This is a genomic window from Paenibacillus sp. 276b, assembly GCF_900107875.1.
GTDB lineage: Bacteria > Bacillota > Bacilli > Paenibacillales > Paenibacillaceae > Paenibacillus > Paenibacillus marchantiae.
Map to the genome: position 1 here is coordinate 1 of NZ_FNRR01000001.1, position 115343 is coordinate 115343.

The 115343-nt window shown below is 46.6% G+C and carries 111 protein-coding genes, 2 tRNA genes, 1 other RNA gene, 2 pseudogenes and 1 riboswitch (1 of these 117 running past the window's edge); of the genes and pseudogenes, 77 read left to right on the forward strand and 39 right to left on the reverse strand.

What is annotated here, in order from left to right; genetic code table 11:
* From BLV50_RS00005 to BLV50_RS00015, 3 genes and pseudogenes are all read left to right on the forward strand, one after another.
* Positions 1-1339: pseudogene (locus BLV50_RS00005) on the forward strand (collagen-like protein); the annotation flags it as partial.
* A 412-nt stretch (positions 1340-1751) separates the two neighbouring features.
* Complete coding sequence (locus tag BLV50_RS00010; protein ID WP_090805000.1) at positions 1752-3179, forward strand: FAD/NAD(P)-binding protein; 1428 nt, start codon at positions 1752-1754, stop codon at positions 3177-3179.
* A gap of 167 nt (positions 3180-3346) precedes the next feature.
* Positions 3347-3796, forward strand: a complete 450-nt coding sequence (locus BLV50_RS00015) for a hypothetical protein (RefSeq protein WP_079694886.1) — start codon at positions 3347-3349, stop codon at positions 3794-3796.
* A gap of 114 nt (positions 3797-3910) precedes the next feature.
* On the opposite strand, the gene BLV50_RS00020 is transcribed toward BLV50_RS00015, so the two are convergent.
* Positions 3911-4594, reverse strand: coding sequence for a G1 family glutamic endopeptidase (locus BLV50_RS00020; RefSeq protein ID WP_063564924.1), 684 nt, complete (start codon positions 4592-4594; stop codon positions 3911-3913).
* Between the two features lie 262 nt (positions 4595-4856).
* Between BLV50_RS00020 and BLV50_RS00025 the strand changes: the two genes are divergently transcribed.
* The 4 genes from BLV50_RS00025 (at position 4857) to BLV50_RS00040 (ending at position 9630) form a co-directional block, all read left to right on the forward strand.
* A complete protein-coding gene (locus tag BLV50_RS00025; RefSeq protein ID WP_063564923.1) occupies positions 4857-5603 on the forward strand; it encodes a DeoR/GlpR family DNA-binding transcription regulator in 747 nt (248 codons plus the stop codon).
* Between the two features lie 2 nt (positions 5604-5605).
* Positions 5606-6517, forward strand: coding sequence for a 1-phosphofructokinase (gene pfkB, locus BLV50_RS00030; protein ID WP_090805005.1), 912 nt, complete (start codon positions 5606-5608; stop codon positions 6515-6517).
* Between the two features lie 135 nt (positions 6518-6652).
* Positions 6653-8647 carry a PTS fructose transporter subunit IIABC gene (locus BLV50_RS00035; protein WP_090805010.1) on the forward strand — a complete coding sequence of 665 codons (1995 nt, stop codon included), beginning with the start codon at positions 6653-6655 and terminating at the stop codon, positions 8645-8647.
* A 197-nt stretch (positions 8648-8844) separates the two neighbouring features.
* Entirely contained in the window at positions 8845-9630 is a 786-nt protein-coding gene (locus BLV50_RS00040) for a class I SAM-dependent methyltransferase (RefSeq protein ID WP_090805015.1), read from the forward strand.
* A gap of 106 nt (positions 9631-9736) precedes the next feature.
* On the opposite strand, the gene BLV50_RS00045 is transcribed toward BLV50_RS00040, so the two are convergent.
* A complete protein-coding gene (locus tag BLV50_RS00045) occupies positions 9737-10876 on the reverse strand; it encodes a zinc-dependent alcohol dehydrogenase (RefSeq protein ID WP_072732279.1) in 1140 nt (379 codons plus the stop codon).
* A 28-nt stretch (positions 10877-10904) separates the two neighbouring features.
* Complete coding sequence (locus tag BLV50_RS00050) at positions 10905-12068, reverse strand: oxalate decarboxylase family bicupin (RefSeq protein ID WP_090805018.1); 1164 nt, start codon at positions 12066-12068, stop codon at positions 10905-10907.
* Positions 12069-12220: 152 nt separating this feature from the next.
* Between BLV50_RS00050 and BLV50_RS00055 the strand changes: the two genes are divergently transcribed.
* Positions 12221-13615, forward strand: coding sequence for a DUF1254 domain-containing protein (locus BLV50_RS00055; protein WP_090805023.1), 1395 nt, complete (start codon positions 12221-12223; stop codon positions 13613-13615).
* Positions 13616-13712: 97 nt separating this feature from the next.
* Here the strand turns inward: BLV50_RS00055 and BLV50_RS00060 are convergent, their stop codons facing one another.
* On the reverse strand, positions 13713-14597 hold the full coding sequence (locus tag BLV50_RS00060) for an SDR family NAD(P)-dependent oxidoreductase (RefSeq protein WP_063564918.1): 885 nt from the start codon (positions 14595-14597) through the stop codon (positions 13713-13715).
* A 208-nt stretch (positions 14598-14805) separates the two neighbouring features.
* On the opposite strand from BLV50_RS00060, the gene BLV50_RS00065 reads away from it, so the two are divergent.
* Positions 14806-15240, forward strand: a complete 435-nt coding sequence (locus BLV50_RS00065) for a MerR family transcriptional regulator (protein ID WP_256337818.1) — start codon at positions 14806-14808, stop codon at positions 15238-15240.
* 61 nt (positions 15241-15301) lie between these two features.
* Here the strand turns inward: BLV50_RS00065 and BLV50_RS00070 are convergent, their stop codons facing one another.
* On the reverse strand, positions 15302-16234 hold the full coding sequence (locus BLV50_RS00070; protein WP_090805031.1) for an AraC family transcriptional regulator: 933 nt from the start codon (positions 16232-16234) through the stop codon (positions 15302-15304).
* 165 nt (positions 16235-16399) lie between these two features.
* Here BLV50_RS00070 and BLV50_RS00075 point away from each other — a divergent pair, with 165 nt between their 5' ends.
* From BLV50_RS00075 to BLV50_RS00095, 5 genes are all read left to right on the forward strand, one after another.
* Positions 16400-16675 carry an Atu4866 domain-containing protein gene (locus BLV50_RS00075; RefSeq protein WP_090805036.1) on the forward strand — a complete coding sequence of 92 codons (276 nt, stop codon included), beginning with the start codon at positions 16400-16402 and terminating at the stop codon, positions 16673-16675.
* Between the two features lie 26 nt (positions 16676-16701).
* A complete protein-coding gene (locus BLV50_RS00080; RefSeq protein WP_090805039.1) occupies positions 16702-17241 on the forward strand; it encodes an SDR family oxidoreductase in 540 nt (179 codons plus the stop codon).
* Between the two features lie 139 nt (positions 17242-17380).
* Positions 17381-18283: a LysR family transcriptional regulator gene (locus tag BLV50_RS00085; RefSeq protein ID WP_053783582.1), complete on the forward strand. Its 903-nt coding sequence runs from the start codon at positions 17381-17383 to the stop codon at positions 18281-18283.
* A 103-nt stretch (positions 18284-18386) separates the two neighbouring features.
* Complete coding sequence (locus tag BLV50_RS00090; RefSeq protein ID WP_063564914.1) at positions 18387-19136, forward strand: spermidine synthase; 750 nt, start codon at positions 18387-18389, stop codon at positions 19134-19136.
* A 180-nt stretch (positions 19137-19316) separates the two neighbouring features.
* The gene (locus BLV50_RS00095; protein WP_090805043.1) at positions 19317-20933 is read left to right on the forward strand and encodes a sensor domain-containing diguanylate cyclase; all 1617 of its coding nucleotides are present in this window, start codon (positions 19317-19319) and stop codon (positions 20931-20933) included.
* A 77-nt stretch (positions 20934-21010) separates the two neighbouring features.
* On the opposite strand, the gene BLV50_RS00100 is transcribed toward BLV50_RS00095, so the two are convergent.
* The 4 genes from BLV50_RS00100 to BLV50_RS00115 form a co-directional block, all read right to left on the reverse strand.
* Positions 21011-21370: a winged helix-turn-helix transcriptional regulator gene (locus BLV50_RS00100; RefSeq protein ID WP_063564912.1), complete on the reverse strand. Its 360-nt coding sequence runs from the start codon at positions 21368-21370 to the stop codon at positions 21011-21013.
* Between the two features lie 207 nt (positions 21371-21577).
* Entirely contained in the window at positions 21578-21973 is a 396-nt protein-coding gene (locus BLV50_RS00105; RefSeq protein ID WP_063564911.1) for a DoxX family protein, read from the reverse strand.
* 57 nt (positions 21974-22030) lie between these two features.
* Positions 22031-23023, reverse strand: a complete 993-nt coding sequence (locus tag BLV50_RS00110) for a Gfo/Idh/MocA family protein (RefSeq protein WP_090805049.1) — start codon at positions 23021-23023, stop codon at positions 22031-22033.
* Between the two features lie 40 nt (positions 23024-23063).
* Positions 23064-24251, reverse strand: a complete 1188-nt coding sequence (locus BLV50_RS00115) for an adenosylhomocysteinase (protein ID WP_090805053.1) — start codon at positions 24249-24251, stop codon at positions 23064-23066.
* Between the two features lie 234 nt (positions 24252-24485).
* On the opposite strand from BLV50_RS00115, the gene BLV50_RS00120 reads away from it, so the two are divergent.
* Positions 24486-24569 (forward strand) — tRNA-Leu (locus BLV50_RS00120).
* Positions 24570-24629: 60 nt separating this feature from the next.
* Here the strand turns inward: BLV50_RS00120 and BLV50_RS00125 are convergent.
* Entirely contained in the window at positions 24630-24809 is a 180-nt protein-coding gene (locus tag BLV50_RS00125; protein ID WP_063564909.1) for a hypothetical protein, read from the reverse strand.
* Positions 24810-24968: 159 nt separating this feature from the next.
* Here BLV50_RS00125 and BLV50_RS00130 point away from each other — a divergent pair, with 159 nt between their 5' ends.
* Positions 24969-26123 carry a sn-glycerol-1-phosphate dehydrogenase gene (locus BLV50_RS00130; RefSeq protein ID WP_090805056.1) on the forward strand — a complete coding sequence of 385 codons (1155 nt, stop codon included), beginning with the start codon at positions 24969-24971 and terminating at the stop codon, positions 26121-26123.
* 675 nt (positions 26124-26798) lie between these two features.
* Here the strand turns inward: BLV50_RS00130 and BLV50_RS00135 are convergent.
* Positions 26799-27395, reverse strand: coding sequence for a helix-turn-helix domain-containing protein (locus BLV50_RS00135; protein ID WP_024629188.1), 597 nt, complete (start codon positions 27393-27395; stop codon positions 26799-26801).
* 439 nt (positions 27396-27834) lie between these two features.
* Between BLV50_RS00135 and BLV50_RS00140 the strand changes: the two are divergent.
* The 10 genes and pseudogenes from BLV50_RS00140 to BLV50_RS00185 all read left to right on the forward strand — a co-directional run.
* Positions 27835-28227 (forward strand): annotated as a pseudogene (locus BLV50_RS00140) (holin family protein); the annotation flags it as partial.
* Positions 28228-28512: 285 nt separating this feature from the next.
* Entirely contained in the window at positions 28513-28800 is a 288-nt protein-coding gene (locus BLV50_RS00145; protein WP_063564906.1) for a Dabb family protein, read from the forward strand.
* Between the two features lie 173 nt (positions 28801-28973).
* On the forward strand, positions 28974-29435 hold the full coding sequence (locus tag BLV50_RS00150) for a DUF86 domain-containing protein (RefSeq protein WP_063564905.1): 462 nt from the start codon (positions 28974-28976) through the stop codon (positions 29433-29435).
* A gap of 11 nt (positions 29436-29446) precedes the next feature.
* Positions 29447-30352: a DUF4261 domain-containing protein gene (locus BLV50_RS00155; protein WP_064639228.1), complete on the forward strand. Its 906-nt coding sequence runs from the start codon at positions 29447-29449 to the stop codon at positions 30350-30352.
* Between the two features lie 186 nt (positions 30353-30538).
* Positions 30539-30925: a YtxH domain-containing protein gene (locus BLV50_RS00160; protein ID WP_090805060.1), complete on the forward strand. Its 387-nt coding sequence runs from the start codon at positions 30539-30541 to the stop codon at positions 30923-30925.
* Between the two features lie 225 nt (positions 30926-31150).
* Positions 31151-31960, forward strand: a complete 810-nt coding sequence (gene racE / locus BLV50_RS00165) for a glutamate racemase (RefSeq protein WP_072733426.1) — start codon at positions 31151-31153, stop codon at positions 31958-31960.
* 240 nt (positions 31961-32200) lie between these two features.
* Entirely contained in the window at positions 32201-33415 is a 1215-nt protein-coding gene (locus tag BLV50_RS00170) for a M14 family metallopeptidase (protein WP_371129211.1), read from the forward strand.
* A 231-nt stretch (positions 33416-33646) separates the two neighbouring features.
* The gene (locus tag BLV50_RS00175) at positions 33647-33904 is read left to right on the forward strand and encodes a hypothetical protein (RefSeq protein ID WP_062322197.1); all 258 of its coding nucleotides are present in this window, start codon (positions 33647-33649) and stop codon (positions 33902-33904) included.
* Between the two features lie 144 nt (positions 33905-34048).
* Positions 34049-34351: a hypothetical protein gene (locus tag BLV50_RS00180; protein WP_063564902.1), complete on the forward strand. Its 303-nt coding sequence runs from the start codon at positions 34049-34051 to the stop codon at positions 34349-34351.
* 21 nt (positions 34352-34372) lie between these two features.
* Complete coding sequence (locus tag BLV50_RS00185; RefSeq protein WP_024629198.1) at positions 34373-34594, forward strand: YuzB family protein; 222 nt, start codon at positions 34373-34375, stop codon at positions 34592-34594.
* A gap of 93 nt (positions 34595-34687) precedes the next feature.
* Here the strand turns inward: BLV50_RS00185 and BLV50_RS00190 are convergent, their stop codons facing one another.
* The gene (locus BLV50_RS00190) at positions 34688-35086 is read right to left on the reverse strand and encodes a hypothetical protein (RefSeq protein ID WP_090805065.1); all 399 of its coding nucleotides are present in this window, start codon (positions 35084-35086) and stop codon (positions 34688-34690) included.
* A gap of 203 nt (positions 35087-35289) precedes the next feature.
* Here BLV50_RS00190 and BLV50_RS00195 point away from each other — a divergent pair, with 203 nt between their 5' ends.
* Complete coding sequence (locus tag BLV50_RS00195) at positions 35290-35571, forward strand: hypothetical protein (protein WP_090805070.1); 282 nt, start codon at positions 35290-35292, stop codon at positions 35569-35571.
* A 174-nt stretch (positions 35572-35745) separates the two neighbouring features.
* Positions 35746-36576, forward strand: coding sequence for an aldo/keto reductase (locus BLV50_RS00200; protein WP_063564899.1), 831 nt, complete (start codon positions 35746-35748; stop codon positions 36574-36576).
* A 379-nt stretch (positions 36577-36955) separates the two neighbouring features.
* On the opposite strand, the gene BLV50_RS00205 is transcribed toward BLV50_RS00200, so the two are convergent.
* From BLV50_RS00205 to BLV50_RS00220, 4 genes are all read right to left on the reverse strand, one after another.
* Positions 36956-37690, reverse strand: a complete 735-nt coding sequence (locus tag BLV50_RS00205; RefSeq protein ID WP_090805075.1) for a DsbA family oxidoreductase — start codon at positions 37688-37690, stop codon at positions 36956-36958.
* 156 nt (positions 37691-37846) lie between these two features.
* Positions 37847-38272 carry a cytidine deaminase gene (locus BLV50_RS00210; protein ID WP_090807407.1) on the reverse strand — a complete coding sequence of 142 codons (426 nt, stop codon included), beginning with the start codon at positions 38270-38272 and terminating at the stop codon, positions 37847-37849.
* Positions 38273-38360: 88 nt separating this feature from the next.
* The gene (locus BLV50_RS00215; protein WP_063564897.1) at positions 38361-40358 is read right to left on the reverse strand and encodes an LTA synthase family protein; all 1998 of its coding nucleotides are present in this window, start codon (positions 40356-40358) and stop codon (positions 38361-38363) included.
* A gap of 213 nt (positions 40359-40571) precedes the next feature.
* Positions 40572-41723, reverse strand: a complete 1152-nt coding sequence (locus BLV50_RS00220) for a THUMP domain-containing class I SAM-dependent RNA methyltransferase (protein ID WP_063564896.1) — start codon at positions 41721-41723, stop codon at positions 40572-40574.
* Between the two features lie 241 nt (positions 41724-41964).
* On the opposite strand from BLV50_RS00220, the gene BLV50_RS00225 reads away from it, so the two are divergent.
* Positions 41965-42597 carry an O-methyltransferase gene (locus tag BLV50_RS00225; protein ID WP_063564895.1) on the forward strand — a complete coding sequence of 211 codons (633 nt, stop codon included), beginning with the start codon at positions 41965-41967 and terminating at the stop codon, positions 42595-42597.
* A 130-nt stretch (positions 42598-42727) separates the two neighbouring features.
* On the opposite strand, the gene BLV50_RS00230 is transcribed toward BLV50_RS00225, so the two are convergent.
* Complete coding sequence (locus tag BLV50_RS00230) at positions 42728-43939, reverse strand: asparaginase (protein WP_063564894.1); 1212 nt, start codon at positions 43937-43939, stop codon at positions 42728-42730.
* A 506-nt stretch (positions 43940-44445) separates the two neighbouring features.
* On the opposite strand from BLV50_RS00230, the gene BLV50_RS00235 reads away from it, so the two are divergent.
* Positions 44446-45648 carry a cytochrome P450 gene (locus tag BLV50_RS00235; protein WP_090805079.1) on the forward strand — a complete coding sequence of 401 codons (1203 nt, stop codon included), beginning with the start codon at positions 44446-44448 and terminating at the stop codon, positions 45646-45648.
* A gap of 114 nt (positions 45649-45762) precedes the next feature.
* Here BLV50_RS00235 and BLV50_RS00240 read toward each other — a convergent pair whose 3' ends face one another.
* Positions 45763-46974 carry an MFS transporter gene (locus tag BLV50_RS00240; protein ID WP_063564892.1) on the reverse strand — a complete coding sequence of 404 codons (1212 nt, stop codon included), beginning with the start codon at positions 46972-46974 and terminating at the stop codon, positions 45763-45765.
* Between the two features lie 204 nt (positions 46975-47178).
* On the opposite strand from BLV50_RS00240, the gene hemE reads away from it, so the two are divergent.
* The 6 genes from hemE (at position 47179) to BLV50_RS00270 (ending at position 53723) form a co-directional block, all read left to right on the forward strand.
* Positions 47179-48243, forward strand: a complete 1065-nt coding sequence (gene hemE / locus BLV50_RS00245; protein WP_063564891.1) for a uroporphyrinogen decarboxylase — start codon at positions 47179-47181, stop codon at positions 48241-48243.
* A complete protein-coding gene (hemH, locus tag BLV50_RS00250) occupies positions 48236-49186 on the forward strand; it encodes a ferrochelatase (protein ID WP_063564890.1) in 951 nt (316 codons plus the stop codon). Before hemE ends, hemH begins: the two co-directional genes overlap by 8 nt.
* On the forward strand, positions 49186-50610 hold the full coding sequence (hemY, locus tag BLV50_RS00255) for a protoporphyrinogen oxidase (protein ID WP_063564889.1): 1425 nt from the start codon (positions 49186-49188) through the stop codon (positions 50608-50610). Before hemH ends, hemY begins: the two co-directional genes overlap by 1 nt.
* Before the next feature lie 183 nt (positions 50611-50793).
* Complete coding sequence (locus BLV50_RS00260; RefSeq protein ID WP_079694860.1) at positions 50794-52203, forward strand: CapA family protein; 1410 nt, start codon at positions 50794-50796, stop codon at positions 52201-52203.
* A gap of 27 nt (positions 52204-52230) precedes the next feature.
* Complete coding sequence (locus BLV50_RS00265; RefSeq protein WP_090805083.1) at positions 52231-52983, forward strand: glycerophosphodiester phosphodiesterase; 753 nt, start codon at positions 52231-52233, stop codon at positions 52981-52983.
* Positions 52984-53087: 104 nt separating this feature from the next.
* Entirely contained in the window at positions 53088-53723 is a 636-nt protein-coding gene (locus BLV50_RS00270) for a fumarylacetoacetate hydrolase family protein (protein WP_090805088.1), read from the forward strand.
* Between the two features lie 119 nt (positions 53724-53842).
* Here the strand turns inward: BLV50_RS00270 and BLV50_RS00275 are convergent, their stop codons facing one another.
* Entirely contained in the window at positions 53843-54250 is a 408-nt protein-coding gene (locus tag BLV50_RS00275) for a hypothetical protein (protein WP_090805092.1), read from the reverse strand.
* Between the two features lie 357 nt (positions 54251-54607).
* On the opposite strand from BLV50_RS00275, the gene BLV50_RS00280 reads away from it, so the two are divergent.
* From BLV50_RS00280 to BLV50_RS00320, 9 genes are all read left to right on the forward strand, one after another.
* Complete coding sequence (locus BLV50_RS00280; protein WP_090805096.1) at positions 54608-55165, forward strand: MarR family winged helix-turn-helix transcriptional regulator; 558 nt, start codon at positions 54608-54610, stop codon at positions 55163-55165.
* Between the two features lie 46 nt (positions 55166-55211).
* Positions 55212-56651 carry an aryl-sulfate sulfotransferase gene (locus BLV50_RS00285; protein ID WP_090805100.1) on the forward strand — a complete coding sequence of 480 codons (1440 nt, stop codon included), beginning with the start codon at positions 55212-55214 and terminating at the stop codon, positions 56649-56651.
* Positions 56652-56672: 21 nt separating this feature from the next.
* Entirely contained in the window at positions 56673-57728 is a 1056-nt protein-coding gene (locus BLV50_RS00290; protein WP_090805104.1) for an ABC transporter substrate-binding protein, read from the forward strand.
* Between the two features lie 27 nt (positions 57729-57755).
* Positions 57756-58532 carry an ABC transporter ATP-binding protein gene (locus tag BLV50_RS00295; RefSeq protein WP_064639210.1) on the forward strand — a complete coding sequence of 259 codons (777 nt, stop codon included), beginning with the start codon at positions 57756-57758 and terminating at the stop codon, positions 58530-58532.
* A 16-nt stretch (positions 58533-58548) separates the two neighbouring features.
* Positions 58549-59322: an ABC transporter permease gene (locus BLV50_RS00300; protein WP_090805108.1), complete on the forward strand. Its 774-nt coding sequence runs from the start codon at positions 58549-58551 to the stop codon at positions 59320-59322.
* 237 nt (positions 59323-59559) lie between these two features.
* Complete coding sequence (locus BLV50_RS00305; RefSeq protein ID WP_079694945.1) at positions 59560-60369, forward strand: DUF92 domain-containing protein; 810 nt, start codon at positions 59560-59562, stop codon at positions 60367-60369.
* Between the two features lie 13 nt (positions 60370-60382).
* Positions 60383-60961 carry a TetR/AcrR family transcriptional regulator gene (locus BLV50_RS00310; protein WP_063564880.1) on the forward strand — a complete coding sequence of 193 codons (579 nt, stop codon included), beginning with the start codon at positions 60383-60385 and terminating at the stop codon, positions 60959-60961.
* 79 nt (positions 60962-61040) lie between these two features.
* Positions 61041-62975: an ABC-F family ATP-binding cassette domain-containing protein gene (locus tag BLV50_RS00315; protein ID WP_090805112.1), complete on the forward strand. Its 1935-nt coding sequence runs from the start codon at positions 61041-61043 to the stop codon at positions 62973-62975.
* A gap of 166 nt (positions 62976-63141) precedes the next feature.
* Complete coding sequence (locus tag BLV50_RS00320; protein ID WP_090805117.1) at positions 63142-64080, forward strand: hypothetical protein; 939 nt, start codon at positions 63142-63144, stop codon at positions 64078-64080.
* A gap of 189 nt (positions 64081-64269) precedes the next feature.
* Here BLV50_RS00320 and BLV50_RS00325 read toward each other — a convergent pair whose 3' ends face one another.
* From BLV50_RS00325 to BLV50_RS00345, 5 genes are all read right to left on the reverse strand, one after another.
* Positions 64270-65310: a M42 family metallopeptidase gene (locus BLV50_RS00325; RefSeq protein WP_090805122.1), complete on the reverse strand. Its 1041-nt coding sequence runs from the start codon at positions 65308-65310 to the stop codon at positions 64270-64272.
* Positions 65311-65427: 117 nt separating this feature from the next.
* Positions 65428-65817, reverse strand: coding sequence for a LapA family protein (locus tag BLV50_RS00330; RefSeq protein WP_063564876.1), 390 nt, complete (start codon positions 65815-65817; stop codon positions 65428-65430).
* A gap of 135 nt (positions 65818-65952) precedes the next feature.
* Positions 65953-67743 carry an oligoendopeptidase F gene (gene pepF / locus BLV50_RS00335; protein WP_090805125.1) on the reverse strand — a complete coding sequence of 597 codons (1791 nt, stop codon included), beginning with the start codon at positions 67741-67743 and terminating at the stop codon, positions 65953-65955.
* Positions 67744-67943: 200 nt separating this feature from the next.
* Positions 67944-68129, reverse strand: a complete 186-nt coding sequence (locus tag BLV50_RS00340) for a hypothetical protein (RefSeq protein ID WP_024629224.1) — start codon at positions 68127-68129, stop codon at positions 67944-67946.
* A 3-nt stretch (positions 68130-68132) separates the two neighbouring features.
* Positions 68133-68366 carry a hypothetical protein gene (locus BLV50_RS00345; protein WP_024629225.1) on the reverse strand — a complete coding sequence of 78 codons (234 nt, stop codon included), beginning with the start codon at positions 68364-68366 and terminating at the stop codon, positions 68133-68135.
* Positions 68367-68529: 163 nt separating this feature from the next.
* Between BLV50_RS00345 and BLV50_RS00350 the strand changes: the two genes are divergently transcribed.
* Entirely contained in the window at positions 68530-68727 is a 198-nt protein-coding gene (locus tag BLV50_RS00350) for a cold shock domain-containing protein (protein WP_017689394.1), read from the forward strand.
* 148 nt (positions 68728-68875) lie between these two features.
* On the opposite strand, the gene BLV50_RS00355 is transcribed toward BLV50_RS00350, so the two are convergent.
* On the reverse strand, positions 68876-70045 hold the full coding sequence (locus BLV50_RS00355; protein WP_090805129.1) for an MFS transporter: 1170 nt from the start codon (positions 70043-70045) through the stop codon (positions 68876-68878).
* Between the two features lie 36 nt (positions 70046-70081).
* Entirely contained in the window at positions 70082-71422 is a 1341-nt protein-coding gene (locus BLV50_RS00360; RefSeq protein ID WP_090805133.1) for a multi antimicrobial extrusion protein MatE, read from the reverse strand.
* A 179-nt stretch (positions 71423-71601) separates the two neighbouring features.
* Here BLV50_RS00360 and BLV50_RS00365 point away from each other — a divergent pair, with 179 nt between their 5' ends.
* A complete protein-coding gene (locus tag BLV50_RS00365) occupies positions 71602-72681 on the forward strand; it encodes a tetraprenyl-beta-curcumene synthase family protein (RefSeq protein WP_177031090.1) in 1080 nt (359 codons plus the stop codon).
* A 54-nt stretch (positions 72682-72735) separates the two neighbouring features.
* Entirely contained in the window at positions 72736-73707 is a 972-nt protein-coding gene (pfkA, locus tag BLV50_RS00370; protein ID WP_053783630.1) for a 6-phosphofructokinase, read from the forward strand.
* 82 nt (positions 73708-73789) lie between these two features.
* On the opposite strand, the gene BLV50_RS00375 is transcribed toward pfkA, so the two are convergent.
* From BLV50_RS00375 to BLV50_RS00390, 4 genes are all read right to left on the reverse strand, one after another.
* On the reverse strand, positions 73790-75151 hold the full coding sequence (locus tag BLV50_RS00375) for an MATE family efflux transporter (protein WP_090807411.1): 1362 nt from the start codon (positions 75149-75151) through the stop codon (positions 73790-73792).
* A gap of 204 nt (positions 75152-75355) precedes the next feature.
* Positions 75356-76537, reverse strand: coding sequence for a putative glycoside hydrolase (locus BLV50_RS00380; protein ID WP_090805137.1), 1182 nt, complete (start codon positions 76535-76537; stop codon positions 75356-75358).
* A 161-nt stretch (positions 76538-76698) separates the two neighbouring features.
* On the reverse strand, positions 76699-76887 hold the full coding sequence (locus BLV50_RS00385) for a hypothetical protein (protein WP_170867818.1): 189 nt from the start codon (positions 76885-76887) through the stop codon (positions 76699-76701).
* Positions 76888-77062: 175 nt separating this feature from the next.
* The gene (locus BLV50_RS00390; protein ID WP_371121400.1) at positions 77063-77875 is read right to left on the reverse strand and encodes a YitT family protein; all 813 of its coding nucleotides are present in this window, start codon (positions 77873-77875) and stop codon (positions 77063-77065) included.
* Between the two features lie 314 nt (positions 77876-78189).
* Between BLV50_RS00390 and BLV50_RS00395 the strand changes: the two genes are divergently transcribed.
* From BLV50_RS00395 to BLV50_RS00410, 4 genes are all read left to right on the forward strand, one after another.
* The gene (locus BLV50_RS00395) at positions 78190-79779 is read left to right on the forward strand and encodes a degradosome RNA helicase CshA (RefSeq protein WP_090805140.1); all 1590 of its coding nucleotides are present in this window, start codon (positions 78190-78192) and stop codon (positions 79777-79779) included.
* Between the two features lie 183 nt (positions 79780-79962).
* On the forward strand, positions 79963-80799 hold the full coding sequence (locus tag BLV50_RS00400) for a YesL family protein (protein ID WP_063564798.1): 837 nt from the start codon (positions 79963-79965) through the stop codon (positions 80797-80799).
* Between the two features lie 51 nt (positions 80800-80850).
* Positions 80851-81042: non-coding RNA, 6S RNA (ssrS, locus tag BLV50_RS00405), on the forward strand.
* A 186-nt stretch (positions 81043-81228) separates the two neighbouring features.
* Entirely contained in the window at positions 81229-81621 is a 393-nt protein-coding gene (locus BLV50_RS00410; RefSeq protein WP_024629239.1) for a DUF1499 domain-containing protein, read from the forward strand.
* Between the two features lie 73 nt (positions 81622-81694).
* Here the strand turns inward: BLV50_RS00410 and tpx are convergent, their stop codons facing one another.
* Entirely contained in the window at positions 81695-82213 is a 519-nt protein-coding gene (gene tpx, locus BLV50_RS00415; RefSeq protein ID WP_063564797.1) for a thiol peroxidase, read from the reverse strand.
* A gap of 148 nt (positions 82214-82361) precedes the next feature.
* On the opposite strand from tpx, the gene BLV50_RS00420 reads away from it, so the two are divergent.
* Positions 82362-82988 carry a rhomboid family intramembrane serine protease gene (locus tag BLV50_RS00420; protein WP_063564796.1) on the forward strand — a complete coding sequence of 209 codons (627 nt, stop codon included), beginning with the start codon at positions 82362-82364 and terminating at the stop codon, positions 82986-82988.
* 70 nt (positions 82989-83058) lie between these two features.
* Positions 83059-83970: a glutamate biosynthesis transcriptional regulator GltC gene (locus BLV50_RS00425; protein WP_024629242.1), complete on the forward strand. Its 912-nt coding sequence runs from the start codon at positions 83059-83061 to the stop codon at positions 83968-83970.
* Positions 83971-84004: 34 nt separating this feature from the next.
* On the opposite strand, the gene BLV50_RS00430 is transcribed toward BLV50_RS00425, so the two are convergent.
* Positions 84005-84685: a zinc metallopeptidase gene (locus BLV50_RS00430; RefSeq protein ID WP_063564795.1), complete on the reverse strand. Its 681-nt coding sequence runs from the start codon at positions 84683-84685 to the stop codon at positions 84005-84007.
* 29 nt (positions 84686-84714) lie between these two features.
* On the reverse strand, positions 84715-85143 hold the full coding sequence (locus BLV50_RS00435; RefSeq protein WP_063564944.1) for a MerR family transcriptional regulator: 429 nt from the start codon (positions 85141-85143) through the stop codon (positions 84715-84717).
* A 354-nt stretch (positions 85144-85497) separates the two neighbouring features.
* Between BLV50_RS00435 and BLV50_RS00440 the strand changes: the two genes are divergently transcribed.
* From BLV50_RS00440 to BLV50_RS00450, 3 genes are read left to right on the forward strand one after another with little or no spacing between them, the layout of a single operon-like run.
* The gene (locus BLV50_RS00440) at positions 85498-86898 is read left to right on the forward strand and encodes an ammonium transporter (RefSeq protein ID WP_063564794.1); all 1401 of its coding nucleotides are present in this window, start codon (positions 85498-85500) and stop codon (positions 86896-86898) included.
* Between the two features lie 33 nt (positions 86899-86931).
* Positions 86932-88026: a DUF294 nucleotidyltransferase-like domain-containing protein gene (locus tag BLV50_RS00445; protein ID WP_371121402.1), complete on the forward strand. Its 1095-nt coding sequence runs from the start codon at positions 86932-86934 to the stop codon at positions 88024-88026.
* The gene (locus BLV50_RS00450; protein WP_063564793.1) at positions 88023-88760 is read left to right on the forward strand and encodes an exonuclease domain-containing protein; all 738 of its coding nucleotides are present in this window, start codon (positions 88023-88025) and stop codon (positions 88758-88760) included. The genes BLV50_RS00445 and BLV50_RS00450 overlap by 4 nt, the downstream gene beginning before the upstream one ends.
* Here BLV50_RS00450 and BLV50_RS00455 read toward each other — a convergent pair.
* Positions 88746-89234, reverse strand: a complete 489-nt coding sequence (locus BLV50_RS00455; protein ID WP_063564792.1) for a M67 family metallopeptidase — start codon at positions 89232-89234, stop codon at positions 88746-88748. The two genes, BLV50_RS00450 and BLV50_RS00455, sit on opposite strands and share 15 nt — an antisense overlap.
* A 185-nt stretch (positions 89235-89419) precedes the next feature.
* Between BLV50_RS00455 and BLV50_RS00460 the strand changes: the two genes are divergently transcribed.
* Positions 89420-89971: a TlpA family protein disulfide reductase gene (locus tag BLV50_RS00460; RefSeq protein WP_090807412.1), complete on the forward strand. Its 552-nt coding sequence runs from the start codon at positions 89420-89422 to the stop codon at positions 89969-89971.
* 94 nt (positions 89972-90065) lie between these two features.
* On the opposite strand, the gene cimA is transcribed toward BLV50_RS00460, so the two are convergent.
* Complete coding sequence (cimA, locus tag BLV50_RS00465) at positions 90066-91685, reverse strand: citramalate synthase (protein WP_072732306.1); 1620 nt, start codon at positions 91683-91685, stop codon at positions 90066-90068.
* A gap of 547 nt (positions 91686-92232) precedes the next feature.
* Between cimA and BLV50_RS00470 the strand changes: the two genes are divergently transcribed.
* The 3 genes from BLV50_RS00470 (at position 92233) to BLV50_RS00480 (ending at position 95510) form a co-directional block, all read left to right on the forward strand.
* Positions 92233-93537 (forward strand): DNA polymerase IV, encoded by a 1305-nt coding sequence (locus BLV50_RS00470; RefSeq protein WP_090805145.1) that lies wholly within the window; start codon positions 92233-92235, stop codon positions 93535-93537.
* 119 nt (positions 93538-93656) lie between these two features.
* Positions 93657-93899, forward strand: a complete 243-nt coding sequence (locus BLV50_RS00475; protein ID WP_024629252.1) for a ferredoxin — start codon at positions 93657-93659, stop codon at positions 93897-93899.
* Between the two features lie 222 nt (positions 93900-94121).
* The gene (locus BLV50_RS00480) at positions 94122-95510 is read left to right on the forward strand and encodes a L,D-transpeptidase (RefSeq protein ID WP_218135354.1); all 1389 of its coding nucleotides are present in this window, start codon (positions 94122-94124) and stop codon (positions 95508-95510) included.
* Positions 95511-95596: 86 nt separating this feature from the next.
* Here the strand turns inward: BLV50_RS00480 and BLV50_RS32620 are convergent, their stop codons facing one another.
* Positions 95597-95734: a hypothetical protein gene (locus BLV50_RS32620; protein ID WP_162842436.1), complete on the reverse strand. Its 138-nt coding sequence runs from the start codon at positions 95732-95734 to the stop codon at positions 95597-95599.
* A 255-nt stretch (positions 95735-95989) separates the two neighbouring features.
* Between BLV50_RS32620 and BLV50_RS00485 the strand changes: the two genes are divergently transcribed.
* The 3 genes from BLV50_RS00485 (at position 95990) to BLV50_RS00495 (ending at position 98519) form a co-directional block, all read left to right on the forward strand.
* On the forward strand, positions 95990-97087 hold the full coding sequence (locus tag BLV50_RS00485; RefSeq protein WP_090807414.1) for a quinone-dependent dihydroorotate dehydrogenase: 1098 nt from the start codon (positions 95990-95992) through the stop codon (positions 97085-97087).
* A gap of 135 nt (positions 97088-97222) precedes the next feature.
* Complete coding sequence (locus tag BLV50_RS00490) at positions 97223-98038, forward strand: GTP diphosphokinase (protein WP_063564788.1); 816 nt, start codon at positions 97223-97225, stop codon at positions 98036-98038.
* Positions 98025-98519 carry a DUF309 domain-containing protein gene (locus tag BLV50_RS00495; protein WP_090805154.1) on the forward strand — a complete coding sequence of 165 codons (495 nt, stop codon included), beginning with the start codon at positions 98025-98027 and terminating at the stop codon, positions 98517-98519. The genes BLV50_RS00490 and BLV50_RS00495 overlap by 14 nt, the downstream gene beginning before the upstream one ends.
* A gap of 212 nt (positions 98520-98731) precedes the next feature.
* Here BLV50_RS00495 and BLV50_RS00500 read toward each other — a convergent pair whose 3' ends face one another.
* A complete protein-coding gene (locus BLV50_RS00500; protein ID WP_064639191.1) occupies positions 98732-99280 on the reverse strand; it encodes a thioredoxin family protein in 549 nt (182 codons plus the stop codon).
* Between the two features lie 221 nt (positions 99281-99501).
* Between BLV50_RS00500 and BLV50_RS00505 the strand changes: the two genes are divergently transcribed.
* The 6 genes from BLV50_RS00505 (at position 99502) to BLV50_RS00530 (ending at position 106471) form a co-directional block, all read left to right on the forward strand.
* Complete coding sequence (locus tag BLV50_RS00505; protein ID WP_090805158.1) at positions 99502-101190, forward strand: RsmB/NOP family class I SAM-dependent RNA methyltransferase; 1689 nt, start codon at positions 99502-99504, stop codon at positions 101188-101190.
* Entirely contained in the window at positions 101187-101933 is a 747-nt protein-coding gene (locus BLV50_RS00510; RefSeq protein ID WP_090805163.1) for a pseudouridine synthase, read from the forward strand. The genes BLV50_RS00505 and BLV50_RS00510 overlap by 4 nt, the downstream gene beginning before the upstream one ends.
* A gap of 344 nt (positions 101934-102277) precedes the next feature.
* Positions 102278-103081 carry a Cof-type HAD-IIB family hydrolase gene (locus BLV50_RS00515; protein ID WP_063564783.1) on the forward strand — a complete coding sequence of 268 codons (804 nt, stop codon included), beginning with the start codon at positions 102278-102280 and terminating at the stop codon, positions 103079-103081.
* A gap of 99 nt (positions 103082-103180) precedes the next feature.
* On the forward strand, positions 103181-104236 hold the full coding sequence (locus BLV50_RS00520; protein WP_063564782.1) for a hypothetical protein: 1056 nt from the start codon (positions 103181-103183) through the stop codon (positions 104234-104236).
* Positions 104237-104337: 101 nt separating this feature from the next.
* Complete coding sequence (locus tag BLV50_RS00525; protein ID WP_072732310.1) at positions 104338-104892, forward strand: GNAT family N-acetyltransferase; 555 nt, start codon at positions 104338-104340, stop codon at positions 104890-104892.
* Positions 104893-105340: 448 nt separating this feature from the next.
* Entirely contained in the window at positions 105341-106471 is a 1131-nt protein-coding gene (locus BLV50_RS00530) for a glycosyltransferase family 4 protein (protein ID WP_090805167.1), read from the forward strand.
* A gap of 90 nt (positions 106472-106561) precedes the next feature.
* Here the strand turns inward: BLV50_RS00530 and BLV50_RS00535 are convergent, their stop codons facing one another.
* Positions 106562-107620: a YkvI family membrane protein gene (locus tag BLV50_RS00535; protein ID WP_063564779.1), complete on the reverse strand. Its 1059-nt coding sequence runs from the start codon at positions 107618-107620 to the stop codon at positions 106562-106564.
* A 204-nt stretch (positions 107621-107824) separates the two neighbouring features.
* Between BLV50_RS00535 and BLV50_RS00540 the strand changes: the two genes are divergently transcribed.
* From BLV50_RS00540 to BLV50_RS00555, 4 genes are all read left to right on the forward strand, one after another.
* Positions 107825-108406, forward strand: a complete 582-nt coding sequence (locus tag BLV50_RS00540) for a xanthine phosphoribosyltransferase (RefSeq protein WP_063564778.1) — start codon at positions 107825-107827, stop codon at positions 108404-108406.
* A 98-nt stretch (positions 108407-108504) separates the two neighbouring features.
* On the forward strand, positions 108505-108834 hold the full coding sequence (locus BLV50_RS00545) for a hypothetical protein (RefSeq protein ID WP_024629266.1): 330 nt from the start codon (positions 108505-108507) through the stop codon (positions 108832-108834).
* Positions 108835-108957: 123 nt separating this feature from the next.
* On the forward strand, positions 108958-109176 hold the full coding sequence (locus BLV50_RS00550; protein ID WP_063564777.1) for a hypothetical protein: 219 nt from the start codon (positions 108958-108960) through the stop codon (positions 109174-109176).
* Positions 109177-109293: 117 nt separating this feature from the next.
* Positions 109294-109623 carry a carboxymuconolactone decarboxylase family protein gene (locus BLV50_RS00555; RefSeq protein WP_062322073.1) on the forward strand — a complete coding sequence of 110 codons (330 nt, stop codon included), beginning with the start codon at positions 109294-109296 and terminating at the stop codon, positions 109621-109623.
* Between the two features lie 104 nt (positions 109624-109727).
* Here the strand turns inward: BLV50_RS00555 and BLV50_RS00560 are convergent, their stop codons facing one another.
* Entirely contained in the window at positions 109728-110192 is a 465-nt protein-coding gene (locus tag BLV50_RS00560; RefSeq protein WP_063564776.1) for a C40 family peptidase, read from the reverse strand.
* 5 nt (positions 110193-110197) lie between these two features.
* A riboswitch (cyclic di-AMP (ydaO/yuaA leader) is annotated at positions 110198-110329 on the reverse strand.
* 413 nt (positions 110330-110742) lie between these two features.
* On the opposite strand from BLV50_RS00560, the gene pelA reads away from it, so the two are divergent.
* The 3 genes from pelA to BLV50_RS00575 all read left to right on the forward strand — a co-directional run.
* Complete coding sequence (pelA, locus tag BLV50_RS00565) at positions 110743-111702, forward strand: pectate lyase (protein ID WP_090805171.1); 960 nt, start codon at positions 110743-110745, stop codon at positions 111700-111702.
* Between the two features lie 117 nt (positions 111703-111819).
* A tRNA-Leu gene (locus BLV50_RS00570) sits at positions 111820-111903 on the forward strand.
* A 330-nt stretch (positions 111904-112233) separates the two neighbouring features.
* Positions 112234-115343 carry the 5' portion of a X2-like carbohydrate binding domain-containing protein gene (locus tag BLV50_RS00575; protein WP_256337819.1) on the forward strand. 781 nt of this gene lie beyond the right edge of the window, so 3110 of the gene's 3891 nt are visible here — the first part of the coding sequence; it begins with the start codon at positions 112234-112236; its stop codon lies beyond the right edge, outside the window.

The following is a 115343-nucleotide window of genomic DNA, read 5'->3' on the forward strand; positions in this document are numbered from 1 at the left end:
AACGGGAACAACCGGAGCCACGGGAGTAACGGGTCTTACTGGAGTAACTGGTGTTACAGGCGCAACCGGAACCGGAGCTACGGGAGCCACTGGTGCAACGGGTCTTACTGGGGTAACAGGTGTGACAGGTGCCACCGGAATAGGAACAACCGGAGCCACTGGTGCGACGGGTGTAACTGGAGTGACAGGCGCAACCGGAACAGGAACAACTGGAGCCACTGGTGCAACGGGCTTAACTGGGGTCACCGGTACGACAGGATCAACGGGAACAACAGGAACCACCGGCGCGACAGGATCTACTGGGGTAACAGGTGTAACTGGTGTGACAGGTGCAACCGGAACAGGAACAACTGGAGCCACAGGAGCAACGGGTCTTACCGGGGTAACTGGTGTGACAGGGGCAACGGGAACAGGAGCTACGGGAGCCACAGGTGCAACGGGTCTTACTGGGGTAACAGGTGTGACAGGTGCCACCGGAACAGGAGCTACGGGAGCTACAGGTGCAACGGGGCCTACTGGTGTAACTGGTGTGACAGGTGCAACGGGAACAGGAACGACTGGAGCTACCGGAGCAACAGGACTTACGGGTGAAACAGGTGCGACAGGAGCCACGGGAACGGGAACAACGGGAACAACCGGCGCCACAGGATTTACTGGTGTAACCGGAGTGACAGGTGCAACGGGAACAGGTATAACCGGATCCACCGGCGCGACGGGTTCAACGGGTGTAACGAGTGCAACTGGTGCGACAGGAGCAACGGGAACGGGAACAACAGGCGCAACTGGGGCTACCGGGGCTACTGGAGTTACTGGATCCACGGGAGCCACAGGGGCTACGGGTGCATCAGGGCCCAATCTAGCTGCACAAGGATTTTCTGCATTTTTGGCTAACCTATCAACAACAACCAGTGCACAGTTAACCAACTGGAGTACAGCAAGTCCTTACTATGGTAATGCAAATTTTAATGCAACTACAGGCAATTACACGGCGCCGAATACGGGGACCTACTCGATTGTGGCAACAATCAATTTTTCTACAACTGCCGCAATCGCCATCTCATTGGGTGCTGGGGTCAATCCAGCGTTTCTGGTGCAAAGAACATCCCCCACTACGACAACATTGGTCAATGGACTATTGCCAATCCTGAATATCAGCGTAACGCTACTTACGTTGCGGGCAGTTCTTGGTAGTGGAGCCGTAACGCTAGCGGCGCAGGTTACGCTGAATGCAGGCGATGTGATTGGGTTGTTTTACGCAGCGAATGGATTAACGATTACTCTGAACTTGGGGATTGGAGCAACGAACGGTATTGTATGGTCAGTACACGAATTGACATGAGGTATTAATTCTTCAGCACCCCACCTATTTAAAAATAAGACAACACGAAAACAGATCCGGGTTGGATCTATCGTTAATATCCAACCTGATCTGTTTTTTTACATACAGGACGAAGTCGTTAAAATTTGGTTTCGTTATAGTTAACAAGCATGTTAGATATTTTTAGGTCTGATGACAAGAAATCTGTCGTGATATTCAAAAAAATGACCCCAACTCATATAATAACGCTAATCCTTATGAAAATGATGTAAGGGATTGAGACGGAATCATCGTCTTTATCCATATGGTAAACGAATTAGGCTGCTTTGAACTTGCAGAATATCCATCCACAAAACAAATTATTACACAAACATAACATTAAACGAGCGGTTCGTAGCAGTATACGAGTGGACGTTGAAAGGGTTGATGAATGATGAGCCTTGAAACATTAAACCAACGAGTACAAGATGATCTGGCTTATCTCGCATATGGAGGTGCGGATTGGATTCGCCCACGCGAACATGACGAAGGCCATATCTATGATGTCGTTATTGTAGGTGGTGGGCAGAGCGGTTTGGGGGCTGCTTTTGGATTCCTGCGTGAGCGGATATCCAACATTCTGGTCATTGATGAAAATGCCGCAGGGTTGGAGGGACCTTGGGAAACTTACGCGCGTATGGTCACGTTACGTACACCAAAACACCTGACTTCCATTGATCTCGGTATTCCTTCGCTGACGTTTCGAGCATGGTGGGAGGCTCAATCAGGCTCCTCCGGATGGGATGCGGTTGATAAAATTCCGCGCAGCGAATGGATGAACTATCTGCGCTGGTACAGGCAAGTGCTTAATCTGCCTGTCATGAATGAAGTAAAACTGAGACTGATTGAACCTGCAGATGGAGGCTTACACCGGCTGCACATTACGGGTGCAGGGGCTCCAAGTAATATGTTGCTGGCACGAAAGGTTGTCTTGGCTACGGGCATCCAGGGTGGTGGAGAGTGGCATGTACCACCGATGATCGCTGAGAAAGTACCTAGGTATCTTTACGCTCACACGTCGGAGCTGATTGATTTTGAACGGTTACGAGGAAAAAGGATTGCCATACTTGGCGGCGGAGCTTCAGCCTTTGATAATGCCAACTTTGCACTAGCCACAGGTGTGGCTGAGGCCCACGTATTTGTGCGGCGGGAACAATTGCCGAGCATTAACCCGATACGTCAGATGGAACAATCCGGTATGATCGAACGGTTTCACGTTTTGTCGGACGAGGATAAGTATGCGACCATTTCCCATTTTTTCAAATACAATCAGCCACCAACCAACGATACCTTCAACCGAGCCGCTGCATGGCCAGGCTTCCAATTACATCTTCATGCGCCTTGGCTGGATATACAGATGAAGGATGGGAAAGCGGTAGTGACTACGCCACAGGGACAGCACTCCTTTGATTTTCTGGTCATAAGTACGGGGATGGTGAGTAATCCGTCACTGCGTCCCGAGCTCAGAATGGTGGAGGCACATATTGCACGCTGGGCAGACCGTTTTCAAGCTCCGACGGTACAGAGGAATGCACTGCTTGACGCACATCCCTACCTTAGTCCCGGGTTTGCAATGACCAGCAGAGATGAGGAGGGGCAGGATAAGCTGCGTGGGTTGTTTGTCTTTAACTACTCTGCACTTGCAAGTTGCGGCCTGTCCGCCTCAGCAATATCGGGGACAAAGAATGCTGTGCCGAAGTTGGTTTCAGCTGTAGCCGACCAGCTTTTCCTAGATGACCGGGAACAGATCTTGGAGCAATTTTTTAAGTATAACGAGCAGGAATTTACTGCGAGTTGGGTGAAGAGTGAAGTTGGAATCTGAGTATTCAAAATAACCGTACAGCGGGGTAAGATGCTGTACGGTTTTCCTTTTTCTAAAGTTACATTTACGGGTGCTTATATAATGCTGTAAAATATCGAATTATACAGCGTTAAGGCAGGCGATAGATTATTGTGAGAATCATGGATTATGAGGGGTTCAGAACCCATTTGAAGAAAGCGTCACGCAAACGAAATGAACCCTTGATCAAAATTGTAGCTTTTCAGGAAAAGTATATGAAGATTGAAGAGATCCAATATTATGATGTAGAGCAGAACTATATGAGTGTTCAGGCGTGTAATACGCTGTGGATGAACTTGAAAGATAAATCGTTCCGCAATCTGGTGTCCCATGATCTGAAGTATTTCCAAACCATGGACAACCTCGGCCGTCATTCATTGGAGAATCTAATTAAAGAACTGTACGACATGGCTGTTCCAATCCTGCTGGATTATGATCCAAGTGATTTTTATAGTTTGCAGCAGTTGTCTGAAATTCTGGTACTGGATGAGATGAAGCTAGTAGAGAAATTGGAGATGGGGCGTTTCAAGGGTGCATTTATTAATGAAGAAGGAAATTGGGTAAAACCCAAACCTGACAGGGCTGAGCTATTCCTATAATTGAAAAAAGAGACTCGTGTCAATTCCATAATGACCGAATATCCATTCTGCAATGGTACGCCGAATACGGCACATTGCAGTTTTTTTCATTAACGAACTGTCTACGAAGAAGTCTCAGCCGTTTCGTTTCACGACAAAAGAGTCTCCGCTTGGTCCCGGTGTTCCTGGAATGGAAACAACCTGTTTTTGCTGAATCATGATGCCTTTCTCTTTGACGATGAAGCCGGGGCAGCGACCGTTCAGGCGACAACACTTGAAGGTGACAGGCGTGATTTTTGCCATCCGGGAGATGGTGTTTCCCAATGATGGAGCTTCTACAATCCATTCCGCGGATGATTGCTGGCCTGCATATTGCTGAACGGTGCGGAAAGTCCAATTTTGGGTCAGGTTATGAAGTGTGATACACCAGCGAGTTCGATTGATTCTGTAAATGGCCGCTCTCATCCGATCTCCCGGTGATACAGGAAAAGGGATGATCGTTTCAACGTCCGGAAGAATTTCCCACCAGGCATAATAACTAGCTTGGCCGTTAACCCAATCATGGCCTGTTCCAGTCTGAATGAGATTGGAATTCTCGTATCCATCAATTCCGATCCAGGCTGAGGAGTATGAGGACTTGGACGATGGTAAAACAAAGGGCACGTTCCATTCAGCCGAGATACGTCTGAATTCAGCTTTGTCACCCGCTCGGGCATAACCACTCCAGTTGGAGGAAATCCACCCGAAGCGTAGTGAAGAATTTGTTTTGCCTGTATGAGGTATACAGGGTTTTCGGCGTTTGTTTCGATTATTCGCCATACGGCCACCTCCCATGTGAAAATAGAGACGAAATCATTCGTTCGATATTATCAAATGCATGGAAGACGAAAGAGGACATGGACAATCTGAGAAAGAAATAAGGTTTGAATGATTTTGAACGATATTTAGGGTTGAATGCGATGTTTGATGTCTATAAAATGTCGAATGTTGATGGTTTTTGAATGTTTTTAAATTAATTTGAATGAAAATGATTGTTTTTTGAGGATTTTATGTTACTATAAAAGCAGTTGGAGGAATGAAAATGCTAACTGAAGAACGATATGCTGCAATTATAGAGCGCTTACACGAAAGAGGCATTGTGAAACTACAAGAGCTCGTCGATGTGCTGGGTGCTTCTGAGTCAACGATACGGCGCGATTTGATTGATCTGGAGAGTCGTCAGATGCTGAAACGCATACATGGTGGTGCTGCTCTAGTGAATGAAAAGACGCCGGAACCCGGTATGGAAGAAAAAACGTTCAAAAACATTCAACAGAAAACGGCGATTGCTCGTTTAGCTGCGCAGGAAATCAACAATGGTGAATGTATCTATCTGGATGCAGGGACGACGACATTAGCCATGATTGCCTATATTGAGGCCAAGGACGTTACGGTAGTGACGAACGGACTTTCTCATGTAGAAGCGCTGGTAAGTAAACGAATACGCAGCTATCTGCTTGGCGGAATGATGAAAATCCACACTAAAGCCGTGATTGGCAGTATCGCATTACAGAACATGGACAACTTCCGTTTTGATAAATGTTTTATCGGAACCAACGGAGTGGATGCCGAAATGGGGTATACAACTCCCGATCCGGAGGAAGCCTTGATTAAAAGACGTGCACATCAATTGTCCGGGAAATCTTACGTGCTGGCTGATTCCAGCAAAATTGGGGAAATTACTTTTGCCAAACTGTTTGACCTTGAGGAGGCAGACTTGATCACAGAACGTATGCCGGAACACTGGCGCTCTGTAATCGCCCAGAAAACTAAAATAATTGAGGGATAGCCATGATATATACCGTAACACTTAATCCTTCCATTGATTACATCGTGGAAGTGGATGATCTGAAGCTTGGTGATTTGAATCGTATGAATCGGGACCTGAAACTTCCTGGAGGCAAAGGCATTAACGTATCGCGAGTGCTTAATCAACTGGGAGCCAAAAACACTGCACTCGGATTTCTGGGAGGGTTCACAGGCCGTTTCATTAATGACAAATTGCAGGAAGACAAGATTCTGACGGACTTCGTTACCATCGCAGATGATACCCGAATTAACATCAAGCTGAAGCATGGGGAAGAGACAGAGATTAACGGACTGGGACCAGCCATTCGACCAGAGGAAGCAGAAGGGTTGCTTAACAAGTTATCCGCATTGCAAAAAGGAGATATCGTCATTCTTTCGGGAAGTGTACCACCTTCACTGGGAGCTGAGTTCTACGATCGTCTGATCAACGTGTGCAAACAAACGAGTGCCGAATTTGTAATCGACACGACAGGACCCGCTTTAATGGATGCTTTGGTACATGAACCGCTGCTGGTGAAGCCGAACCATCACGAACTAGCTGAACTTTTCGGAGTAACCATCGACACTCAAGAGGAACTGGTGACCTATGGTCGCAAGCTTTTGGAAGCAGGTGCCAAACATGTGTTGATCTCCATGGCAGGAGAAGGAGCGCTGTTGATTACCAAAACAGATGTCTACCATGCGAGCGTTCCAAAAGGTGTCGTGAAAAACTCGGTTGGTGCTGGAGATTCCATGATCGGTGGATTCGTAGGTACATTTGGATTAAACGAAGACCTGCTTGAAGCGTTCCGAACGGGTGTTGCTTCGGGTAGTGCAACGGCTTTCTCAGATGATCTGGCGACACGTGAACTCATCGAAGAGCTGCGTACTCAAGTCACCATAACCAAAATATAGTCCGTACAAAATGAATGGAATACAGGCCCCTTTTTAGAAGAGGGGATTCAGTTAATAGCAGATAACAGCGTAAGAAGTATAATTATAAGTCGGTCTGTATCACGCAGGCTGACTGAATTTAAGGGAGTGTACCAAATGAGAATAACAGACCTGATGATCCAGGAAACGATGATCATGGACCTGCAAGCCACGACGAAAGAAGAGGCTATTGATGAACTCATTGCAAGTTTAAACCGTAGCGGACGTATTAATGATCCGGTTCTGTTTAAGGAAATGATTTACAAACGCGAAGCGGAATCCAGCACGGGGATTGGTGGCGGTATTGCCATGCCTCATGCTAAAACAACAGCAGTAAATGAACCAACAGTTGTATTTGCCAAGAGTCGGAAAGGACTTGATTTTGAAGCGCTTGATGATGAACCGGCTCATATATTCTTCATGATTGCAGCTCCAGAGGGGGCTGCCAATACACATCTTCGTACACTTGCGGCTCTTTCCAGGCTGTTGATTGATAGCGATTTCATCTCGCAGCTAATGAGCACGGACACTCCTGAAGAAGTGACTGCATTATTCGATGCCAAACAGGCGGAAGAAGCGGAGAAAAAAGCTGCCAAAGAAAAAGCCGAAGCGGAGAAAGCAGCAAATGCTGCAAATGGAACAAACGCTGTATCTGGCGCGGGCAATGCGAATGGACAGAAGCAGAATACATCAGGCCTTATTGTTGGTGATGCGGCATCTGAAGATTTTGTCGTTGCAGTAACCGCTTGCCCAACAGGTATTGCTCACACGTTCATGGCTGAAGACGCTCTCAAGAAGAAAGCACAGGAAATGGGCATTAATATCCGAGTAGAGACCAACGGTTCCGAAGGAGCACAGAACGTACTGACAGCTGATGAAATCGCTCGTGCCAAAGGGGTTATCATTGCGGCAGATAAAAATGTGGAAATGGCCCGCTTTGATGGCAAACCGGTATTACAAAGACCCGTAAGCGATGGCATTCGCAAATCCGAAGAACTGATTCGCAAAGCAGTTAACGGGGACGCTCCGATCTACCGAAGCCAAGGCGGCAACGGTGGGAAGGCTGAAGGAGAAAGCCAAGGCAAATTGAGCATGGGCAGCAAGATTTATAAAGATTTAATGAACGGGATCTCGCATATGCTTCCATTTGTTGTAGGTGGCGGGATTTTGCTCGCCATATCCTTCTTGTTTGAACAAATTGCGAGTCCGGACAATCCTATTGTGCAATTGTTGCAGACCATTGGTGGCGGGACCGGAGCGTTCCACTTCCTGATTCCTGTCCTTGCCGGTTTTATTGCGATGAGTATTGGTGATCGTCCGGCCCTGATGCCTGGTATGGTCGGTGGATTGATGGCTGTGAATTCGAACGCCGGTTTCCTTGGTGGTCTGGCTGCCGGTTTCCTGGCAGGTTACGTAGTAATTGGTCTGCGCAAACTATTTAAAGGACTGCCTAAAGCAATTGACGGATTGAAACCAATCCTGCTCTATCCTGTGTTCGGATTGCTTATCGTTGGTGCAATAAGTTTCTATGTCTTTGATCCAATCTTCGGTTCCCTTAACACATGGCTTGTAGATGCACTTGGAAACCTGGGTACCGGAAATGCTGTATTGCTTGGCTTGCTGCTTGGCGGCATGATGTCCATCGATATGGGTGGACCGTTTAACAAAGCGGCTTATACATTTGCTATCGGTGTATTCACATCCAGCGGCAATACAGATGGTGCTTGGATGGCAGCTGTTATGGCGGGCGGTATGGTACCGCCACTGGCGATTGCACTCGCTACAACGTTCTTCAAATCCAAATTTACGGAGCAAGAACGCAAATCAGGTTTGACGAATTACGTGCTCGGATTTTCCTTCATCACGGAAGGCGCCATTCCATTTGCTGCGGCTGACCCGCTGCGTGTTCTGACATCCTGTATTCTCGGTTCTGCTGTTGCAGGTGGACTGACTCAACTGTGGAGCATTAACGTACCTGCTCCGCATGGCGGAATCTTCGTTGCGGCACTGGCGAATCACGCATTACTCTTCCTGCTTGCTGTAGCAATCGGTGCAGTAATCTCCGGTCTGATTCTCGGACTGTGGAAAAAATCGCCGACCGTTGTGAAATAAGTCAAAGGGTAAAGTTTCCCTAAAAGTTATAAACAATCTCTATCTCATAGATTAATTAAAATAAGATGGCATCTCCTCAGTGAAATTCACTGGGGAGATGCTTTTTTATTTCGCTGCAGGTCATTCTGTGATAAGATAAATAATATCTAATTAATGAAACAACGTTTCATCTAATGAAACTATAAGGAGGGAACAGCATGTCTAATGATCAGATTAAAGGACAGGTACGCAAACAATTTGCGAAAAATGCGGAGAAATATGTGACTAGTGCCGGTCATGCCAAAGGTGATGATCTGGCATTGCTTGTGGCTTCATCTCAAGCAAGCTTGGATATGAAGGTGCTGGATATTGCCACTGGCGGAGGACATGTTGCCAATGCATTAGCTCCGCTTGTGGAGCAGGTTATCGCATTGGATTTAACGGATGAGATGTTACAAGTGGCTGAACATTTTATCCGGGGAAATGGGCACCAGAATGTGGATTTTGTTGCAGGAGATGCTGAACACGTCCCTTTCGAGGATGATTTCTTTGACCTTGTGACCTGTCGCATTGCTGCACACCATTTTCCAGACGTATCTTCCTTTGTATCCGAGGCGCTTCGAGTAATGAAACCTGGTGGCAGACTGTTATTAATTGATAATGTGGCACCTGAACGTGATGAGAATGACCAATTTTACAATGAAATCGAGAAGTGGCGTGATGGAAGTCATGTTCGGGCATGGCGTAAGACGGAATGGATACGGATGTTGGAGCTTGCCGGATTTCGAATGGAAACGATGGTTTCCTTTGAGAAACACTTTATATTTGAAGACTGGTGCAACAGGGCTGGACTTCCGGAGCCGGAAAGTAGAGAGCTTGAAGCAAGCATGTTGAGCGCGCCATCTGTAATTAAGAAGTATTTCAATTTTGAAGTGGCACAGCCTGGCAGACTCGTCAGCTTCAAAGGAGAGAGTGTATATATTCAGGCGGTAAAAGGAAAATAAGGTTTCGCCATCATTAATTAATTCGTTTAAGTGGGCAAAAGCAAAATCAAAAAAGGCAGAGGGCCCGCATAAGGGACATCTGCCTTTTTAGATCGTCGTCACATAATCAAGGTTTCAGTATAACTTTGGTACACTCGTCTTCGTGTTCGTAGAAAATCCGGTAAGCTTCCTTCGCATTCTCCAGCGCAATGCGGTGAGAGATGATCTCGGTAGGGTCGAATTCGCCAGCCGTGATTTTGCGGAAAAGCTCCGGCATATAGTGAATAACAGGGGCTTGTCCCATTCTCAGGTTGATGTTTCGTTCAAACAGATTGCCTAGGGGGAACATGTTATAGGTCGAGCCATAAACACCCGTCAGTTGCATCGTCCCGAATTTGCGCACAGCCTTGATACCGATCTCAATTGCACTTAATGTACCGCCTTGAATTTTCAGCTTCTGTCCAATTTCCTCCAAAGTGGATTTCTTGCCATCCATGCCTACACAGTCGATGACAACATCCGCTCCGCCTTGGGTTATTTCGCGAATATGTTCACCCATATCATCGTAATCTTCAAAATTAAATACTTCGGAATTATTCATTCGTTTGGCTTTGTCCAGTCGATACGGAAGACGATCCACAGCAATGACTCGCTTGGCACCTTTCATCCAGGCGAATTTTTGTGCCATCAGGCCAATGGGCCCGCTGCCAAGCACAGTTACAGTGTCTCCCGGCTTCACCCCGGCGTTCTCAACACTCCAGTACGCAGTAGGGAGCACATCGGACAGGAATAACAGGGCTTCATCCTCGAGCTCACATGATTCGGGAATCACAAAAGGCATGAAATTCCCATAAGGAACACGCAAAAATTCAGCCTGACCGCCCGGATAATTTCCGTATCGTTCCGTGAAGCCAAAATAACCTCCGGTATGAACCTCCGGATTGCGGTTTGAGTTATCGCACTGGCTCTCCATGTCGTGATTGCAATAAAAGCATTCGCCGCAGGAGATGTTAAAAGGCAACACCACACGATCTCCTTTTTTTACTCGCGTCACTTCAGGTCCTACTTCCTCAACAATGCCCATCGGCTCATGGCCGATGACATAATCCTTCTGGGCTGGCAGAGCTCCCTGATAAATATGAAGATCTGATCCACATATGGCTGTAGAAGTAATACGCACGATGATGTCATCCTTTTGCTGCAATCGTGGATCTTCCACCTCTTTGACTTGAATATCCTTGGTTCCTTGAAAAGTAACAGCTTTCATCTTCATATTCCTCCTAGATGTATTCCTATTAAACAACAGGCCATTTTTCTTTACGCAACGAATGGAGCAGTTCGGGGGAAGCGTTCAGGTTGTCATGCACTAGCTCTTCCGGGGTTAATGCCATCCATTGATTCAGGGAGATATCCTCAAAGCGGTCACTTCTAAACATCTCCAAAAACCATAACGTATCGGTGCCCGTATTCTGAATATAATGCCCCATGGCTACAGGAACGTATCCAACATCTCCAGCCCGATAGTCGAATGTGCGTGCAAGGCCATTCCCTCCAAAAACCGTCATTCTTCCTTGCCCGGTCAAATAGTATTGCCATTCATCCGCATTGGGATGCCAGTGAAGTTCGCGCATACCTCCAGGCTTGATTTCCACGAGTGCTGCGGCAACGGTTGTTGAGATCGGAAAGTTGGTGGAGTCCACAATGCGCACACTGCCTCCCGGTGTAACGATCGGTTTCTGGGCTAACAGCCGATGTTTGAAGGAGAGCGGAACCGTGCCATAGGGTGACTGCACTTCCTGGCTTGCGAGGGAACCAGGGACCTGATCCTGAAAAATGTAAACCTGTTCTGTTGGCATGGATTGGAACGCGGATTCGGGTATGCCAAAATTGACGGACAACACTTCCGGTGGCGTATGCGCAAACCAATCAGAGATGGATAATGTATTCAGATCGGAGAAGGACCCATCATCAAATACAAGCAAAAACTCACATCCATCGGCCAAGCCCTGAATGGAATGGGGCAGACCTTTTGGGAAAAACCACAGATCTCCCGGTCCCACATCTGCAATAAAATTACGACCTTGCTGATCCACGGACGTAATTCGTGCCGTACCCCAGATCATATACGCCCATTCCGATTGCTGATGCCAGTGCAACTCCCGTACACCTCCAGGTGTAAGGCTCATATTCACACCAGCTAGTGTCGTAGCGATGGGCAAATCCCGTACCGTAATTTCGCGGGACCAGCCGCCATGGTTCAACTGCATATGTGTATCGGAAAAAGACATTCTCAGGTTGGGTAATAAGCCGTTGTCGGTTACCGGAGGTACCAGCATATCCGGATTTTGTAGATCTCTCATCACATCCCGAGGCCCCAGATCCGGACCTCCGGCACCGTCTTTTCGTATCGGCTGCGGTATAATTAATGGCTTGCCATTGTTGTTGTTTTCATTTTTCATATGCAGATTCCTCCAGTTCATCACTTCGTCCCATGACAGATGTCGGTATAGTGAAGATTATGAACCAGAGCCTGGCAATTATGAGGGACGGGAATAATCTGCGTTGGCGAAGTGGAAAATAACGTGAAAATTCACGATAGGTGGTGAGAGGAATGCGTAAACGTTTCAGGTTATTGCTTTACATCTGTTTCATTCTTGGGACTGTCGCTTCTTCAATCGCTGCGATGCCACTGGAGGTTCTGGCCAGTCCGGATGACATAAGGAAAGACAATGTAGCTTCTTCACAGGAACAGTTGGCTTATTCGCTTGGGGTTCAGGCTTACATATATGGCTATCCGCTGGTAGTTATGGAACAAACGAGACAGATGGCTCTGAAAACAAGGGCTCCACTCAATCAGTTTTATTACTCCAGCATGCTGGCTTCTCAGCAATATCACGATATTGTAACTCCTAATAGCAATACGCTTTATTTTAGCGCCTGGCTGGATCTCTCCAAAGGTCCGGTGGTCCTGAACGTTCCGGCTAATAAGGATGACCGTTATTACACCGTCCAAATGATTGATGCGTATACCAATACGTTCAGGAATGTGTCCAATCGTACGACAGAAAACAAGGCAGGGCAGTTCACCATCGTTGGACCGGGTAGAAGCAGTGATATCAACAAAGCGTCCATCCATGCCCCAACGCCAATCGTTTGGCTGCTCGGACGTGTGCAAGTGAATGGTAAAGAGGATCTGAACCATGCAGTTGCTTTCGAGAAACAATTCACCCTGTCAACGCCAACCAGTAATCCTTCCAGTGGTATAACAGACGGTTCGTCTTCGAATCAGATGTCTTCCATGAAGAACGACCCGTTTGCTTTCTATAAAATCATGACGGAACAGATTCGGCAAAATCCTCCGCCCGCCTGTGATGCAGTTCTGCTGGATCAGTTCAAGCTAATCGGCATTGATCCTGCCAAGGGATTTGAATCAGCTGATCTGAATGCTGCCACGAAAGCCGGACTGTTGCGTGCCGCAAAGGATGCGCAACGTATTATTGCAAATTCAGTCAAGTCGATTCCGACCGCCAATGGATGGTATATCGGCCATGATATTGGAACCTATGGTACCCAATTTCTGCTGCGAGCTGTCGTTGCATATTCCGGTTTGGGCGCCAATGTCCCGGAGGAAGAGCTATATGCACGTGCATTTGTAGATCAAAATGGGGAAAAGCTGCATGGCAAGCAACGTTATGTGTTGCATTTTAACAAGAATGATCTTCCGCAGGTGACCGGATTTTGGTCTCTCACCCTGTATGACTCCGATTTTTATCTGGTCGATAATGCCATTGGCAGATATTCGATTGGAGATTTGACGAAAGGTTTGCTGTACAATCCTGATGGTTCACTGGACCTTTATATTCAGCAGTCTGCTCCTGAAGGGAAGGAATCGAATTGGCTTCCTGCACCACCAGGAGACTTCAATTTGGTGCTGAGGATGTTTGCTCCGAAACCATCCATGCTGGAAGGGGAATATGAAGTACCTCCGGTCGCTCGGATACAATAGGAAGCCTGGATACCATACATGTAAGGAGTAAAATGAATCCAAAGGAACAACAAAAAGACGTGACCGATACGCTCGGTCACGTCTTTTTGAAGAAAGCTCAGACACTTTTTTTGCTTACGGGATCGGTCTTGGAGTCAAGCTGCAAAAATTCATGCTCATAAATTTCATGCACTCTGTTCAGAATGGCTGGGCCTTGCTCCGTAAACCGGAGATTAGTGGGTTTGTTTTTCATCAGGAACGTACCGGATGTAAGTTTGGTTTGCGCAATGGCAGCGTTATAAAGCAGAGAAGCTCCGTGACTTGGATGTGGGAAGAACAGCTTCATGATTGGTTTGATATAAAAGGGCAGTCCAGATGTTTTATTACCTCTGAGTGTATTGTTGCCCCCGGGGTCCACACTGAGTAACCGAATTCCTTTAGCCGCAGGGGTAGAAGCAGCTTCGCGTGTCCATAAAGACAGTGCGAGCTTTGAAGTCGCATAAGGACCGAACAGTTTTTTGAACTCGGCTGGATGTTCCAGGATGTCCAGGTTAAACTGTTTAACCATATTGAACGCACTGGTGGATGTATTAATAACGGTTTTCAAGGTGCTTTTGTGAAGAAGATCCTGTAGTTCCATGTAAATGATGTACGGCACCACGGTCTGTAATTCAAAGTGCATTTCATGTCCCTGATCGGACAAACGAAGATCGTAACCGCTGCCCCCGGCATTATTGAACAACACATCGATGGTATCCGTTTCGGATTTAATTTGATTCAGTGCTTTTCTCAGATTATCGTACTGAGTAAGATTAGCTTGAACCCAACGGAGCTGACCGGAGCGCAATCCGTCCTGAATGTCACTGTCTTCCTTCGGAAAAGCGGAACGGTTAAGGCCGATAACTTGCCAGCCTTCCGCTAACAAGGTGCGGGTCAGTTCAAGACCGATTCCCGAAGTTGATCCTGTAATTAGGGCTGTACGACGTGTATGGTTTGAATTCATATAAATACCTCCTGAGTGAATGGTGTGACAGGGCCAATCTGTCTAATGCGCTCATTCTACAATTTGGAGTCGACTCCAAGTCAAGCGTGCTGTTGGTTTATATTTTAATTTTTTGGATGCGGTATCTATAAACGCATAACAACCTTGACTTGGAGCTGACTCCAAGTTGTAAGATAGAGATCAATGAAGGCGGAGGAGGTCGACTATGATGAATGATACTGAAGTGTTCTCCATTAAAGAGACGTCAGAACAGGCCGGGCTATCGGAAGACACCATTCGTTATTATGAGAAGATTGGACTTCTTCCCCGGGCTGAACGCAAGGCCAATCGCCATCGGGTATACCGTCCGGAGGACATCCAGACAATGAAGCTTATTACTTGTTTGAAAAAAACAGGCATGTCTCTGGAGGAGATGAAGCCTTATCTACAGATGTCGATGGATTCGGACCTTGAAGATTTCCCGGATGAGCGTGAAATGCTGCTGAACCATCGGAAAAAGATTGAAGCCCAGATTGCATCCTTGCAGCAGATCGTCGATTTTATCGATGAGAAGATGGAGAAGCGTAGCATGTTTCCGGATGAGTGCCCGATTACCGGGGAGAATCAGATGTTTGTATTTGAAAAGAAGAACATCTTCTCCTGAGCGCTGCTAGCCAGCGGAACCCAAAAACCACGTCATGATGACGTGGTTTTTTTGCTTATATTTAGCATTCGATATGGAGTATATGGCGAAGGCGTTTGATATCACTTTTGGGAGGAAGACCATACATGCGAGCGTACTCCCGACTGAATTGGGAAGGACTCTCGTACCCAACCTGGAATGCAGCATCGGCTGCATCGGTTAAACCTGCAAGCAGCATTCGCCGTGCCTCCTGCAATCGAATCTGTTTTTGATATTGTAGTGGGCTCATGGCGGTAATGGCTTTGAAATGATAATGCAATGAGGATGTACTCATGTTAATCATGGAAGCCAATTGCTCGATTCGTAGCGGATGGGCGTATTCTGATTGAATCAAATCAATGACTTGAGCGATGTGCTGTGCGTGACTGTTCTGGACTGCAAACTGCCTGATGGAATGTCCATTTTCATCCTGAATCAGGCGATATAGAACCTCGCGGATCATAAGCGGTGCAAGTACGGGAATGTCTTCAGGTGTATCCAGTAACCTGACCAATCGGATTACAGCTTCCAGAAGCGGAGGTTTGGTTGAACTTACAAACAACCCACGACGTGTTGAATTGTCAGGTTTGGTCTGTGTAGAGGGAGAATCCTGAATAAGATCAAAAATCTGACCTGAATCAAAATCAAGTCGCAGACAGAGATAGGGATGTTCTGTCGTAGCCTGTACAACTTGCCCTGAAATAGGCAAGTTTATGGAAGCAACCAAATACTGTGAAGAGTCATAGGTGTAGCTCTCTTGTCCGAGAATAACCAGTTTGGACCCTTGGGCCACAATACACAGGGCGGGTTCGTGTACGGCATGAATGGGCTCTGAAACATGGGAAGCACGAATCAAATCAAGCGAAGGAATTGCTGTTAGATGAATCCCGTCTTCGTGGGTGAAACGGCCGATTAAGCGAGCCAATTCCTGCTGCTGCTGAATAATAGATGTATCCTGTTCCATTTTTGAAAGCATGGATTGCTGGCCCTCCTTTCCTCTTACTCGTTTAACTATTTTAGAATGTGCTGGAGGAATAGGCAAGAATACTGTGGGATTCTTCTATCGGATAGAGACTGATTCCTTACATAATGAAGGCAAGAAATTGAATCTGTTGGCAATAGAAAGGAGTGTCGTGGAAATATGGTAGGCAATAGATCAGGAGATAGACAAGAAGTGAAGCACTCGTATGTTGGGATGTGGGTGACGAAGGATGGGTACATCAGGCATGAGCTTCTCCCTGACGGTCGCTATGATGAAGCGCGGGGAAATAGGCAAAGTGCATATCAAGGACGATATGTAGTCGATGGAGACCATATTGAATATGTCGATGATACTGGCTTTACCGTAGATGGAGACTTTAAGGACGGCGTGCTTTATCATGCGGGCATGATTTTGTACAGAGAAAATGCACAATAAATTATCTAATAGGGAGAGAAATCAACATGTCAAATATAAAAGGGAAAGTCGTTGTGATCACTGGTGCAAGCAGCGGAATTGGGGAGGCAACGGCGTATGCGGGAGTCATGCCGCTATCACCCTTTGAAGCACTAAAAGTGGACGAGTGGAATCGTATGATTGATGTTAACATTCGCGGTGTTCTACACGGCATTGCCGTTGGGCTGCCTGTTATGAAAGAGCAGGGTTCCGGCCAGTTTATTAATATCGCCTCCATCGGAGCTTATGCCGTGACACCTACAGTCGCGGTATATTGTGCAACCAAATACGCAGTCCGTGCGATCTCGGAGGGTCTGCGCCAGGAGGTAGGCGCAGATGTCCGCGTGACCCTTGTATCGCCAGGTGTGACTGAATCCGAACTTGCCGAATCCATCTCTGATGATGAAGCACGCGAGCTTATGAAAGATTATCGGCGCATATCCATTCCGGCCACGGCTATTGCTCAGAGCATTCTGTACGCGATCAACCAGCCAGCTGAGGTGGATGTGAATGAAATCGTGGTGAGACCCACAGCAAGCATGGCTTAAATCTCGCGGTAAGACACTAAAGATGTCCACAACCATATGAATGGGTTGGGGCGTCTTTTTGTACCCTGAAAGAGAGCTCGTCTAGGTTACAATATGGTATAGTATGATCAAGTAACGCACCAGAGAGGGGAATAATACATTGACGCTGCAACAGCTAAAATATGTGATTGAAGTCGCCACGCGTGGCTCGATGAATGAAGCCGCCAAGCGGCTGTTTATTTCCCAGCCCAGCCTGTCGAATGCCATCCGGGATCTGGAGCAGGAGCTGCGGATTACCATTTTTGAACGCACGAATAAAGGGATAACCTTGTCCAAAGAAGGCGTGGAATTTCTAAGTTATGCACGCCAGGTAGTGGAGCAGGCGGAATTACTGGAGAATCGTTATTTGAACGCGAAGCCGTCTCCGCAACATTTTTCCGTCTCCACACAGCACTATGCGTTTGCAGTAAATGCCTTCGTGAAGCTGGTGCAGCAGTATGGACAGGATGAATATGAACTGGCTCTGCGGGAAACGAAAACGTATGAGATTATCCAGGATGTAAAAAGCCTGCGCAGCGAAATTGGCATACTATATCTGAATGAATTCAATTCCAAGGTTATTAACAAGCTGCTTAAGGATGCGGGGCTGGTCTTCAACAGTCTGTTTGTTGCCAAGCCGCATATTTTTATCAGTGTGCAAAATCCGCTGGCGAAGCAGGAATCGGTTGCGATTGAACAGCTTCAGGATTATCCATACCTGTCCTTTGACCAGGGGGAATATAACTCCTTCCATTTTTCAGAGGAGATCCTAAGCACGCTTTCTCATCCCAAAAGCATACAGGTTAACGACCGAGCCACGCTGTTTAATCTGCTGATCGGTTTGAACGGATACACCATCTCAACAGGTGTGCTTAGTGCCGACCTGAATGGGAATGAGATTATCCCCGTCCCGCTGGAGTGTGAAGAGACCATTAATGTTGGCTGGATCAGCCATAAGAATGCTTCGCTTTCCAATCTGGGCGTGGAGTATGTCCAGGCTCTGCATGAGGCGATTCAATCCTAAATGGTCATGGGAAAACCGTTTCCGTTCCAGCGGAGTCGGTTTTTTTTTAGAAACACACTTATACTTATAATCATTGCGTAAAAGTACGAAGGGAGAACGGTCAGTGCGTGTTTTATACCGAAATAAGAGTGAACAGCATGAGTTGACGATATATGATACATCCAAGCTTTATGGAGATAAGGGCCGATTTCGTGTGCTAGAATTCTCCAATGCAGCAGTTCAGGGGGCAATGGATCTGGACGAGCCATCCCGAATGGTGCTGGAGTATCCAAGGGCGATGGTTCACCTGATGGAACGAAATAATCCCGATTATGAATCGGTTTTTATAATTGGACACGGCATCGGAACCCTATCAAGCTACTTGTCTAACCGTCAACTAAAAGTCGCTGAACTCGATGCGGAAGTCATTGAGCTCAGCAGAACTTTCTTTGGATATCGTGGAGATCATGTGTTGGTTGGTGACGGTCGTGAACTATTGGAGCAGGAGGCATCAGGCTCATACCATTATATTATTGTAGATGCTTTTACGGCTGCGGGAACACCTGCACAGTTTACTTCAAGCTCATTTTTCACGATGCTAAAGGACAAATTGCATTCTGGTGGTATCGTATTGCTGAATGTATTTGGGCGTGCGGGCAATGACAGACTGGTGAATGCGATTCATACCACGTTACAGGAACACTTCGCTTATACGCGCTCATTTGCATTGCCAGCTGAAACAACGGATGAAGTCCAAAATCGTATTTTGGTCGGTTGTGACGGACCGATTTCATTTCAAACGCGTCATATGGCTGGGTTTGTAGAACAGCAGCCTGGCGAGGGATATGTTATTGTGGATTCAAATGAATCTTAATCTCAAATACAGTTAAAGATGATTTCGAAGAAAAGTGTCATATCATGTTATCAATTGTCATTAAATCGTCAATCTTACTATGTAATTATTCGAACTTCACAAACTATTTATTTCTTCTTAACAACTTTCATATAAGATAGAAGGAATATGCCTTTTCATGAAAAACCGGGGGAAGCAATAATGATCGCAAAGAATAAAACATCCAGATTAAGAAGAAAAGTAAGGGAGATCAAAAAAATCAGCCTTACCGCTCTGTTGAGTGGATTGGTCACCATTGCCGTTTTGATGACATTGACCATTATGTTTATTTCGTCTTATACATCCCAGAAGCAATCGCTGATTGATAATACGCTCTCACTTAATTATTCAAGTGCCGTGCAGATGAGCCAAACACTGGACTCGTTGTTTCAATCCATGCAGGGCAGTTTGAAGTATTCAGCCAACTATTTTCCGGATATAGACTATGCAGACGCCAAAAAACTAGATCCCACACTGGATTTGATTCGAAACAGCAGTAATTATTTCAATTCGGTTTCTCTGATAGATGAATCGGGAATAATCCGGGGTTCATCTCCTTATTTGGAAAAAAGCCTCGGACAGCCTATAACTTCTAATGCAGCGAAAAATGCGTTTAAATCGAGGTCTTCCTATATATCCGAAGCGTATCGTGCGCCTTATTCGGATCGCAGAGTCGTTTTTGTGAGTGAACCGATCTTCAGTCCATCAGGTGAATTCAAAGGTTTAATTAGTGGGAGCATCTATCTACAGGAAAATAACATTTTGAATCTGTCATTTGGCAGCCAACTGAGGACCAGTAATGGCTCTTATTTTTATATTGTGGATGCCAACGGGACGTTGTTGTTTCACCCGGATACGGAAAGAATCGGTGAAAATCTAAGCAAAAATCAAGTGGTGCAGAAATTGCTTAACGACCATACGGGCAAAGAACAATATAAGAATCTGGCGGGTGTGGATTCACTCGCAGGTTATTATAAGGTCCCGACAACAGATTGGGGAGTTGTCGTTGTATCTCCAACCCAGATGGTATACGATCAGCTGAATCAACATATTCGCATGTTGCTGCTGTACACCTCAATTCCGTTTATCATTCTGACACTTATCGTTATTCGTGTAGCGCGCAAGCTGGCCAGTCCATTTGTTTATCTTGCGGACCTGGTTAACCAGGTGGATCAGGGTAAAGTAGATCTGCCTGTAATGAAGCCGCATTGGAACAGGGAAGCGGACTTGTTAACACGAACTGTGCTGACTGCATTGGCGAATTTTCGCAAGCAGAAGGATCAACTTACTTATGATGCCAGAACGGATGTATTAACCGGAATGACCAATCGTAGAACATTTGAAGAAGTCATTCAGCAGTGGATTGATGAAGAAGTTCCGTTCTCCATTGTGGTACTGGATATTGATCGCTTCAAATCCATAAACGATACGTATGGGCATCATGCGGGGGATCAGGTTCTGAAGCATATCGCGAATATCATTAAACTGTCAGTTCGGACGCAGGATATATGTTCCCGGTTTGGCGGGGAGGAGTTTGTTGTGTTATTGCGACATACAGATTCCAAAACAGCGTATCAGATTGCCGAGCATATCCGTGTATCGGTGGAACAAAGTATATTGCCCATTGATCGTTCTGTGACCATTTCGGCAGGCATTGCCGAATATCCACTGCATTCCACAACGGCGACGGAGTTGTTCCATTTGGCGGATAATGCGTTATATCAAGCCAAGGAAGAGGGACGTAATCGGACCATTACCATTCAAACGGTCATAAAATAAGGTTTACTCATCTTTCATTTCGAAATCAAAAGAAGCTAATCCCATCTAAGAGAGGGATAGCTTCTTTTGTCTTTTGTTTAGACATCTTGTGATCTGGCCTGGACTTCATTTGTATACTGTTCTCCCCAGTCTCGCATGCTGTAAATAATCGGCTGGAGCGTTTCTCCAAACGGTGTAAGCGAATATTCCACTTTGGGTGGAACCTGAGGATAGATTTCCCTGTGAACAATTCCGCTGCTTTCCAGCTCTCTTAATTGGAGAGTTAACATCCGCTGAGTAATATCAGGGAATAACTTTCTAATCTCGTTGAATCTTAACGAGCCGGAGAATAGGTGATATAGAATCGCACCTTTCCATTTGCCTCCAATGACGCTCAGCGTGACTTCGACGGAACAGCCATAAGGCGAGGGGCACCCATCGGCCGGGTTTTTTCTCATTATAATTGCACCTCCAGTTCGTGGTGGTTATTTATAGTATCAATTTTAGTACTACAGCACATAAATGTACATATCACTCATCTATGAGCATATCACTTCTCCCTTGGATTATAAACCCCATCCCATACATCTGCATGAAGATAAAATAACAAAGAACCCCGGTTTCGTATCACGAAACACCGAGGTTCTCAGGAATGAAAGGCTTGATTAGAATAAAGTGTCCAGGGAGTAAGCTCCTGCACCCGCAAGTGCAACACCGATCAGTGATCCGAGCATAACCAGATTGTACTCGAATCCTCCGTTCAGATTCCAAAGTCCTTTACCTGCATGAACTTTTGCTATGGCAACAACCATAGGGATGATGAGCAAAATGACAGCAAAACCAGTCCACAGACCTGCTCCAAACAGGAATCCGCCGATCAACTCAATAAGGCCTCCACAGACAGCCATAACTCTTGCGGGCCTCAGACCAATCGCCCCGAAAAATTCGGCTGTTCCTGATATGCCTTCTCCACCAAACCAGCCAAACAGTTTCTTGCATGCATGACCCATCATAATGAAACCAATAACAAGTCGAATGATAAGTAATCCGGCGTCTAACATGTGCTTCTTTCCTCTTCTCTAGTTGTATAAAATGATTGGTCTTATATCGTATGAATGTCAGATCAGCGACGCCAGAATGGTATCACATAACGCCATGGTTTCAATATTATCCTTACCACTGGAATGTGGATCAGATTTGTTCTGACAGCATTCCATAAAATGAGCCATCTCCCCTACAAATCCTCGTAAGTAGAGGTCGCGATAAGCGCCTGACATAGGAGAGCCGGAGGGAGTGAAAACAGTATCCTGCTCCTCAAGGGATTTCCAGGGAAGGTTATCCCCTGTACGAGATTGATGAACCGTAAGTGTATTAATCTCATCTGCTAACGCAAATCCGTCGTCAAAGGTGACTAGTACACTTTCGCTTTCGCGTGACCATGCACTCATGCCAACAAAGTAGGCACTGCCCACCACACCATGATCAAATTTCAGGGAAATGCCCTGGTTAATATGTTGTCCGTCCTTAACCGTTGTGCCTGTGACCTGTACGGCTTCCCCGAACAGAAAACGCATCAGATCGACCATATGAATGGCAGCGAGCTTCATGAATTGTTCCTCATCCTTGCAGAATGGTGTGCTATCTACAGCAAATTTCATTTGGAAAGAACGTGCTCTCCCCAATGATCCACCATCAATCAGTTCCTTGAGTTTCATGTAGACCGGCGCATATCGTTTCATGAATCCAACCATAACAACCACACCGGCCTTTTGGGCAGCTTCAGCCACAGCAGCAGCTTCGGCAGCGTTCCATCCGAGGGGTTTATCCACGTATACATTTTTGCCAGCCCGGATGCATTCAAGGGCAAGTGCTGTCTGATCCTCTGGTTGCGCCACAACAACGACGCCGTCACAGTCTTCATTCTGCAGCATCAGCTGAGTATTGTCATAGGCTTTCCCGCTGCTCCCAAAACGAAGGAGAGCTGCCTCGGACCGTTCAATACTGCGAGTGGCGATGGCCTGAATATCTGCTCCTGCTTCAATAGCAGAAGGATATATATTCGTGGATGCATGGAATCCTGCACCGATAAAACAAAGTTTCGCTTTTTTCATGTGAACCTCTCCTTTAAATGCAGATCACCAATCACACTGATTAGATTTTGTAGCTTAAATGCTTCAGCATCTGTCCGGCAATGGTGTTGTTAACGCTATGAGGAACCGGCTGTGGTCCGAGGGTGAGATGTTGGCGTTGCTGTACAAGATATAGGAGGGAGGCGGCTTGCAGGGACAAGCCTAGATCCATCGTTTCGGCAGGGTTGCCGCTGCCACCAGCCAGGTTCAGCATCTCGCCTTGAGTAAGTAGCATGAGTCGACGTCCGTTGGTTAATGTAAATTGTTCGATATCCGCTGTCAGTTGTTCCGTATGCTCCGCCTCCTGACGGAGACTTTCCAGATCCATCTCCCAAGAAAAATGTCCGGCATTGGCGAGGATCGTTCCATCATTCATTTGATTAAAATGTTCCTTCAGAATGGCGTTAGGACGGCCAGTGACAGTAATGTACACTTGGGCAAATGCAAATGTATCCTCCAATCGTGCCACTCTGAACCCATCCAGCGCCGCTTCCAGACCGGCAATCGGATCGGTTTCAACAACGACGACCTGACTGCCCAGATTCCGCAAATATCTGGCGATGCCTCGTCCACAGGTTCCATAACCTACGATGACGAAACGACGTGTAGGCAGAATCAGGTTTGTAGTACGCATGAAACCTTCAATAATGGTCTGTCCGACACCATGTTCATTTTCCATGATTCGTTTGAGTGGACTATCATTAATAACAATGATGGGGAAAGGAATGTTCTCATCCGTCTCTTCACGCAGAAGATTGGCCCCGGTCGTTGTCTCCTCCGTACCACCAATAAGAGAGTTAGTATCATACTGTTGAATGAAGGTACGCGCCAGATCAGCTCCATTATCCATGAGGAGATGGGGTTGGTGACCAAGTACACTTTGGATATTTTGCAGGTGCTCATTGCGCCTGTCCGCACGTTGACCATATACCGTGATGCCTTCTTCTTGCAGAGCTGCTGCGACGGCGTCTTTGGTTGTACCCGGGCTGCCAGTCAATACAACGTTGGCTCCACCTGCTTGGAGTGTGCGGCATAATACAGCTGTTTTAGGTTCTACATGAATACATATACCGATGGTTAAACCAGCAAAAGGCAGCTCTTTGGCAAAATGGGATTTCAATTCCCCGAGCAGGGGCATATGCATTTCCGTCCAGTGAATGCTGCGTTTTCCTTCTTCAATACGTTCATGTGTTGTGTTCTTGATCGTCATGCAAAACTCCCCTTTTCTATGCAAGGTATAGCTTGTCCAACAGGACACTTGATCTGCTTAATGTCTACGATAGGGAGTTTGATGGGGTTAAAAAAGGACATATGTCCTATTCATTGCAGCTTGGAAAAAAGGTATTGCAAACTTATTTCAGAGCATGTATACTCTTAATTACGGTAAAACAAGAAATTGCTTGACCGGAGTACTTTTCATCCATGATGAGAAGATACATATTATGCGGTCGTGGCGGAATTGGCAGACGCGCACGGTTCAGGTCCGTGTGGGCTAACCCCCGTGGAGGTTCGAGTCCTCTCGACCGCATCGAAGAAAAAAGCTCGCAAAATTGCTCTAAAGGCAATTCGCGAGCTTTTTTTGTTTTTTTTATTTATTGAAAATGAATTGTTGCACACATAGGCCTGCAATCGCTCCAGCAATACCAAAGAGCGCAACACTTGCCATCACCTCATATGCCTGGAAGCGAAACAAAAAGGCGATGCCGCTGCCAAATGTCGTTCCTGCGAGAAATCCGAGAGAAATTCCTATTTCTTTGGTTAATTTCATAGGTTCACCTGCTTGGGAATGTGAGTTTGGGGTTTGCAAATTTTTAATACAGGAAGTAAAGTGTGATCAGGAAAATACTCACATTTTATTTCCTTTTTTCATTTTGTGGTTTTAACCATGTAATTATGCATGATATTTCTTAAGGGAGGTTAAAAACGGATGAATATGAACAAGCGAATTGCCGTATGGAACGAAGAAGCGCAAAATTGTACTTGTGGGCATGATCATCGGTTGGTGCAAATGCAGGTCTATCTGGAGCATGGAGCTATTCAGCGGTTACCTGGCTATTTGTCCGAGCAAGGGTACAGACATGTAACAGTGGTATATGATCGATTTACAGGTCCGGCAGCGGGACACGAGGTGGTAAAGAACATCCGAGAAGCGGGCGTTCATGTGGATGAGATATGCATGCCAGAGAACAAAGCAGGCGACGTGATCGCCGATGAGGGTGGGATTGTGCAGGTACTGCTCGGTGTGAAACAAGAAAGTCAGGCGATCATTGCTGCTGGTTCAGGGACCATTCATGATCTGGTGCGATTTGTTTGCTCCAAAATGAACAAGCCCTTTCTGTCAGTGCCTACAGCAGCTTCGGTTGACGGATTTACCTCAGCGGGTGCACCTCTTATTGTAAGCGGCGTCAAACAGACTTTCCAGGCGGTACCGCCTAAAGCTATTTTTGCGGACATCGATATTTTGGAGCAAGCCCCTCAAGAGATGAATGCTGCCGGATTCGGAGATATGCTTGGTAAATATACATCACTTGCGGACTGGGTGGTTTCCAGGGATCTGGGTGGAGAACCGTTCTGCCCCGTAGCTTATCGCATGACAGAAGAAGCACTAACGACCTGTGTGGAGCATGTACAAGGTATCGCTGAAGGACGGGCCGATGGTATGAGTGTATTGATGGATGCGCTGATTGCTTCCGGCATTTCTATGCTAATCATTGATCATTCCCGCCCGGCATCTGGTGGAGAACATCATCTGTCTCATCGGTGGGAGATGGATCTGATGGAGTCAGGGCACAAGCCTGTTTTGCATGGTGCCAAGGTGGGAGTGGCCTGTGTACTGCTTACCATAAAATACAAAGATCTTGCACAAAAATCCGACGAGCCGGTATTCCATGTATACAATAATCTGCCGGATGCATCTCAGCTTATAGCTTGGCTTGAGCAAGTTGGGGGACCTACAACGACTGAACAACTAGGTGTATCCATGGAGATGGTGGAACATGCTTCCAACACAGCTCATTTGCTTCGTGATCGTTATACGGGACTGAAATATATCAACGAGATTCTAAACGTGGGTTCGAAATAAGGATGGGAAAAATAATATGAACAAGTGTTATCTTATGGATTTAGTTGTACGTACAAATTATGAGCGAATCCTGTAATGTACGAGACAAGGAAGTGTTGTTGTTTACGCTAGAGGTGCTTGTGCTTAATTCGATAGCAACAAATCACATGAATTTTTGGGAAACACAGTCATACAGTGAATAAGGATAGATCGAACCAAATGTTATACGAGCTGAATTAGAGTTTGAATTAAGCCTACTCCCTTAAGGGACAGGCTTTTTTTTATACTTCATATAAAGTGTTGGGTTAAATTGTTCGTACAAATATATTATGAAAATGAAGCTAACGACGAAGTTATATTTCTTTAAATGATCCATGATTTAATGGACTGGTTGGTTATCATCAATGAGGTACATATGGGTATAAGTCGTCACGCATTTCGACAATGGGATTTTCGCCTCGTTCAGAGAGCACGCTGTACCGGCCCAGGTTAAGGAGTGACTGGGAATGAAGGAATGATGCATCCAAAGCTGTTTGGAGGGCAGGAGGGCCGCTTATCGCCCCTGAGAGACGATGCTGAGTACACCCGACTGGAGAAATGGTAACCTAATAAAATTTGTGCGATGAAAGTGGTATTTTAAAAAGGCTCTGTCTTTCCCAATGGGGAGAGGACAGAGCCTTTTGGTAGTTCGCTAATTTAGTTATTGTGGCGATCTTTCAAGATGACATCTGCGAACAAAATAGTTTTCGGGATGCGGAAAAATTGTTCCGCTTGTTCCTGAAACGCAGCAGAAGGCAGCGTTCCCTGATGCAGCCATTTGCGGAAAGTGCCGGGGTGAACCCCGATCCAGTGGCTGACATCTGTCACCGACAAATCATGGACCATACACAAGCCTGTCAGAATACGGTTGCTAACCGGAGAACGGGTCACCGTACGCTTCATGAAGCGGGAAGGCTCGGGCTGACAAATGACAGGGCTTTTGCGTACCACTTCTTCATTAAAAAGAATGTGGCGCGGGTAGCCGAGCAATTGGCATGCCTTGTCCAAATTGGTACTGCCGGGTATCCGTCCTTCATACACCCACGCGCTGACGCTGCGTGAAGAGATGGATAGATCTTCGGCGAGCTGAGACAACTTGATATCATTGGCCATCAGCACGGCAAGAAGAACACGGTTGCGGATTTGACAGCGTGTCGGTTTTCGGAATCGTTTAACACGGACGCCTTTTCCCAAATATTTACGGTTGATCAGAGACCACGCCTGGATGGAATGTTGTTCTGGTTGATTAGGCATATTTCCTCCGATTTTTTTAACCAAATACTACAATAAGTACGGGGGTACTTTCAAGTGCCGGGTGCACCTGTTTCAAATGAGTGGATGCGCGAATCCGCTACAAAGGAGGAATTATGAACTAGACCAGACGCAATTCACATCCTAGTATATTCCTAGATTACAATGTTTCACTAAATTTAAGGGATCAAATAGATAATGAATAAAAATAAAATGAGTCTAATTACCTATTAGTGGGACTTTAGTACTTTTATCTATTTTTTGTTGATATGATGCGGTTTATTTCCCTGATTTACCCATAAATATTCGATTCCCGTTAAAGGAACCCATTTCCAATGTGCACAAATCTGAAATTAGAAATCCGCGTGTTCAGCAAGGCATGTGGACTGTCAAAATCTCTTATTCTTACATATCTTGTATGGAGATCAAGTGAGAGGGAGAGGTGAGAAACGTGAGTCCATCCGTAAGTACCTTTGCTGCCATTTCAGGGGCGTTCATGACGTTTGCTTTTGGTGGATGGGATCAGTTGCTTAGCTTGCTGGCGGTTGCAATGGCTGTGGATTATATTACGGGTCTCGCTGCTGCAGTAAGAACGGGAAAAGGATTGAATAGTAATGTTGGATTCTGGGGACTCGCGCGCAAAGGTCTCATGCTGACGGTTATTCTGCTTGCCCACCGAATTGACATGCTCATGGGAACTGACATCATTAAAGGGGGAGCCATATACTTTTATCTGGTGAATGAGCTGATATCCATTACCGAAAATTATGCCCGCATTGGGCTTCCATTGCCTGACAAGCTCAGACAGGCTATAGCGGTGCTGAAAAAACAGGAGGGATTGTCTGACAGGGAGTGGCCTCAACCACAGCCAAACGTGGAGAATAAGGAGACAAAAGAACAAGCAGCAGAAGTCGTACCGGAAAAACAGACAAACCAAAGTGAACAGACGGATAATATGTCTCAGGAGAAATCCAAGGCGAATGAAAGCAGCCCCGATTAGATTGTCTTTGAAGAGAACGTTTCCAAGTATCCTTTCGTAATAGAGGACGTTATGATATATTTTGGATACAAGAAAATTCAATCATACCAATTATTATACTTAAAATGAGGTGCTTGTCTGATGATTAAACATATTGTTCTGTTTAAAATGAAAGATCGTTCTCCTGAAAGTATCGAAGCGGCTGCGAATGTTCTTCGCAATCTGCAAGGGAAAATTGATGTTCTGGTCTCGCTTGAAGTGGGTATCGACGTGCTTCGTTCGGACAGATCTTTTGACATCTCACTTACGGCAGAATTTGCATCACTGGAAGATCTTCAGGCATATCAGGTGCATCCGCTGCATCAAGAAGTCATCAAGTATATGAACGAGGTCAGAGAGCAGTCGATTGCAGTGGACTACGAAATCTAATCTGTTATTCATTCTACTTTGGATAAAGGGGACTCTGCATGAGCGATTTAAGAGACGTTATGGAATTTTTATATATTTTTGTCGTGTTTCTGATCGCTTGTCCTGTGATGTTATTTTGGCTGAAGCGAAGAGGGAAAAGGAACCGATAATTCACTGAACGGGAAGTGAACACATTGTATTACGTAAACAGAGAACAGATTGCCCGCCGGCTTGCTGCCGTACCGGAGGTGGCCGAAGGTCTTCGTCGCGCGTCACAAGCTTGGGATGGCAGTCTCATGCTGGGTCTGGTACAGGAACGCTGTCTTCATCTGGCGATTGAAATCGTTACGGATGTTGGGAGTTATCTCATTGATGGCTTCATCATGCGTGATGCGAGCAGTTATGACGATATTATTGAAATTAACCACGAAGAGAAAGTTTTTGATCATGCAACCTATGAGGTGCTTAGTCGCCTCGTATCGTTGCGCAAGCCGCTCGTTCAGGACTATTACAGCTGGGAGCGGTCTGAACTGCATCCGCTGAGCAGTGACTTGCCGGGCGTGCTTGAACATTTTTCCCATCAGGTCAATACCTATGTGGAAAAAGAACTCGGACCTTTCCAGACTGCACAGGCCGAGGGACAGAGCAAGGAATGAGGGGAAACAGCATGACGAACGAACGGAAAGAAGATCGAGAAGTAAATAATGAAACGAATGACATACCTTCCGGGTTTCATCCGGTATATATGATTGAGCTGTTATTTCAGGAACGTCCCGTTATAGATCAGGGGCGTTTGCATGATGCACTGAGCCGTCATACCGGACAAGTCCGGCTTGACGTGAAGCAGGGTAATGAGGAGCATAATCCTGAGATGCTGGTTTTCTACCACCTGGATTATAAGGTTTCTTTTCAGGAAGGTAATATTCCAGCACAGACTTGCATGCTCCCCATTACTGAAATTGTAGATCGTGCCCGCTTTGGAGGGGCTTTACAGCAAGCCTGGCATTGGCCAGAAGCAGGACAAGCTATGGAAACGATCCAATATTCTATCCGACTTCATGATATGTTCACTGCTGCCATGCCGCGCAAACAACGACTCGAATTGTTCCAAAAGACGATTCAGGCTGTCATGGAAGTGTTGCCTTGTGAGGCGTTATACTGGTACGGAAGTGACAAATTAGTTGAACCAGAAGCCTATGTGCTGTCACAGGAGCGTGAGGAGCATCTCTACGCTGCGATGAATGTGCGGATGTATCAGGCTGGGGGCACGGAGGAACAGCGTCAGCTGGTTATGGACACGGTAGGTTTGTCAGCACTTGGTGTGCCTGATGTACAGTGTCATTTTATTGGACTCGATCCGGATACGGTAGCCCAGACATTACTGGGTGCCGCCTATTACATATTTGATCAGGGAGATGTTCTACAGGATGGACAGACGCTGGGATCTTCCGGCGGACGACGCTGGCGTTGTGAGCATCAGGCGGCGTTGATTGCACCAGGACGATATGTAATTGATCTGGACCCGGGTGATGAACATGCTGCTGCTCCGCTTGAGCCGGCGCGGCAGACCTGAGACATATCTCGATAACGTCAGAAGGTGCGAAGACGACATCCAGAATTTTTTTTGGTATCCGAGTGTCAGGTCAAGCCCTTGCTGCTTATACTGCATCAACAGAGTAGGCATTCGCCCGGATTGACGAGCAACAGGCCGTTGCTTAGTTATTCGGTACTTCATTTAAGGTAAAGGGAGAGATGAGACGTGAAGGATTCTAACAAAAGTTTGTTGTGGGGAGCATTAATCGGCTCGGTTGTAGGTTCAGTGACAGCTTTGCTGCTGGCGCCAAAATCCGGACGCGAACTTCGTCAAGATATTTCGGAAGGTGCACGTCAGGTGAGTGAGAAGGGTCAGGAACTGGCTAGCAAGGTAGGAGAACAAAGTGCACAGATCGTATCCAAAGTAAAAGAGACGGCAGATGTCGTTATCCAGGATATCCAATCGTGGCGCAATTGCGCTGAAGGTAAAGAAGTGCGCGTATCCGCCGTCATTACTGATTCCGATTCTTCCATCGATGCAGATGCAGCAAATGAGTCTGGCATTGAAGTCATTGCGAAGCTTCCTACCGACGACTCCAAAGATAACATCTAAAGCTAAGCTTGAACGCGAGCAGGCTTTCCTCCATCTGGAGGGGAGCCTGCTTTGTTGTGCGTGGTCGTGTAGGAGTTGTACGATGCGGCATTTTGTTTGAACCCTGCGATGAAATCGGGTAAGATGTAGGTACCTTTTTGCCTGAAAATTCATACGGTAGGAAGAAAGCTCTGGGAACCAATATGTTAACAGAACCAATTCAATGAAGAAGGAAGCGGTGTGTTCGTGCAGCAAGCAATCGCTATATTAGACTCCGGTGTAGGGGGATTGACGGTCGCCAAGGAAGTGATGCGTCAGCTCCCACGGGAAAAGATCATATATTTTGGAGATACTGCCCGGACACCGTACGGACCCCGTTCGTCCGAACAAGTTAAACAATTCACGGAACAAATCGTTGATTTCTTGATCCAGTTCGATCCGAAGGTTATCGTTATCGCCTGTAATACGGCTACGGCAGCAGCGCTCGACTATATTCGAGCCAAGGTGAATGTGCCTGTCATTGGTGTCATTCATCCTGGAGCACGAGCAGCCATCACAGCGACACGCACAGGACGCATCGGTGTCATTGGCACCGTGGGGACCATTGGAAGTGGTGCATATACGTCTGCACTCAAACAGTTGTCTCCCTATATTGATGTGGTCAGTCAGGCTTGTCCGGCACTTGTGCCACTGGTGGAGCAAGGCGAATTCCGTTCCAAGCAAACGACAAGTACGGTGGAGCAATCTCTAGGCCAGATTAAACAACAGCCGATTGATTGTCTTATTCTGGGTTGTACGCACTATCCTTTTCTCATGGATACCATTCAGGAGGTTATGGGGCAGGAAGTGAAGCTGATTAGTTCGGCAGATGAAACGGCAAGGGAAATCAGTACGATTTTGTATGATAAACGAAAGCTGGCCAGTGGGGATGAGACGCCGGTCCATCAGTTTTTTTGCACAGGGGACCCCCGCATGTTCCAGAATATTACCCGCCAATGGCTCGGAGAGCAGATCTCCAAAACGCCAGTTGTGTGGCAGGTTACCCAATTACCATAACTTTTTTTGATTTCAATGTTTATAAGAATCCCGGAACACTAAGTGTTCCGGGATTCTTTTGTTTATATCCGAAAGTATAAGAAGCTCAGATGTATCATCACGTTTTCTTATGTTGGAGGGATTTACGCGATTCATGTCACATGACGGACAACCAGACCCGCATACATATTACATACAGTAAGGACACAGGCGAGAAAAGGACGGGAGATTACACAATTTCCTAAGGGAAAGGAGATCGACATGGAGCTGCAATGGATTATTGTTCAACAGGGAGATACCTTGTCGCGTATTGCGGCAGCGAACCATATGACGAAGGAGTTACTGGCTGCTCTCAACCCTGAAGCAGCGTCCCAGCCCTATTTGCTAACAGGACAGATGCTGCGCATTACGCCGGGAATGGGACGAAGGTATGCAGTGCAACCAGGGGAGAAAGTGGCTGTGATTGCATTACGTTTTGGAATGAATGAAGAAGAATTGCGCGAGGCCAACCCAGAAATAGCGAACATTCCGGACTGGTGCGGACGATGTATTCATATTCCAGATTCAAATGGAAAAACTATCGTCAAGTTGCAGGGAGAGTATGGTTATCGTGAAATGAGCCGTGATATCGGTTTGCTGGAAAAGAAGTATCCATTTATCGAGATTGGCTCGATAGGCAGCAGTGTTATGGGCAAGGATTTGCCTTATCTGCGTTTGGGTCAAGGCCCCAGACATATTCATGTCAACGCATCAGTTCATGCAAATGAGTGGCTGACAACGGCGGTTCTGATGCGGTTCATTGAAGAATATGCGAAGGCCTACAGTACACATACGCCATGGCATCAATTCCAGACGGAACGCTGGATGCAGGAAACTACGCTGTGGGGTGTGCCCATGGTCAACCCGGATGGAGTTGAATTGGTGCAAGAGGGCGTGGTCAATGATCATCCCCATGCAGAAGAATTGCTGGCATGGAATGCTGGACGCTCCCATTTTACGCATTGGAAGTCTAATATCAGGGGAGTAGACCTTAACGATCAATTCCCGGCTTATTGGGAGGAAGAAGCAGCTAGAAGAGGGATAACGACACCAGGGCCCAGAGATTATGCAGGAACCGCTCCCTTATCGGAACCGGAGGCATGGGCACTTGCACAGTGGACCGAGCAACATCATTTCGATGCTGTCGTTTCGCTGCACAGTCAGGGACAAGAAATTTATTGGAACTACCGAGATTTGGAGCCAAAGGAGAGTGCCCCGCTGTCACGCAGACTGGCAAGGGCTTCGGGATACAAGGCAGTTAAGCTGGGTGGAAGTGATGCAGGGTACAAAGACTGGTTCATTCAGAAGTTTCGAAAGCCCGGCTTCACGGTAGAAGTGGGACTTGGGGTCAACCCGCTGCCCATGGATCAGTTCGATGACATCTGCGTAGAGGTTGGCATGCTGTTGGCTGAATTATTAACAGATCGAGAGCACTAACAGGGAAGACCGGGAATCCATGAAATCTGACTTCACATAATCTGGATGGGAAGACATGAAACTTAAAGGTTGTCCACTCGTATAACAGGAACGGGCGCTGTGACCGGCGTTCGTTTTTTTAATCTGCATATTGCATCATTCGTTCCGGATCGCTCTGGAACGGGTAATGATGGGTGTGACTATAACGTGTTCTGTTTTATTTCAGTGCAATAATCATACGGAGGGGTTCATATGAAGTGGAGAAGACTGCTGTCATTCAAACGATGGACACAAGTATTCAAACGGCTGCCGCGTCTGTTGCGGGCTCCTCAGATCCCTTTGGGTGAGAAGCTGCTGTTCATCATCCCGGCGCTGCTCTACTGGGTGCTTCCTGACGTGATGCCGTTTATGCCTATAGATGATATCGGGGTTACGTTGTTGCTGATGAACTGGTTTGTAAGTCGTGCGGAGCGCAAATATCCGGTACTTACAGCGGGTGCGTCGTCTTAATCCGACACAAAATGGGTGGTTTTAACATCGATTTTGCATCAATGTTATTGCGAAGCGCAGTAATTTTCTTTACAATAGATGCTGGAGTTTAGAAATACTGAAAAATTGTTGGAACCAGCAATTACGATATAGGAGATGAATGAAATGAACTGCAAAATTACACGTAATGCCGCGAAAGTATTAAAACTTGAACTGGACAAGCCTGAGAACGAAGGTAAATTGCTGCGCGTTGTGATCACACATGCACATGGAGATCATGCCCACTACGGACTCGATATCGATACGCCAAAAGAAAATGATACGGTTGTATCTACCGATAAAGAGATCGACGTTATTCTTGAGAATGATCAGCCTTTGCTGGATGGCGTTAAAATTGATTACCTTTACTTCCCTGAAGAAGGCTTCGTTATTACGAACCCATCCCAAGGCAACCACGGCGACCACTAAGGGAGCGAAGAAGGGGAACTCATGGCTAACGATATCCGCGTATGCGAAAAATGTAATCATATCAGACTAAAATCGATTGTAGCCAAGTTGGAGAAAATGGCTCCGGATACGGAGATCAAAATTGGTTGCAAATCGTATTGCGGTCCTTGCGCGAAGCGTGCTTTTGTTTTCATCAACGGTAGGTACATCAGTGCTCCGTCAGAAGAAGAAGTGCTTGCAAAAGTAGCGAAATTCGTAAAGTAATTGTATGAATTTACATTGGGCAAACTTGTCCACGAACGGAAAAGAGAGGCCGCGGCCTCTCTTTTTTTAGTTGTGATTAGGAACGGTACAGGGTTAGAACGTAAAGCCCTGCATCATTTCAAAAATCTTAAAGGTATCCTCTTGAATCTCAATGGCGATGATCGTATCGCTTTTTTTAAAATAATGAACATTCCCCATACGCTCTTCTTCCACTTCAACCCATCCGGCTTCAAATAATTTCTCAAAATAATCGGAGGGTACATATAATCCCTGTTCTCCCCCGATATGTTTCAATTCATATTTAATGCCTGTTTGAATGTTTGGATTGTCTGAATGTGTCGTTACGCTCAGCTGCTTTGCATTCACGGGGACCGGAATCTCGTTATTAATAGAGGAGCCTGTATATCCCGTTATTTCATACGTCGAAGGTGTACAGCCACTGATGAGCAGCAATAAAGATAGCAGTATGAACATAATCCCAAAGTTCTTCAAACACACGCCTCCTTGTGAAAAGGTACTTATCAAATAAACACAGTCAGACCGGAAAAGGTTATACACATCATGATATTTATTACTAATCGTTTAAGGGGAACAGTGAAGCGATCCGTCATTGTTTTAGCAAAAGAAGAATAAGGAAGGCCGATGTCAACCATCCTAATGGGGTAACAGGAACATGATCCCAAGGAGGAATACTCATGCCGAAGCGTTATGATTCCAGTTTGCAAGCCGATACGACCGTATCCCAGGCGCAGAATGCAGTGAACAAACTTCATTATGCCGTTTCACAGGCAATGTCACATCCAACAGAACAGACCATTGAACAGGCAGAACGCCGTTTGGCGCATACCGAGCAGGCTATGCGTCAAGCTGAACGTTCGCTTGGAGGTCAGGGCGTTGAGCTGGCAGAAGAGATGTTCATTGAGGAGAAGAGAAGATTGAACTCGATCCAGAGTCAGAATGGGCAAGGGGATCTATAGGTGTTCCTGTCACACCAGAAACCCGCAGACCAGCAGTGCTTTGCGGGTTATTCATGTCTCTTTTGAATGACCCCAAGAAGTGGATCCAGCCAAACTGTATGCAAAGTGCCGCTTAAAATTTGGTGAGAAGGTTAATAGACCAAGAGCAGGCAAATTTCACACAGGAGGTACAGAATGACAAAACATATTACAGATTGTACGATTCTGAACAACGGAGTGACGATGCCATGGCTGGGATTTGGGACTTATCGAGCAAAAGGCAAGGAAGTACAGCAAGCAGTGGAGACTGCATTGGAAGTCGGATATCGGAGTATTGATACGGCGTCCGTTTATGGAAATGAAGAAGAAGTGGGACAAGCTATTGCGAGCAGTGGTGTTGCTCGGAATGAGCTGTTTGTGACAACCAAGCTGTGGAACGAGGATCAAGGCTTTGATTCGACCTTGAGAGCATTTGAGGCCAGTCAAAAGGCGCTTGGATTAAATGTCATTGATCTATACTTAATTCACTGGCCTGGTAGAGACCAGTATAAGGAGACGTGGAGAGCTTTCGAACGTCTATATAGCGAAGGAAGTGTACGTGCCATTGGTGTAAGTAATTTCGAAGTACACCATCTGCGCGATATCATAGATGAAGGTGGAACGGTACCTGCGGTGAATCAGGTGGAACTGCATCCAGGTCTGATTCAACAGGAACTGCAGGATTTCTGCGGGGAGCAGGGCATTCAACTGGAGGCATGGAGCCCCATTATGAGAGGTAAACTGAACAAGGAATCGGCTTTGAAAAGTCTGGCCCAGAAATACGGAAAAACACCCGCACAGGTTATTCTGCGTTGGGATATTCAGAACCAGATCGTGACGATTCCGAAGTCGGTTACCCCGGAGCGAATTCGCGAGAATGCGGACATCTTTGATTTTGAATTGACTCCTGATGAGCTGAAACTGATTGATGCGCTGGATTCGGATAAACGGACGGGACCACATCCGGATCAGCTGTTTTGGGATTGAGCGTGTAGCTCAATTCCAAAATGAGTGTTTTATGATCTGCGTGGAGTTGTTCCGGATACGGATCATTCTTCGTGATATAAAATGAAAGCATAATCCTTTACAGTAGGCCACTACGTGTGCAGAACAATCTTTCGATCGCCGTTATCCCCGGATTTTTTGGAATTCCCTATCTTCAAAGGGTAAAATCCAGTGATAAATGCGAAGTATATGCTTCCGTTGCAGCTTTCTTTCAGAAAGCTTTTAGCGCCGCTTCTCCAGATTTGTTCTGCCCTCTCCGTTATAGTGTAAATTATGAGTTCATCTTAAGTGGATGGATTTAAAAGGGAAAAGTGAAAAGCAGCAGGTTCAGGGGATAACCCTTGATCCTGCTGCTTTTGTGTTATTTGGATTGGTCCGGTTGCGGAACCTCGCAGCCGTCTTCGGTGCATACTCCACTGCCATCTGCGTCAGTGGTGTTGGACTCTACCATTGTGAAGGGGGAACGCTCGTCCCATGCTTTCTGGATAGCGTCAAGGAACACCTCATCCGGTTGAGCACCAGATACAGCGAACTTGCGATCAAATACGAAGAACGGTACACCTCGGATGCCTAACTGTTCGCCTTCGGCTTGATCGGCACGAACCTGTTCTGCGAATTGATTACTGGACAACACTTCTGCTGCTGCATTGCGATCTAGACCTACTTCTTCAGCCAACTCGATCAGTACATCGGAATTGCCGACATGTTTACCTTCGATGAAGATCGCTTGAAATAGTCGTTCGCTCAACTCAAGCATTTTTCCTTGTGTTTCTGCCCAATGCGTCAGACGGTGAGCAGAGAAGGAGTTGGTAGGGATCATCTCATCAATGTTGTATTCCAGTCCAGCCGTACGAGCATTGGCATTCATTTGGGCATTCATGCCGCGTGCCTGCTCCACACTCATATTGTATTTGGCAGCCAGATATTCTGCGTTGGTTTTGCCACTATTCAATTCAGCATTTGGATCGAGCTCAAAACTTTTGAACTGTAATTTCACATCATCGCGGTGGGGGAATTGTGCGAGTACATTCTCAAGACGACGTTTGCCAATATAACAGAAAGGACACATAAAGTCGGACCATATTTCAATATTCATTCATTAAAACCTCCATCATCTATAAATGAAACCAATACAGTTACAATTATATAGCGACTTTCCATCATTCGCAAGGTTGTGGTTATTACCAGCCTCGAAAAAAGAAGTGCCGAAGCATGCAATGGATTGCAGCCTCAACACTTATAATTTAACTTCTTACTTATCCCGGTATGCTTTGGTCCAATGATAAGGCTGAATTTCGTCCAATCGTTTGTAAATTAAAGCTCCATCCGGATCGTACACGGCAGCCTTCACGTCTTCTCCCCAGAAAAACAATCGTTCCTGGCACACACCACAAGGGGTGAGGACCTTGAATTCTGTGTGCTCATCGTCCCGTGCTACACAGATCGAGTGGGTGACCCGCTCGTTTAATTTGTGTGCTTCTAGATAGGCTCCTGTTTCCATACATAAGTGCGTGGCGTCGTTAATCACTTCTGGAGCTACGCTGATTAACAGCGATCCAGCTTCGGTATAAACAGCAGCTGCGCCGCCCCACCCTTGAGGGTAGCGATGTTTGACAAAGTTTGCAGCTTCTTCGAACAGCTTTTGTTCGATATTGAATTGGTTAGGATGTGACGTCATGGTCATGCATTAGCTCCATTTCATTGTAGTATCGGGTTAACTTTGAAAAATGAATTATACAGTTCCGTCAGCTACCGTTCCATATCTGTTAGGATTCGGACGCAGGCGCTTGCTCCTCGCGAAAACGCGAGATCAGGTCAAACGTATTAACCGTATCTGACACATGCAGTCGCTTTGTTGCTTCATCATGACCAGATCGGCAAGCATTAATATCCGTTTTGGTACCAGTAGACAGATCGTAACAGGAGCCGCTGTCATAGATGTAATCATCCGAAGGGATATAGAACAGGGAGCCATCTGTAAATGCACCACTGCGCAATACCACCATACGGGAGGAACCGTCGTACACATCGTTGCCCATGTGGTAGTAGGATTGATCTGAAATACCGAGCAGATGCAGTACTGAAGGTGTAACATCCAGTTGTCCGGCAGGCTCGTCAATCGTTCCCGCTGCGGCTCCGTCAGGCAGATGCACCAGCAAAGGCACTTCGTTCATAATCTGCTCCATATCCAGATCAGTTAGTGAACGTCCGAGAAATTTCTCGTATTGTGGCTGCTCCTTAATGGAATTATCGTGATCCCCATAGAACATGAAGATCGTTTTGTCCCATAATCCCCGATTTTTCAGGTCTTCCACCATGTTACCGAGCGCAGAATCCACGTAATGAACGGATTGCAGATAGTTGCCAAACATCGTTCCTTTGAATTCACCCACATCCAGCTGCTGTTTATCTTGGGGTAACGCGTATGGATGATGACTGCTGAGCGTAATGAGGAATGAGTAGAAGGGCTCTGTAACCTCACTGCTCATTTTTTCAACCGATTGGCGGAAAAAGGACTCATCCGACAGCGACCAGCCAAGCGGGTCATCCTGTTCAAAATCATTTTTACTGTAAAACTTGTCATACTTCATATTCTGATACATCGTATAACGATTCCAAAATCCGCTCTCATAGGCATGAAATACATTCGTACTATAACCATGATCCTTCAAGATAGAAGGCAGAGAATCATAACTGTGGTCTGCGTAACGGACAAACGCTGATCCAACCGACAGTGGATGCAATGAAATATTGGCCCCAAAGTCAGCATCCGATGTTCGCCCCTGACCTGTCTGGTGATAAAAGTGACTGTAGTACTGGCTTTCCTTCATCAGCTCGTTAAAATGAGGCGTAATTTCCTGTCCGCCAATGCTCTGACCAATCATGAAATTCATGAAGGCTTCACCTTGGACAATGATCACATTGCTGTCTTTGTACTTGCCAAACATCTCATCCTTCAGTGGATCAGCCTGCTGTCTGCTGGCGAAATAAGCTTCCGCCTGTTCGAGATCGGCAGGATCGACCTCCGGTCCAGAGCCGAGCTGGTCTTTGGCATAGTTGTACAGATCATAGCCATGAAAAGCAAGAAGTCCGGTAACATTGTACATGGATACGTTCCACCAGTTGTTATCGAACAACCCTTTTGCCCAGGTTTTACTATAAAAATATATCGGACCAACCGCGAGCCCCAGACCCAATACCAGAGCAATGCTGCCTGCGGTGAGTCGACGACGCACACTTGATTTGCCTGAATTTGACGAGTAGGAGTTCAACCCGTTCGAATATGCGCTGGAACGTCCACGACGGTTACGTTTGCTGAACAGCAGGATCGCTGCGTATGGGATAATCACCAGCCAATCGACGAAGAACCACAGATCACTGGCGTAAATAAGCGTAGCAATACTGTCTCCCAAAGCGTCAACCTGTCTGGCTTGCATCAGCACAGGGATTGTTAGGAAATCCTGAAAGTAGCGATAATAAACCATATCCGCATAGATCAGTGCAGTGAGCAGCAGATTGAGTATAACGAGTGATATAATCATGCCCCGGCGAGGCAGCCACCAGGTCCAGAAGGACAGAAGCAGCAGCGAACCGATGGCAATCACTTTGTCCAGAAGACCCATCGTAATGTTGTAAGCGTGCAGATTGTGGTGGAGCCACATTAATTTGAGCAGCATGAGTACAAGAAAAATAAGATATAACGTAAGTGGATGATTCAGAAGCCCACGCGGCGTAAGGCTGCGTGTTGGCTTAGTGACAAACATATATGTCTCCTCCCTGATGAATGGTTTTGTTAACGGAATGTAAAATAGGACTTTATCCATTATAGCGTGGTGTCATGGCTTTTCAACTATGCCCAGGGGAGAAAATCTTCATGCGGAAGCAATGTTAACAAGATCATCCATAAGTCTCCCGAAATACATACAAAAAAACGCCCCAGCCGTGAACGGCAGGAGCGCTTGATCATTCCAATATTATTATTGTTGTGGTGTTTTATTACGTGGAGGCAGTGGGCCCAAATACTGATAATATTGGGTTTCAATGCGTCCATTGAACAACTTACGGCGCTTGTCTGCCTTGTGTCCAAAGTCTTCCTCGAAAGATTTGGTCGACGTGATGGCAAAAAAGGACCATGTCGGTAAATCGAGGTAACTGCGCCCTAAAGAACGTAGCAGCTTCTGCACTTCTTTCTCTTCACTCAAACGTTCACCATATGGAGGGTTGGTAATAATGACACCATATTCGCCCTGTGGTCTTGCACGATGAGCGGGCAGGACGCTGACTTCAATATCTTTGGCGAAGCCGGCACTCTTGATTGCTGCCTGTGCTACTTCAATAGCTTCCGGATCGATGTCGCTGCCCGAAATTTGCAATGGAATATCGTCGCGAACCGCGTCAAATGCTTCTTCGCGCGCCTGTTCCCACAATTCTTCAGGAATGACAGCCCAGTTCTCGGAGTTGAAGGTTCGACGAAGTCCAGGTGCAATGTTCCAGCCGATCATGGCGGCTTCAATCAGCATGGTGCCTGAACCGCAACATGGATCATAGAATGGACGGGAAACATTCCAGCGGCTGAGCTGAATAAGTGCCGCAGCAAGCGTTTCTTTGAGTGGTGCTTCGGTTACGAGTTTACGATAACCCCGTTTATGCAGACCTGGTCCCGTCGTATCTAAAGTAAGCAGGGCGCGATCGTTCAGCAGAATGACCTCAATCACATAACGAGACCCATCCTCTGGGAACCACTCCGTGTCATAAGTCAGCTTCAGTTTCTCTACGATTGCTTTCTTCACGATCCCTTGTGATGCAGGCACACTGCTCAACTGAGATTTTTGGGAGCGACCTTCAACCGGAAATTCGCCATCGGCTGGAATCCATTCCTCCCAAGGTAATGCTTTGGTACCTTCAAATAATTCATCGAAAGTTGTCGCCGGGAATTCACCCATTTTGACCAACACCCGGTCGGAACTTCTCAGCCACAGATTACACCGGCAAATATCAATATAATCTCCAGTGAAGAAAACCCGGCCATTGTCGATCGTAACATCCTCATACCCCAGTTGCTTCAGTTCCCGGGCGACAACAGCCTCGAGTCCCATCGCCGAGGTCGCAATCAATTGCAATTGAGCCATGTGATTCATTTCAACTCCATTTCAAGCTGGGGAAGGAATATCCTTCTCTCAGCTGTATAGTGACGGTGCGGCCTTGCCGCTTTCCGTGAAAAAACTTACAATGAGAAATGCGGTGAGCTAATGCACTCATCTTTCGAGCCGATGCAGCAGTTCAACCGCCTGTGTTTGACAACAAACATTTATTATAGAACATTGGCATCCATATGGAAAGCAGTCCAAGTGTCCAAGGAGGATTTTAGCGGTGAATCTGACCCCTGACGAATATGTAAATCAATTATTTCAAGAGGATGATCTCTTGTTAAAGGTAAAAGAAGCCATCCGATCGAACGGCATGCCGGAAGTTTCGGTTGCAGCGGCTTATGGCCGTTTGCTCACTTTTCTCGCGAAGACATCGAAAGCGGAGGCTGTACTCGAAATTGGCGTGCTGGGCGGATACAGCGGAATTTGTCTTGCTCGCGGTTTAAGTGACGGGGGGACCCTGACTTCGCTTGAACTAAAAGAGCAATACGCAGCGATGGCTCGTGGTCATCTGGAGGAAGCAGGCTTTGGGGATAAAGTCGAATATCGAATTGGCCCCGCAGCTGACAGTCTGGAGCAGCTGGCACAGGAAGGACGTACCTTCGATTTCTTCTTCATTGATGCAGACAAGGAGAATTATCCCGTATACCTCGATTACGCCATTAAGCTCGCGCGGCCCGGGGCGGTCATTGTGGGAGATAACTGTTTCCTGCGCGGCCGTACGCTGAATTCAGACAAGCAGGGTCCGGCTGTCCTCGCGGTTCGACGCTTCAACGAGCAGATGGCCAGTGACCCGCGCCTCGTAACAACGATGCTGCCGGATTATGATGGTCTGGCTCTGGCCTGGGTGAAGTAAGAAAAGATGCAGATCCGTTAAAACGGATGGAATGCGCATTCAATTCGAAAAGAAAGAGACGATAACACTCCTGAATCTCAGAGTATTATCGTCTCTTTCTGCTTATTGGAGTGAAGTGATGAGAGCCTTATTAAACTTCCGGCGTTCCGTAAGTCTCGAACCATTTTTGGATCGTGTCAAAATCGTCGCTAAAGGACAGGCCGAGCATCAACAAAATGCGTGCTTGCTGAGGACTAAGGTTGTCACCGGCAATAACGCCTTTCCCACCGCCATATACACTGCCTGAACCTGTCCGAGTGGTCGTTACGAAGATTACGCCATCCTCGACCGCTTTGGTACGTGCTTGTCCCATCGCTCTGGAGATACCGCCAGCTCCGGTACCGGACGTTACGATCCCCTTGGCGCCGCCCTTCACAAATCCTTCAATAGCTTCGCCGCCAGCTTCCTGATAGGAAATCGCAATTTCCACCTTGGCGAGATCTGCCTTCGTGATTTTGCTCAGGTCGAATGCCGGTTTCAATGTACCTTCAGGCTTCAAGGCACGTGCAGGAGCACGGTAAATTCGAATGTTTTCTTCATCAATGTAACCTACTGCACCAAGCATCGGAGTTTCGAACGTGTCTGTTCGATAATCATTCGTTTTGGTCACGCCGCGTGCCAATTGAATGGTATCGTTCAACATTAGCACGGTCCCAAATGAAGTGGTGCGCCCGCTGCCTGCGAGCTTGATGGCGTTGTACAGATTGGCTTGTGCATCTGAGCCGATAACTGTCCAAGGGCGCATGGACCCTGTAATGATGACGGGTTTATCACTTTGTACGGTCATGTCAAGGAAGTAGGCGATTTCCTCCATGGTATCTGTACCGGTGGTAACTACAACGCTGTCATACTGAGCCAGAGCCTTGTCTACGGTTTGAGATAAGTCATAGAGATCAGCCATGGTATAAGAACCTGAACCTGAATTTCCGAATTGGAGTGTGCTAACATCTGCAATCTTCTGTTTGTCCGGTAAGGCGTCGACCATTTCTCCAATCGGGAGTGTGCCAGCTTTATAGTTCTGGAAGCTGGTTGCATCCTCGGATTGACCTGCAATCGTACCACCCGTTCCAATGACCAGAACATTAGGCAGAGCGGATTGTTTGAACGAATCTGATAGAGCAGGGATGGTCGTATTGCGAGCCGGAGTGGATGATGCGGCCTGAACCGCACTAGTTGTACCGCTCACTTCTACCGTAGCCGCCTGAGCCGCATAGGTCCCGATGGGGGACAGGGAAATGGTCAGAGCTGTCAAAGCGGCTGTGCTCCATACAGCCCAAGGACGAAGATTTGAAGTTTTTTTCATGAATAGCACTCTCCTTCAGGTTAGTTTCGTGTGATGTTTGTTGAGGATGATATGTATATGAATTCAAATTGATTGTATTTCATGTTAAATAATATGACAATTGTAGATATAGATAGAGTAATCGGTTACATTGATAGAAATGTAGAGTATATAGCGTATTTATGAGGTTTTATGGATAAATATGAGAAGGTAAAAAAGAGAATGAGGAATATGAAATCATAATAAATAAACTTTTGTGTCATATTTTATTACATTTGAGTCTTTTGACCTGATAGATTTAGAAGGAAACTTTGGGGAAGTGTTGCAGTATCGTCCATAGCTGAAGTGATCTTATCCAAAACGAATAGCGGGGGTATTAGTTAGCAAGTCTTGACGATTTTTGTAATACGTTCTAGGAAAAGAGGCTCAATTATTGCCAAATATTTGTATGCCCGCAGTGTTGAGTCTATAATATATGGTGATTTAAATATGTAAATAAATATATATTAATGATTGGAGGAGAAACGATGAACCGAGCACCCAGAAAGTATGCCAATTACATTCCGATCCGGGAGCTGGAGGCGGTGGAGCAGCAATTATTTCCCTTCCAGGTGTACGCTGAACTTCGTGACAATACTCCAGTCCGCTATGACAACCATCGAGAATGCTGGGATGTTTTCCGTTATGAAGATGTGCAATATGTGTTAAAAAATCCTAAACTGTTCTCTTCTGAACGTGATCGCGCAAACGCCAGCATGCTTACTACAGATCCGCCGAAGCACAAACAACTACGGGATCTGGTTAATCAGGCGTTCACACCTAGAGCGATCGAAGCGTTAGCTCCGCGTATTCAGGAAATCGCTGATGAATTATTAAGTCCGCATTTTTCAGAAGGCCGTATGCGTCTTATCGATGATCTTGCTACTCCACTTCCAGTTATCGTGATCGCCGAATTGATTGGAGTCCCTGCAACGGATCGCCAGAAGTTCAAAGACTGGTCTGATGCACTCGTGAAGGGGGCGCGGGATGACAGTGACGAAGCTTTCCAGGAATTGATGGAAGAAAAGAAACGGAACCAGCAGGAGTTGGCGAGCTACTTCACGGCCATAATGGAAGAAAGACGTCAGCGACCAGAGGATGATCTGATCTCTATACTGCTTGCTGCAGAGATTGAAGGGGAGAAGCTAACGGCAGAGGAAGTGGTCGGATTTTGCATCTTGTTACTTGCTGCCGGTAATGAAACCACAACCAATCTGATTACCAATGCCGTTCGTATTCTGTTAGAGCAGCCTGAGCTTCAACAGCAGCTGCGAGAACATCCTGAACTTATCCCCACTGCGGTAGAGGAAACGTTGCGTTATTATCCGCCAATTGTGGCTATAGGGCGTATTGCCAAAGAAAACGTAGAATTGAACGGACAAACGATTCAGGCGGGGGAACAGGTGATATCCTGGGTAGGATCGGCCAACCGGGATAGCGCTCAATTCGATCAGGCAGAGAAGTTCGTGCCCGACCGCAAGCCGAACAGACATATGGGTTTTGGTTTTGGTATTCATTTCTGTCTCGGTGCGCCGCTTGCACGACTTGAGGCGAGGGTTGTACTTCAGACGATGCTTCGGCAAATGGAAGACATTCAGCTTGTGCCGGAAACCGTTCTGCAGCCGATTCAAAGTGCTTTTGTATTTGGAGTTAAAGAATACCCGATTCAATTCACAAGCCATCTGACTTAATGACTCAATGAATCAATTTTAAGGTTTGAACAAATGAATGCCAAAAGCCGCTTTCATGCCTAATAGGCGCTGAAAGCGGCTTTTTATAAGAACAAATAACATTGAATCCAAGCGTCAGGATTCTCTGATCAGAGGGGGCTTTTTGTACAGCTTGAGTCTTACCCACACCATGTTGAGCAGCAGCAGCCCACCAGAGACGATGAACAGTCCTTCGATGCCAATGAACCCGGCCATAAAGCCACCGATTACGGCTCCAAGCATGTTACCGAGCGCGAGTGTACTCGTATTAAAGCTGAAGGCCCGACTAATCATGCTATCTGGCGTATAGGAGCGAATGAGCGCGTTGACACTCGGAAGCAGGCCGCCCATGAACACACCCATCATGAAACGGACGATGATGAGCTGCCATACCGTCTGCACGAAAGCTTGAGGTATAAGCATGAGCCCTGTTCCTATGAGAGAGAAGGTAAGTACCTTGTGTGAACCTACCCTGTCACTGAGTTTCCCGAGTATCGGGGACATGGCCATGTTAGATAGTCCCGTGACTGCACCGACAAGCCCTGCCCAGAAGGCGACGTTGACATCCGAACCGTGTAACTTCTGTACATACAGCGGCAAGAGTGACATCGGGCTGATCATGGCAAATTGCAATAGGAATGTTACAGCGAATAGCGCAGGTAACTGGGGAGACTTGTTCAGTTCCTTCAGACCGGACAATACGGATTGTTCCGGCAGTTTGGCCGCTTCCTTGCGGTCAAACTTCTCTCTGACCAGGAACATGGCGAGCATGGAAGCCGCAAAGATCAGTCCGCCAGTAATATAGAAGATAGGGCGGAAGCCCACTGCATCAGCAAGCAAACCGCCGATCAGCGGACCTAGAATCGTACCGGCCACTTGGCCGGATTGGCTGATGCCCATGGCAAAACCCATGCGATCCTTCGGCGTTGTACCCGAGATCAATGCAACTGCTGCCGGGTTGAATCCGGAGATCGTACCGTTGAGCAGTCGTAATAAAAGGAGCTGCCATGGGTTCTGTGCAAAACCCATCAAGGCAATAACAATCGCCATCCCGAATCCGGAACGCAGCAACATAATTTTCCGTCCGTACTTGTCAGACAATTTGCCCCACAAGGGCTGGAACAAAAATGAGGTGAGGAAGTTGGCAGCAAATATAAATCCCGCCCATATGCCAATTTCATGCTCACCAACCACGCCAAGATCCCTGGCGAGATAAAGGGACAAAAACGGGGTAATCATGGTCATGCCCGAGTTGACCAGAAATTGTCCAAACCAAAGCACAATGAGGTTTACTTTCCACGTTTTCAAAGTGCTTTCACTTCCTTTCCGATCGTTTCTGCAACGTTTCAAAAAAACACGATTCTTTCATTATAACATAATTTGCATATAGATGAGGGGATGTAAGGAATGTCATAGTATTGTCATCGGAACAGATCGACACGTGGTTGTTACCGCTCTTTAAAAAGGGCATAATGTTATTTATGAGTCCAAAAACTATTGGAGGCTTCTTACATGAGCTATAATGATCGTCTGATTCAGGCCAGTTTCAAACAGCAGGTGGACCGTGTTCCCGTGTGGTACATGCGTCAGGCTGGGCGTTATGATCCCGAATATCGCAAGATTAAGGAAAAGTATTCTTTGCTCGAAATTTGCCGTCAACCTGAGCTAGCAGCTGAAGTTACACTCATGCCGGTACGTAAACTCGGTGTGGATGCGGCTATTTTGTATTCCGATATTATGAATCCGGTTGCTTCCCTCGGTATAGATTTTGATATTGTTAAAAATATTGGACCTGTTATAGACAATCCAATCCGCACGGCGGCAGATGTGGATCGTTTGCGTCCCATTGATGTTGAAGGAGATCTGTCTCATATTCTGGAGACGATTCGAATTCTGGACAAGGAACTGGATGTACCCCTGATTACGTTTGCCGGTGCACCGTTTACCATTGCCAGCTATTTGATTGAAGGCCGACCTTCCAAAGGGTACATACGGACCAAAACGATGATGTACAGTGAACCGGAAGTGTGGCATAAATTGATGCAAAAACTGGGCGATATGGTGATTACATATGTCCGTGCTCACATTGCGAACGGCGGCAAGGCATTCCAACTGTTCGACAGCTGGGTGGGCGCACTTTCGCCAAACGACTTTAGAACGTATGTGTTGCCGACGATTACTCGTATCTTTACCGAATTATCGGATTTGAATGTACCGAAAATTTATTTCCCGGGTGTGGCTTCTGGTGAATTGCTGCCAACCCTGCATGATCTGCAAGCTGATGTGATTGGGCTGGATTGGAGAGTATCGATCTCCGAGGGACGTAAACGACTGGGCGGAAAATTTGCTGTGCAAGGTAACTTGGACCCTTATGTGCTGACTGCACCGATGGATCTGATCAAGCAGCATGCCAAATTGATTATTGACGAAGGTATCAAGGAGCCAGGGTATATTTTCAATCTGGGGCACGGACTATTTCCTGAAGCGTCTTTGGATAAATTAAGAGAACTCACGGCGTATATTCATGAATATTCCGCTGAAGCATTGAAGACTGGGGTGACGGTTACTAATGACTAATACGGTAGGTGTACTGGTGATGTCGTATGGCACACCTGAGAATATGGAAAGTATCGAAGCGTACTACACACATATCCGGAGAGGACGTCCGCCTGAACCGGAACAACTGAAGGAATTAACCGACCGTTATGAAGCGATCGTTGGGGGTGTATTCCCTCTTCGAGAAAACACGGATAATCAGGTTAAGGCCCTCCAGGAGACGTTAAACAAGGATGACCGTTCCAATGAGGTTGAATTCCGTTGTTATCAAGGGTTGAAGCATGCGTATCCGTTCATTGAGGATGGCGTGGAACAGATGGCGAAGGATGGAATTCAGACTGCAATAGGCATCGTACTGGCACCACATTTCTCCACGATGAGTGTAGGGAGCTACATCAAGCGTGCTCGTGAGAAAGCGGAAGAACTCGGTATCCAGATGTCATTCATTGAGAGTTATCATCTGCATCCGAAATTGATTCAGGCTCTCTCCACACGTGTTAGCGCCAAATTGGATGCTTTCGAGGAAGCGGGGGCCAAGCGCGGGGATGTACGAGTGCTGTTCAGTGCACACAGTCTGCCTGCGCGAATTGTAGATATCGGTGATCCATATCCGCAGCAACTGCTGGAGACTTCGGAAGTCATTGCTTCCCGTTTAGGAATTACGAACTGGCAGTTCACGTGGCAAAGTGCGGGGCGGACGGCGGAGCCGTGGCTGGGCCCTGATATTCTGGACACACTTCAGGATCTTGCTCGTGAACAGGTGGAAGATGTGCTTGTAGCACCGATTGGATTCGTATCGGACCATCTGGAAGTACTCTATGATCTTGATATTGAAGCTAAAGCGATTGCCAAAGAGATCGACATGCGCCTTATGCGTATCGATTCTCTCAATAGTGACCCACTTTACATGGAAACGTTAAGTGACGTCATTATTAGCAAGTGGCAGCAAGGAACGGATGAGTAATGGAAGACCATAAACGTCGTGTCGTTGTTGTCGGCGGAGGTCTGACCGGCCTAAGCGCGGCATTTTATATTCGGAAGCATTACCGGGAAGCAGGGGTTGAACCTGTCATCACCTTGGTTGAGAAGAGTTCTTCCATGGGTGGCATGATTGAAACGCTGCACCGGGATGGGTTCGTCATTGAGAAGGGACCAGATTCTTTCCTTGCCCGCAAAACGGCGATGATTGATTTGGCTAAAGAGCTGGAAATTGACCATGAACTGGTCAGCCAAAATCCGGAATCCAAAAAAACGTACATCATGCAGCGTGGCAAGCTGCATCCTATGCCGGCAGGACTCATTCTCGGTATTCCGACGGAGTTGAGACCTTTTCTGAGAAGTGGTCTTGTATCTCCGGCAGGCAAGCTGCGCGCATTAATGGATTTTGTCATCCCTCCCCGTCGTACAACAGAGGATGAATCGCTTGGTTATATGATTGAGCGCCGCCTTGGAGCGGAAGTGCTGGAAAACCTGACTGAACCGTTGCTCGCAGGCATCTATGCAGGTGATATGCGGCGATTGAGTCTTCAGGCAACCTTTCCGCAATTCGGTGAAGTGGAGCGGGATTATGGTAGTTTGATCCGAGGAATGATGACGGGCCGCAAACCGACAGAGACCCATACGGGAACGAAGAAAAGTGCTTTTCTGAACTTCCGTCAGGGCTTGCAGAGCCTGGTTCATGCGCTTGTACATGAGTTGCAGGACGTGGATCAACGGCTGAACACTTCCGTGAAATCTCTGGAGGTTCAGACTGGAGATGCGGCCAAGTATAGCATTCAACTGGATAACGGAGAACGTCTTGAAGCAGATGATGTAGTCATTACCGTGCCTACGTATGTTGCATCTGAACTGCTGCAACCACATGTGGATACAGCGGCTCTGGATGCAATCAATTACGTATCGGTAGCGAATGTGGTGCTGGCTTTTGAGAAAAAGGATATCGAACATGTATTTGATGGGTCTGGTTTCCTCGTTCCGCGTAAGGAAGGTCGAAATATTACAGCATGTACTTGGACATCAACCAAGTGGCTGCACACCAGCCCAGATGACAAAGTACTGCTTCGCTGTTATGTTGGCCGTTCCGGAGACGAACAGAATGTGGAGCTCCCGGATGATGCACTAACAGATCTGGTACTCAAGGACTTGCGTGAAACAATGGGCGTTGAGGCCGTTCCGATCTTCTCGGAAATTACTCGGCTCCGCAAATCCATGCCACAGTATCCGGTAGGTCATCTGCAGCAGATTGCAGCACTGCGCGAACAACTTGGCAGCAAATTGCCGGGGGTATACATTGCCGGCGCTGGTTATGAAGGGGTAGGCTTGCCTGACTGTATCAAACAGGCGAAGGAAATGTCAGTTCAAGCTACGCAATTGATTGCTGCAAAGTAATTAACGTATTTGGCTGTCTCGAACGTAGATTTTTTCTACAGGGAGACGGCCTTTTTTGCACCATAAAGCGAAAAGGGGAGAGGTCTGAACTCTTTCAATATTTGCAGTTCCAAGGAATGATGGAAATCCAGAATATGCCTGATATAATATGATAAGGATTGCTGTAAAGAAGAGGAGCTGCCTATGTATCCCCCAAGATCAAAACGAAGTGTACAAAAGAAAAAAGTGAAACGTGCCCGAAAACGCCGGATTTGGATCATTAATCTGGTATTGATTGCTGCAATTGGACTCGTCGGCATCTATTACGCAGTAGGCATGCAGGAGCAGCAAATAGACCCGGCGGTGACAGAAACGGCTGTGAATCAGGAACCTGTGAATGAAGAGGGCCCTCAGGGCGGTGATCAGGTGAATTCACCTGACACGGATTCGGAGGCAAGTAATACCCCGGATGAAGAATCGGAGGATTCTGATAAACAGGTAACTGAAAATTCCGGCGGTACGTCGGGTGAGAAAAAGCCTGATGCTACAGACTCCAAGGTAAATGGAAAGACAGATACGGGAACGAAAAAACCGACGGATACTCCCGCTTCTTCCGGCTCAAAGGGAAGCGAAGGTGCCGGAACTGGGGCGACACAGCCATCTCATTCGGCGAAGGATGTAACCATTAACTTTGTTGGGGATATTCAGTTTTCCGGCAAAGTGGCTGAATTGTTGGAGAAGAACGGTTATGACTACCCCTTTGCAAAGCTTGGCAACTTGTTCAAGGAAGATGATCTGACCATTGGAAACCTTGAAACTCCCGTAACCCTTGGTGGAACTGGTGCTGCAGACAAAACCTATGTATACAAGTCTTCGCCAAAGGCGCTCGAAGCAATGGCTTCAGCAGGATTTGATGCTGTAAATCTGGCCAATAATCATATTTTGGATCAAGGTGTAGAAGGTTTGGTCGATACGTTAACTTACCTTGAGCAATATGGTATAGCGCACACAGGAGCCGGTATGAACAGGGATGAGGCTTATGCACCTGCATATCTGGAACGCAAAGGCATGAAGATTGCACTGCTTGGATTCAGCCGGGTTGTACCTGAAACAAGCTGGAAAGCGGAAGGGAATCGGGCCGGTGTTGCCGAAGCTTACGATTCTACAGGTGCAGTAAAGGCGATTCAGGAAGCCCGTGAAAAAGCTGATCTGGTTATCGTTGTTGCACATTGGGGAGAGGAAAGGGTCAGCACTCCAAATAATGATCAGACTCGACTGTCTCATGAATTTGTAGATGCCGGAGCCGATCTGGTCATAGGTGGGCATCCCCATGTCTTGCAAGGGGTAGAGTACTACAAAGGCAAATGGATTGCATATAGTACAGGCAACTTTATTTTCTCGAAATCAACGACAGAGGAAACGTGGAAAACAGCGGTTTTTCAGGCGAGTTGTAGTAAGGATGCCAAATGCAGCATGAAGGTTATCCCTTATGAAGCGGGGTTGGGTCAGGCCATTCCGATGGTGGATCAAGCCAACAAATTGCTACTGGAGCAGATGGCCCAGCTCTCGCCAGGTATTCGTTTTGATGCGAACGGATTCGCATCGCCAAATTAAGATGCATTTTTTTGAGGAGGGGATGGAATGAACAACCTTTGTGTAGCGCACCGTGGATTTTCGTCCATTGCACCAGAAAATACGATGGCTGCATTTCTGCTTGCCATGGAACAGCCAGAGGTTCAGTGGATGGAACTGGATGTACAGTTATCACGTGATGGTGTGCCGGTTGTTATTCATGATTTTACGTTAAATCGGACCACGAACGGTGAAGGCTTCGTACGAGAAAAGGACTGGGCAGATATACAGCAGCTGGATGCGGGATCATGGAAAGGAAAAGCCTATAAAGGGGAACGTGTTCCTGCGCTTAGTGAAGTGTTGGACCGCACCTGTGGCAAAGTGAGATTGAATATCGAACTGAAAACGCAAGGTAATATGTATCCCGGTCTGCCGGCAGCGGTTATTCATGAGGTGAGGAAGAGACATATGCAGCATGATGTGGTCATCACTTCGTTTGAACCTGCGGCTCTGGTTGAAGTGAAGAAACTGGCCCCTGAGTTCAAAACAGGTTTGATTATTGATGCACGGCCAGGGGATCTGGCAGCAGTGCTGCGGCAGATGAATTGCAGTTTTCTTTCCATCGGGTACACCAATGTGGACAAATCGCTGATGCGTGAGATGCGTATGGAAGGCATTCAGGTAATGGCTTGGACAGTGGACGACAAAATCATCATGAAGCGGCTTGCGGCGATTGATCCGGAGCTGATGTTATGTACAAACCGGCCTGATGTGTGGGAACAGGCTTTTCAGGAAACGAGCAGCCGATTTTTCAGACCATAAACTCCAATTTTTTGAATAGCGAAAATATGATATGTACTTATATAATAAAAAGATGAACATGATCCATATACGCTAATGAATCCGATAAAGGTGGTCGTAAACCCATGCTGACAAACATTCGAAATGTATACTGTGTAGGACGAAATTATAAACTTCATGCAGAAGAATTGGGTAACGCGGTTCCGGATGAACCGATGATCTTTATGAAGCCTTCCCATGCGGTTGTGGCCTTGAATAGTGAAACGCTGCAATTGCCTGCGACAAAGGGCGAAGTTCATTATGAGGCTGAACTGGTCGTTCAAATCGGGCGGAGTTATGAGCCGGGTATGGCAGTGGATGAATTGGTTGACGCGTATGCGTTTGGCATTGATTTTACATTACGTGACGTACAGACGGTTATTAAAAAAAAGGGCCATCCGTGGACAGCGGCCAAAGGGTTCAAGAACTCGGCTCCGGTTACTGCATTCCAGCCATTTCCGGGGGCCCAGGCTCTTCTTGAGAAAGACTTTACACTCACCAAGAACGGTGCCGAGGTCCAACGTGGCAATATTCGTAACATGATCTTCAGTCTACAGGACATTGTGGATTATGTAGGTCATCATTACGGCCTGGGACCTGGAGATGTCATCTTTACAGGTACACCAGAAGGGGTTGGACCAACGGCAGCAGGAGATGTGCTTGAACTGGCCTGGGACGGAGAACCTTTGGGTAAATGCACGATTGCAGCAGCAGTTCAGTAAGTATCATGCATCATCAATCTGCTTACTTAGAGCAAATATGAAACAGATAAAAGGGGCGCTTCGACGCTCCTTTTTGCCATGCCCTCATTCTCTGCCATAGCACATGGGAGACTTTTCATTTACGCCAAGTTGTAGGCTGTATTGGCACTCTCCGTGACCAACTCCTCCAGTTCACTGCTTTGCACTGCGTGTTGCTCCGCGCTAATACTTCCACTTGCGAGTCGTTGATCTAATTGCTCCCTGAGCTGCCTTATTTGCAATGCGACAACCTCGTTAAAATCACCATCATTTTCATCTGCAATCATCCTCAGCGATTTACCCGCGCACAGATCCTGAACCAAGTCATCTTCCGACTGTTGATTCAGAGCACTCAGCAACTCATCTCCGCTCTCGTCTTTGGTATCGATGTTAACGATGGACCATTTCGTCAAAGGTATTGGGGATATCGCTGATCTGCCCCAGGCTGTTCCGGCGAAGGACATGGTAACAATCATTGTTCCGACAATGATTACGCGCTTCATATTCATATGTGTTATCCTCATTTCTATGGTTAAGTACGAACTGAATCGTAGCTGGTTTGATGTAACGCTCTGAGGATAGTGTAACCGGGAAAGCTGAAGTGAAACTTAAAACCGGATAAGTTATATAAATATGAGGGACATCTGGCTACGAAAAAACAAATTTAATTTCACACTTGACAGGTTGGGTTAGTGGGTTATATGATGAACTCAATTATTTTAACACTAATTAAATGAACAGTGAAATAATTTGAACTGAAGCGAGCTGATTGGACCACCAAAGGCTCCCGGGACTACTCCACTATGGAATGTCCACGGGAGCCTTTTTTCGTATTTGCTGTCGTTTCAGTTAGACAGGAGGATGAAATGAGCAATAACGACTGGGAAGCGTTGGAGAAGACAGATTGGTTGTTTCGTAAAATGGTCAGACGATTCGTGAAAGAACGAGATCGCATATCGGTAGAGGGGGTCAGTTTACCGGGTATGCTCATCCTGCACAAAATCATTCGTGAAGGGGAACAGCGGTTGGGGGATTTGGCCGAACAACTGGATTTCACTTCAGGTGCCATCACAGCTTTAACAGACAAGTTGGAGAAAAAGGGACTTACGATCCGCAGACGCAAGGAAGATGACCGTCGGACGGTTTTGCTCGACATTACTGCTAGTGGGCGGGAGATGTTTGCACGGAACAGTAATATCGGTGCTCGATGTATCACGCTTCTGTTTGAGGGCTTTACGACGGAGGAACTGGAGCAGCAAAGCCAATTTTATGAGCGGGTAATAGCGAATCTGGAGGGGTTCTCGAATACGCTGCTGGAATTGGCAGAGAACAACGGGAAGCAGGACCACGATCCGTCCATCAAAAGTGACCCTGAACAGAAGCAGAGGGAGAATACCGGAAAGAGCAATTATCTCAGTTATTAACGTTTGATCCAATGTGAAAACAAACAATCCAAGGGAGAGATGATCAATGGGGCATTCAACAATTTATCCAACCGGGGCAACCGTATATAACCCTGATAAGGCTTGGGGCGGTTATACCGTCTATCAGGCAGGCGAGGAAGGTGTTGTACTGATTGATATGAATGGTAAGGAGGTTCACCTGTGGAAGGGGCTGCTGGGCTTTCCGGCCAAAGTTTTCCCCGGTGGCTTCGTATTGGGAAGCACGGGGCGAAGAGATCCGAAGTTTGGTATCCAGGACAACGTCGATTTGGTTCAGGTGGATTGGGAAGGCAATATTGTATGGAAATACAACAGCTACGAACACATTGAAGATCCAGGATATGAACCATTGTGGTACGCACGTCAGCACCATGATTTCCAGCGTGAAGGCAATCCTGTCGGATATTACGCCCCCGGGCTTGCACCAAAGACACAGAGCGGGAAGACTTTGATTCTTGCTCATAAAAATGTGAACAACCCGTCCATTTCGGATAAGCCTTTGCTCGATGATGCGATTATAGAAGTGGATTGGGAGGGCAATGTATTATGGGAATGGCTGCCGAACGAGCACTTTGAGGAACTTGGATTCGATGAGGCCGCCCGTAATGTTCTGTTCCGTGACCCGAACACACGCTCATTTGGACATCTCGGTGGTGGGGTGGGGGATTGGCTACATATTAATTCAGCTTCTTATGTTGGTCCAAACCATTTCTATGAAAATGGAGACGAGCGGTTCCATCCCGACAATATTATCTGGGATGCCAGAGAAGCAAATATTATCGCAATAACCGACAGACAGAGTGGAAAGATCGTATGGAGACTAGGGCCGGATTACTCTTTGCCTGAAGTGAAGCATATTGGCACCATTATTGGACAGCACCATGCACATATCATTCCCAAAGGTTTGCCTGGAGAGGGGAATCTGCTGGTATTCGACAATGGCGGCTGGGCCGGTTATGGCCTGCCCAATCCGGCTTCTCCATACGGCTTGAAACACGCCGTTCGCGATCATTCACGCGTACTGGAGATCAATCCGGTGACCCTGGAGATCGTTTGGCAATATACATCCGCAGAAGCCGGATTTTCCGTTCCGACAGATTCCTATAAATTTTATAGTCCGTATATCAGCTCCGCTCAGCGCTTGCCTAATGGAAACACGCTAATTACGGAAGGTTCCAATGGCAGACTGTTCGAGGTTACATCCGAGTATGAGCTAGTGTGGGAATATGTATCCCCTTATAAGGATGGACGGAACACCAATATGGTCTATCGTTCGTATCGCGTGCCTTATCACTGGGTACCACAGCTGGAGAAGCCGCAAGAGGTTGCTATTGAAGCCATTGATGTTTCCGACTACAGAGTGCCGGGAGCAGCACCCAAAGGTTCTTCATCCGTTGTAAGTGTTGAGATAACACTGCCGTTTGTTGAAGGTGCAGCCTGTGTGGCAACGTCAGATGAAGGCAAGTAAGGTGGCGAAGAGCGATGAACAATGATTAGAACGAATGGGGTGCATATTGTGAGAAAACCATCCACCTTAACTGGTGCGTTATTAATGCTCTTATCCATGTTATTGATATTATCGGGATGTTCTGCAAACGAATCGGTATCCGAAGCAAAGGGTGCCTCCGGCACAGAGGCCCAAAAAGTGAAAGTCCGGATCGCAGATACAAGTACGAACCCAACATTCAGGGTAGCCATTGCCAAAGGTTTCTTTGCAAACCACGGCATTGATGCAGAGAGCATTACGTTTGGTTCGCCAGCGGAAGGTGTAAATGCACTGTTTATCAAGCAGGTGGATATTGCGTACGGAGCTGACTTTCCTGTATTGAATGCTTTGGCAAAAGGGGATTACTCTGTCATTGCTTCCGCAGGTCAGGCTACGAATGAAGCGGCAGCTGCGTGGAAGTTGTATGCCAAGAATGATATACAGAGTGGAGCCGATCTGAAAGGTAAAAAAGTAAGTTTCATCCGCGGTACGTTTATTCCTTATCTGTGGGATGAATATTTGAAGGACCAGGGACTGGAACTAACTGATGTAACCCAGGTGGGTCAGGGAGCATTTGACGAAGCCTACATTGCACTAAAGCAGGGTGATCTAGATGCAACCTGGGTCATTGGTTCCGCCTTGACTGATAAATTCGATGCGCTTGAAGGCGTGCATCAGCTCACCGATATGTCCCAAACCCCTGTACGTCTTGGGATGGGGCTCGTAGCAAGCAATGAATTCATCCAGGGGAACCCTGAAACGGTGAGTGGTTTTCTCGCGGCGCTGAATGAAGCCTCCGTGTATGCCCAGGCACATCCTGAAGAGGTTTCAGACCTGATGTATAAGGAAACCAAGCAGCCTAAGGAGGCCACATTGAAGGATCTGCCAATCAATCCATGGGAAGTTGGATTTACCCAGGCAGCTTATGACAGTCTGGCAGGGCAGAAGCAATATATGGTGGATAACGGGATCATCGAACACGATTTCGATCTCGATAACAAACTGAACCTGGAGCTCCTGAAGCAGGCACTGCCAGATAAAGTGACTTATAGCAAATAACTCGCAAATTGCATTGGAGGTGTTCTCATGTCCTTACCTGCAGATCAGCATACGATTCGTATTGAGCAGCTTCGTAAAACATACAATGCCCCCACCCATGGGGATGTACACTATATTATCAAGGATGTCGATCTGGTCATCAAGGGAGGGGAATTCTTTGTCCTGCTCGGTCCCAGCGGATGTGGCAAGTCCACGCTTCTAAATATGATTGCAGGCTTTATCTCTAAGTCGGGCGGTCAGCTCAAGGTGGATAATAAGGAGATTGATAGGCCAGGCAAAGATCGGGCCATGGTATTCCAGCAGGCGGATTCTTCTCTTTTCCCGTGGCTTACCGTAAGGGAGAATGTGGAGTTTGGACTTCGGATGTCCAAGGTGCCAAAATCTCAGCGGCGTACGATATCAGACCGATACATCGAGCTTGTTGGACTGGGTAGTCATGAAGCCAAATTTCCGAAGGAGCTGTCAGGTGGCATGAAGCAGCGGGTGCAATTGGCCCGGGTGCTAGCCAACGATTCGGCCATCCTGTTGATGGATGAACCCTTTGGAGCGTTGGATGCAATGACTCGGCGTACGATGCAGAAAGAGCTGGTCAATATTTGGCAGGAAACCCACAAAACCGTCATTTTTGTCACTCATGATATTCAGGAGGCGCTCTTGCTGGGTCAGCGGATAGGAATTATGTCAGTAGGGCCTTCTTCCAAGATAACGGATATTTACGACAATACTCTGTCTTATCCAAGGAACATTGCCTCATCTGAGTTCAACACGCTATATGATCAGATTCAAAGCCATTTTGAAGAATAATTGAGGTGATAGCAAGATGAGATGGTTGGAGAAGAAGTGGGTGTCTATCCCTCTATTGTGGGTGACGGTTATTCTGATTTGGCAGCTTGGAGCCATGCTCTATGGACCCGACGTGATTCCCGGTCCTTGGGATACGATTCTTGGTGCTCGCGAACTGATTGCTGACGGTACACTGATGCAGTATATCGGAATTAGCTTTACACGTGTGCTTGCGGGTTGGGTATTTGGCAGTGTGATAGCGATCCCGGTAGGGCTGATTATCGGCAAGGTTCATATGATCCGGCTGTTTGCCGAACCTTTCCTTAATTTTATCCGCTTTATTCCGCCGATTGCATTCATTACTCTATTCCTGGTCTGGTTCGGAATCGGGGAGCAATCGAAGATTGCACTCATCATGTATGCAACGTTCTTCATCGTTGTGTTAAACACGCTGACAGGTGTACTCTCCATTGAAGAAGACAAGGTCCGGTCAGCCCGCAGTATGGGAGCCAACGAATGGCAGATTTTGCTGCATGTCGTTGTTCCGGCGACGACTCCTTATATCTTCACGGGGGTACGACTGGCAATGGGCACTTCCTATATGGCTATTATCGGCGCAGAGATGATTGCTGCGAATGAAGGCGTGGGTTATCTGATCTGGAATTCCCGATTATTCTTTCGCACAGATTGGATCTTTGTCGGCCTGATTTCTCTGGGCTTTATGGGCTTCCTCACCGATCGGTTGTTCAATTGGTTTGGTCGCAGCGTGCTCTACCGTTATGGTGTAATTGGTGGAACGAAGCGGGTCTGAACTGGAACTTGAGGTGATGTAATCCTCGAATACTTGGTCAAACGGAAGAAGGACCACTCATCTCAGTTTTATCGCAATATCATAGACCTGATTTGGTAGCTTTCAAAGCTGCTGAATCAGGTTTTTTGTATGCGGGGCTAGGGAGTTTCGGCATTGGGATCAAACCGTGGTATAATTGAATTTCAAAAATATAAAACGTCATGTGGGCCATGGATGCTGCCACATGCAGGAGAACTTATGGACTGGATTATTGGCGCCGTATGCGCTTTTATTGTGGCGGGTGCTGCCTACGCGAAGAAGTCGCTAACCCTGTCCGGCTGCCTGGCGGCTGTGATCATGGGTACGATATATTACGGAGCGGGCAACCTGTTCTGGTTTGGAACACTGCTGTTGTTTTTCATTACCTCAACGCTGTTCTCCAAATTTCGCAAGGATCGCAAGCAGGAGCTTGAGAAATCGTATGCCAAGACGGGTAATCGTGATGCTGGACAGGTTATGGCTAACGGTGGAATCGGCATGTTTCTTGTTCTGGGGAACTGGGTCCTCCCACACCCAGCTTGGATGTATGCTTTTATCGGTGTCATGGCTACCGTTACTTCAGATACATGGGCAACCGAGTGGGGAAGTCTCAGCCGTAAGCCGCCACGCTCTGTCGTGACGTGGAAGGTGCTGACTCCAGGTACCTCTGGAGGTGTTTCATTACTTGGGACACTGGCTGCTGCCATAGGTGGAGCTTTAATCGGCGTGGGTGCGTTTTTATTTTCCTGGATTGCCGGGATTGGAAGCTTGAGTCTGCTCAGCTGGACGTGTGTCGGCCTTGTCGGCGGATTGGCAGGAGCTTTTGCCGATTCTTATCTGGGCGCAACGGTTCAGTATATGTATCGTTGTACTGTGTGCGGCCGTGAGGTCGAGGTAAGTGAGCATTGTGGACACAAAACCGTTCGATCGCGTGGTTGGTCTTGGATGAGTAATGATCTGGTAAACGTGCTCAGTTCGTTGATCGGCGGATGTTTGGCGATCGGTTTGGGTATCATTTTGGCGTCGTAGGGAGGGAGTGCATTTGAGCACTGTGCAAGGAGACAAATCGGAGGCTATTCTGGATGCAGCTTACGGTATTTTTGGTTCAAAAGGATTCTATGAGACGAAAATGTCCGATATTGCGGACGAAGCGGGCATCGCGAAAGGCACCATTTATTTATATTTTAAAAATAAGGAACAATTATTTGTTGCTGTATCCAAGCGTGACTGCGACAATTTTATCAGTCGCCTGGTTTATGCGTTAAACTCACATCAGAGTACGGGGGATAAGCTCGGTGCGATAGCCAAGACTCACCTGACGTATTATTATGAGCGTCGCAATCATACCAAGATGTTTTTCATGGCACCCAATAATGATCCGGATCTGATGAAATTCATGAAGGCATTTATGAATGAATATATGAGCATGGTGCGTGAGGTGTTAGAGAATGCTGGCGTACCTGAGCCTGTGCTGCTTGCAGAAGCTTATATCGGGATTCTCGATCGGCTAAAGATGGATATTATGCTGAATCCAGAGTTTAACGAGGAACATCTGAACAAACGAATTGCCTTTGCAGCAGCTCTGTTTCTGGACGGATGTCGTTCCTTTTTGCAAGTATAGCGTGAGTGAGCGTAGATGCATTGCATCTTAAGTGCAGCTTCATATTGAATTTATTTTACAGAGAAGTAGGTTACGACCAATGAACATAATGACGGTAGAGCAAGTTGCGAAAAGCTATGGCGAGAAAATATTGTTTAAAGACGCCTCATTCGGTATGGGCGATCAGGACAAGATTGGTGTCGTTGGTGTCAATGGAACCGGGAAGTCCACATTCTTGCGTGTCATTGCAGGTATGGAGCCAGCGGATGAGGGACAGATCTCGATTGGTAATGACGTGCGTATACAGTTCCTGGCACAGAATCCGCAGTTTAACCCGGATAATACGGTCTTGCAACAAGTATTCGAGGGCGACAGCCCGGAGATGAAAACGGTACGTGAGTATACAGAAACAATGGAGCTACTGGAACTTAATCCTTCCGATCCGGCGCTGCAAGAGCGTTTGCTGCGCTTGAACCAGGAGATGGAGCAGCTTCAGGTCTGGCAGATGGAAAGTGAAGCGAAGAGCATTCTGTCCAAACTGGGTATTCGTCAATTCGATGCGCTGATGGGTACGTTGTCTGGTGGACAGCGCAAACGGGTAGCGCTTGCCTCTGCACTGATTCATCCCTGCGAACTGCTCATTCTGGATGAGCCTACGAACCATATTGATAATGATTCCGTAGTTTGGCTGGAACAGTATTTGCAAAAACGACGCGGCGCCCTGCTCATGATCACGCATGATCGGTATTTCCTGGATCGTGTAGCAAATGTGATGCTGGAGCTGGATCATGGACGTTTATTCCGATATGAGGCCAACTATACTCGCTTCCTGGAACTGAAGGCTGAGCGTGAAGAGCGTGAATCCGCATCTGAACAAAAGCGGCAAAATCTGCTGCGTACGGAGCTCGCCTGGATTCGTCGCGGTGCAAAAGCACGGACCACGAAACAAAAAGCGAGAATTGATCGTTTCGAAGAGTTAAAGGATCAACAAGGACCAAATCGGTCAGGCTTTTTGGAGGTATCGGTGGGTTCCACTCGTTTGGGTAAAAAAATACTGGAGATCGAGCATCTGTGCAAATCGGCAGATGGCCGCAAATTGATTGAAGATCTCAGTTACATTGCGGTACCTGGTGACCGGGTAGGTATTGTCGGTCCGAATGGCAGTGGTAAATCAACCTTACTGCAAATGATCTCCGGCAAGCTTGAACCTGATGCCGGGGAGGTTATTGTGGGCGCGACGGTTAATCTGGGCTACTTCACTCAGGAGCATCAGGAGATGAATGAATCTCTGCGGGTTATTGAGTACATCAAGGAAGTGGCTGAGAATGTGAAAACGGCCGATGGATCTCTCATTACTGCAGCTCAGATGCTGGAACGTTTCCTCTTCACCCCTGCGTCACAGTGGACACCAATCTCCCGTCTGTCTGGCGGAGAAAAGCGTCGTCTATACCTGCTGCGTGTACTGATGGCTGCACCGAATGTTCTGCTACTGGATGAGCCGACAAACGACCTGGACATTCAGACACTCGCTGTACTCGAAGATTACCTGGATGATTTCCCGGGTGTTGTATTTGTCGTATCCCATGACCGGTACTTCCTGGATCGGACGGTGGATAAAGTACTGTCTTTTGAAGGTGGCGGTGCTGTGCGTGTACATGTCGGGGACTATAGTGAATATGCAGAATGGATGCTGAAAAATGCCCCTGGATCTTCTCAGGAAAGTGCGACGGGAACAGCAGCTAAAGTGAAACCGGCTACGGTGGAAAGTAAACCTGCTGCCTCGGCGGCGAAACCTAAGCTGAAGTTCAGCTTCAAGGAACAGCGTGAATATGACCAGATTGATGAGAATATCGAGAAGGCTGAAGCCAATCTCGCCCGAATTAATAAAGAGATGGAAGAATCGTTCAGCGATTCAGCTCGTCTGCAGGAGTTAATGGCAGAGCAGGCGGAGGCGGAGCGTCATTTGGATGAACTGATGGAACGCTGGACCGTTCTGAATGAGCTTGCGGAACAGATTGAAAACAGCAAGTCTTAAAGTATATTTTATTGAATCGTCCTCTCTTCAAAAGCGACTTGCAGTTGTCTTTTGGGGGAGGGCGATTTTTTTTGAATTGATGTAAATGAATTTATATGAAACGTTAACCATATTCAAACCGTTTATTAAATAAAGAATTCCATAGAAGGGGGAGAACTCCACATCCATGTACAGAGAACTGAATGAACAATTGGCAGTGATCAAGGAAAAGGGAAGAATGTACGAGAAATGGAATGATCGGCTGGAGAAGCTGAATCAGGAGGAAGCGGAATGGAAAACGAAAGTACAGCAGCGTCTGGAGCACCTACAGAAGGAACAAAACGATGTTGATCGACTCAACAGCATGACTTTATCAGCATTCTTTTATCATTTAATCGGCAAAAAAGAGGATCGACTGGAGAAAGAAGAACTGGAGTTGATGGAAAGTAAGGCAGAGTACGATACAGCAAGCCAGATGTTAATGGATATCCAGGAGCAGCGTTCGCGTGTGCAACAGGAGCTGGACGGACAGCGGCAATATCAATTCTGGCAAAGTGATTACAAGGTGTTATGGGGCAAAAAGGAAAACGATCTGCTGGAGAAAGATGCAGAATTGCAGCAAATGGCTGAGGATCGGGAACATCTCTCAGGAGAGCTTCAGGAGCTGAATGAGGCGGATCGAGAGGGGCAGTATCTGCTCGATGCACTTGAACGCGCTGAAAAGGCTTTGTCCTCTGCGGGAAATTGGGGAGTTTACGACATGATGGGTGGGGGTATGATCTCGACTCATATTAAGCGCAGCAGAATGGATGATGCTCAGGTTGCCATTATGGATGCCGGAAGACGTCTTCGCCGATTTCAGAAGGAGCTAGAGGATGTGAAGATGGCTGTAAACACGGAATTACACCTTGGAGGCCTGCTTTCATTCGCAGACTATTTCTTCGATAATCTCTTTGTAGACTGGATGGTTCAAGACAAAATTCGCAAAGCAGAAACACAGGTGAAGGATGGACTGAGTGCAGTGCGAAGCACGATGCGTGTACTGAAGAATCAGATTCGGGAGCACAAGGTGATGTTGGAACTTCTGGAACGTAGGTATTGCGAACATATTGAACGAGCGAATTAAGCCATCTCAAAGAAGAAGGACACTTCCAGCTTGCCTCTAAACGGAGAAGCTGAAGTGTCCTTTTTTATATGATATAGGTGAATTATAGATGATCCATGTCGGCATGCCCAATAAGATCGAGATCACAACTCTGATCATTTATTCAAATGCTGTATTGCCATTCTACTTGTCCATGTGTGTGTTCACAATTTACTTGGTTGTAATATATGCAGCGAGCAGTCTCGCTGTATTCAGGACAGCGTCTTTATGCGTACGTTCCATGGAGTGAGAAGCATGAACGCCCGGACCAATCAACGCAGCGCGAATGTTATTTCCTCCACGTAATGCTGCGCTGCCATCGGAGCCGTATTGTGGATAAATATCAACAACATAATCAAGGTTTGCTTGTTTGGCAAGTTCGATCAGTCGAGTGGTCATATCGTAGTCATATGGTCCGGACGAATCCTTGGCACAGATGGATACATCCGTCTCTTTGCAGCTAAGGTCGTCACCCATTGCGCCCATGTCTACAGCAATCAATTCGCTGATTTCGGCAGGAATATAAGAAGCTCCGTGTCCAACTTCTTCGTAGTTCGAGATAAGTAGCGAAACGTTATGTATTGGTTTCCAGTTTTCTCGATGTGCAGATTCCAGTATACCGAACAAGGCAGCTACGCTGGCTTTATCATCAAGGTGACGCGATTTGATATATCCGCTGGGGGTAATGACCGCACGGGCATCGAAGGAAATAAAGTCCCCTACAGAGATACCCAATGCTAGAACATCTTCCTTGGAAGAGACCACTTCATCAATACGCACTTCCATATGGCTCTCGCTTCGCTCAAACGTGCGTGCATCTGGATAGACGTGTACAGATGGGTGCAGGGAGAGGATGGTGCCTGTATAGGTCTTTCCATCACGTGTGTGGATGGTGCAATACTCATTCTCGATACTGTTCATGGTAAACCCACCGACAGAAGTGAGCTTTAGTGTGCCGTAGGAAGTGATGGAACGCACCATGGCTCCCAATGTATCCACATGTGCGCTCAGTCCGATCGTTCTGGAAGAATCCTGCCCAGGCAATGTGAGCACAGCTCCGCCTTTGTTGTTCAATTCAAAAGCGATATTAAGTGATTCAGCTTCCTTGCGGATCATCTCAATAATATCGTGGGTATAGCCACTAGGGCTGGGAGTATCGAGTAACTTTTTCAGAAAAGATAGGACATAGGATTCGTCAATGGTAAAACTCATATAGAAATTTCCTCCTCGTTAATAAATATGCAGAAAGTTGTTCTAAAAAGAGAATACAGCCTGTCTGGCAGAATGTACAATTCCATTCTCGATAGCCAGCAGGCTGCCTCTGATGTGTTACAGCGTACCCGAAGGATTTCCTTTTCGTTGACTCTGAATGGAATCGGACTCCACAGAAGCGTTGTCCGAATCGGTCGTTCCGAATGTATCCATCGATTTAAACGAATCCAGTGAAGAGGAAGAGCTGCTTGCTGCGGAGCTTTCCAATTCGGATACACGCAGCTTCAATTGCTTGTTCTCGCGTTGCAGTCGATATTGGCGGAAGATGCCATAAGACCCTACAATGATTCCACCGATTAGGGTGCAGCCAAGAATGAGCAGAATCAGCGGGATTTGAACCGTGTTAAATAGCAGGTTGACTTGAACGGAATCCACATTAATGACCGCAAAAATTCCGGTAAGTAATGCAAAAACGAGACCTGCGATGAGTGCCCATTGCATTTTCATGGTGGTGCCTCCTTGTTGAACAATTCAGAACTATGTAAGCAATTACCCTAATTCATGGAGCTTGCATCTTGCTTGATTATAAAATCCCTTGCCCATTTGGGCAAGGGATCAGGTCACATGGACGAGAAAGCAACCTTATTTCGTTAGTTGTTCCATTTGCTCAATCAGTTCCTTGAACACACTCATAGCTTCGCGAATCGGCTCTGGCGTAGACATATCCACTCCTGCTTTTTTCAGGATGTTGATGGAATAGTCACTGCCACCGCTCTTGAGGAATCCAAGATAACGGTCCACGGCAGGTTGGCCCTCTTCCAGAATTTGCCTGGAGAAACTGGTCGCTGCTGAGAAGCCGGTCGCATATTTGTACACGTAGAAGCTGTTATAGAAGTGGGGAATACGCGCCCATTCCATTTCAATTTCTTTGTCCACCACCATGCTGTTTCCATGGTATTTGACGTTAAGGTCATAATAAATTTCCGAAAGCAGTTGAGGTGTGAGAGCTTCACCCTGTTCAGCACGCTCGTGAATAATTTTTTCGAATTCTGCAAACATGGTTTGACGGAATACGGTGGTACGGAACTGATCTGCATAATACGTCAGCAAGTACAGTTTTTCCTTGGGGTCCGTCGATTTATTGAGCAGATAATCCATCAACAAGGCTTCATTCGTTGTGGATGCAACCTCAGCCAGGAAAATGGTGTACTGTGCATCACGATACGGAAGTGTAGTGTCCGAATAGTGGGAATGCAGTGCGTGGCCCATTTCATGTGCCAGTGTAAACATACTATTCAGGTTATCTTTGTGATTCAACAAGACGTAAGGGTGGGTGCCGTAGGCTCCCCAACTGTATGCGCCTGAACGTTTATTCTCATTTTCGTATACATCAATCCAGCGATCATCATAGCCGGCCTGCAATGCGTCTGCATAATCCTTGCCAAGCGGCTTCAGTCCATCTTTAACCGTTTGTTTTGCTTCTTCGTAGGTAATATCCATTTTGTATTCATCCACTAGTGGGGCGAAAAGGTCATACATATGCAATTTATCTACGCCGAGCAATTTTTTGCGCAGGTCCATATAACGGTGTAACAGCGGAAGGCTCTCATGAATCGTATCCACAAGATTGGTATAGACATCCTTCGGAATGTTGTCGCCGTAAAGGGACATTTCCATGACGGAAGGGTATTTCCGAACATCGGCATAAAACATGTTTTTAGTTACGTTAGCGTTCAGAGCTGCAGCAATGGTGTTCTTTTGCTTGCCATAGGTTTCATACACCGCTTTGAAGGCACGTTCGCGAACTTCCCGATTCGGATTTTCCAAGAACTGAATATAGCTGCCATGAGTCAGTTCCACTTCGTTTCCATGCTCATCCTTGATTTTCGGGAACTTGAGATCTGCGTTGTTCAACATGCTAAAGATGGTCTGTGGTGCCTGGGACAGGTTACCCACCTGTGCGAGCAATGCTTCCTCGGCTTGGCTCAGTACATGAGCCTTTTCACGTTTCATCTCTTCCAATGTGAACTTATAGGCAGAGAGTTTCTCGTTGGAGATGAGGGCATCCAACTGATCATCCGGAAGGGACAAGATTTCGGGTGTAACATAAGATAGTGCTTCACCAACCTGCACGCTTAACTTTTGTGCTTTTTGGGACAGGTTTTGATATGTAGGGTTAGCTGTGTCTTCATCTTGATGCATCCGTGCATACACAAAGAGGCGTTCGGTTTTGAGACTGATCTCATCTTCGAGTTCAAAACAGCTTTTGAGTGTCTCAGGTTTGTTCAGTTTGCCCTTGAATTCGGAGGCTTTCTTGGTCAAAGACGATACTTCTTCATATTCCTGATCCCAAGCTTTCTGATCGGCAAATAGATCTTCCAGTTTCCATGTTTGTTCAGTAGGTACCTCGGAACGTTTCAATAGTTGACTCATGGGAATCCTCCTTTGATGAAGTAAAGAATATATAGACGAAGCTGCCTTCGTCCCACTCGCTTGTGCGGAGAGAGACGAAGGAATCAGACTAAGTACCAGCAGAATGAACAGCGATTTGCGGTATTTCAACGGCCTTCCTCCTCACTATACGAATAATCCCGTATAGTATGACCTGAGGGGCATTGAAATATTTAAAGAAGCTAGGCTCCCATATTGACCAAAAAGTAAACGATCAGGAAAAATGCGAAACAAATCAGCAGGGTGGCAATCAGAGCCATGCCCCGTCTTAAACGATCCGGGATGGAGTTGCGTCCCAGAATCAGCACGATTCCTAGGGAAAAAGCAAGAATAATAAAGATGACAACATTGCTTGAGTCAAGCTGCATGGGCTAGACCCCTTTGAAGGCAGCCATCAGTTGACGCCATTCGTCCTCGCGGTTCTCAAAATCTTCTTTCGGGAAGCGACGTTCAGCCCAGTGCATCAACGCAGGACGGCTGAGGAATGTATGGCATTCTTCTCCCCATTCTTCCGAGATTTCACGAAGCACCAGATATTTGCCTTGAACTTCTACGGTCATCATATTCCACTTGTCTGTTTTGTATATTTCATGTTTTTTTATCATAGGTAGTCTCCAAACTAACGGTTTTGGTAAAATGATACCGTACCCTTGGATTCAAAGCAAATTTTTTCGACTTTTATGGAAAAGATAAATTGCAATGTAGGAGGTCATACAGTATAATAAGGGTATTCGCCATAGATGGCGATATTTTTAGGAGGTTGTTCATTTGAAAGGTACAGTTAAATGGTTTAACGCAGAAAAAGGCTATGGCTTTATTTCAGTTGAAGGCGGCGAGGACGTATTCGTACATTTCTCCGCAATCCAAGGCGACGGCTTTAAAACATTGGAAGAAGGTCAAGCGGTAGAATTCGAAATTACTGATGGAAACCGTGGTCCTCAAGCAGCTAACGTAAACAAATTGTAAGAATATTTCCGGTTAAACGGATTTCTTATAAATGATTGGCTTCTAGCTGAATATATGAACCCAAGCGCAGTCCCCCCCATGGGAGGCTGTGCTTTTTTTGATATGTTTTGATATGTTGAGATCCATAAGGGAAATCCTTGTTGGATGCTTATGTGCGGCTAGTCATGCTTGACCAAAGCTTCATGGAAAATCCAACAAGTGCGGCCAGGGAAAACGCCATCGCAGTGAGATAGAAGGTGTTTCTGTTGGTATGCTCCAGCAGCAATCCTCCCAGTGTTCCGCTGAGCAGACCGGAAGCGCTGGACCACACAATGGTGAACAAGGCCATACCAGTGGCGCGATAGCCATCCGGAACAAGGCGGGTAATATAACGGACTGCAGTCACGTAGAAGATGCCAAAGGTCACGCTATGCATCGTCTGAATAGCAACGACTGCCGCGGGTGTATCTGAGATGGACATCAGAAATAAGCGAATCGTATACATCAGTGCAGCGATCGTGAGCAAAGGAAGTTCTTTGTAGCGATTGCCGTATCTGCTTAGCAGCAAAAACACTGGAATCTCACTGACCGAAGAGATCAACAGGGACCAGCCGATCAGCCCTTCACTGGCACCTAGATCTTTCAGCGTAATGGTAAGAAAGGCTTCATTCATCCGGTGACCCAGAGCGAGCAGGAAAACGCAACCGAAAAAGGTGAGGACATCCCTTCGTTTCAAGATGGACCACAGACCCGAAAGATCCATTTTAGTGCTGCTGCCCGAAGGCTGCTCTTTTAATCGAAAACCGATCAGAAGAGTAGTCGCGGCCAGGGCGATACATACCCACATCGTCCATCCCGGTCCGAAAGATCCGAGAAAATATCCAATGCTTAACGCAAAGAACGCATATCCGATCGAGCCAAATACACGAATGGAAGTGAAATTACGTCCATATTTGCTCGCGGTTGTAATCGCCATCGTATCGGAAAGTGGATAAACCGGGTAGTAGAAAAAGTAAAACAGGGCCACCAGTACAAACACCTGACCAAAGGTTGTGGCATTGGCAAGCATGGCACCTGTGATCAGTTGCCCGGCAAGCAAGATGATCATCACTTTGCGTACAGTTTTGTAGCGGTCACTGGCCATACTCCAGAACATGTTGGAGAATACGGAGACGAGAGGACCGATTCCGTAGAGGTAACCGATTTCGGCCCGACTGAATCCTAGATGACTGAAGTAAAGCTGGAAATACGATACCACCAAAACGGTGGAACCGAAGATGGTGAACATAAGTGCCCGCAGCCAGTTTTGATCTGGCCGGGCGGTATGACTTGATTTCATGATGAAAGCTCCATTCTTGATTACAGTTCAAATTTATTATCCCTTGAGGGAAGATGATTTTCCGGATGAGGGTACAGACATGGTAGGTTCCTTCTGTGTACGCCGGATGACAAGCCAGACAATGACAAGCTCGGCAAGCAGTCCGATGGATTGAGCCACTGCACCGATCATGCCGTTCCACGCAGGGAATATACTGACCAGAATGAGCAGGACGATCACCGTACATATGGCATTGGCCGTCTGGGAGCGGAACATCGTTTTGGTCTGTCCGCGTAGCAGAATCAAACCATTGCTGAAGTCGAGAAAAGGTGAAATCAGCGGAAACAGTACAAACGCACGCAGCGTCCACAAACTTTGCTGTAGCAGATTGCCCTGAACGCTCATTACATTTTCCAATACCCACGGTCCAATCGGGGTGTAAGCAATCGATACGGTCATGGCAAAAGGAACAAATCCGGTGACCAGAGCGAACTTCTTCACCAGTTTGGCATCAACAAGATAGAAATTCAGCACGATTTGGTGAATGTATGTAAAAAAGCTTAGCATCAGCTGCATCAGGCTACTCGCAACGGCAAAGGAAGAGATGGCCAGAGCAATCCCGGTCGTTTTGCCAAGAACGATATTAATAACGGGTCCGATAAACAGGGCCACGAAACTGGATAATAATAGCGGCTTGTAAAAGCGAAAGACGTCTGCCTTGTTTTCAACGGGATGATCCTCCAACTTGGCTGGCATCTTGCGTTTGATGCTGTTACCTTCAAGAAAACTGACCAAAGCCTCAATCATCATACCCGCGGCAAAAATGATAGCGCCTACACGTCCACTGTCAATGCTGTCTGTATATATGAAATACAAGGACAGGCCATACATGCCGGCAAGACGGAATAACATGCCGATCGTCAGCCATTTTGTACGGTTATTCGTAATAATGATGCCCTGATAGATATTGCGGATGACCGAAAAGATGCTGACATACATGAGAATCTCGTAGACGTCGATCACTTTGGATAACAGATCCGGGCTTACGCCAAACAGATATTTGAATACACCTGTTCCAATGGGAGAATATACGATGAGAAATCCGATGAGAAGTACACAAGCGAGAAATATTTTGGTCACAAACGTGAGGGCCTGAAAGGAAAGGCGATCCCGAACCAGCGCCGAACAGGTTTGACGCAGCAGGGTTGAAGGGCGCTCGGTGAGAGTTAGCAGGCTACCGGCGATAGCGTAGCTGGCAATGACCGTCTCGGGATGAGCAGAACGTGCGAGTGTGCTGTTAATGATTACGTGCGAGATGGTAACGAGAGAGGCGGATATGCCCAGCGGCACAAAAAATGCAAATAACCGTCTCCACGAAAGTGGTTCACTTGACGTCATGTCAACGACTCCTTTGATGGATGAAATATGCCTAGTATATCACAAAGCCTTGGAAGCGGATGCGATTTTTTGTGCGGAATATGCGGGAGATCATTTGTACAATTAAGGGGATCATATTATAATAGGATTGGTTAAAAATCGCTCTAATACGTATTCAACCAAGTGGAGGCACATTTATTTTGAGCCAATCAAATCGAAATCGTCATCAATATCCGCGTGGACCGTTGGCATTGATGAGAGGGGTGTACAAATACACCATTCCGGAAACGCGGAAGGAATTGGATGGATGGCGTGCCCAGGCTGAGAAAATTCCGAATGAGGAATTGCGCAATCAGGCACTGGCCAGTCTCAGGGACAAGCAGTTCCACTGTGAAGGCGGGACCGTTTATGCTTTACCTGATTTGCCGAACAGGCACATTCTGATTCCACTGATCGTTTCATATCAGACTATTAGTGATTATTTGGACAATCTGTGTGATCGCAGTACATCGATGGACCCGAATGACTTTCGGCTTCTCCATCAATCAATGCTTGATGCGGTAGATCCCGAAGCAACCCCTGTCAATTATTACGCGCTCCGTGAGGAGCAGGATGATGGTGGATACCTAAGGAATCTGGTGACCTCATGTCAGGAGCTGACCCGTCAGCTGCCAGGCTATGCATCCGCCAAGCCTCAAATTCAGGATCTGGCAGGCCTATACACGGACCTGCAGGTATATAAGCACATCAAGCCGGAACTGAGAGAAACGGCATTGCTGGAATGGTGGTCGGAACATCGTCACCGCACACCTCAGTTCCGTTGGAACGAATTTGCCGCCGCTACCGGCTCTACGCTGGGCGTATTCATGCTGTTTCTGGCTGCGAGTGATGATCATCTGACAGAAGAGCAGGCGGCTTCGATCCACACTGCCTATTTTCCTCATGTATGCGCATTGCACATTATGCTCGATTATTTAATCGATCAGGATGAAGATCGCATCGGAGGAGATCTCAACTTCTGCAATTATTATGAGAATGTGGAGACAATGCTGGACCGAATTGCTTTTATTGTGGAGATGGCCCGCAGTGATGTGCAGAAGATTCCGGGAAGTGCGTTTCACCGGATGATTATCGAAGGACTGCTTGCCATTTACCTGTCTGATCCCAAAGTCAGCGAACAACAGGAAGTTCGCGTCGTTTCCAAGCGTTTGATGAAGAATAGTCCGATGACAAGAGTATTTTTCTTTATCTTTAGCCGCTGGATTCGTAAGCATATGTAAGTCAGGCGTATTGTGGTGGGAGCCTGAAGTGAAACTAGAGGAGGAAGAAACATCATGACAGCAGTAAAGAAAATCGCAGTTTTAACGAGCGGTGGTGATTCACAAGGGATGAACGCGGCTGTTCGTGCGGTTGTTCGCAGCGGACTGTTTCACGGTCTCGAAGTGTACGGGGTTCAACGTGGATACCAGGGTCTTTTGAATAACGATATTTTCCCAATGGACTTGCGGAGTGTAGGGGATATCATCCAGCGTGGGGGAACGGTTCTGCAATCGGCACGCTGCAAGGAATTCTATACCGCTGAAGGTCAGCAAAAAGGTGCAGACATTCTGCGTGCACGCGGCATTGACGGGCTGGTTGTTATTGGTGGGGACGGTTCATACAACGGCGCCAACAAACTGAGCAAGCTGGGCATCAACACGATGGGTCTTCCGGGAACGATTGATAATGACGTTTCTTTCACCGATTACACGATCGGATTCGATACAGCAGTAAGCGTAGTAGTAGATGCAGTTAACAAATTGCGCGATACCATGTCTTCACACGAACGTTCTTCCATCGTTGAAGTAATGGGTCGTCACTGTGGCGATATCGCTTTACATGCAGGACTCGCATCGGGTGCAGAAACCATTCTTGTACCGGAAGTCCCGTTTGACATGGACGAGGTGGCAGATCGCATGAAAGCCAACTTTGCACATGGCAAACGCCACAGTATCATCATCGTTGCTGAAGGCGTGGGCAAAGGTGAGGATGTAGCAAAAGAACTGATGGAACGCTGCCCAACATATGAGCCACGTGTAACTGTTTTGGGTCACATTCAGCGTGGAGGTACGCCAACTCCGTTTGACCGTAACCTTGCCAGTCGTCTGGGAGATTTCGCTGTTCGCAGTCTGATTGCAGGTGAGACAGACAAAGGTTGCGGTATTATCAAGGGAGAACTGACCCTGACCGATATTGATAAAGTTGTTAATACGAAAAAAGACTTCGATATGGTGACTTACGAGCTTGCACAGCGTTTGTCCCAATAATCCAGTTATCATCAAAAGTTCAAAACAAAAAGAGCACAGTCCCGATTTACAGCGGGCTGTGCTCTTTTTTGTTATACTTCCATTATTTATTTTCAGCCATACGAACCGAGGCTTGCTTCTGCACAAGGAACAACCTCCAGAGAAGCGCCGTTGCTCCAACGGCGAGGCCGGCAATGAGTCCAACCCAGTATCCAAAGGCACCGAGTGAAGTATACGTAGCCGTGATGTAGCCGACAGGTAGACCGATGATCCAGTACGCGACAAACGTTATGATCAATGCAGGGTTCACATCCTTGTAGCCCCGAAGTGCTCCCTGCGTTGGGGTGGCAATGGCATCAGAGATTTGAAAGAAGACGGCGTAAATCAGGAAATGCTGTGTCAAAGCAATAACCTCGTGATCATTCGAGTACACGCCTGCAATTTGTTCCCCGAATACCAGTAATACCACAGCTGTTAACAGAGAGAGCCCAATGGCACCTCCGATACCCAGGAGACTATATTGCTTTGCGTCTCTCACACGCCCTGCACCCGCCTCATAGCCCACAAGAATTGTAAGGGCCATACATATACTCACAGGCAGCATATACAGCGTAGAAGCGAAATTCAGGGCTGCCTGGTGGGCAGCAATCGTAATAGTGTCGAACCGGCTCATTAATAATGTGACTGCTGCAAAGATGGAAGTTTCAAAAAAAGTAGCGAAACCGATGGGAACGCCGATCTTGAGCAGCTCTTTCCATTTGGTCAATGAAATTTTGGGCATTTTCCGAAAGATACCATATTGGGCAAAGGGCTCAATCCGGTGTACGAAAAAGAGGCTGAGGAGAAAAATGAGCCAATATGTACTTGCTGTAGCCACACCTGCTCCAACACCTCCCAGTTGTGGGAAGCCCCAACGTCCGAAGATAAGTAAATAGTTCAGGAAGATGTTTACTGGCAGCGAAACCAGCGTAATCATCATGGTGATCCGTGTCTGTCCCAGTGCATCCATAAAACTCCGCAGCACAGTGTAGCCGAAAAGGGGGATAACCCCAAAAGCCAAAGCACACAGGAAATAGAAGGCGACTTGGGCAACTCGGGGCTCCAAAGGCATTCCGTTTAGAATCGGACTGAGCAGCAATGTGCCTGCTGCAAGAACGGCGATTCCGACCGCCACACCGAGATATAAGGCTTGAATGACGCTATGACCAATCTTGTCATTACGCTTCGAACCGAGCAGGTGGGAGACGACAGGTGTAATGCCAATCAGAATACCACTTAGTCCTGTCTGCACCGGCAACCACAGACTTGTGCCAATGGCGACACCCGCGAGATCAGCAGGGGAGAACTTGCCTGACATATTGGTATCGAAAAACGACATGGCAGAGAGGGCGATTTGTGTGGTGAAGATGGGTAGAAATATAATCAGGAATTGCTTTACTTTTTGAGAAAAGCTGGTGGTGGTCATGTTCACTGGCAGTGCCTCACTTCTTAAGAGTTATCACTAAACTGTCATGTACGGACAGCTATTTATTGTAGTAGATTTTGCCCGATTTGAATAGGGAGGGGAACGTGGTTGTGTGGAAGGTAAGGTTGAGAGCATAGTAAAAAACCTCGTTCCAGAGAATATGGAACGAGGTTATTGGAGTAAAGTGAACAAAAAAAGAGTGCATTATTTATAGTTTACATCTGGTGTATATCGATTGGAGGCATTCCAGAGCAGGTACTCATCCACATCCATGTCTTTCATCGCGCGAATTTGGTCCTCTACCTGTTTTTTGCCGTATTTGATGTAATGTCCACTGCCTAACCAGCTCGCTGTAAAGTCCTGAATCCATGGGCGGATAACGGGTTTCAGTTCCTTGGTTGGATCCAGTTTCTTATGTGTATCTTTCATGGAGCCTTTGATGGTTGTATAGGGATCTTTGTCAGGGTCCTTCACACCGTACCAGCCGGTGGAGTAGTGACTTGGGTAAACCATCGGCGAGATGACATCCACGTTTTCAGATATCTTCACAAAATCCTGTCCAATACCCTCGGCTGCTGGAACAGAGGCGGCGTAACCGAATATATCAACCGAGACTCGAACACCCAGCGGTGCGAGCTCCTTGCGTGCATACTGCACGAATTCGGCTACAATGTCGACCCGGGACTTTTCAGACTTGGTGTATTTCAATGCGTCTGCACGCGTTTCAAAACCTTCCGGAAAACGAACATAGTCGAACTGGATTTCCTTAAATCCCAATTTAGCAGCTTCCTTGGCAATCTCTATATTGTAATCCCATACTTCCTTGCTGTAGGGATTCACGAAGCTGTCGCCTTTACCATTGGCCCATACAGAACCGTCCTTATTGCGGAAAGAGAGCTCCGGATTTTTCTTGGCGAGAATCGTATCCTTAAATACTACCACTCGTGCGATCGGGTAAACATCATGTTTTTGCAGACGTTTCATCAAGGCATCAATATCACGGATAAAAGGCTGAGATTTGCCCATTTCCTGTAACGTCTTGTTCTCCGTAGGGTAAGTTATGTATCCGAGATCGTCCTTGATATCAATGACCATGGAATTGAGCTCTGTGTTATCCATTAGATCGAGTAATGATGTCATCCGTGCACCACCGGCGCTGTAAGCCGTCACATAGATGCCTTTGACAACGGGTGCATCGGGTTGTGGGTCAATTTTGGCAGGTGGGTTATCCGCATCAATAACGACTTGATCTTTTTGAGATTGAATGATGGCGGTGTTGAAACTGTTTGTTAATGATTGAAAGGGTTGATTCCCTTGATCAGCTGTAGCTGGTGTACCACTGAAGGTTCCCCAGGCCATAGCCAGTAAAGCCCAAAACATGTTCATTCATTTCCACTCCCCTATGTGCATTCCATGTTTGAATTATACAATAAAGCCTCTGGGCTTTTAACCATATTATTCAAGTGATGAAACACATGGGGAAAATGAAAACCGCTTCCTGTTGAGGGGTAACCCCCACAAGAAGCGGCGTGATCAATCTAAAAAAATTATTGAATGTAGATCTCATTTTGATGCTCACAAATACTGTACTGAATGATTTCCATTGCGTCTCCCTGTTCCAGGATGCCCAGCCCATCCCGGAGAACAATCAGTGAGTCGAGCTCATTCGGTTTTAAGAAAGGGAGCATTTCCGGGCACCATTTGTTGACGATTTCAAACAGTTTTACCGTTTCCATATCCACAATAATCACCCTTCCCTACTCGAATTCCAAAATGGTAAGTCATTCGGCGCGATTCGGAAAAGCACATGGTTCTGTGAAATTGAAGGGCACATTCTGCTATACAACATATTTAGGAGCCGTACACCGTTATTATACCACAATGTTTAGAATTGTTAACCGTACATCTGTCTCAACTTCGGCGGAAAGAGCCCATAACTCCAACCGTTTCCACAATATTAACAAAGGCGTTCGGATCCGTTTCCTTGATAATTCGTTTGATTTCAACGAGTTCGTAGCGAGTAGTCACTGTCATTAACATGTCCTTTTCGATGTCTGTATATGCTCCCTGGGTTTTGATTTTGGTGACCCCACGAGGGCGAACAAGCAATTTTTTCAACATCGCTTCGGTTTCATTGGTAATAATGTACAATGTGACTTTGACATGGCTGATATGAATCAGATCCAGCACTTTACCGGTGATATAGATCGATACCATGGAGGCAAGCGCGATATTCCAGTCATCATTCAGATATCCTGCCAGCATAATAATGGCTCCGTTCATGCCAGCCATTACCGTACCAATCGGGAAATCACGATTACGGGTGAAAATGGAACCAACAATGTCCAGCCCGCCCGTCGAGCCGCCGACTCGGAAAGAAACTCCGGTACCCAGTCCCACTAACACGCCGCCAAATACACAGCTCAGAAGGGGGTCTGTTGCCACAGCAAAAACAGGCAGAAGCGCGATGAACCATGAAGTGGCTGCTACCGAAACAATACTTAATGTAATGAAGCGTCGTCCAAGAATAAACCAACCTGCAATGAGCAGAGGGATGTTCAGAACAAAATACATTATACTAAGATTCAAATTCGTAAAATAGCCGAGAAGCATGGAAATACCGGATACCCCGCCGCTAAGAAGCTGATGGGGAACCAAAAACCAGTTGAAGCCGCAGGCAATAGCTGCAGCACCCAATACGATCACTAAAAAGTGCCAAATCATTTTGGGCAATTTAATCACCTCATTTATATTTAAAGCCAGATTGCTGGTAATCTTGAATTGTTTTGTGATATAATAATTTGTGGATATTCTTGAGTAGGAAACTTTTCCTAAATGGAGCAATAAAATTTTGAAATGTTTCAAACACATGTATGTAGTTTTAGTCTTATGTTTGGGACCCATTCATGGAATTATATTCGTTCGTGAAAATAATTTGGCTTGATGGGATACCCTATAAATATTAACGCTACTTAAGAATACAGACAACAAAGTGGATTGTCCACCATGTCCACCATATAAAAGGAGCATGAATAATTTTGACAAATTTAAATTTCACAGATTTCAATCTTGAACCACTGGTGCTGCAAGCCATCACTGAGCTCGGGTTTGAAGAAGCAACACCGATCCAATCCAAAGCGATTCCTTTGGCACTCGAAGGCAGAGATTTGATTGGTCAAGCACAAACAGGTACGGGTAAAACAGCTGCATTCGGTATTCCGTTGATCAGCAAAATCACTAAAAGTGACGAGAAAATCCGCGCCCTCATTATGGCACCTACACGTGAACTTGCAATCCAAGTTGCTGAAGAAATCGAAAAACTCACTCGCTTCAAAGGTCTGCGCTCCCTGCCAATCTACGGCGGACAAGATATCGTTCGTCAGATTCGTGCATTGAAAAGAAAACCACAGATTATTATTGGTACACCTGGACGTCTCCTTGACCACATCAACCGCAAAACAATCAAACTTGATGATGTACAAACTGTTGTATTGGATGAAGCAGATGAAATGCTCGACATGGGTTTCATGGAGGATATTCAATCCATCCTGAAACAAGTTCCAGACGAGCGCCAAACAATGCTGTTCTCAGCAACAATGCCTCCTAACATTCAAAAATTGGCACAACAATTCTTGAACAATCCTGAGCACATTTCTGTGATCCCGAAACATGTTAGTGCACCATTGATTGACCAATCTTATATCGAAGTACCTGAGCGTCAAAAATTCGAAGCACTTAGCCGTTTGTTGGATATGGAATCTCCTGAGCTGGCGATCGTATTCGGACGTACAAAACGTCGTGTTGACGAATTGGCTGAAGCTTTGCAAAAACGTGGATATTCTGCAGACGGTCTTCATGGTGACTTGTCCCAGAATCAACGTGATGCGGTAATGCGTAAGTTCCGTGACGGCAGCATTGACGTTCTCGTTGCAACAGACGTGGCTGCACGTGGTCTCGATGTATCCGGCGTAACTCACGTTGTGAACTTTGACCTTCCGCAAGATCCGGAGAGCTATGTTCACCGTATCGGCCGTACAGGTCGTGCGGGTAAAGAGGGTGCTGCATGGTCTTTCGTTACTCCGCGTGAGATCGACCACCTGCACTTTATCGAGCGTGTAACACGTCACCGTATTCCGCGCAAACCACTGCCAACAATGGCTGAGGCTGTAGAAGGAAAACAACGTTTGACAGCTGAGCGTTTGCTCGAAATCGTACAATCTGGCGAACTGAACGAATACAAAGGTATCGCGATTCAAATGCTTGAGCAATATGATTCTGTTCAACTGTTGTCAGCTGCTCTGAAGCTCCTGACAGGTGACAAAAAAGATGCTCAAGTTGATCTGACTCCTGAAGATCCGATCCGTGCAAAACGTCGTAAACCGGATGTTCGCTCTGGCGGACGCAAACCATCTGGTTACAGCGGCAACCGCAGCAGTGGTGGTGGCGGTAGTTACAACCGTGATCGCAACAGCAGTGGCGGCGGACGTGGTGGATACAACCGCGATCGTAACAGCAGTGGAACAGGAAGTGGAAGTGGAAGCAGAGAAGGTGGTTACAACCGTGACCGCAAACCGCGTCCAAGCAACAACGAAGGACGTCGTCCTGCCAAAGATTCTTCTTTCGAATAATATACAAGTGTGAACTGGAAAATGGGGCAGGGCGACTGCTCCATTTTTTTATGTGCAGATTATGCCAAACCAGTGAGCCGTCGATCTCTTTTCGGGAAGGGCTGGCTTTTCCTATCTATAATAAGGTATATTAATATTATTAGAATTAAGGCTAGACGCAAGGCTGCGGAGGAGGAGAATTGTTTGGAATTTAAAGGAGCTATGGGTGGGATCTACCGACTTACAGAGTGGATTACGAGACTGGCCGCAACCAATCTGTTGTGGGCTATTTGTTCGTCTCCGTTCTTGTTTTTCTTGTTTATGAAACTGCTCGTGATGCAGCAGAACCTGGCTAACGAATCACTACAAATGAACTGGGCTATAGCCATTGTGGCACCGCTTACACTATTCCCGGCAACGTCGGCGCTGTTTACGGTTGTTCGTAAATGGAATATGGGTGATACGGACGTGCCGATCTTCCGTACTTTCTTTGTAGGTTACAAAGAGAACTACAAGCAGAGTTTAATCGGAGGCATCTTCTATACGTTGCTGTTTGCCATCATGTATCTGGATTACACAGTATACATGACACAATTCAAGAATATGCAGCTGGTTGGAATTATTATGCTCGTACTGTTGCTGCTGCTGTTTGTTTCTCTCTTTAACTTCTTCTCGATGGTTGTACATTACCACATGTCCATCGGATTGATTATCAAAAATGCGGTTCTATTGACGCTGATTAGACCATTCCGTGTATTTTCCACGTTGTTGGGAAGTGGATTGTTGTTCTATATCGGTTTTCGTTATCCGGTCTTGTTCATCTTCTTCATTATTAGTATTGTTGCCTGGTTTGCTTTCTTCAACTTCTACGCAACGTTTAATAAGATGCAGGAGCAGATGGAGAAGATGCAGCTGAAGAAAGAAGAAGAGGAAGCTGCACAAGCCGCTGAACAGGCAGGGGAGTCAGTTGAGACGATAGAGACGGCTGAACCATCTGAGCTTAAATCATCTGACGAAAAACACGATAATCTCCAAAAATAAAACATGAGCTGTCACCATTTACTTTTTACACAGTTAGGGATATAATAATTGTACATCCTGCGATGTACGTTTCGGTTATTCGTTGTTTTGAACCAATGATGATGTCTTCGGGAGATCAATACAGAATGTTGCTGAAACGCCCTGTCTATATGACATGGGGACTTCAAAAAACATTTTTGCGGCCACCCACCTGCCAAGCAGGTTCATAAGACAATGTAGCCGGACGGCATAGGCGGGTTCCTATTTTATCATGTACAGCACCCTGACTCTTTCCTCTAATCGAGGAATTTCAGGGTGCTTTTTATTTGAGCTTATTTTGTTGAATAGGCTGTATTTTGTTAAAAGTGTCGCTTGCCCTTTTGTTACTACATGAACAATGTTACACTAGTATACATAAATGGAACGGTTACATTCAAAGGAGGAAGGGTCTTGACCTTAAAGAGAACGCTCGTCGGTATCATCCGCAGCATGGAGGGAACCAGCGATCGAGCCAAGGATCCCAAATTAAAAACACGGTATTATAACTTATCCAAAGACAGAGCCTGGGAAGAGGTTTCTTCGACACTCAAAAAAATTCCGGGTTATAAAGTGCTGCATGAAGTGCCTTCTGTAGGAGAGGTCATACTGGAGAAGCGGACTACCTTTGGACGGACGATGGATATTACGGTTTCCATTATATCGGTAAGTCCTGTACGCAGTGCGGTCGATATGTATTCGGCTTCACGTGGTTCACTTGGAGATCTGGGTTCTAATTATCGCACGATCATGAACTTGTTCTCCGTATTGGATAAGAAGCTAAGTAAGTATAAGTCAAATGATTGAAATAGATGGGTGAATAACAAAAAGCGAGAGAAGGTTAACCTTCCTCGCTTTTGTTCTGAACGTGAACTACCTTTTACAGCAAGGCTTTTACAGCGGAAATCGCTTGCTCGAAGTTAGGGGAGTCTGTCATTTCAGGCAGATATTCCACATATGTAATTCGGTCTTCAGCATCCAGCACGAAGATGGAGCGCATGTCCAATTGGAATTCTTTGATCAGAACACCATAGTCTTCACCGAATGAACGTGTTTTGTAATCAGACAGTGTTACGACGCGATCAACTCCGGCTGCTCCACACCAGCGTGCTTGTGCAAATGGGAGGTCAACGCTTACTGTCAATACGACAACATTGTCTCCAAGATCTCCTGCTTCAACGTTGAAGCGACGGGTTTGGGCATCGCATACGCCAGTATCCAGTGAAGGAACAACGCTGATTAATTTGATTTTACCTGCGAAGTCTTTCAAGGATGCATCTTCAACCAGGTTTTTACTCAGTGTAAAATCGGGTGCTTGATCGCCCACTTTCAATTCGGGTCCGATCAATGTAATAGGGTTGCCTTTAAAGGTGGCTGCGCCTGTACGTTCTTGTGCCATAATAATGTTCCTCCTTATAAGTTGGTGATCCGTGCCAAAATCCATTATAATCTTTTATGAAAGGCATTGTCCAATTCGGACGAAGGATCATTAGAATGGGTCAGACTTACAGGCCGATCTGAACAGGGTGGAGTGAAAGCAGAAACTTATGATATTTATAAGGTATGAGAACTGGAAAAGTTATTTGAAATTTTTTCCTTTGACGTCGATTCTTTTAATTGCCAATGTTGTTATGTTTATTGTATTGAGTTTGAACGGTGGTTCCACAAACAGTATGACGCTGCTTAAGTTTGGAGCGCTTGTTAACCACGAGTTATTTGCAGCAGATTGGTGGCGTTACATTACGTCCATGTTCTTGCATGCTGGTTTCAGTCATTTGTTGTTTAACAGCTTTGCTCTCATCGTATTTGCACCACCAATGGAACGGCTGCTTGGGTCGGTAAGATATGGTGTGTTGTACTTGGGTGGAGGCATTCTGGGCAACATTCTGGCTGTTGCGTGGTATAACTCGGTTGGAGCGACGACAATCTCGGTGGGTGCTTCAGGAGCAATCTATGCAATCTATGGTGCGTTTCTGTATGTAGCTTTGTTCCAGCGGACAATGATGGACGAGACCTCACGTAAAACGTTGTATACACTGCTTGTATTCGGAATTATTTTTTCCTTTGCCATGACAGGCATTAACTGGATGGCGCATTTGGGTGGGTTGTTAGGTGGATTCTTCATTTATGGACTTCTCATCCGCTTGTGGAAACCCCGCAGCTTTAAGCAGTAGTCGGATTGATCTGAAGACGGAATGCAATCAAGGATAAGTAGGGTATAGCAGATTGGAGAGATCAGTGGCAGTGGAATTAAGACAGTTGCATTACTTTTTGAAAGTGGCACAGAAGGAGCATGTTACGCAGGCGGCGGAGGAATTGCACGTAGCGCAGTCTGCGGTGAGTCGTCAGATTCATCAGCTGGAGGAAGAACTGGGAGTAGACCTCTTTATGCAAAAAGGGCGAAATCTGCAGTTGACCGCCGTTGGGCAGCTCTTTTGCAAACGGGTTGAAGGTATATTGAAAGATCTGGACAAAGCGGTCGGGGAGGTTCATGAGTTTCTCGACCCGGAGCATGGTGAAATTCGTATCGGTTTTCCTCATAGTCTCGGTATTCACTTGATTCCTTCGGTTGTAGCAGCGTTCCGTCAGCGTTATCCTAACGTCAAATTCAGATTCAAGCAAGGCATGTTCCCAACGCTCATTCGTGATGTGTTATCGGCTGAAGTGGACTTGGCATTTATATCTCCATTTCCGGAAAAGCACGACCAGGTAGATGGTGACATTGTGCTTACGGAAGAACTGCATGCAATCCTTCCGCCCAATCATCCATTGGCTGGTGAAGAGAGCATTGCGTTAGAGCAACTTAAAGATGATAAGTTTGTATTATTCAGTAAAGGGTATTCTCTGCGTCCGATTGTTTGGCACGCATGTCTTGAAGCAGGGTTTACGCCCAAGATTGCTTTTGAGGGTGAAGAGACGGATACCATTCGTGGGCTGGTTGCCGCTGGTATGGGAGTGAGTTTACTGCCAGAAATGGCCCTTTTCCAGACGAATCCGCTGCAACCGGCACATGTAGCCATTTCTCATCCCAAAGTCACGCGTACGATTGGGTTGATCCATCGAGCGGATGACAAGCTTCCGCTTGTTGCGCAGTCATTTCGTTCATTCTTGCTTAATTATTTCGGTTTACAGCAAAACAATACCCCATCCGATTAACGGTGGGGTATTGTTTTTTTGTTTTTGTATTGAATTAGTCGCGGCTATTGAAAATTCCGATGTAACGAACCAGTTCCAGCAATGAGATTAACGCTGCAGCGACGTAAGTTAATGCTGCGGCATTCAATACTTTGGCGACGCCTCTTTCTTCTTCGTTCCGGATATAACCTTCCGATACCATAATCTCTCTTGCGCGATTACTAGCATTAAACTCAACCGGCAACGTAATGAGTTGGAACGCAACGGTTACGGAGAAGAAAATAATACCAATACCGACAAGGTTCATTGCATTAAAGATGAATCCGGCAATGAGCAAGAAGGGCGCAAGTCCAGATGCAAAGTTGACGATCGGGAAAATCCGGTGACGTAGTGCCAACATTGGATAACTTTCCTTGTGCTGGATCGCATGGCCAACTTCGTGACACGCAACGGAGACAGCTGAGATTGAATTTTCATAATATACAGGCTCAGACAACCTTACGACACGATTGATTGGATCGTAGTGATCGGAGAGTGCTCCACGCACGGGTTCAATAGGGACGTCGTGTAGGCCATTGGAATCAAGCATGTGACGGGCAGCATCGTAACCGGTCATTCCATTCAGGTTTTTAACATTAGACCAACGATTGAATGTACTCTTAACGCGAAATTGCGCCCATAAGGAGAGCAAAAAGGCGATAATGATCAAAACGAACATACCGTTATTAAAACTCATATTCATTCCTCCGCTTTCTAAATAATAAGCTACATCATGGTGTTCTCAAGCAAGATTTTCAAAGCTTCCATCGTACCAGCACTTTTGGTGAGCAGTCCGGCCATCATCTTGCGTGCTTGTACAGGTTTCATCTCGCCTAGCAGCGGTTTAAGCTCATTCACCTCTCGCTCCAGCTGTTGCACGTGGAGCTCCAATGTTGTCAGTTTGCTGGCAACCTGTTCTTCCGTGCTCACCAGACTCCACTTCTCAAGAGATTGTTTAATCTCGTCGAGACTATATTTCTCTTGTTTCATGTGTACAATACGTTCGAGCCTGGTTAAAGTTTCATTACTATAAAGACGATAGTTTTTTTCTGTGCGCTCTTCAGGAGCGATGAGACCGAGCTTTGTGTAATAATCAATCGTCCGTTCGCTCACACCTGCAGTTTTGGCAAGTTCGCCAATCCGAAACAATTTCATATCCCCAATGATATTCACCTCGCTTGCAAGTTCAAATGTAGGGAATTGTAGATTCCAGTTGCGGCTTTGCATAACCCGCCCAATTTTTTTCTTACTATTAGTTATGATACATGATCTTTAACCATACAGTCAAACGTTACGCTTTGGCGGCTGTCAAGCTGCGTTTCTATATCTATGTACTCATGGGACATGATTATGTACTTAAGTGCAAGAAAAAGACGTATGACTTTATTCCCAGAAATATTTTTCAATTTTGCTGAAAATACTCTTGTCAACTTTCCTGTCTTCTGCTTATAATGGCATTAAGAGTTTCACGATATGTGAAGAAACTTAACATAAGAGGGAGTGGGGTATATGAGAAAGAAATGGTTGGTTTCGGTGTTAATAATGCTTACTTTATTGGCTTTCCCGGTCAGCGCATTTGCAGCTGCGGAGGGGCCGACTAACATCGAACTTCAAAGCGGTCTGAACTCAGCCTTTACGTTTCTGGCTGTTGTGCTGGTTTTCCTGATGCAAGGGGGATTTGCTTTACTTGAAGCGGGTTCAACTCGAATGAAAAACGCAGGACACATTGCGGGTAAAACAATCCTGACATTGGGAATTTCAGTTATTGCCTTCTGGGCTCTAGGCTTCGGTCTTGGTTTCGGTAATGGTAACAGTTTCTTCGGAACAACCGGATTTTTCCTGAGTGGGGACGGAATGGCTGCTTCGTTCGAATCACTGGCCTTCTCTGATGTTCCGCTAACAATCAAGTTTGTATTCCATCTTGCCTTTGCAGCAGTATCCCTGGCCATTGCCTGCGGTGGTATGGCTGAACGTGCAAAGATGAGTGTATATATCGTTTTCGGTACGCTGTACACCATTATCATGTATCCGGTTGTTGCTCACTGGGTATGGGGCGGCGGCTGGTTGGCTGAGCTTGGTATGCAAGACTTTGCAGGTTCGACGGTTGTCCACTTGACAGGTGCAACTGCCGCACTGGTAGCTACCATCTTGTTGAAGCCGCGTATCGGAAAATATAACAAAGATGGTAAACCTAACATCATTCCAGGTCATAACCAAGTTTATTCTGTACTCGGTGTAATTATCCTTTGGATCGGTTGGTTCGGTTTCAACCCAGGTAGTACATTATCTGCCATGGGTGATGGATTCTTCGGTTATGTAGCATTGACTACAAACGTAGCTGCGGCTGCTGGTGGTGTTGCAGCACTGTTGATCTCATGGGCTGTATTGGGTAAATCTGATATTCCTAGCATGCTGAACGGGGTGCTTGCGGCACTCGTTGCCATCACAGGTGCTTGTGCTTTCGTTGAACCATGGGCAGCGCTGGTTATTGGTGCTCTGGCAGGTATTATCACATTCTTCACTGCTCAATTCTTTGAGCGTAAAGGAATTGATGATCCAATCTACGCCTTCTCTGTACACGGTATTGCCGGTATGTGGGGAGCGATCTCCACAGGTTTGTTTGCAACACCAGAACTGGCTGAGAATGCAGGCGTAGGTCAAGCGGGTCTGTTCTATGGTGGCGGTTTCCACCAACTGGGCGTTCAGCTTCTGGGTCTGGCAGGCGCATTTGCCTTCGTACTGATTATGTCCTTCATTATTCTCGGTGGTATGAAAGCTATCATGGGAATCCGTGTAACGGAAGAAGAAGAAACGATGGGTCTGGATTTAAGTGAGCATGGTACTTACGGGTACCCTGAACAAATGAAAAATGTAGAAACTAAATCCAATGGCGGTACGTTCAGCTCCTAAGAGGAATGATTGCTGAATCATGCTTCAAGGAGGCTGGACATGATGGAACCCATCCCGTATATAAATCAATCCTGGTCCTATCAGGGAATAGATGGTGCGGCATCTTCTCAAGAACTGCGCCAGGCACGTGTGATATTGCAGAATGAGCTCCAGGAACTGTTGTCCGCTTCCTTGTCGCCGATTGAATGGTACCAGACGGTAAATGAACTGCATGACAGGGTTGCTCGGCGGGCAGTAGAGTTATGCATCCAGGGGATGGTAGAGGAAGGCTTAGGCCGACCTCCCGTCCCCTATGCCTTTATCGTATTTGGCAGTTCCGGCAGGCAAGAAGCGACGTTATGGAGTGATCAGGATAATGGCATGATTATCAGCGATACCCCGGATGAGGGGAAAGAGGTATATTTTGCCGAACTTGGACTTCGAATGACCGATATGTTGGAGGCACTTGGCTACGCCAAATGTGAAGGCAAAGTGATGTGCTCGGAGCCTTTATGGAGGAAAACGCTGGAGTCATGGAAGGAACAACTGAAAGCATGGGGATCGGACCTGTCATGGGAGCCGGTTCGCAATCTGATTATCGCTTCAGACATGCGTTTTGTTGCAGGTGAGCCACAGCTTGCGGAGGAATGGATTTCTGCATTTTACGAAGGATTCAGATCGGTTCCTGAGCTTTCTGATGCTGTGCTGCGCAATACCGTTAAACATAAGGCAACACTGAACATCCTCGGAAGGGTAGTGACCGAACGATTCGGTGAACATGCAGGTGGATTCGATGTGAAATACGGCTTGTATATTCCGCTGGTGAACAGTGCGCGTTTTCTGGCTTTACAGCACGGTATCAAAGAAACGTCCACGCTCAAGCGGATTCAGAGATTGGTATCACTCGAAGCAGTTCCGCTTACTTTGCTGGATTCAGCTCAGCGAGCCTTTATGACGGCTTTGAAACTGCGACGCAGTACACCCGTTGTGATGAAACAGGGGTTACAGCATAGCGGTGGTTTCCTAAATGAGAGACAGTTGAAGGAAAAACAAATGCTTTATGAACTCCGGGATACGTTAGGGTTGGTGCGGCGAGTACATCGTGCGCTGCAAAGACAACTTCGTTTTGCAGAAAGGAGACGTCCATGAGAGAGCCGGCAAGGGGCAATACTGGATTCTGGAATTCGCTGCGCCAGGGAGGGGTTCCTTCCGCCATCGCTTCCATAATGGGAGCCCCTACGGCGCAACATATGGCGTTCATCCGTTCGATGATGAGAGAACAGCGCAGACCCGAGGTACTGCACACACCCTTGAACGAATTGAATGCTGTCGTATTCGATCTAGAAACGACGGGCTTCTCTCCTCAGCATGGGGATGAGATCCTTTCCTTTGGGGCGGTGCGTATTAATGGCGGTGTGATGTTGGAGAATGAGCAGTTCTATACGTTGGTTCAGTCCAAAGTCTCCGTTCCGGAACATATTACTGAATTGACGGGAATTACTCAGGAAATGACGATGCATGCTCCGTCGTTGCTAGAAGGCTTGCATGACTTCATGTCTTTTGTTGGCGGGAGTGTACTGGTTGCCCATGCAAGCGCGCATGATCGGGCTTTTCTGAATGCGGCCTTGTGGCGGACATCCAAAGTAAGGTTAACGCACCGGCTCATCGATACGATGATGCTGGCACGTTGGCTAGAACCAAACAGGCCGGGCTATGGTCTGGATGAATTGCTGGAATCCAAAAGCATTCCGATCTATGGACGCCACCACGCTTTGGAGGACGCCAAAATGACTGCACAGTTATGGTCCTGTTACCTGGAGGATATGTCTCGCAAAAATGTAGAAACATTGGGTGATCTGTACACCCAGTTAAGTCACGCATAGCTGGGCGGGCTGTAAGCTGTATGATTGGACATGGCTCATTCCAATGCTTGAATCAACATTTGAATGAATTTGATAACCATTTAGAAGCATCTTTGATTGTGTACCAGTTGTCTGATCAGGCGAGCCTATAAAATATACCTGGAGTAGTCTGGCGAAAATCGGTAGGTTACGCAGATCCTCATTGGAAGGTACGGGAGTGGTTCGGGGGTGGGAGTGAAAGAGTCCGATAAGTTGTGGCTCATTGAACACACACCGGATCCATTCTGCATCATCCAATGCAAAATGGTGCAGCGGGTCAGGCGCTACGTTACGAATGGGCTGAAACCGACTGATTCGTATGCCGCCCGCTGCGGCTTCACCCAGCACAACCCCGCAGGTTTCCTGTGGCAGTGAAGCGAACATGTACTTAGACATCTCCTGTTCTACGGAGGAAGGGATGTATAAGGTGTTTTGCTGCCCGTGAAGTGCTGCCATTTGTATTCACCCCTCTCTCTTTGGCTCCTGCTTCGGCAGGAGTCCTTTTTTTATTTTATTTTGTGTGACTCGGATTGTAAAATTTTAAAGGAAAAGGGTACAATATGAAAGAGATCTTGAAATATCTCACATGTTAGAAGAGCGTGAATCTCAATATGTTTGATTATACAAAAGGGTGGCTGGTCATGAAACGAAATATATACATACTGCTGGGTGTTGTTTTGCTTGTTGGCATTGCTTTGGCCCAAAATGCAGATAACGGAATCGCAGCCGTGTTTAAGCAAGAGGAGCCAATGCCGACGGAGACGGGGCCTAAAGCGGGTTTACTGGCACCAGCATTCTCTTTGAAAGCCATGGATGGGAAAACCTACGCTGTAGGTGGGGCCAAGGAAAAGGCCATCTTCGTCAGTTTCTGGGCATCCTGGTGTGAACCGTGCAAGCAGGAAGCTCCTGCGCTCAATACATTAGCAGCGAAATACAAGGATAAACTGGATCTCTACGGTGTGAATGTAACTACGTACGATAAAATCAGGGATGCCAAAGCTTTTGTAGATGAATACAAACTGACGTTCCCTATTCTGCTCGATGAAGACGGAACAGCATATGCCAAATATAACGGTTTAGCTTTTCCAACGAATGTACTGATTGATTCCCGAGGAGTCGTTCAGGAAATTATCTTGGGGATTTTGCCTGAGAAAGAGTTGGAGCGCAAAATCAAGGAGTTAATTGAGGATTAACCAAGCAAGAAGCTAGTCAAGCGAGAAGCAAAAGCGCCTGTCATCCAATGTTTTTTGGAGACAGACGCTTCTTTTATTTTCCGGGAAATATGCATTAATGGTTGCTTAGTCCGTGAGCAGGGATGTTGACTACGCCAGGCTCGTCCTGCAATTTTTCTTGAAGAAGGGCATAACGGAAACTGTGTACGAGGGCTTCCCAGCTCGCTTCAATCACGTTCTCGGATACACCGACTGTATTCCACGTGTTTTCCGTGTTTTTAGATTCAATTAATACACGAACCTTTGCGGCAGTAGCATCTTTCTCATCCAGAACACGTACTTTATAGTCGGACAGATGCATGTTGGCAAGGGAAGGGAAATACTGCACAAGTGCTTTCCGAAGTGCGTTATCCAGTGCATTAACCGGACCGTTGCCTTCAGCTGCGGTATACGCACTTGTTCCGCCTACGTTAAGTTTAACAAAGGCTTCCGAAACAACAGACTTGCCAGCCACTTTTTCAACAAGCATCTTGAACGATTCAAAGGTAAACAATTCTTTCATGTCACCGTTGGCTTCACGAATCAACAATTCAAGAGAGGCATCGGCGCCTTCGAACTGATAGCCCTGATGTTCCAGATCTTTGATTTTCTCAATGATCTGACGTGAGTTGGCACTGCTTGGATCGAATTCAAGACCCAGTTCCTGTGCTTTGGACACAATGTTACTTTGTCCTGCCAGTTCGGAGACGAGCACACGCTGTTTATTACCAACCAACTCAGGAACGATGTGTTCGTAAGTTCGGGAATCACGCAAGATGGCAGAGACGTGAATACCGCCCTTGTGAGCGAAAGCAGCATTTCCGACATAAGGCTGGTTGATTGGCATATTTACGTTGGCAATCTCACTGACATAACGGGCAACATTCGTGAGCTGTCTCATTGAATCCTCAGAAACGCACTCATATCCAAGCTTCAGTTGCAGGTTAGGGATAATGGAAGCCAGATTAGCATTACCACATCTCTCTCCATAACCGTTCATCGTACCTTGCACCTGTCTGGCACCAGCTTGTACAGCGCTTAAGGTGTTGGCTACAGCAAGTTCACAGTCATTATGTGTATGAATGCCCAGATGGGCTTGCGGAAGTCGTCCAGCGAGAGTGGACACGATCTCGTACACTTCATGCGGCATCGTTCCACCGTTGGTGTCACACATTACAAGCCAGTCCGCTCCAGCTTCATGGGCTTTGGTCAATACAGCCTGTGCATATTCTGGATTGTTCTTAAATCCATCGAAGAAATGCTCTGCATCAAAAATGACTTCCATATCGTTTTGTTTCAGATAGGCAATGGAGTCGTAGATCATCGACAGATTTTCTTCCAAAGTAGTCTGCAAAGCAGTGTGTACGTGGAAATCCCACGATTTTCCTACCAGAGTCGCTGCCTGAGCACCGGATTCAATCATGCGCTTCAAGTTGGCGTCTTCACTGGCGATGCTACCTTTACGACGCGTACTACCAAAAGCGACAACCTTCGCGTTCAGGTTCAGTTCCTTGACTCTTTTGAAAAACTCAATGTCCTTGGTGTTGCTGCCTGGAATTCCGCCTTCAATATAATGAGCACCCAGGTCATCGAGCTTCTTGGCAATTTTGAGCTTGTCATCTGCCGATAAGCTGACTCCCTCCCCTTGTGTGCCGTCACGTAAAGTCGTATCGAAGATGGAGATGGCCTTTGACATGAAGATCCTCCTTTAAGATGAAGCGCTTTTTTTAGAAAGTTTAATGGTGTGTTTAAAAAACATATGGGCATGTTGGTGACGAATCCTTCGATTCTGTACCGCTACACTGTATTAAATTCAAAGTGTAGATTTGTCCTAAAATCGTGAATTTGTATAATTAATTATTATAGCACCATTATCGCCAAATGCTACATCGAATTCACCATTTGGTGTAACAAATGATGGATTGTAGAGTTAAGTGAGCTGTAAACGTAGTCTTGTAATATGTTATGCTTCATCTAAATACAAGTATTCCAGGATTGCATAGGGATTCAAATCCTGTCTTTATAAATGGAGGGAAGAGGATGCATTTTGTGTGGGAGAATACAATTATTTCATTCATTATAATTGCTATTATCGTCGTTGCCGTGTGGGGTATCATTCGATCGATCGTTAAATCTGGCCGATAATAAGGGGATATAAATGATTTTTACATAAGGGAATTTGATATAATAGAGTAGAGATTGCATGTAACGGAATTGTGTATACGAAAGGGCGGTGGTGGATCATGTCTTCAGAGCAAACGCATAACAACATTAATGTAGATCGATATTATCCTACCGCCGGACGAGTGATTTTGCATGTCGATATGAATGCTTTTTATTGCTCTGTACATGAAGCCGAGGAACCGGAATTATATAGAGGAAAAGCGACGGCCGTTGCTGGCAGTAGTGAAGTGCGCAAAGGTGTCATTGTAACTTGTTCTTACACGGCACGAAGCAGGGGTATTTCCACAGGTATGGTCGTTCATCAAGCATTGAAGAAATGTCCTGACTTAATTGTGATTCGTCCGGATTTTCATTTATATCGTAGATATTCGAAAGAATTCATGAAAATAGCTTACAGCTATACACCATTGCTTGAAGCGACCTCAATCGATGAGTGTTACCTCGATATTACGGGGTCCAGACAGTTCGGTACACCGCTGGAGATTGCGGAAAGTATTCAGACCAGAATCCGGGATGAGCTGGGGATGCCCTGTTCGATCGGAATTGCACCCAACAAGCTGCTTGCCAAGATGGCCTCTGATTTGAAAAAGCCTAATGGCATTTCGATTTTGCGGATGAGGGATGTACCTCAGATTTTATGGCATAGACCTTGCAACGAGATGTTTGGGATTGGCAAAAAGACAGCGGAAAAACTGAAGAAGCTGGGCATTGAAACAATAGGCCAGCTGGCCAAATCAGACGAGCGGATGTTAACCGATGTGTTTGGTATTAATGGTTCTTGGTTAAAAAATTCAGCAAACGGCATTAATCATTCTGCAGTTCAGGCTGAACGTGAAGCGAACAAATCGATCGGACACACAACAACGCTGCCTGCGGATATATCTGAAATGGATGATGTACATCGGGTGTTGTTGAATATAAGTGACCAGGTTGCCAGGCGGTTGCGCAAGCACGAAATGCTCAGTCAGGGCATTCAGATTACGATTCGTACACCGGATATGAAGACGATTACGAGATCACGGATGATGGAAGTGCCTACTGAAGATGCATCCATCATATACCGGGAGGCCTGTACTTTATTTGCGAAACATTGGCGCGGCGGGAAGCCTGTTCGTATGTTGGGTGTGACCCTCCAAACGCTGATTCCACGTGAGGAGTCAGCGATACAGCTTGATCTGTTTGAATATGAGCAGAAACCGAAGAAGGAAAACCTGATTCGCATTATGGATCAGTTACGTGACAAATTTGGTGAGAATGCTGTCGTTACAGCTGGCATGCTGGGGGATGATCCTTCCGTATTACTGCGCAATCATAAAGTCCGGGGAACATCGCTGCAAAAAGATAATTTGCAAAGTCTTGATTAAATAGGGCATAATGGAGTCTTGAGGCTGTTAAAATTATTTGTAATAACTCTTACTTTGTATTAATATGTTTCTAGATAAAAATACTGTACGTTTTTGAATAATAGGAGGAGAGATTGGTAATGAGTAAATTTACTTGGGTAGAAAAAGATACATGTATTGCGTGCGGAGCGTGCGGAGCAACGGCGCCAGACATTTATGACTATGATGATGAAGGTTTGGCAGAAGTGATCTTCGATGGAGATGCCAACAAAGGGATCAAAGCAATTCCGGATGACTTGTTCGACGACATGCAGGATGCTTGCGACGGCTGCCCTACGGACTCCATTAAAGTTGCGGATGAACCTTTCAACAAAGAAGGTTAATTCCTTTCATATGAACATACAAGAGCACATTCTTCTGTCATTGGGACAGTCGAATGTGCTTTTTTTGTCGAATGTTGAGGCTTAGATCCGGGTACTCAAGTCCTATGGATTTCTTGTCATCATTTGCCGATATATATAGAAACGGAAAAAGGCGAAATGATGGAGGATCGGATGCAAAATACTCACCTACGAACATATGTAAAGAAACATCCTGATAATAAAATGGCCTGGTATTTACTTGGTAAGGAATATTTGGGTGAAGGGCAGGAAGCCAAGGCGAACTATTGTTTTCAACAGGCGGGTGAAGTCTACGAGGCTTTCGAGCGAAGCAAGGCACCGGCAGATATATGGGTGGATTATCAGGAGAAGCTGGTTGAGATGGCTGAGCAAAAGGAGAAAAAACATCGTGTTCGCAAGATGTGGCTTACCCTGCTTATGCTGCTTGTACTGGCAGGATTACCACCTGCAGACGCTCCTGGTTTCAATCGGGATGCAGCCGAGGCTTTGGCTTCAGCGTTGGAATCGACGGACGATTCCATGGATAGCGAATCAGGGAATAACCCGATGGAAGACTTGGCTCTTGTTGCAAAATCCAATGTGTTTACAGCTGGAGCATTCGGTGGAGGGGACCAGGGTGAGGCTGCACTTGCAGCTGCATGGTCAGGCTCTGGTGCGAAGGTACAGACATCGGCTGTGCTTGGAATGCAGGTCGCAGGTAACTGGACATTATGGAAGCGAAATATGGCGGTGAAATACATCGTTCAGACAAACAGCAGTGGCAAATTAACGGCACAGAGTTATGATGCCAAACAGTGTAACTGTGAACCGCCGGAAGTATTACCGGAGATCAAGCGTCTGGCACAAGCCTGGACAGCCAAACAGGAATCCGCGGCAGCTCTGTCGAGTGCAATGATTACATATAAAAAACAAAACGGTAGCTGGCCGAAAAGTGTGGCGCAACTTGCCAAGCCGTTTCCAAATAATATTCTGGGCGATACTGCACCTGGCATGACCCGGATGTTTCCGGCACTACTAGCCATGCATCAACAAGGGCAAATGGGAAAAGGGAAAAACACAGGTGAGGGAACACGTGAAGGTTCAGATTTGCCACAAGGCAAAAACGCTGCATTTGTGGATACGTTAGGCGGAAAGCCTTTTTTACAGGATCGGCTTGAAATCATCGTGGACAAGAGCAGACATAAGCTTGCGCTGATTAGTGGCGACACCATTATTCGGAATTACGAGGTGGGGCTTGGCGGAGATCGTACTCCAGAGGGTTCGTTTGTCATTTCAGACAAGGTTGTAAATCCAAATGGTCGCTCCAACGGCGAATTTGGAAGTAGGGGCATGCAGCTATCGGAGACGAATTATGCCATCCATGGGACCAACGAGCCAAACAGTATCGGGCTGGATGAATCCCTTGGATGTGTGAGAATGAGTACTGAAGATGTGGAAGAGCTATTTGCTCTTGCTCCTCAGGGAACTCCGGTACGCATCGGGAAAGATTTGCTGCCAGAGACAGCTATGGTTCCAGAAGCGAAGGATCGCTACCGGTACACACTTGTTCCCAAGCAAAATAATCCGAATAAAACGTATCATTGGTTGAATTAAACGATAAACCAAGTGATTCAGACCGAAGAAAACGTAAAATCCATGCTGGATTGGTATGTAGATGCAGAAACAGTCGGTTGAAGCATTTACAGGTTGGCGATAATAATAAGCGCACCAATGATAATGATCAGTCCACCGACGCTGGCTGCAGTCCAGATAATGGCTTTCCGGTTGACCTCATCTTTCTTTTGCTGCAAAGTAGGTGGTTTGCGTTTGGGAGCCATGGGCTGTTCCTCCTTCATGGAATAAGGCTATATAGATGTAGCCATGCTCCCATTGTAAAGAATTCAACTCGCCATTTCCAGTAGGCGGGTGGATTTCTTGTGAGCATTTTGCATAATACGATTCCTTCTGTCTATGCTCAAACTACTTTCCTTTTGAAGAAGAAACGGATAGACTTGTGTATAGAGTGTTTTTTTACATATGAAAAAGACGGAAAGCATTTTTACAGCGTACCGGACCAGAACGGAGTGAGTGATTTGTTATACAGAAGTCTTGCTAAACCCTTGTTGTTCAAAATGGACCCTGAGCAGGCCCATCATCTAATTATCGGCGGTCTCAGTGGAATGGGGAGTATTCGCCCGGTTCCTTCCGGTTTGCGTGTCATGTATGGCGTGCGTGAAACATCGGATCTGGCTGTGGATATGTTTGGATGTCATTTTCCTACACCTGTAGGACTTGCGGCTGGTTTGGACAAAAACGGACAGGCTGTAACGGGCTTTTCTTCCATCGGGTTTGGCTTCATGGAAGTGGGCACAGTCACACCGCTTGCACAGCCAGGTAACGACCAGCCACGGTTATTCCGCCTGCCTCCCGATGAGGCATTGGTGAACCGGATGGGCTTCAATAACCTTGGAGCCGAAGCGATGGCGGGTGAATTGGCACGCCTCACGGAGCGCCGTATTCCAGTGGCCGTAAATATAGGTAAAAATAAGGCGACATCGAATGAAGAAGCACATTTGGATTATGCAAAATGCATTCGAGCGCTATACGATTATGCGGACCTGTTTGTGGTGAATATCAGTTCACCAAATACACCGGATCTGCGTAATCTGCAACATGGGAATGAACTGAAGGAATTGCTTGCCGCTGTGATGAATGAGATGGAGACGCAGCGCAAGAGAGCGGGCGGTTCCGTTAAATCGGTACTGGTCAAAATCGCACCTGATGTGAATGACCAGGAGCTTCAATATATGGTAAGTACCATTGCAGATAGTGGAGTTGCCGGTATCATCGCAACGAATACAACGATCAGCCGCGAGGGTCTGTCTCATCAGCATGCTAAAGAGACAGGTGGACTAAGTGGCAAGCCGCTGCGTGATCGTTCCACGGAAATCATTCGCCAAATCTATCGCCAGACAGAAGGCAAACTGCCAATCATCGGATCGGGGGGCATTTTCACAAGCGAAGATGCTTACCAAAAGATTAAAGCAGGGGCCAGCCTGGTGGAAATATATACGGCATTGATCTATGAAGGACCTGAAGTGAACCGGCGCATTCATGCCGGACTGCGTGAATTGCTGCGCAAAGACGGTTACAGTCATATTTCGGAAGCTGTCGGTGCAGAGCATCGTTAAGCAATGTTTCGGAGTTCCCCGGATTGGAAATTAGAAGCGTGGAAGAGGGTAATGTCGTACGGGACTCTTCCCCCCGCTTAACATCATGTATAATGGATAAGAACAGGGGAAGCTATAGAGACAGGAGGCATAAGCATGGACGGTAGAGACTGGGGTACATTTTTACTTCCTTATGAACAAGCGGTAGAGGAATTGAAAGTTAAGTTTAAAACGATGCGGGCGGAGCTTAAGAAAAGGGAAGAATACGCCCCGATCGAATTCGTTACCGGTCGTGTCAAAAAAATATCCAGCATTCTGGAGAAATCCAGACGCCTGAATGTGCCGCTTGATCAGGTGGAAACAGGCATTGAGGATATTGCAGGTATCCGCATTATGTGCCAGTTTGTGGATGATATTCGGCGGGTAGCCGAGTATATTCGTGGACGTAAGGATTTGACGGTATTAATCGAGAAAGATTATATCACCAATTTCAAAGAGAGCGGCTACCGCAGTTTCCATATGATTATTGAGTATCCTGTTCAGACGGCTCTTGGGCAGAAGAATGTGCTGGCTGAGATTCAGATTCGGACGCTGGCGATGAACTTTTGGGCCACGATCGAGCACTCCCTTAGTTACAAGTTTCGGGAGAGTCTGCCGGATGATATGCGCGCACGATTGAAAAAGACGGCGGAAGCCGCTTTTGTACTCGATAATGAGATGTCGGCGATCCGTCTGCAAATTCTGGAGGCGCAAAAGGCCTTTGAGGATGACTCCAATATTGTATCAAGAACGCTGAGCATCATACATCAATTGTATTTCTACCACCTCGTGAACGAAGCGATAGAGGCACAAAAGCGCTTCAATGACTGCTGGGAGCGTCATGATATGGAAGGGTTAAAAGACCTTCTGGATGATGTAAAAGCACTTCTGAATGCGGCTAGAAAGGGCGAAAACCCGGATGAGCAGCTATGAGCCGCTGTATGTTGACTATCTGATCTACTTCAATCGCGATCAGGACTACTTTGAATGCCATGAGGTATTGGAAGAACTGTGGCTTGAACGGGATCGGGATTCTCTGTACAAAGGATTGCTGCAGATTGCAGTGGGGCTGTATCATTTCAGGAATGATAACCTTCGCGGAGGACGCATGATGTTACAGAGTTCGGTAGATCTGTTAAAGTCATATCCGGAAACTTCGCGAGGTATTGCCCTTGGACCGTTGGTGCAGGAAGTACAGGAGCTGGTTCATGGACTTTCGGGTCCTGAGCCGCAGAAGTTTCCTTACAGAGACTTGCATATTCAGATTCAGGATGAGGTACTGGTGCAGGAGGTTCGAGAACGTGCTCTTGAATTGAAGCCTAATATTCCCCAACGCCGAAGTCCTACACGTGGACGAATCTATGAAGAGAAGATGAAAGCATTGCAGCAGGAGCAGAACTTGCAGAGTGAGTAAGCTTGTAATAGAAAGACATCATTCACTTTATCATTAACATGTTCTCAGACATATGATCTATAGAAAACACCCCGACCGTTCCTCTAGAGGAATTGGCCGGGGTGTTCGATATTAAAGGACATCATTAAAGGTTGGAATGATTCCAGAGCTTGTCCATGAAAAGGACAATATAATCCATGCGGGTCCATCAAATCCGCGAAGGGAATATACGATTAGCTTGCCGATGGAGTGGCACTGCCTTTATATTTCTCGAAAAATTGCTTGTAGTCATCCAGTGTATAACCGTTGGCACTGCCATTTTCCTGCAGCCCGCCAACCATGCGGTCTTTCTCAACACCATCCTGATAATATACCAGAGTTGGTGTGTACTCAATGTTATAATCGGTCCAACCGGAATCGAATTCACGCAGATTGAACTGAGGCAGTTGAATCCCTTCCTCATCGACCAGTGGCATCAACTGAGGTGTTGTCGCACGGCAGTGCGAGCAGTCGGAGGCGAAGAAATATACAAAGAAGCTGTCTTTGTTATCAATTCTGGCTTTCAGATCATCAGGCAAAATAATTTGTTGGTAGTTCGGATCGTCCAGCAATTCGCGTGTTGCGGGATTAAGCTTGGAGGCGGCGATGCCATAAGCATTCCCCACGGCGTCCATTTGTTTCTTGGATTGCTGGTTCACCAGGACGAGTGCTGCAATCAAAACAACGAAAATACCCAGGAAAATAAGGATCGCAGCGCTTTTCTTTTTCTTCTTGGATTTCATTAAGACATCCCCCATCGATCATATCGAAATATAGTTTTGGCAAAAATACGGGATGGGATAATATGCATAAACACCCGAATTTTTGCACATCAATCAATCTACTTGCCATTATACTACATTACACGCTGTAGTGGAATATGTATGAAGCAATAGGAAAGCATTGCCCAGATATGATAACATAGAACTATATGCAATTTTAACAAGACAGGATGAGTGGGATTATGGCTGTACAGCTGCCTTCGATATTTGCCGAGCGAATGAAAAGCTTGTTAGGCGATGAATTTGAACAATTTATGAAATCTTATGAGCAGTCGCCACATGCGGGGCTGAGAGTGAATACGTTAAAAATATCGCTGGAACAATTCAAGGAAATTGCTCCAATTGATATGCGACCCATTCCGTGGTGCGGAACGGGTTTTTATGTGCCTCATGGAGTTAAGCCGGGGTTACACCCTTATTATCATGCGGGTTTGTATTATATCCAGGAACCAAGCGCCATGGCCCCAGTTGAATTATTGGATGTGAAACCCGGGGAACGTGTGCTGGATCTATGTGCGGCTCCTGGCGGGAAAACAACCCAGATCGCTGCCAAGCTTCAGGGGAAAGGTGTGCTCGTTACGAATGATATCCATGCGGAACGTACGAAAGCCCTCGCCAAAAACGTGGAATTGTATGGAATACGCAATGCCGTTGTATTGAATGAATCACCGGAACGGATTGCGAATGCATTTTCTCATTATTTTGATAAAGTGTTAATCGATGCGCCTTGTTCGGGTGAGGGTATGTTCCGTAAAGATGAGGACATGGTGAAATCTTGGGAAAATCATTCGGTAGAAAAATGTGTGCTGATGCAGCGCGATATTCTGGAGACTGCGGCCAAACTGCTTGCTCCAGGGGGTACCATCGTATATTCCACATGTACATTTGCACCTGAGGAAAATGAAGCCATGATAGCGGAATTCCTGAACATCAATCCTGATTTTGTGGTGAATGACATCCCGGAAAGTGCAGGATTTGCGCCAGGACGTCCGGAATGGGTGCGGCAGATGTTGCCCGAAAAAGCAGAAGAGACGGAATCTGTGCTGGACCAAACGCGCGGCACTGCGAGGTTGTGGCCTCATCTCTTGGAGGGGGAGGGACATTATGTTGCTGTATTGCAGCATCGTGCGGAATCTCTTATCGAAGAAGACGGAAATCAAGAAGAGGGCAGCGTTTTACAAAATGGACAGGCAGTGGGCGCAGATTTCACCGAACCAACTGAATTGGTAGAACCATTTATCCGTGTATCTGCACCAATCAGTAAAGAAGAGCGGAAACGGGAACGTCTAATGAGAACCGAATCTAGAGAACGCGATGATAAGCATACTCGTGGTGGTAAGGCTCAGGGAAAACAGGGCAAAGGAAACGAACGTGGTGGTCGCAAAAACGAACGGGCTCAGGGACGAGGAACCGACCAGGCAAATGTCGATCCAGGAACGGTGTATGCTCAATTTGTACAAGAAAATCTGGAAATCGAGCTTGCTGGAGAAACGGTGTATTACGGCGATCGAGTGTATCAATCTTCAGTGGGTGCTGCCCGTCTGGAAGGGCTCAAGGTTATACGGCCAGGGTGGTTTATGGGTACCGTCAAGAATGGGCGATTTGTGCCCTCCCATCCGCTTGCATGCGCTTTGAATGCAGCTGAAGCCCAGAGATCCGTTAATTTATCTTCGGTAGACGGTGAAGCGGTAAGGTATCTCAAAGGAGAGACGTTGAACATCGAAGAAGCAAGAGTTGAACGTCAAGCAGATACGGCGGCCAAAGGTTATGTGTTGGTGTGTGTGGACGGATTTGCGGCTGGCTGGGGGAAATGGCTGGATGGTGTACTGAAAAATGAGTATCCGGCAGGCTGGAGGTGGACATCGGTATGAGTGGAAAAGGCAAACAAACGCTGCGTCTGGATAAAATATTGAGCCACATGGGTGTGGGGTCACGAAGTGAACTCAAAAAGATGGTGAAACAGGGCAGAATCCGTGTGGACGGTAAACCGGTGAAAGACAGCGGTGTGCAGGTTAATCCAGACGTAAACGTAATTGAAGCTGACGGAGTGCGGATTGTGTATCGTGAAATGATCTACCTGATGCTTCACAAACCACCTGGCGTGGTGTCGGCAACCGAAGATAATCGGGATAAAACGGTGATTGATCTGCTGCGTAAAGAGGAGCGTGTCTTCGATCTGTTCCCTGTGGGACGGCTCGACAAAGATACCGAAGGCTTGCTCATTCTAACGAATGATGGGCCACTTGCCCATGATCTGTTGTCCCCGCGCAAACATGTGCCCAAGACGTATGAAGCCCGTGTGCTGGGAAATGTTGAAGAAGAAGATATTGAAAAATTCAAAGCCGGCATTCAGCTGGATGATGGATATGAGACGTTGCCTGCGGAACTGACTGTGCTGGATCGTGAGGAAACGGAAGAGGGCGTGTTTTCTTCCATTTCATTGATCATTCATGAGGGCAAGTTCCACCAGGTGAAGAGAATGTTCCAGGCTGTTGGCAAACGTGTGGTTTATCTGAAACGTGTTGCCATGGGTGACCTGGAGCTGGATGCCAATCTTGAAATTGGCAGTTATCGCGAATTAACCGCTGACGAGTTAGAACGTTTGCGGAAGTAATAGTTCCCTACTTCGCGAAGCGAAGCAAGGAGTCTGGGCAGTATACGAAGCCTTGCCCACCGCGCCAAAGGTGCGTCAGCTCCCGTCCTTCGCGAAGCGGAGCAGAGAGCCGGGCAGAAGGCGAAGCCCTGCCCGTAATGGTCCCGCTTGAGCTTGGGCGGGGCCGCCGCTGTCAAGCGGCAGACCCGGCAACCAAGCGCTCCCACACCGACCGTCACATAGCAAGATCGAAACCGCCGCCGGTAAACGAGACGGGAGTCCAGAGGGCAGAGCCCTCTGGGGCCCTCCCTCGGAAGGGAGGGTTTGGGTGGGTGCGACTCTTTTACAGATAAGGAATGAAGACAATGACAATTAAATTAATCGCACTGGATGTCGATGGAACGCTGCTTAATGATCATCATGAACTTACCGAATTGACGCAAGAGACCTTAATTCGTGCTTCCCGTCAGGGAGCTGAGATTGTTCTGTGTTCAGGCAGAGGTCCTGCGAACACGATCCCGTTTATGGAGCAGATGGGACTTGACGGATATGTCATTACACATAATGGGGCAGTAACTGCACAGGTTCAGACTCGTGAAGTGGTGCACCATTTTGCCATGGATGGACAGGGGCTGGAGCCTTTTATATCTTACTGCCGTGCGCAAGGTGTACATTTTGACATCAACACGGCGTTTGGACTCTATGTGGATCAGCCCGAAGGTTTGGAGTTACAGGTACGCGAAATGTATCAAAACTTCATGGCAGAGCCATTAAAGCTGCCGCAATGGGCGGATATGACAGAGCCGCTTGCGAAATTCACAGCGTTTGGACCCATCGAGCAGATGAATGCGGTGCAACAGGAGTGGTCGACCTGGAATCTTCCATATTATATGACGCGTAGCGGTGATTTTTTCATTGATCTTATGCATCCAGAAGCCTCCAAAGGTGCAGCTCTAAAAAGACTGGCCGAAGCAAAAGGAATTCTTCCTTCCGAGATCATGGCGGTAGGTAACTACTACAATGACATCACCATGTTGACCTTTGCAGGCAAAGGGGTTGCGATGGACAATTCCCCGGAAGAAGTCAAGGCAGCTGCGGATGAGGTTACACTTTCGAACAACGATCAGGGTGTGGCCCACGCTATCCAAAAATATGTGTTGTCCGTCTAATAGTTCGCTCTTAAAATCTGAATAGCGTTGTATCTTATAAACTGTCGCTCTCAAGGGTAACCTAATAGAATAACGTTAGGAACCGAGGAGGACAGGTGCATGGAACTGAAAGTAGAGCTGATTCCTGATCTTCGAACATCAGGTGGCGAAGTACAGGATATTATGGTGGGCGGTCAATATATGGGTTCGCTGCTGCTTGTGTTCAGGGAAGGAGATCGGGTATCCGGCAGCCTTCAGATTGAGCAGAATTCGCTACCTGACGAGACAGAACAATATATTGTGGAGCAGGTGCACGAATATATTCGTTCTCTCGCGGATGCGGTAAGTGCTGCTGAGTATGAAGTGCTTGTAAGCTGCGGTACATTGTATTCTGTGTTACAGAAGCCAGAGTCTCAAACGGATATGTTCAATCAGTCGTCACGGTCTGAAGATAGCTACAGTCACGATGGACAGAATGATCGGGCTGGTGTAAATGAAGTACACGTAATTCCTGGCTCACAAGCCGAATCATTTACATATGAAGACCCGGAACATTTGCTTGAAATGGAGCTGGTAAGCGCCGGACGCAGCATATCTACCTATGTATTTAATGACGCCAATGGACAGGAACTGGCTGAAGCCTCTCTGAAACAATATGGCGCTGATGTGCAGGGTGAGATCCATTGGTATGATGAACCGGCAGAGAATTATCAGGATGCGGCTGCCGAGCTGCTGGTACGAGAGCTGGATGAAGAAATCATCGATACAATTACGATCCGCATGTGGCATCAAGGGCAGGAGATGGAATCGGCGGAATGGGTGCACCGGGATTTTGCGGATGAGGATGAGATAGAGTCTGAAGAAGATCTCGAAGAGATTGAAGCAGCTGAAGAAGCCTGTTATGTAATGTTGGTGCGCAAAGATCGGGAGTTTCGGGTATATGAACTGTTTCTACAAGAACGCGGAGGGTTACCTGTAGGTACAGCAACGATTGATACCTCAGAAGCGGATTTGTCAGGCTATATTGATTATCAGGTACCCGGCACAAGTGTTCAGCGAAAGAGTCTGGTTGAAGTTCTGATGCGAGAGCTGGACAAAGAGCTTGAGTTTGATACATTACATCTCACGATGTTATACCGAAATCAAATTATTGATGAAGCGAAGATTGAAGGGTAAGAGGCACAGCCTCTTGCCTTTTTTGTTTTCTTTTTGACGAACAAGCCATTTCCCGGTATAGTACCATTAGTTTAAGAGAGACCTGGAAGTGGAGGAGAATCATGAAGCACTCATTCAGTATCACAACAGACTACATTAATGATGAATTTAAGGCATTGCAGGCTCAGCCGGAAGACACGGAGGATGTGATGTCCCTGCTCATGGAAACAGCCGAGTGGTTGCGGAGCCAGGGCTCTTCTCAATGGAATGCGTTGTTAAAAGGTGAGGATTCTCATAATACGGCGGAGGCCATTCAGCGTGGCGACGTATTTGTATTTAAAAAGGGTTCTGACGTAGCTGGCATGGTTATTTTGATGAGCCAGCCAAGTGCATGGGATGTGCATTTATGGGGAAGCAAAGCGCATGCCGGGGATGGTGCACTTTATCTGCACCGATTAGCCATCCGCAGAAAGTACGCCCAGAGTGGATTGGGAAGGGCGATTTTGCAATGGTCCAGCAGCGGGATACAGTTTGAGGACAAACATATTGTCCGATTGGATTGCGGAGCCGAGAACGCGACATTGAACGCATTCTATGGGCGTAACGACTATACCTTTGTGGGAGAGACAGACGGCTTCAGTACGTACGAGAAGGCGGTCACACACTTGTCTGTATAAACGCTGTATTCAAACATAAGAAGTACATTCAAAAAGCCGGGGGCTACCATTGCTCACTGGCTTTCATTTGTATGTCGGCAAAAGAGGCTTAACTTTCAAAATCATACATCCGCTTCTTAGCCGAGCATCTTCTGAATATGTTGTATATACGACTCCGAAGTGAGGGCGTACGCTCAAACAAGATGAATAAGATAACGTATAGTAGAATAAAGGCAGACAGAGAGCGATGATTTCCATTGGAATTGCCCCCAGTACCTAACAGTACTCGTAATATCGTCAGCGTCAGATGCAACATGGTACAATTGATATTGAAATGAATTCTATTATTCGGCTGTAAATGAGCGAGTGATAAGAAATCTCATTTTGTACCTTTACTGAACATATGTTCTGATATATCATGATTGAAGATGTAATGAAAAGATTTATGCTAGAAAGGGGGAAACTAACGGTGAGATTGCTGCAGGCGCTTTTCTTTCCTCCGGAGCAGCCCGGAGGTGTATCCTCTATGATTCCGTATATGCAAGAGAGGTTTACAACCCCGAGGTGGGAGATGGATCTGTTCTCGTTGCCTAAGCGAATTCGCAACAAGGGCAGGGAAGATATCCAGTTTGAGACGTTCGATTGGACCCAATATCAGGATAGTCCTATCGTGCAAAAATATATGCAAACCTACCGGGATTATTTGTGGTGGACCAAGCTGCGTATTCAGAAGCCTTACGATCTGATTCATGCCCATCATCCTATTGCGGGGCTTGCAATGAAGAAGGTTTTCCCGGATGTTCCTCTCATTCAAACGATCCACTCCAGTTATGAGCGAGAGCTGATACTGAATGGAAGAATTGAGCCGAACGGACCGGAGCATCAATTCCTGCTGGCCATCTATGGTGAGCTGGAGCACCAGGCGGAGCGGTTGTTAACGGTATCGGATTCTTTCCGTCGTTATCTGGCGCCTTATGTACAGCATCCCGATGTTATCGGTGTGATTCCGAATGGTTTTGATGAGAAAAGGTTTAAGCCAATTCCCCATGAGAACGCGATACCACAGCTGGTCACCGTATGCCGTCTGGTTCCGGCGAAAGGGCTGGATATTCTGTTCAAAGCCTGCGCCGAACTGAAAGCCCGGGGACATGATTATGTGCTTCATATTATTGGGGACGGACCGATCCGTCCAGACTTGGAAGAATTGGCCCAGCGGCTGGGCATTTATAATGAGACTATTTTTTATGGTTACACGCTGCACCCTGAGGAATTCATGCCATTTTTTGATATCTTTGTACTTCCTTCGCGGGCGGAGGCGTTCGGGTCTGTTTTCGCGGAAGCAGCGCTTAGCTGTCTTGCCCTTGTAGGTACAGATGTTGGCGGCATACCCGAACAGATCGAGAACGGCAGTAACGGCTTGCTGGTGCCTTCAGAAGATCCGTCTGCACTGGCAGAAGCGCTGGAGAAGGTGATGGTTGACCCGGCGTACCGTTATGAGCTCGCTCGTTCGGCATGCGAGAAGGCCAAAACCCATTACTCTTTGGGCAGATCGGTCAATGAACTGAAAAAAATGTATTTGCAATTCTCGAGCCAGTTTTAACTTCTGGAAAGGGAAAAGAAGGAAGCCGCTGTGTGAACAGCGGCTTTTTTTATGTTTAGGGAAATGATACTTCGCAACAAAAATACGTTGTTATAGGTGTTTGTTACGACCTCGAAAGCTTCCCCATCGATCCATTACTAATTTTGCACCCCAGACCAGTGCCAAACTGCCGAAAATGGGGTAAAGGATAGAGAGCAGGGAGCTGAACCCAAACTGGCTAAGCGAATAACATAGCAGCATGATGGCCAGTATGATTAGTTTGGGATGTACGTGGACATGCTGTCTGAGTTGGAGGGTCATTCCATAAATATCGGCTACAAATGTACTGAAGATTTCCATAAAAATCAGGGATACATAGATAGACTGGACTACCCATCCAAGTTGAAAGGCAATGCTGCCCATTGGAATTTCAAATTGCGTGATGCCAGGCATCTGGGCTGACATGGCGAAGTGGGCTGCCATAAGCATGAATCCTACACCAATCCCGCCCAGAACGCCGCCCCATTTCAGTACCTTTCGGCTGCGAATCTGATTCCCCACCGGAACAAGAACAGCTTGGGCAAGTGCCAGGTTGAATGAAGTATACAACAGAGGAGATAACCAGACCTGGATTGGATTGCTGTCCGTGGTTAATGTAATAAATCGGTTTGCGCCGGGATGATGTATGGTGCTGGTGATCATAAGCAGAGAGAGCAGGAGCATCATTGGCACTACGATACTGTTCATTTGCAGAATAGCCTGAATGCCCCGTCCAAGCAGCAGATATGTACCGATAAGGGTAACAATCAGTCCGGTCTGGTAATGAAGCCCCAGATGCTCTACAAAGACCGACCCTGCTCCGGCCAGCATGACACTGTTTACTCCGATGAGAATAAGAAGGGTAACCCAGGTAATCCAGTTTCCTGCTTTATGACCGAATAGATGCTTGTTGAGATCTTCGTATGAGCGCGAGCCGGTATCATGGGCAATCAGCATCATTTTTGTACCTAACCAGACAAAGAGCATGGTCGATAAGCCAATGGTAATGGTGGCCCATTTGCCATACTGGGTAAAAAACTGCAATATCTCCTGTCCTGTTGCAAAGCCGGCTCCTACTACCGTTCCAATGTATGTAAATGCGATCTGCAGCACCCGAAATGCCTGTTTCATGCGTTTCCCCTCTCAGGCCCCTGAATAGTTTGGACATGCGGGTGCCATGGTACAAGGTATGCTTGACCCATCAAAGTCATGACAATTGAAGTGTGACATAGGGTCATTTCTATGCTCTGGACAAGAGCAAAGGCAATTTCGCTTGAACTGATAGCCGGATCTATGATACTTTTACGTCATAGGATAGGCTTGGGAGGTCAAATTATGGAAGTATTGAAACAACGAATTTTACAAGAAGGTGTAGTCATGTCAGATCAGGTGCTGAAGCTGGATGGTCTGCTGAATCACCAGATTGATCCTGCATTGACGATGGAAATGGGACGTGAATTTGCCGCTCGTTTTCGTGAAAGTGGTGTAACTCGGGTCATTACAGTGGAGTCTTCCGGGATTCCGGTCGCCTTTGCTGCCGCACATGAACTGGGTGTTCCGCTGGTATTTGCCCGTCGCAAAAAAACACTTTTGGCTGACCCCGACGCCTACTGTGAAAGAGTACCTTCTTTTACCAAAGGAATCGTAACGGATATTATGGTGTCGCGTGAATATATTCATGAGAATGACCGTATTTTGTTTATTGACGATATCATTGCGAATGGTGATGCCGCTCGTGGTGTCATCAAAATTATCGAACGTTCGGGTGCGGAACTGGTTGGATTCGGTGTCGTGGTCGAAAAATGTTTTCAGGCCGGAGCGCGCACTATTCGTGAGCAGGGTATCCCGGTTGAAGCGTTGGTGCGCATTCGTTCACTGAACGATGGCACCGTGCAATTTGACGATAACGAATTGTGACTTTTTAAAGGAAAAAGTGCCTATTTTTATAACAATGCCTTTGCATGACCGCTGATTTCATTTATAATGGGGTTATGTTAGGGAGAGGAGGCAACACCATGGGTAACCAACCGGCAACAGAACAATTTTTTATTGATAAGCTGGCGGAATCGAAAGTACATTTTGAGCGTGCCCTGGATTGTAAACATACGGAATTCGATGACCTTTATCCCTATATGATTGAACATCCTCAATTTTTCTGGTACAAACGCTACGTTGCCTGGTCAGAATTGCTGACGATTGTAGGCTTGTGCGAAGAGTTGTCCTTCTCTTGGAAAGAACAATTTACACCGCATCAAGTGGAGTACCTTGAAGAACGTGTGATGTCCGCCAAAGTGCTTGATTTTTGGTTTGAGAAGAACGACAGCAAAGAGCACGCGCAGCGGTAACTTTCAGTCGGGACATACTTTCGAATGACATGACAGTCCAATACAGTCACGTGAGACCTAAATGACTTTTCATTTAGGTCTCTTTTTGTAAATAATTTTTTTGGGAAAGTAGGCGCCATAAATATGATCAGTGATGCACAATTGGATGCACTGCGTTTATCGGGTGAAAAAGTAAGGGTAGTACGGGACGAGATTCAGTCCAATGATGTGACAGGTATTGTAGTGGCTTGGGACGGGGAGCAGGTACTCATTCGCCGTCAGAATCGGCGTGTGGTCAAGCTTGATCGGAATTACCGATATCAATTGTTCAGCGAACCACGCGAGAGCCTGCTCGAAGAATAGGACATGCCTATTTAGGTTCATTTACCATGGATGTTTTGGCATAATTACACCTCTCGGGAGAGAAGATAGGTACAGTGAGAGCTTGTAACATATCAGCCGAGAGGATGTGCGGTAACCATGACACTGATGAATGATAAGGTTCATGCCTATAAAGATCAGATTGGTGAATTAAGCGATGTGCTACCAGCAGTGGTGAAGTCTTATCATGAGTTCACTGGAGAATGCTTTCAGGCAGGGGCGATTGATGCCAAGACCAAACAGCTGATTGCGCTGGGTATTGGACTGTTTGCGAACAATGAGGTATGTACGTTTTACCATGTGGAAGAGGCACGTGCCAAAGGAGCGACCGATCAGGAGATTATGGAGACGGTTGCTGTGGCTGGAGCGGTAGGTGGAGGCCATGCGCTGTCTCAGGGTGCAATGAGAGTACAGAAGGCTTTACATTAAGTATAGAAGTCTACAGCACACCGAATTTGTAAACAAAAGCCCCAAACAAAGAGGAGGTCCCGGATTCACCCGGAGCCTCCTCTTTGCGCTATATCAAATCAAACTTATATTTTGCCCAGCATTTTGTTATACATAAATTGTCCTGTTACCCGGCGTGCTGTTACGTAACGATCATTGAAGTAAGGATTGGATAATTGTGTGATGCTGACACCCTTGCTGCTTGAAGCATGAGCGAACTGTCCGCCCCCGATATATACACCTGTATGTGAAATGCCATTGCCCATCGTATTAAAGAATACCATGTCACCAGTACGCAGATTAGCTTTGGATACCGGAGTTCCGGCCTTAGCTTGTTGCTGGGAAGTGCGTGGTAATTCAATGCTATATTTGTTGAAAATATATCTCATAAATCCAGAGCAATCAAATCCGGCCATTGTTGTGCCGCCCCATTTGTAAGGTATGCCTGTCATGTTGTTAACGACGCTGTTGATACTGCTTGCCTCTGTGCTTGCTGCACCGGATGTAAATAAAACTGCTGCTCCAAAAATGGAGATGATAAGCTTTTTCAAAATTTTTGTTCTCCCTTCGATGCCTACGGAGTTAGCTAAGGGTTCGGTAGAAGGTTCCCTATATTTCCTATGTATAAGAATAATTCACCCAAAATGGTTCCCCCGTTTTCAAACATGAAACTCGGCAAATGAATAATTAAGTTTTTGTAACCTTTTGAAACTATATTGCATAAATGCGAAAATGTCAAACCGATTTTGAACACTTCTTATCATCTCAATGTTAACGGAATTATCGCTATTTATGTAGAAATAACTCGAATATTGGGTTTTAATAGATGACAAAAAAGTAACTACTGTTTCAAATGGAGAAAAATTGGATAATTTATTGGCTTTCCCACATTTCGATTAGACGATACCTAAAGGTTAAGACAAAGAATTTGTTACATATTGTTGCAATTATTGACAAAATTCATTGTTTTGCATAGAATTCTTTTTGTATAATCCACTTATTGGATGAAAAGAAATAGTTTGAGTTTAAAAACAAATATAAGGAGGGGAGACGCTCAAGGAAAACAGTTTGCAGAAAATGAATTGGGGAGTGTTCTAAACGATGTTGAAGGCACAAGCAAGGTTTGCATCTTTGGTAATGGCATGTACAATGATTTTCTCTGTTGTCGGAATGGTATTTCAGCCTGCTGCTAAGGTATCTGCTGCAGACGCATCTGGAACGACAGCAAGTATCTCAGATATTTTGAAGAATCAACGTCCTGACGGGGGATGGAAGAAGGATTACAAAGAAACAAGTGGTGAGTGGGCCAAATCTACGATTGATAATAAAGCTACATACTCAGAAATTAGAAGATTAGCCAAGGAATTTAAAAAGACAAATGATCCGCGATATTCGGCTGCTGCCATCAAAGGAATCAACTTTTTGTTAAATATGCAGTACTCCAATGGAGGATGGCCACAAGTATACCAGAGCTCAGGCTATCACAAACACATTACCTTCAACGACGATGCCATGATTAATGTCATGTACATGCTGGATGAAGTAGGTGCACGTAAAGGTGATTTCTCATTCATCGACAGCTCTCTTGCGGATCGCAGTAAAAAATCAGTTGCCAAAGGTGTAGATGCTATTCTCAATACACAGGTTGTAGCAAATGGTAAACTGACTGCATGGGGACAGCAGCATGATTCCAGCTCCCTAAAACCTGCAGGAGCAAGGATTTATGAAGTGCCTTCTCTAAGTGCTGGAGAGAGCAGTACGATTGTAAAGTTTTTGAAAACAAGACCGTCGAACTCGAAAATTAAGGCTTCCATTCAAGCGGCAGAAGCCTGGTTCAACAACGTGAAAATTACAGGATACAAGTATGTCAGAGAAAACGGAGATAGCAAACTCGTAGCTGATTCAGGTGCAGCGCCAATATGGGCACGTTTTTACGAAATTGGAACGGATAAACCGATCTTCGTAGGACGTGATGGGGTTTTGAAATACAAACTCAGCGATATCGATAAGGAAAGAAGAGGTGGGTATGCCTGGTATGGCAACTGGCCTTCAAAGATATAATTTATAAAAAGCTTTATCATTGAAACCGAAATTATATTTTTTTGTTGACACTAATTACCTGCACATGATATATTATCTCTTGTCGCCGCGATATAATTTCTCGGAGATAAGACATACGCGGTCGTGGCGGAATTGGCAGACGCGCACGGTTCAGGTCCGTGTGGGCTAACCCCCGTGGAGGTTCGAGTCCTCTCGACCGCATCATATGTAACACGAAAAAGGTTCCTAGAATGGCATTGCTGCCACTCTCGGAACCTTTTTTATTTGTTTACAGATTTTGATCTTTGCTTTTCCTGATTCTTTTCAACCCATTCCCTCGGCTTGAGCAAAGATGAAGTTTCCATTTGTTTATTTATCCATTAATGGAAATATGTTTGTTCTGCGACGGTTTGCCCCTATATTTCAGGTTAATTGTACGTAAAATACCGAATTGTACCTATCTTGGGAATGCCTCATCCACTATTCTCTTCTCGTGTGGAAGCGCTATCAACAGGAATTTGAATGACCAAATTCAGAGGGGGTAGGGATAATTTGAAACGAATCGGAAAAAGGATGGCAATGTGTTTCATGGTATTTATGATTGCGGCGGTGCAGTTCGGGATTATGGGAACGACAGGTAATGTGGCACAAGCAGCAGATAAGAGTCTGGCCCAAAAGCCGTATATGGGTTGGAGCAGTTACAGCATGCAGGTATATGACGGGCCGGGTAACTGGACATCGGCCGAGAGTATTAAGAAGCAATCGGACGCCATGCGTGAGAAGCTGCAAGCCCATGGATATGAATACATTAATATTGATGCTGGCTGGAACGGTGACGAAGATGAATACGGCCGTCCTATTCCGAGTACTGTTCTTTATCCAAATGGATTTCAGGAGGTCATTGATTACGTCCATAATAACGGACAGAAGATCGGAATCTATCTGATTCCGGGATTATCAATCACCGCCTATGATAAAAATCTTGAGGTTTATGGGTCGGGCGGGGCATGTCGTATGCAAGATATTGCAGTAAAACCGCTCGTTGTTATGGATGCTTGGGATTCGTACACGTACAAAATTGATTTTTCGAACCCTTGCTCACAGAAGTATATTGACTCCATCGCGGATCTTCTTGGCGAGTGGGGTATCAACTTTGTCAAATTCGACAGTGTGACGCCAGGATCGGGAATCAATAATCTGAGCCGGGATGCACGTGGTGATGTGGAGGCATGGTCCAAAGCCCTGGACAGAAATAACATCTGGTTTGAGCTTTCCTGGGCGCTTGATCACAATTACGTGGACTTCTGGAAAAAGTATGCAAACGGCTGGAGGATCGACTGGGACGTTGAAGCTTACGACAGCAGTAAGGGATTGACCGAATGGTCGAGTATTTCCCGCTTGTTCCCCATCGCTGCCCTCTGGTGGCGGGATGCAGGTCCCGGAGGCTGGAACGACTTCGATTCACTGAATGTCGGGAATGGCTCGATGGATGGTCTGACCAAGGTTGAGCGGCAAACGGCCACGACCTTCTGGTCTATCTCTTCAGCACCGCTTTATACAGGTGATGATTTAACAAGGCTGGACAGCTATGGATTGGAATTGCTTACGAATGACGAAGTCATTGCCGTCAATCAGGCCGGACGTCCAGGCCATCCGGTTTCCATGGAGACCAAGCAGCAGGTTTGGTATGCCAATAACGGAGATGGTACTTACAGTGTAGCCTTGTTCAATTTGGGCGACCAGAGTGCGGAGGTTAAAGTCAAATGGAGCGATCTTGGCCTCAACGGTCCGGCTTCTGTCCGTGATCTCTGGAGCCATTCCGAGCTGGGGAATTTTAATCATGAATTCAGTGGCGGCGTGCTAGAACCCCATGCTTCCCGGATGCTTAAAGTAACCGCACTGAACGGCACATCAGCCGTCAATGACGATGATACAGGCATGCTCTATAGCGGGGATTGGCAGCGCAACGGGGGCAAGGAGCAGACAGATGGGAGACAGGATCTGAGCATAGCGATTACGGATTCCTCTGGCACTGGTCCAGCGAATAGCAGTCAAGGGGGTGCCTTGGACGCTGAAGCTGACAATGCTGCAAATTCAATCTCCGTGGAAGATGCCACTGTTACCAATGAGGTCTACATTAATGATGATGACAGCAGTATTAAATACACGGGCTCATGGAACTCCAATACCGGCAGAAGTTACGGTGATTACAATGGCGATGTGCATTTTACTGAAAAAGACGGCGATTATTTTGAGTATAGTTTCACGGGCACAGGCATTGAACTGCTGACGGAGAAGGATAAAGACCAAGGAGACATGATTGTCACCCTCGATAATGGAGCACCTGAAACTGTAAACGCCTATACCAGTGGAGAAAGGGAAGTCCAGCAGGTTTTGTACAGCAAGCTTGATTTGGACAACGGCCCACATACCTTGAAGGTGGTCAAGGGCTCGGGCCAGTATATGTTGCTGGATGCGCTTAGAGTAACCATGGAAATTCCTCCTGGAGGGCAGAACAGCACCATTAGTCCGACCTCTGCAAACGTTGACAAGGAGACGGAACAACAGAAGGATGTCACCGTGAGGCTGTCCTTGAACGGCAATATGCTGACCGGCGTTGAAAATGACGGGGTGCTGCTCAGTGATGACGACTACACGGTGGTCAATGACAAGCTGACTATCAGGAAGAAGTACCTCACGCAGCTGCCTATAGGGACAACGAGTCTAAACGTAATCTTTAGCGCGGGTGATCCCCAGTCTTTGGCAATAAGGATCAGCGATACTACGGGCATTCGATTTATAATGATCAATAACGACGATCCGGCAATCAAGTACAACGGCTCCTGGTCACGAAGCACTGGCAGAGGTTTGGGTGACTATAAGGACGATGTGCAGTATACCGAAAAAAACGATGATTCTTTTGAATACACCTTCAAGGGAACGGGGATCCAGTTATTTACGGAGGTTGACCAGTCACAGGGAGACATGGATATCTATGTTGACGACCAATTCAAGGAAACAGTCAGCGCCCATCGTAACGGTCGGCTGGCACAGCAGAACCTGTACAGCATATCGGGGCTGCCGGATGGGCAGCACACGCTCAAGGCAGTGAAGAAATCGGGGGAGTATATGCTGCTCGATATGCTCAAAGTTGAGCTTCCGAATCTAATTAATCCGGTAACCGCGGATTTCGACAAGTCAGCTTCCGCTCAGACAGACATTGATGTGACGCTGCTGCAACAGGTGGAAAGCTTCAGTGGTATTACTAACGGATCACTTGATCTGGTTCCGGGGTCCGATTATACAGTTGCAGGGAACCGAGTTACACTGAAAAAATCGTATCTTGCTGCGCAGTCAGTGGGGACGCTGAACCTCAGCTTTGCCTTCGGCGGTGATTATCTCAATGATGTGCATTCCACGGTGGTGGACGGGGATTCTTTCGAATACACCTTCAAGGGCACTGGAATAAGTATGATTACACCGACTGGACCAGAACAGGGCGAAGTGGACATTTATGTAGACGGACAGCTGGTGCAGACCGTGAACGCCTACAGTCCAAGCCGGCAGATTCAGCAGGAGATTTACAGCATTTCAGGACTGGCAAAAGGCCAGCATACACTCAAAGCTGTGAAGAAATCCGGTGAGCTCATGCTGGCCGATCA

Bases quoted from the DNA above. Each gene is read 5' to 3' on its own strand.
- BLV50_RS00010 (WP_090805000.1), top strand. From the start codon at position 1,752: ATGAGCCTTGAAACATTAAACCAACGAGTACAAGATGATCTGGCTTAT.
- BLV50_RS00020 (WP_063564924.1), bottom strand. From the start codon at position 4,594: ATGGCGAATAATCGAAACAAACGCCGAAAACCCTGTATACCTCATACA.
- BLV50_RS00025 (WP_063564923.1), top strand. From the start codon at position 4,857: ATGCTAACTGAAGAACGATATGCTGCAATTATAGAGCGCTTACACGAA.
- pfkB (WP_090805005.1), top strand. From the start codon at position 5,606: ATGATATATACCGTAACACTTAATCCTTCCATTGATTACATCGTGGAA.
- BLV50_RS00035 (WP_090805010.1), top strand. From the start codon at position 6,653: ATGAGAATAACAGACCTGATGATCCAGGAAACGATGATCATGGACCTG.
- BLV50_RS00040 (WP_090805015.1), top strand. From the start codon at position 8,845: ATGTCTAATGATCAGATTAAAGGACAGGTACGCAAACAATTTGCGAAA.
- BLV50_RS00045 (WP_072732279.1), bottom strand. From the start codon at position 10,876: ATGAAAGCTGTTACTTTTCAAGGAACCAAGGATATTCAAGTCAAAGAG.
- BLV50_RS00050 (WP_090805018.1), bottom strand. From the start codon at position 12,068: ATGAAAAATGAAAACAACAACAATGGCAAGCCATTAATTATACCGCAG.
- BLV50_RS00055 (WP_090805023.1), top strand. From the start codon at position 12,221: ATGCGTAAACGTTTCAGGTTATTGCTTTACATCTGTTTCATTCTTGGG.
- BLV50_RS00060 (WP_063564918.1), bottom strand. From the start codon at position 14,597: ATGAATTCAAACCATACACGTCGTACAGCCCTAATTACAGGATCAACT.
- BLV50_RS00065 (WP_256337818.1), top strand. From the start codon at position 14,806: ATGAATGATACTGAAGTGTTCTCCATTAAAGAGACGTCAGAACAGGCC.
- BLV50_RS00070 (WP_090805031.1), bottom strand. From the start codon at position 16,234: ATGCTTTCAAAAATGGAACAGGATACATCTATTATTCAGCAGCAGCAG.
- BLV50_RS00075 (WP_090805036.1), top strand. From the start codon at position 16,400: ATGGTAGGCAATAGATCAGGAGATAGACAAGAAGTGAAGCACTCGTAT.
- BLV50_RS00080 (WP_090805039.1), top strand. From the start codon at position 16,702: ATGTCAAATATAAAAGGGAAAGTCGTTGTGATCACTGGTGCAAGCAGC.
- BLV50_RS00095 (WP_090805043.1), top strand. From the start codon at position 19,317: ATGATCGCAAAGAATAAAACATCCAGATTAAGAAGAAAAGTAAGGGAG.
- BLV50_RS00100 (WP_063564912.1), bottom strand. From the start codon at position 21,370: ATGAGAAAAAACCCGGCCGATGGGTGCCCCTCGCCTTATGGCTGTTCC.
- BLV50_RS00105 (WP_063564911.1), bottom strand. From the start codon at position 21,973: ATGTTAGACGCCGGATTACTTATCATTCGACTTGTTATTGGTTTCATT.
- BLV50_RS00110 (WP_090805049.1), bottom strand. From the start codon at position 23,023: ATGAAAAAAGCGAAACTTTGTTTTATCGGTGCAGGATTCCATGCATCC.
- BLV50_RS00115 (WP_090805053.1), bottom strand. From the start codon at position 24,251: ATGACGATCAAGAACACAACACATGAACGTATTGAAGAAGGAAAACGC.
- BLV50_RS00125 (WP_063564909.1), bottom strand. From the start codon at position 24,809: ATGAAATTAACCAAAGAAATAGGAATTTCTCTCGGATTTCTCGCAGGA.
- BLV50_RS00130 (WP_090805056.1), top strand. From the start codon at position 24,969: ATGAATATGAACAAGCGAATTGCCGTATGGAACGAAGAAGCGCAAAAT.
- BLV50_RS00135 (WP_024629188.1), bottom strand. From the start codon at position 27,395: ATGCCTAATCAACCAGAACAACATTCCATCCAGGCGTGGTCTCTGATC.
- BLV50_RS00145 (WP_063564906.1), top strand. From the start codon at position 28,513: ATGATTAAACATATTGTTCTGTTTAAAATGAAAGATCGTTCTCCTGAA.
- BLV50_RS00155 (WP_064639228.1), top strand. From the start codon at position 29,447: ATGACGAACGAACGGAAAGAAGATCGAGAAGTAAATAATGAAACGAAT.
- BLV50_RS00170 (WP_371129211.1), top strand. From the start codon at position 32,201: ATGGAGCTGCAATGGATTATTGTTCAACAGGGAGATACCTTGTCGCGT.
- BLV50_RS00175 (WP_062322197.1), top strand. From the start codon at position 33,647: ATGAAGTGGAGAAGACTGCTGTCATTCAAACGATGGACACAAGTATTC.
- BLV50_RS00180 (WP_063564902.1), top strand. From the start codon at position 34,049: ATGAACTGCAAAATTACACGTAATGCCGCGAAAGTATTAAAACTTGAA.
- BLV50_RS00185 (WP_024629198.1), top strand. From the start codon at position 34,373: ATGGCTAACGATATCCGCGTATGCGAAAAATGTAATCATATCAGACTA.
- BLV50_RS00195 (WP_090805070.1), top strand. From the start codon at position 35,290: ATGCCGAAGCGTTATGATTCCAGTTTGCAAGCCGATACGACCGTATCC.
- BLV50_RS00200 (WP_063564899.1), top strand. From the start codon at position 35,746: ATGACAAAACATATTACAGATTGTACGATTCTGAACAACGGAGTGACG.
- BLV50_RS00205 (WP_090805075.1), bottom strand. From the start codon at position 37,690: ATGAATATTGAAATATGGTCCGACTTTATGTGTCCTTTCTGTTATATT.
- BLV50_RS00210 (WP_090807407.1), bottom strand. From the start codon at position 38,272: ATGACGTCACATCCTAACCAATTCAATATCGAACAAAAGCTGTTCGAA.
- BLV50_RS00215 (WP_063564897.1), bottom strand. From the start codon at position 40,358: ATGTTTGTCACTAAGCCAACACGCAGCCTTACGCCGCGTGGGCTTCTG.
- BLV50_RS00220 (WP_063564896.1), bottom strand. From the start codon at position 41,723: ATGGCTCAATTGCAATTGATTGCGACCTCGGCGATGGGACTCGAGGCT.
- BLV50_RS00230 (WP_063564894.1), bottom strand. From the start codon at position 43,939: ATGAAAAAAACTTCAAATCTTCGTCCTTGGGCTGTATGGAGCACAGCC.
- BLV50_RS00235 (WP_090805079.1), top strand. From the start codon at position 44,446: ATGAACCGAGCACCCAGAAAGTATGCCAATTACATTCCGATCCGGGAG.
- hemE (WP_063564891.1), top strand. From the start codon at position 47,179: ATGAGCTATAATGATCGTCTGATTCAGGCCAGTTTCAAACAGCAGGTG.
- hemH (WP_063564890.1), top strand. From the start codon at position 48,236: ATGACTAATACGGTAGGTGTACTGGTGATGTCGTATGGCACACCTGAG.
- hemY (WP_063564889.1), top strand. From the start codon at position 49,186: ATGGAAGACCATAAACGTCGTGTCGTTGTTGTCGGCGGAGGTCTGACC.
- BLV50_RS00260 (WP_079694860.1), top strand. From the start codon at position 50,794: ATGTATCCCCCAAGATCAAAACGAAGTGTACAAAAGAAAAAAGTGAAA.
- BLV50_RS00265 (WP_090805083.1), top strand. From the start codon at position 52,231: ATGAACAACCTTTGTGTAGCGCACCGTGGATTTTCGTCCATTGCACCA.
- BLV50_RS00270 (WP_090805088.1), top strand. From the start codon at position 53,088: ATGCTGACAAACATTCGAAATGTATACTGTGTAGGACGAAATTATAAA.
- BLV50_RS00275 (WP_090805092.1), bottom strand. From the start codon at position 54,250: ATGAATATGAAGCGCGTAATCATTGTCGGAACAATGATTGTTACCATG.
- BLV50_RS00280 (WP_090805096.1), top strand. From the start codon at position 54,608: ATGAGCAATAACGACTGGGAAGCGTTGGAGAAGACAGATTGGTTGTTT.
- BLV50_RS00285 (WP_090805100.1), top strand. From the start codon at position 55,212: ATGGGGCATTCAACAATTTATCCAACCGGGGCAACCGTATATAACCCT.
- BLV50_RS00290 (WP_090805104.1), top strand. From the start codon at position 56,673: ATGATTAGAACGAATGGGGTGCATATTGTGAGAAAACCATCCACCTTA.
- BLV50_RS00295 (WP_064639210.1), top strand. From the start codon at position 57,756: ATGTCCTTACCTGCAGATCAGCATACGATTCGTATTGAGCAGCTTCGT.
- BLV50_RS00300 (WP_090805108.1), top strand. From the start codon at position 58,549: ATGAGATGGTTGGAGAAGAAGTGGGTGTCTATCCCTCTATTGTGGGTG.
- BLV50_RS00305 (WP_079694945.1), top strand. From the start codon at position 59,560: ATGGACTGGATTATTGGCGCCGTATGCGCTTTTATTGTGGCGGGTGCT.
- BLV50_RS00315 (WP_090805112.1), top strand. From the start codon at position 61,041: ATGAACATAATGACGGTAGAGCAAGTTGCGAAAAGCTATGGCGAGAAA.
- BLV50_RS00320 (WP_090805117.1), top strand. From the start codon at position 63,142: ATGTACAGAGAACTGAATGAACAATTGGCAGTGATCAAGGAAAAGGGA.
- BLV50_RS00325 (WP_090805122.1), bottom strand. From the start codon at position 65,310: ATGAGTTTTACCATTGACGAATCCTATGTCCTATCTTTTCTGAAAAAG.
- BLV50_RS00330 (WP_063564876.1), bottom strand. From the start codon at position 65,817: ATGAAAATGCAATGGGCACTCATCGCAGGTCTCGTTTTTGCATTACTT.
- pepF (WP_090805125.1), bottom strand. From the start codon at position 67,743: ATGAGTCAACTATTGAAACGTTCCGAGGTACCTACTGAACAAACATGG.
- BLV50_RS00340 (WP_024629224.1), bottom strand. From the start codon at position 68,129: ATGCAGCTTGACTCAAGCAATGTTGTCATCTTTATTATTCTTGCTTTT.
- BLV50_RS00345 (WP_024629225.1), bottom strand. From the start codon at position 68,366: ATGATAAAAAAACATGAAATATACAAAACAGACAAGTGGAATATGATG.
- BLV50_RS00355 (WP_090805129.1), bottom strand. From the start codon at position 70,045: ATGAAATCAAGTCATACCGCCCGGCCAGATCAAAACTGGCTGCGGGCA.
- BLV50_RS00360 (WP_090805133.1), bottom strand. From the start codon at position 71,422: ATGACGTCAAGTGAACCACTTTCGTGGAGACGGTTATTTGCATTTTTT.
- pfkA (WP_053783630.1), top strand. From the start codon at position 72,736: ATGACAGCAGTAAAGAAAATCGCAGTTTTAACGAGCGGTGGTGATTCA.
- BLV50_RS00375 (WP_090807411.1), bottom strand. From the start codon at position 75,151: ATGACCACCACCAGCTTTTCTCAAAAAGTAAAGCAATTCCTGATTATA.
- BLV50_RS00380 (WP_090805137.1), bottom strand. From the start codon at position 76,537: ATGAACATGTTTTGGGCTTTACTGGCTATGGCCTGGGGAACCTTCAGT.
- BLV50_RS00385 (WP_170867818.1), bottom strand. From the start codon at position 76,887: ATGGAAACGGTAAAACTGTTTGAAATCGTCAACAAATGGTGCCCGGAA.
- BLV50_RS00390 (WP_371121400.1), bottom strand. From the start codon at position 77,875: ATGATTTGGCACTTTTTAGTGATCGTATTGGGTGCTGCAGCTATTGCC.
- tpx (WP_063564797.1), bottom strand. From the start codon at position 82,213: ATGGCACAAGAACGTACAGGCGCAGCCACCTTTAAAGGCAACCCTATT.
- BLV50_RS00420 (WP_063564796.1), top strand. From the start codon at position 82,362: ATGATATTTATAAGGTATGAGAACTGGAAAAGTTATTTGAAATTTTTT.
- BLV50_RS00430 (WP_063564795.1), bottom strand. From the start codon at position 84,685: ATGAGTTTTAATAACGGTATGTTCGTTTTGATCATTATCGCCTTTTTG.
- BLV50_RS00435 (WP_063564944.1), bottom strand. From the start codon at position 85,143: ATGAAATTGTTTCGGATTGGCGAACTTGCCAAAACTGCAGGTGTGAGC.
- BLV50_RS00440 (WP_063564794.1), top strand. From the start codon at position 85,498: ATGAGAAAGAAATGGTTGGTTTCGGTGTTAATAATGCTTACTTTATTG.
- BLV50_RS00450 (WP_063564793.1), top strand. From the start codon at position 88,023: ATGAGAGAGCCGGCAAGGGGCAATACTGGATTCTGGAATTCGCTGCGC.
- BLV50_RS00455 (WP_063564792.1), bottom strand. From the start codon at position 89,234: ATGGCAGCACTTCACGGGCAGCAAAACACCTTATACATCCCTTCCTCC.
- BLV50_RS00460 (WP_090807412.1), top strand. From the start codon at position 89,420: ATGAAACGAAATATATACATACTGCTGGGTGTTGTTTTGCTTGTTGGC.
- cimA (WP_072732306.1), bottom strand. From the start codon at position 91,685: ATGTCAAAGGCCATCTCCATCTTCGATACGACTTTACGTGACGGCACA.
- BLV50_RS00470 (WP_090805145.1), top strand. From the start codon at position 92,233: ATGTCTTCAGAGCAAACGCATAACAACATTAATGTAGATCGATATTAT.
- BLV50_RS00475 (WP_024629252.1), top strand. From the start codon at position 93,657: ATGAGTAAATTTACTTGGGTAGAAAAAGATACATGTATTGCGTGCGGA.
- BLV50_RS00480 (WP_218135354.1), top strand. From the start codon at position 94,122: ATGGCCTGGTATTTACTTGGTAAGGAATATTTGGGTGAAGGGCAGGAA.
- BLV50_RS32620 (WP_162842436.1), bottom strand. From the start codon at position 95,734: ATGGCTCCCAAACGCAAACCACCTACTTTGCAGCAAAAGAAAGATGAG.
- BLV50_RS00490 (WP_063564788.1), top strand. From the start codon at position 97,223: ATGGACGGTAGAGACTGGGGTACATTTTTACTTCCTTATGAACAAGCG.
- BLV50_RS00495 (WP_090805154.1), top strand. From the start codon at position 98,025: ATGAGCAGCTATGAGCCGCTGTATGTTGACTATCTGATCTACTTCAAT.
- BLV50_RS00500 (WP_064639191.1), bottom strand. From the start codon at position 99,280: ATGAAATCCAAGAAGAAAAAGAAAAGCGCTGCGATCCTTATTTTCCTG.
- BLV50_RS00505 (WP_090805158.1), top strand. From the start codon at position 99,502: ATGGCTGTACAGCTGCCTTCGATATTTGCCGAGCGAATGAAAAGCTTG.
- BLV50_RS00510 (WP_090805163.1), top strand. From the start codon at position 101,187: ATGAGTGGAAAAGGCAAACAAACGCTGCGTCTGGATAAAATATTGAGC.
- BLV50_RS00515 (WP_063564783.1), top strand. From the start codon at position 102,278: ATGACAATTAAATTAATCGCACTGGATGTCGATGGAACGCTGCTTAAT.
- BLV50_RS00520 (WP_063564782.1), top strand. From the start codon at position 103,181: ATGGAACTGAAAGTAGAGCTGATTCCTGATCTTCGAACATCAGGTGGC.
- BLV50_RS00525 (WP_072732310.1), top strand. From the start codon at position 104,338: ATGAAGCACTCATTCAGTATCACAACAGACTACATTAATGATGAATTT.
- BLV50_RS00535 (WP_063564779.1), bottom strand. From the start codon at position 107,620: ATGAAACAGGCATTTCGGGTGCTGCAGATCGCATTTACATACATTGGA.
- BLV50_RS00540 (WP_063564778.1), top strand. From the start codon at position 107,825: ATGGAAGTATTGAAACAACGAATTTTACAAGAAGGTGTAGTCATGTCA.
- BLV50_RS00545 (WP_024629266.1), top strand. From the start codon at position 108,505: ATGGGTAACCAACCGGCAACAGAACAATTTTTTATTGATAAGCTGGCG.
- BLV50_RS00550 (WP_063564777.1), top strand. From the start codon at position 108,958: ATGATCAGTGATGCACAATTGGATGCACTGCGTTTATCGGGTGAAAAA.
- BLV50_RS00555 (WP_062322073.1), top strand. From the start codon at position 109,294: ATGACACTGATGAATGATAAGGTTCATGCCTATAAAGATCAGATTGGT.
- pelA (WP_090805171.1), top strand. From the start codon at position 110,743: ATGTTGAAGGCACAAGCAAGGTTTGCATCTTTGGTAATGGCATGTACA.